Genomic DNA, 111,524 nt, shown 5'->3' on the forward strand with positions numbered 1-111,524 from the left:
TACCCAAAAACCCCGCTGCTCATGCAGCGGGGTTTTTTCTTATTAAGTGAAGGCACTGCTTTTTCCGGGTACCTTCCGCCCCAAGGGCAAGATCGCGAGCTGGCGCTGCAAGCGCTGCTGCAACCGTCTCCCTGGTGAAAACAGCGCTGTGGAACCACCCGATCCCATCCCGAACTCGGAAGTGAAACGCAGCTGCGCCGATGGTAGTGTGGCTCAAGCCATGCGAGAGTAGGTCATCGCCAGGGTTTACACCCAAAACCCCGCTGCTCACGCAGCGGGGTTTTTCTTTGGGCGAAACCAAGCGCCCGGTAGATCCACGCCATCCGTGGATGGGTAGCGCCGGGCCATGCCCGGCGGAAAGCAGTGCCAACCAAGGTTGGCACCTACCCCTGGCGGCGGCACAAAAAAACGGCGCCCCGTGGGGCGCCGCTTCCTCGTCCAAGCGCTTCCGTCGAGCAAGCTCGACGTTACGGGGCCGAGGCCTTGTTCTTCATCATGGTGTCGCGGGCGGCCTTGAAGGGATTGCCTTCGTACCAGTTCGGCCAGCGATCGCCGCCTGCCAGTTCCTTGCCCACGCCGTACATCAACTGCAGGTCTTCCACGGTGCCATCCAGCTTCCAGGTGGCGGCGTCGAATTCATCCTTCGGGCCGTGGTAGCGGTTGTTGCCGTAGTCAGTGGCTGCCTTGCGGCCGGCGTCCACGCCGCCGTCGCGCAGGTCCTCACCGCCATCGGCATACAGGGCCGGCACGCCGGCCTTGGCGAAGTTGAAGTGGTCGGAACGGAAGTAGAAGCCGCTCTGCACCGCGGTCTCACCGTGCAGGGTACGGTCCTGTGCGGCCGCCAGCGGCTTCAGGATGTCCTCCAGCTCGGAACTGCCGAAACCGGTGACGGTCACGTCCTTGGCACGGCCGGCCACCGACATCGCGTCGATGTTGATCACGCCAGCAATCTTGTCCAGCGGGAAGGTCGGGTGGGCCACGTAGTACTTCGAACCCAGCAGGCCCGACTCTTCCAGGGTGACGGCCAGGAACACCACCGAGCGCTCCGGCTTCGGGTCCTGGTGGGCCATTGCTTCGGCCACTTCCAGAATGCCGGCCACGCCGGTGGCGTTGTCCACGGCACCGTTGTAGATGTTGTCGCCTTCCTCGCCCTCATGCTTGCCCAGATGGTCCCAGTGGGCCATGTACAGCACGGCTTCGTCGGCACGCTTGCTGCCGGGCAGCACGCCCACCACGTTGCGCGACTGCTTCTGCGCGACCTGGCTCTTCAGATCGACCGAGGCGGTGGCCTGCAGCGGTACCGGCTTGAAGCCCCGCTTGCTGGCGTCCTTGTAGGCCTGGGCCAGGTCCAGACCGGCACCGGCGAACAGCGCCTTGGCGGCCTCGGCACTCAGCCAACCCTGCACCGGCAGACGGCGCTCCGGATCATCCTTGGCCGGCAGGTCGTACTGCGGGCCGGCCCAGGAATTCTTCACCACGTCCCAGCCATAGGAGGCACCGGCGGTGTCATGCACGATCAGCGCGCCGGCAGCGCCCTTGCGCGCGGCCTCTTCGAACTTGTACGTCCAGCGGCCGTAGTAGGTCATGCGTTTGCCGTCGAACAGGGTCTGGTCGTCGACGTGGAAGCCCGGGTCATTGACGAACATGACCACCGTCTTGCCCTTCCAGTCCTGGCCCTGGTAGTCGTTCCACTTCTGTTCCGGCGCGTCCACGCCGTAGCCGACGAACACCAGGTTGCTGGCATCCAGCTTCACCTCGGTCTGGCCGGTACGGGTGCCGACCACCATGTCGGTGCCGAACTTCAGTTCGGTGGTCTTGCCGCCCTGGTCGATCTTCAGCACGGTCGACTCGTCGGCCGTGGTTTCGGTCATCGGCACGTCCTGGAACCAGCTGTCGCCGTTGCCCGGCTGCAGGCCGATGCGCTGCATCTGGTCGCGGATGTAGTTGACCGTCAGTTCTTCGCCCTTGCTGCCGGGGGCGCGGCCTTCGAATTCGTCCGAGGCCAGCGTCTTCACCATCTCGCTGAAGTCAGCGGCGTTGATCTCCGGCGAGAACGCGTGGCTGGCCGGCTTGGCGGCAGCGGCGGTGTCGGTGGCCGGCGCGGCGGCTGGCGTGTCTTCGCCCTTGCAGGCGCTGAGCGCGGCCGCAGCGGCCAGGCACAGAAGGAGTTTACGGGGCATCGTCGGTATCCTGGATACAGAAGGGGGCCGCGCCAGGCACGGCCAGGTAGCGGGGAACAGTCCCCGGTGTGGCACGACGTCAATCCGCCGGGGCGGTATCGGTGTCGAACGGGATGGCCTCGGCGCCGGTGACCGGGCCGATGCGGGCGCTGCGGTGCACGTACAGCACCACCTCGCGTTCGAACTCCAGCGGGCCGCTGACGACCGCGTTGGGGCCGATGATGATGCGCGGCTTGCGGCTGGTGGTCAGCGAGACACTGAAATTCGGCTTGCGCACGTGCACGCCACCGGACACCTGGGAACCGATGCCGACGGTGATATCGCCGTTCACGGTCTCCACGTCCTTGCGCACCTGGCTGCTGACCAGGCCGATGCCGCCGTTCACGGTCTCCACGCCGCCCTCGATCTGGCTGCCGTGGTCGCTGAAGATGCTGCCGTTGACCGTGCTGACATCGCCGTGGGCGATCACTTCGCGGCCCAGGCGAACGCCACCGTTCACCGTCTCGATGCTGCCGGTGCGTGCACGATCGGCGACCGTTACCCCGCCGTTGACCGTGTCGATGCTGCCGGTTTCCACGCCTTCACCCACGCGGATGCTGCCATTGACGGTGTCCAGCTTGCCGTAGCGCTGGCCCGGGTCGGCGCCGATGCTGCCGTTGACCTTGCTGATGTTTTCCTGCGCGGCCAGCGGCGCGGTGGCCAGCAGCAGGCCCAACAGCAGCGGAATGGAAGGGTTGTTCATGGGGACCTCGTTGTTGTGCGGCTGGCAGGCCGCGTGCGGAGATGTCACCATTCCCCGGCACCCCCTGCAACTGCCTGAAGTCACTGGAAAGCCCTTGCGCCACAACGTCTTCCCCTCACGCCAGCCTCACACCGCCGCCCGCGGCGCGCGTTGTCTGTTGCTGGGGCTGGCCCTGGCGCTGGCACTGCCGGTCCCCGGCGGCGCGCAGACCGCGTCGACCCGCGAAGCCGAGCGCAAGCTGCAGAAGCTGCGCAGCGAGCTGAAGGACGTCGCGCAGGAGCGCCGGCAGATCGAGGGCCAGCGCGGCCAGGCCTCACGGCAGCTGCGCGAGGCAGACGAGAAAGTGGCCCGCACCGGCCGCACCCTGGCGCAGACCGAATCGGCGTTGCGCGAGCAGGCCCAGGCCCTGGCCCAGGCCGAGCAGCGCCGCAATGCGCTGCAGGCGACCCTGGCCCAGCAGCATCGCGAGCTGGCCGGTCTGTTGCGTGCGGCCTACCAGTTGGGCAGTCACGCACCGCTGAAACTGCTGCTGTCGCAGGACACCGTGGCCGATGCGAATCGCGCCCTGGCCTACCACCGCTACCTGCAACGCGAGCGGGCCCAGCGCATGGCCACACTGACGGCCGACCTGAAGGAACTGGAGACGCTGCAGACCCAGATTGCCGATCGCCACCAGCAGCTGCGGGGCGCCCAGCGCGACCAGAAGCAGCAGGCCGCGACGCTGGCTGCCGACCGCCGCGAACGCGCGCAGACGGTGGCTTCGCTGGAAGAACGCTTCAAGGACCAGCGCGAGAAGGAACAGGCGCTGGGCCAGGATGCCAAGGCGCTGGAAACCCTGCTGGCCAACCTGCGCGCTGCTGCCGCACGCGCCGAGGCCGAGCGCCGCGCCGCCGCACGCAAGGCCGCAGCGGAAAAGGCGGCGGCCGAAAAGGCCGCACGCCAGGCCAGGGCCGAAGGGCGCCCGGCACCGCCCACCAAGGTGCCGCCGGCGGTGGCCTCGGCGCCCGCGCCCAAGGTCGGCGGCCTGGGCTGGCCGCTGTCGGGCAACCTGCTGGCCCGCTACGGCGGCAAGCTGCCTGACGGCCGCACCAGCAGCGGTGTACTGATCGGTGCGCCTGCCGGCAGCACCGTGACCGCCGTGGCCGATGGCACCGTGGTGTTCTCCGACTGGATGACCGGTTACGGCATGATCCTGATCGTCGACCACGGCAATGGTTACATGAGCCTCTACGCGCACAACGACACGCTGCTGAAGGATGCCGGCGCACGCGTCAGCCGCGGCGACGCGGTGGCCAAGGTGGGCAATTCCGGTGGCCAGGGCGTGACCGCGCTGTACTTCGAACTGCGCCGCGGCGGCCAGCCGGTCAATCCGGACAGCTGGCTGCAGCGCCGCTGAATCCTGGCGGCCGTAGTGCCGCAGGATTCAACGGGAATTTACCCACGCTTCGCGCATAATCGGTGCATGTGCCTTGGGCACGATGCCACCGTCGACAGGAGTGATCCATGCGCGCAGCCCGTACCGCCACCCTCTTGCTGGCTTTGTTGCCAGTGTTGTCCTGGGCGCAGCAGACCGCGCCTGCGGCCGCCGCCGAAACCCCGGGGCAGGCCGCCAGCGCTGAGGAGGCGGTGACATCGAAGGTGCCGCTGGAAGACATCCGGCGCTTCGTGGCGGTCTACAACGCGGTGCGTGCGGCCTACGTGGACCCGGTGGACGACAACAAGCTGATGCAGTCGGCCGTGCGCGGCCTGCTGCTGGATCTGGATCCGCACAGCACCTACTTCAACAAGGAAGATGCCGAGGCCTTCGACGAGCAGGCCAACGGCGCCTATGAAGGCATCGGCGTGGAGCTGCAGCAGCAGCCGGACAACGCCTCGATGAAGGTGATTTCGCCGATTGATGATACGCCGGCGGCCAAGGCCGGCATTCTGGCCGGCGACCTGATCATCGCCATCGACGGCAAGCCGATCAGTGCCATCGATGCCAGCGAACCGCTGCGTGGCCCGGCCGGCAGCAAGGTGGTGCTGACCATCGTGCGCGAGGGCAAGCCCAAGCCGTTCGATGTGCCGCTGACCCGGCAGACCATCCGCGTGACCAGCGTGCGCAGCCGCCTGCTGGAGCCCGGCTACGGCTACATCCGCCTGGCCACGTTCCAGGCCGACACCGGTGCCGATTTCCAGAAGCATGTGCAGCAACTGCAGAAGCAGTCTGGTGGCAGCCTGAAGGGTCTGGTGCTGGATCTGCGCAGCAACCCCGGTGGCCTGCTGACGGCCGCGGTGCAGGTGGCCGATGATCTGCTTGAGAAGGGCAACATCGTCAGCACGCGCGGCCGCATCCGCATCAGCGACGCCCGCTTCGACGCCACCCCGGGCGACCTGCTGAAGGGGGCGCCGGTGGTCGTGCTGGTGGATGCAGGCTCGGCCAGTGCGTCCGAAGTGCTGGCCGGTGCGCTGCGTGACAACCAGCGCGCACGCGTGGTGGGCAGCCGCACCTTCGGCAAGGGCTCGGTGCAGACCGTGCTGCCGCTGGACAATGGCGATTCGGTGAAGCTGACCACGGCGCGGTACTACACGCCCAGCGGCAAATCGATCCAGGCCACCGGCATCGTGCCGGAGGTGGAACTGAAGCCGGCCCCGACGCCGGAGGAAGAGGCACTGCCGGCCAGCCTGAGCGACTACAGCGAAGCGACCCTGCCGGGCCACCTGCGCGGCGACGACGAAGGTACCGAGGGCTATCACGCCGGTGCCGTGCTGCCGGGCGATGGCCCGATTGACGATGCCCTGGCCGAACTGAAGCACCCGGGTTCGGTGGCTGCACGCTTGAAGGCCGAAGCAGCGAAGGCGGATGCGGCCAAGGCGGCGAAGGCCGCTGCGGCGAAGCCGGAAGCCAAGGCCGAACCGAAGCCGGAACCGAAGCCTGCCCCGGCCCCGGTAAAACCCTGACGGTAGCGCCGGGCCATGCCCGGCGAGATCCCACACCGCCCATGGATGACGCTGCGCTCACCACCCGTATCGGCGAACTGCTGGCCCGCGCGCCCTGGCCGCCCGGCGTCGCCGGCCCGTGGCTCGACGCGCTGGCGCATCGGCACGGCATCGATCCCGCTCGGATTCTGTGGTGGGACGGTGCCCCCGCTGCACAGGCACATGCACGCTACGACGATGGCACGCAGGGGCTTGCCCGTCTGGCGGAACTCCTGGGGCCTGCGCAGGGTGAGATCCAGTTGATCGTTTCCGACGAACGCGCGACACCGTGGCCGGTATGGTCTCTGCAGGCGGCCGAGCTGGTGCCTCTGCTGGGCGAGCTGCACTTCTTCGAATATGCCGTGGTGCTGGATGGGGGCGCCACGCTGGTGTTCGATACCCACCACAACACGTTGCTGGTCAGCCGCGCGCGGTCGGTAGAGTCGAGCTTGCTCGACTGATTCATGGAAAGGCAGTCGAGCAAGCTCGACTCTACGGAGAAGCCAAGGCAGTCGAGCAAGCTCGACTCTACGATGCGCGGCTAGAAGCCGTGGCGCTTGCGCAGCTTGCGGGCGATCGCGGCGCGCACGTATACGCCGTACAGCAGGCCGAACAGGAAGCCGCCGATGTGGGCCCACCAGGCCACCATGCCGAAGGTCGGGCCGATGTAGGCGAACACCACCTGCAGTGCCGCCCACACCCCGATCAGCAGGTAAGCCGGGGCGCGCACGAACTCCAGGAACAGGCCCAGCGGAATGACCACCCCCAGCCGTGCGCCGGGGAACAGGGCCAGATAGGCGCCGATCAGCGCCGACACCGCGCCGCTGGCGCCGATGATGATCTGGTCCGGGCTGCCCATGGTGTAGATCGCCACCAGGTTGGAGACGGCGCCGCCCAGCAGGAACAGCAACAGCAGCCGCCACGGGCCCAGCACGCGCTCGGCCGGCAGGCCGAAGATCAGCAGGAACACCAGGTTGCCCAGCAGGTGCGACCAGTCGGCGTGCAGGAACAGCGCGGTGAACAGGCGCAGCACGCTGCCGTCCTGCAGGGTGGCCCAGTAGTCCAGCGGGTGGGTCAGGCCGGTGGACAGGGCCCCCCAGTCCAGCCAGAGGCTGCGCCGGGCGTCGTCCGGGCGCGAGATCGACCACAGGAACGCCAGCCACACTGACGCAAACAGCACGGGCGTGGCCCAGCGCAGGGCCGCCTTTTTGCGTGAGGGGAGCGAGACGAACATGGGCGCTAGCCTAGCGTGCGCAGGCATTCTGCGGTGAGGTGCCTGTTCATGTTTTACGAGGGGAAAACCCTTGCTGCTGTTATTGTTTCATTAACGGCTCTGAGTGATACTCGCATACGGCGTCGTATGTCGGGAGGGGAATCCGGCGCGTTCTGGCGGGCCTTCGGGTCCGGTAGGCGCAGGCGCACTCAGAGCACCATCACCGCTTACCGGAGAGAGAACACGATGCAAACTGCTTCCACCATTGCCCGACTGACCCTGCTGGCCGTCGGCGTTGCCGGTGCGCTGGCCGCCGCCGATGCGAATGCCGCTGCCTTCCAGCTGAAGGAAAACAGCGCCAAGGGCCTCGGCCGCGCGTTCGCCGGCTCGACCTCTGCCGAAGGCGATGCCTCGGTGGTCGCCACCAACCCGGCCTCGATGCGTCTGCTCGACGGCACCCAGTTCCAGGGTGACGTGAGCGCCATCAGCTTCGGCGCCAAGTTCCGTGGCGAAGGCCAGTACGGCAACGGCGCCCCGATTTCCGGCGGCAACGGCGGCGACGCCGGCATGATCGCCCCGGTTCCGGCCGCGTACTTCCACGTGCCGTTCGGCGAAAAGGACAACATGCACTTCGGTGTGTCGCTGTCGGTGCCGTTCGGTTTCAAGACCGAATACGACCGTGACTGGGTCGGCCGCTACAACGGCGTGAAGACCGAACTGCAGGCCGTCGACCTGGGTGCCGCGTTCTCCTACGACGTGAACCCGTACCTGTCCTTCGGTGCGTCGGTGTTCGTCGAGCGCCTGGACGTTGACCTGACCAGCGCCGTCGATGCCGGCACCGCCATCAACGCCAGCGCCCAGCAGCGCGCCTCGGCCGCCGTGCTGGCTGCCGGTGGCACCGCCGCCCAGGCCGCTGCGGCTGCCCGCCAGGCTGCTGCCCAGGCCGCCCAGCTGGGCTTCGCCCCGGGTACCGCCGATGGCTACCTGCGCATCAAGGGCGACGAAATGTCCGTGGGTTACACCCTGGGCATGACCGTCAGCCCGGTGGAAGGCACCAACATCGCCTTCAGCTACCGCTCGGAAGTGGAACACAAGATCACCGACGGCAAGGCTGACTTCACCATGACCCCGGCGGCGCAGACCTTCCTGAACAGCGCTGCCCCGGGCACCTTCGTGGACAGCAACGGCCGCGCCACCATCACCCTGCCGGCCAGCGCCACGGTCAGCGTCAGCCACCGCGTGAACGACCAGTGGAAGATCATGGCCGACGTCTCGCGCACGGCGTGGAGCAAGTTCGACCAGGTCACGGTTGACTACGATTCCAACCAGCCCGACAGCGTGCTGCCGTTCCACTACCGCGATACCACCTTCGCGTCGATCGGTACCGAGTACCGTCTGAACGAGCAGCTGACCCTGCGTGGCGGTCTGGCGTACGACCAGACCCCGACCACCGATGCACACCGCGACGTGCGCGTGCCGGACACCACCCGCAAGTGGCTGTCGCTGGGTCTGACCTGGGCCCCGTCGGAGAAGATGGAATACAGCGTGGGTTACACCCACCTGTTCACCAAGGACCCGAACATCACCTCGACCTCGGCCACCGGCAACACCGTGACCGGCAAGTACAAGGTGACCGGCGACGTGCTGGCTGCTTCGATGCAGTACAAGTTCTGATAAAGGCCACGGCCTGACGCAGTACAGGGAGAGCCCCGCGCAAGCGGGGCTTTCTTTTGCCGGGCCATCCACGCATGGCGTGGATCTACGGGTAGGCGCCATCATGATGCGTTTCGGAAGGAGGCAGGGATGACGCTTACCCGCAAGGGCAAGCACTGGTATGGCAGCGAGGATCAGGACATCCGTGCCTCCATCCAGCGCTTCAGTGAAGGCAACGGCTACCCCGCGACCGAATACCGTGCTTCGGTATGCGTGTGCGGCTCGACGCTGTTCCGTCTGTTCGATGACGAGGAGGCCGGGGTTGCGCGCCGCGACTGCGTGCGCTGCGGACAATCGCATCTGATGGGGGATGGCGCCGAGTACGTTGATGAGGCGGAGCTGGAAGCCCATGAATGCCTGTGCGGCGCCGAGGCGCTGGCGATCCACAGTGGGGTGGCGTTGTACCCCGATTCGCGCGATGTGCGGTGGCTGTACATCGGCTGCCGCTGCCCGCAGTGCCAGTTGGTCGGGGTGTATGCCGAGTGGAAGTGTGAAGCGGGGGATGCCGAGGCGTTCCTCGCGAGGTTGTAAGGCCATCCACGCAACGGGCATGGATCGACGACAATAGCGGCATGAACCTGTCCGATCCGAATTTCCAGCTGGAGCTGGCCGCCAACATCGCCGTCGCGGGCTCGATCCTGTTGGCTGGGCGCAACAACGTGCACACCTGGTGGCTGGGCATCGTCGGCTGCGCGCTGTTTGCCGCGGTGTTCGAGCGTTCCCACCTGTACGCCGACATGGTGCTGCAGGGCTTCTTCATCGTCATCAGCGTGCTGGGCTGGTGGCAGTGGCTGCGGGGTGACCACGGCGCGCCGTTGCCGATCACCTCGCTGCGCCCACGTGCCTGGGCGTGGCTGCTGCCGTTGGCGGTGGTGGGCACGCTGGGCTACGGCTGGATGTTGACCCGCCTGACCCAGGCCTACGCGCCCTACATCGATTCAGCCGTGCTGGTGTTGAGCGTGATCGCGCAGATCCTGATGATGCAGCGCAAGCTGGAATCGTGGTGGCTGTGGCTGCTGGTCAACACCATTGCGGTGCCGCTGTACTACAGCCGCGGCCTGCACCTGACCTCGATCCTGTACATCGGTTTCTGGATCAATGCGCTGGTGGCGCTGCGCCACTGGCGCACGCTGATGCGCGCCGACCGCGCGGCGGCGGGCGCGGCCGATGCCACTGCCTGACAAGGTGCCGCGCGGTCTGGTGGTGGGCAAGTTCTGCCCGCTGCACCGTGGCCACGAACGGCTGATCGAATTCGCGGCCGCGCGCTGCCGGCAGCTGCTGGTGATCGGCTGGTCGCAGCCGGGCTTCGCCGGCTACAGCGCCGAGAGGCGCGAGCGCTGGCTGCGGGCGCGGTTCCCGCAGGCGTCCGTCGCGGTGTTGGACGATGCGCGCCTGGCCGCGCTGTGCCGCGCGTATGGCGTGGCGGTGCGCGCGCTGCCGCAGGACAGCGAAAGCGAGCAGGTGCAGCGCGCCTTCACGGCGTGGCTGTGCCTGGCACTGTTTGGTGGGCCGGTGCAGGCGGTGTTCACCGGCGAAGACTACGGCGATGGTTTTGCTGCAGCCCTGGCCCAGCAGTTCGCTGCACCGGTGCAGCATCATCGGCTGGAGCGTTCGACCGACATCGGACAGGCCAGTGGTACTGAGCTGCGTGCCGATCCGCACGCACACCGCAGCAGCCTGTCAGCGGCGGTGTACGCCGACCACGTGCAGCGCGTGGCCTTCATCGGTGGCGAATCCACGGGCAAGAGCACGCTGGCGCGGATGCTGGCCGAACGCCTGGGCAGCCGCTGGGTGCCCGAGTACGGACGCACGTTGTGGGAACAGCAGGGCGGTGCGCTGCATGCGCAGGATCTGCTGCGCATCGCCGCGACCCAGCCGCAGCATGAAGAGCAGGCGGCGCAGCACGCGCACCGCTGGCTGTTCTGCGACACCACGCCGCTGGTCACCCTGGGCTACAGCGGCTGGATGTTCCAGACCGCGCCAGCGGAGCTACAGCGCGCCGCAGCGCGGCCCTACGATCTGCTGTTCCTGTGCGCGCCGGATATTCCGTTCGTGCAGGACGGCACGCGCGTGGGCGTGGAATTCCGCGCGCGGCAGCACGCGTGGTACCTGCAGCAACTGCAGGCGCGTGGGGTGCCGTATGTGCTGTTGGAAGGTGATCTGGACGCGCGGGTTGCGCGGGTGCAGGGCGAGCTGGCGATGCGCGCGGACAACCGCTTCAGCGTGGCGGCCGGGTAAGCGCGGCCGGGCATCGCCTGGCGCCACCGGAAGCACACAAAAAACCCCGCTTTCGCGGGGTTTTCCGTGCATCCATCACACCCGTGGAAGGGAGGGGTGTCTTAGTCGCCCAGGGTCAGCAGCGAGGCATTGCCACCGGCGGCGGTGGTGTTCACCGTCACCGTCTTTTCAGTGGCGAAGCGCAGCAGGTAGTGCGGGCCGCCGGCCTTGGGGCCGGTGCCGGACAGGCCCTGGCCACCGAACGGCTGCACGCCCACCACTGCACCGATCTGGTTGCGGTTGACGTAGACGTTGCCGACATGGACGCCGTTGCTGATGCGGTCCACGGTCTCGTCGATGCGCGAATGCACGCCCAGGGTCAGGCCGTAGCCGGTGGCGTTGATCTGGTCGATCACCGCATCCAGCTGCTCACCCTTCCAGCGGATCACGTGCAGCACCGGGCCGAACACTTCCTTCTGCAGCTGGCCCAGGTCCTTCAGTTCGTACGCACGCGGCGCGAAGAAGGTGCCGTGGGCGGCTTCGGCGGACAGTTCGGCAGCGGCGATCAGGCGCGCTTCGCGGTCCATGCGCTCGGCGTGGTCCTGCAGGATCTTCAGCGCGTCGGCATCGATCACCGGGCCGACGTCGGTGGACAGCAGGCCGGGGTTGCCGACCTTCAGTTCCTTCATCGCGCCGGCCAGCATGGTCATCACCTTGTCGGCGATGTCGTCCTGCACGAACAGTACGCGCGCAGCCGAGCAGCGCTGGCCGGCGGAGGTGAAGGCCGAACCGATGGCGTCCTTGACCAGCTGTTCCGGCAGCGCCGAGGAGTCGGCGATGAAGGCGTTCTGGCCGCCGGTTTCGGCGATCAGTACACCGATGGCGGCATCACGCGCCGCCATGGCGCGGTTGATGGCACGGGCGGTTTCGGTGGAGCCGGTGAAGGCCACGCCCGCCACGCGCGGATCAGCGGTCAGCGCAGCGCCGACGGTGGCACCGTCGCCCGGCAGGAACTGCACCACTTCGGCCGGCACACCGGCGTCGTGCAGCAGCTTCACTGCGTGGTAGCCGATCAGGTTGGTCTGCTCGGCCGGCTTGGCGATCACGCTGTTGCCGGCGGCCAGGGCGGCAGCCACCTGGCCCAGGAAGATCGCCAGCGGGAAGTTCCAGGGGCTGATGCAGACGAACACGCCGCGGCCGTGCAGCTGCAGTTCGTTGGATTCACCGGTCGGGCTGGGCAGCTTCTCGGCGTGGCTGAACTGTTCGCGGGCCTGCTTGGCGTAGTAGCGCAGGAAATCCACCGCTTCGCGCACTTCGGCGATGCCATCGGGCAGGCTCTTGCCGGCTTCCTTCACGCACAGCGCCATGAACTCGGGCATGCGCGCTTCCAGCTGGTCGGCGGCATGTTCCAGGATGGCGGCGCGGCTGGCGGCCGGGGTACGGTTCCAGGCCGGCTGCGCGGCCACGGCATTGGCCAGCGCCTTCTGCACGGTGGCGGCGTCGGCGGCCTGCCACTGGCCTACCACGTCACGGCTGTCGGCCGGGTTGGTGACCGGCAGCGAGGCACCGGTGGTGACCGCACCCGGCACCAGCGGCGCGGCCTGCCACGGCTTTACCGCAGCGTTGATCTGCTCGGCCAGGGCGCGCAGTTCGTTGTCGTTGGCGAGGTTGGCGCCCATGGAGTTCTTCCTGTCGTGGTTCTGGCTGCGCAGCAGGTCAACCGGCAGCGGGATCTTGGGGTGCGGAATCGATTCGAACGAGGCGACCATCTCGACCGGGTCGCGGATCAGGTCGGCAATCGGCACGCGCTCGTCGGTGATGCGGTTGACGAAGCTGGAGTTGGCGCCGTTTTCCAGCAGGCGGCGCACCAGGTACGGCAGCAGGTCTTCGTGCGAACCGACCGGCGCGTACACGCGGCAGGGCAGGCCCAGGCGATCGGCCGGCACCACTTCGGCGTACAGGTCATCGCCCATGCCGTGCAGCTTCTGGTGCTCGTACACGCCACCGTTGGCGATGCTGCGCACCGCGGCGATGGTGTGCGCGTTGTGCGTGGCGAACATCGGGTAGATCGCGTCGGCATGGGTGAACAGACGCTTGGCGCAGGCCAGGTAGGACACGTCGGTGTTCTGCTTGCGGGTGAACACCGGGTAGCCCGGATAGCCTTCGATCTGCGCGCGCTTGATCTCGGCATCCCAATAGGCGCCCTTCACCAGGCGCACCTGCAGGCGGCGACCGGCGCGGCGCGCCATGTCGGCCAGGTGGTCGATCGTGTACGGGGTACGCTTCTGGTACGCCTGCACGACCACGCCGAAGCCATCCCAGCCGGCCAGCGAAGCGTCGCAGAACACCTGCTCGATGATGTCCAGCGACAGTTCCAGGCGATCGGATTCTTCGGCATCGACCGTGCAGCCGATGCCGTAGCTCTTGGCCAGCTGCGCCAGTTCCAGCACGCCCGGCACCAGGTCCTTCAGCACGCGTGCGCGCTTGGCATGTTCGTAGCGCGGGTACAGCGCCGACAGCTTGATCGAGATGCCCGGCGCATTGTTGACGTCGCCATCGGGGCGGCCGCCGCGTGCCTTGTGATCGCCGCCGATGGCGTGGATCGCACGACGGTAGTCTTCCAGGTAGCGCAGCGCGTCCTTCATGGTCAGCGCGCCTTCGCCCAGCATGTCGAACGAATAGCGGTAGCTGGCGTTGTCGCCCTTGTGCGAGCGCGCCAGCGCTTCGCTGATGGTGCGGCCCATCACGAACTGATGGCCCATGATCTTCATCGCCTGGCGCACGGCCAGGCGCACCACCGGTTCACCGACGCGGCCGACCAGGCGCTTGAACGCGCTGGGCGCGTCGGCGCGGGTGGCATCGTTCATCTGCACCAGCTTGCCGGTCAGCATCAGGCCCCAGGTGGAGGCGTTGACCAGCACCGAATCGCTGCCGCCCAGGTGCTTTTCCCAGTCGGCATCGGCCAGCTTGTCGCGGATCAGCTTGTCGGCGGTGTCCTGGTCGGGAATGCGCAGCAGCGCCTCGGCCACGCACATCAGCAGCACGCCTTCCTCGCTGCCCAGGTCGTACTGGCGCATGAAGGCTTCGATCGCGCCCTGGTCCTTGGCGCGCACGCGCACCCGGCCCACCAGGTCGGCGGCCAGCGCCTGCACCCGGGCCTGTTCCTCGGCCGGCAGGCGCGCCTGCGCCAGCAGGTCACGCACGTGGCTGGCCTCGTCCTTCAACCAGGCATCGGTGATGGCCTGGCGGAACGGGGAGGGGGGCGCCGGCAGTTCCGGCGACAGCAGCGCGCCCGGACGCGGGGCGTCGCTGGCGGCAGGGGAGGAGGAAGGTGCGTTCATGCCGGTCCGGCCAGTGGAAAACTTGGCGATTTTAATCATTTTTTGGCCGCCGGGAAGTGCCCGTCTGCGTCCTTGATGAACGCCGATAGCCCCTGGTGGCGGTGGATTCAGCCTGTTCAGCACGTGCGTGCAGATTTATGCCGAATTCGTCATTCGCGCTGCCGGGGTCATGCTGTATTGCAACATCGGAAAAAGTGTGAATGCACCCTTGCTACCGGCGAGAGGGCAGGGCTACCATCGAGACGTTTCCCGCGGCAGGAACGCGGTTGCGACATGATCGAGGTGCTTCCAGCTCCGGATGGGTCAGGTACGCAGCTGCGGCTGCGTCCCCCACGGGCGCTCGATGCCCGGCAGTTCATCCTGTTGTTCACCGTGTTGGGCGGGGCCATGTGGCTGGTTTCGGCCGTGGGTTGGCTGGCTGGCAATGTGTTCGCCCCCCTGTTCGCGCTGCTGTACAGCCTGTTGCTGGCAGCCGCCCTGCGTGCCCTGTGGCGCAGCGGTGAACGGCAGGAGGAGATCCGGGTAGTGCCGGCGTGTGTGGAAGTCATCCCCACGCCCGGTGGTTCGCCGGTGTTCCGGGCACACCCGCATTGGGTACGCCTGGTGACCAGCGATGAGAGGGTCCGGCTGGCATCCAGCGGACGGCAGGTGGAGGTAGGCAGTTTCCTCGCACCGGCCGAACGCCAGACGCTTGCTGAAATGCTTGAAGGCTTGCTCGCCGCCAGCGATGGCGGCAACCGACGACGCTAAGGGTCTAGGCAATGAAGCAAAGCAGCAGGTGGGGCACGAAGTGCGTTGCAGCGGCCGCCGCGGTGGTGGCCGGGGGACTGGTACCGGCACTGGCCTGGGCACAGGCGGCCGATCCCAAGCCGTGGCAGCTGAACATGGGCAAGGGGGTCACCCAGACCTCGCGCCTGGCCTGGGAGTCGAACAATCTGTCGCTGATCATCTGCACGGTGATCGGGGTCATCGTGTTCGGCGCGATGGGCTATGCGATGTTCAAGTTCCGCAAGTCCAAGGGCGCGGTGGCGGCCACCTTCAGCCACAACACCAAGGCCGAGATCATCTGGACCGTCATTCCGGTGATCATCCTGGTGGTGATGGCCTGGCCGGCCACGGCCAACCTGATCAAGATGTACGACACCCGCGATGCCGAGATGACGGTGAAGATCACCGGCTACCAGTGGATGTGGAAGTACGAGTACCTCGGCGAGAACGTGACCTTCACCAGCCGCCTGGACCGCGAATCGGACCGGGTGCGGCAGAGCGGCATCGTGCCCGACCGTGAAAGCCACCCGCACTACCTGCTGGACGTGGACAACCGGCTGGTGCTGCCGGTCGATACCAAGGTGCGCTTCGTCATCACCTCCGACGACGTGATCCACGCCTGGTGGGTGCCGGCGCTGGGCTGGAAGCAGGACGCCATCCCCGGCTTCATCAATGAAGCGTGGACCAGCATCGAGCAGCCCGGCGTCTACCGTGGCCAGTGCGCCGAACTGTGCGGCAAAGACCATGGCTTCATGCCGATCGTGGTCGAGGCGGTGTCCAAGGAAGACTTCAGGCAGTGGCTGGCCCAGCGCAAGCCAGCACCGCCTGCGCAACCCGCGCCGGCAGCACCGGCAGCACCGGCGGGCGAGGAACCTGCCGCACCGGCTGCTGAAGCGGCCAGTGCCCCTGCCACCGCGGCCAGCGGCGCGTGATGTAAAGCCCGTGGCCGCCTGCGGCCGCGGTGACAACCGATTCTGAGAGGTGTTTTGCAATGGCGCACTCGGCAGTTGGGCACGACGATCACCATCACCACCAGAGCTTCTTCGAGCGTTGGTTCTTCTCGACCAACCACAAGGACATCGGCACGCTGTACCTGGGTTTCAGCTTCATCATGTTCATCATCGGTGCGGCGATGAGCGTGGTGATCCGTGCCGAACTGGCGCAGCCGGGCCTGCAGTTCGTCAAACCCGAATTCTTCAACCAGATGACCACCGTGCACGCACTGGTGATGATCTTCGGTGGCGTGATGCCGGCCTTCGTGGGCCTGGCCAACTGGATGATTCCGTTGCAGATCGGCGCGCCGGACATGGCTCTGCCGCGCATGAACAACTGGTCGTTCTGGCTGTTGCCGGTGGCCTTCAGCCTGCTGCTGCTGACCCTGTTCCTGCCCGGCGGCGCACCGGCCGGTGGCTGGACGCTGTACCCGCCGCTGTCGCTGCAGGGCGGCTACAACGTGGCCTTCAGCGTGTTCGCCATCCACGTGGCCGGCATCAGCTCGATCATGGGTGCGATCAACATCATCGCCACCGTGCTGAACATGCGTGCGCCGGGCATCGACCTGCTGAAGATGCCGATCTTCTGCTGGGCCTGGCTGATCACCGCGTTCCTGCTGATTGCGGTGATGCCGGTGCTGGCCGGTGCGGTGACCATGCTGCTGACCGACAAGTTCTTCGGCACCAGCTTCTTCAATGCCGCCGGTGGCGGTGACCCGGTGATGTACCAGCACATCTTCTGGTTCTTCGGGCACCCCGAGGTCTACATCATGATCCTGCCCGCCTTCGGCGTGGTGAGCGAGATCATCCCGACCTTCAGCCGCAAGCCGCTGTTCGGCTACCAGGCCATGGTCTACGCCACCGCGGCGATCGCCTTCCTGTCGTTCATCGTATGGGCCCACCACATGTTCACCGTGGGCATGCCGCTGGGGGGCGAGATCTACTTCATGTTCGCCACCATGCTGATCTCGATCCCGACCGGGGTGAAGGTGTTCAACTGGGTCAGCACCATGTGGCGCGGCTCGCTCACCTTCGAAGCGCCGATGCTGTGGTCGGTGGCCTTCGTCATCCTGTTCACCATCGGCGGGTTCTCCGGCCTGATGCTGGCCATCGTCGCCGCGGACTTCCAGTACCACGACACTTATTTCGTGGTGGCCCACTTCCACTACGTGCTGGTGACCGGTGCGGTGTTCGCGCTGATTGCCGCGGTGTACTACTGGTGGCCGAAGTGGACCGGGCGCATGTACAGCGAGAAGTGGGCCAAGGTGCACTTCTGGTGGTCGATCGTGTTCGTGAACCTGCTGTTCTTCCCGCAGCACTTCCTGGGCCTGGCCGGCATGCCGCGGCGCATTCCCGATTACAGCGTGGCGTTCGCCGACTGGAACCTGATCAGTTCGATCGGTGCGTTCGGCATGTTCGCCACGCCGTTCATGATGGCGGCGATCCTGCTGTCGTCGCTGCGCAATGGCGAAAAGGCCGCCGACCGTTCCTGGGAAGGCGCACGCGGGCTGGAGTGGACCTTGCCCTCGCCGGCACCGGCGCACACCTTCACCACGCCGCCGACCCTGCGCCCGGGCGACCTGGCCCACGATGACATCACGCATTGAGGTGGGCCATGCATAACGAGAACCCGCTGCAGACCGGTAGAGTCGACTGTCAGTCGATTCGCGAAATGCAGCCGACCAACGGTCGGCTCTACCAGCAGCGCCAGCGCGCGCGCCGCACCGCGCTGTGGGTGGGCGCCATCGCCGTGCTGGTCTACGTCGGCTTCATCCTGAGTGGGGTGATCGGCCGATGAGCGAGGCACCGGCCACCGCGACCTCACGCAGCGCCGGCCTGCCGCGCCTGATCGGCGTGGCGGTGGCGGTGTTCCTGCTGACGTTCTCGCTGGTGCCGCTGTACCGCATCGCCTGCGAGAAAGTGTTCGGCGTGCGCCTGGAGCGCGGCCCCGGCAGTGAAGCCAGCACCGGCGCGGCCACCGGCAAGCGCACCGTGCGCGTGGAGTTCGATGGTGGGGTGAATTCGCGCCTGCCGTGGTCGTTCCACCCCGAGCAGCTGACCATGGACGTGGTGCCGGGCGAACTCAACGAGGCCCTGTACTTCGCCCGCAACGACAGTGCTGGCGCCGTGGTCGGCAGCGCCGTGCCTTCGGTGGCGCCGGCGCGCGCGTCGGGGTTCTTCAGCAAGACCGAATGCTTCTGCTTCACCGCCCAGACCCTGCAGGCCGGTGAGAAGCGCGACATGCCGGTGCGCTTCATCGTCGATCCGGACCTGCCCCCGGAAATCAAGACGATCACCCTGTCCTACACCTTCTACCGCAACGATGCGCTGTCCGATCGGCTGGCTGCGGCCGCTACCTCGGAAGGCGCGCACGCCGCTCCCTGACCCGGAAACCGACATGGCCCAGACCCCGCACGACGCCAATGTGTACTTCGTCCCGGCCCAGAGCCGCTGGCCGTTCGTGGGCTCCATCGCGATGATGGTGACCATGGTGGGCGTGGCCAGCTGGTTGAACGACGCCGGCTGGGGCCGCTGGACCTTCTATGCCGGCCTGGCGATGCTGGTGCTGACCCTGTTCTGGTGGTTCAGCGATGTGGTGCGCGAATCGCAGGCCGGGCACTACAACCGCCAGGTCGATGGCTCGTTCCGCATGGGCATGGTCTGGTTCATCTTCTCCGAAGTGATGTTCTTCGGTGCCTTCTTCGGCGCGCTGTTCTACACCCGCAACCTGGGCCTGCCGTGGCTGAGCGGCGAAGGCGATGGGGTGATGACCAACGAGCTGCTGTGGCAGGGCTATTCGGCTGGCTGGCCGACCAATGGGCCGGCCGCGATCGGCGGCGCGTTCCAGACCATTCCCGCCTGGGGCCTGCCGCTGATCAACACGCTGATCCTGCTCACCTCCGGTGTGACCCTGACCATCGCCCACCACGCGCTGAAGGGCGGCCACCGCCGCCAGCTGCTGGTGTGGCTGGGCCTGACCGTGCTGCTGGGCGCGTTCTTCCTGACCCTGCAGGCCGAGGAGTACATCCACGCCTACAAGGAACTGAACCTGACCCTGGGTTCGGGCATCTACGGTTCCACGTTCTTCATGCTGACCGGCTTCCACGGTGCGCACGTGCTGCTGGGCACGATCATGCTGATCGTGATGTGGCTGCGCTCGGCCAAGGGCCACTTCACCCGCGACAACCACTTCGGTTTCGAAGCCGCCGCGTGGTACTGGCACTTCGTGGACGTGGTGTGGCTGATGCTGTTCCTGTTCGTCTACGTCCTTTGAGTGCGCAGCGGCAGGTACCGTCAGCCGCCGACGCCGTGTGGCTTGATCCAGCCCATGTAGATGCTGACGATCACCAGCGCGATCAGGGCCACCGACACGGCGATGCGGCGGGTGAGCGCATTGACCGTGCGCTTGGTCTGGCCGCGATCGACCAGCAGGTAGTACAGGCCGGCGCCCAGATTCCAGACGATGACGATCAGGAACGCGATCACCAGCAGGGTCTTCAGCGAATCACTCATGCGCGGCTCGGGGGCAGGGTGGATGCGCCTATCTGACCGCGTTTGCGTGGACTTGTCATGATGCGCCAGCACACGCGCTGGATCGGCTGGCTGTTGGCACTGCTGGCGATGGCCGGCTTCACCGCCTTGGGCCTGTGGCAGCTGCAGCGCATGCACGCCAAGCAGGCGCTGCTGGATGCACAGGGACCGGCCGTGGCGCAGGCCCTGCCGCTGGCGCAGGCGCTGGCGGCGCCCGGCGCGCTGCATGGGGTGGCCGACCATGGCCGCTTCCTGCCGGGCGTGGTGCTGCTGGACAACCAGATGCGCCACGGCCGCGCCGGGGTGAAGGTGTACCGGCCGTTCCGCAGTGACAGTGGCAGCGTGCTGCTGGTGGACCTGGGCTGGCGCGCGCTGCCGCCTGACCGCACCTTGCCGGTGCTGGACGCGCTGCCGGCGCCGCTGGCCGTGCGCGGGTTGTTGGCGCCGCCGCCGTCAGCGGGCCTTGCGCTGGGCCCTGCGTTCAGTGAAACCGGCCTGCCCGGGCGCTGGCTGGCCAGCCGGCTCCCTGCCGATGGCCTGGCCAGCGCGCTGGGCCTGGCCGCGCTGCCCGACCGCGTGCTGCGGCTGGAACCGGCGCTGCCGATCGGCGACGAGCGCGATCTGGACCTGCTGCCCAACACCCTGCCGCCGCAGCGCCACCTGGGCTACGCCGTGCAGTGGTTCGGCCTGGCGCTGACCGTGCTGGTGGTGGCGCTGGTGCTGGAATGGCGCCGGCGGCGGCATTGATCGGCTCCAGCGGGTGCCGACCTTGGCCGGCACTCTTTCCCCCGACCAAGGTCGGGGGCTACCAGAGCGCCGACCGCTTCCTTTCCCCCGACCACCAGAGCGCCGGCCGCTTCCTTCCACCCAACCATGAGAAAATGCCCGCATGAACACCGCCACTACCCCGCAGGCACGTGGTTCCGGCCGCCGCACCCTGCTGCTGCTGTTCGCCGTGTTCTTCGGGGCGATGGCGCTGGCCGCCGTGCTGCGCTTCACCGGCTGGCAGCCCACCGGGCACCGCAATGCCGGGCAACTGCTGCAGCCGCCGGTGGACCTGCGCCAGCAGCCGCCGACCCTGGCCAACGGCCAGCCCTACCCGTGGAACCCCGAGGCGCGCACCTGGCGGCTGCTGGTAGCGCCGGCCGGTGCCTGCGACGCGCAGTGCGTCACTTTGTCGCAGGGACTGGGCAAGGTGTGGCAGCTGTTCGGCCATAACGCCGATAATGTGGAGATTCTGTGGCTGGGCACGCCACCGGCGCCGATCGCCGCGCTGCCCGCGCTGCGGCCACTGGCGCCGTCGCCCGCCCTGCGCGCGGCGTTGCCCGGTGCCGACGATCCGGCCGGATTGCCGGTCTATGTGATCGATCCGAACGGCTTCGTGATCATGCGCCATGCCCCCGGCAGTGACCTGGGCGGCCTGCGCAAGGACATGGCCACGTTGCTGAAACTGAAGTGAGTCCCGTTTGATGAGCCTTTCCGCGCGTCCGGCGCTGCACCGTAATTTCCACCGCCTGGCGTGGTTCGCCATGATCATGACCGCCAGCACGATCATGTTCGGCGCCTTCGTGCGCCTGTCCGATGCTGGCCTGAGCTGCCCGGACTGGCCGACCTGCTATGGGCAGGCCACCTGGCCGCAGCACGTGGAAGAAACCATCGGCCATCCGGCTGCCGAGATCCGTCCGCTGGAAACCCACAAGGCCTGGCGCGAGCAGGTGCACCGTTTCCTGGCCGGCGCGCTGGGCATCGAGATCCTGACCCTGGCCCTGCTGGCCACCCGCAAGCGGCGCTTCGGCAGCACGGCGGTGGTGACCGCCTGCGTGCTGGTGGCCGCCGGCATACCGCTGTACATGATGGGCTGGCATGGCACGGCCAGCGGCCTGGCCCTGGTGGGTGAGGCGATCCTGCTGATCGCCGCGCTGCGCTGGGGCAACATCGACCTGGCGCGGGCGGCCCTGCTGACCCTGGCGGTGGTGATCTTCCAGGCCCTGCTGGGCATGTGGACGGTCACCCTGCTGCTGAAGCCGATCGTGGTGATGGGCCACCTGCTGGGCGGCATGCTGATGTTCGGCCTGCTGGTGTGGATGGCATGGCGGGCAACGCACCTGCCGATCACCCTGGCCGAAGCGCCGAAGCTGAAGTGGCTGCTGCGCATCGGCGTGGCGGTGCTGGTCACCCAGATCGCCCTGGGCGGCTGGGTCAGCGCCAATTACGCCGCGCTGGCCTGCGGTGGCGGCAGCGCGTCGCTGGACAACTTCCCGCGCTGTGCCAACCAGTGGTGGCCGCAGCACAACTTCGTCGAAGGCTTCACCCTGTGGCGCGGCATCGGCGTGGATTACGAAGGGGGCGTGCTGGATGGCGCCTCGCGCATCGCCATCCAGATGGCGCACCGCCTGTTCGCCCTGGTGGTGGCCGGCTACCTGCTGTGGCTGGGCCTGCGCCTGTTCCGCCTGCCCAGCATGCGCGGCTGGGCCAGTGCACTGGTCGCGCTGCTGGTGCTGCAGGTCACCCTGGGCATCCTGAACGTGAAGCTGGCCCTGCCGCTGGCGGTGGCCGTGGCCCACAACGGCGTGGCCGTTGCCCTGTTGTTCGTGCTGGTGAGCCTGCTGGCCCGCCTGCGCGCGCCGGACTGATCGCATGTTTTCCAACTATCGCCAGTACTGGGACCTGACCAAGCCCAAGGTCGTGGCCCTGATCGTCTTCACCGCCCTGGTCGGCATGGTCCTGGCCATTCCGGGCGTGCCCAGCTGGGAACAGGTACGCGCCGGTGCGCTGGGCTTCCTGGGCATCTGGCTGGCCGCTTCGGCCGCCGCCGCCATCAACCAGCTGCTGGATGCGCATATCGACGCGCAGATGGCGCGCACGTCGTGGCGCCCGCTGGTGGTAGGCAAGGTCAAGCCGTGGCAGGTGCTGGTATTCGCCGGCGTGCTGATCGTGCTGTCGATGGCGATCCTGCTGCTGTGGGTGAACTGGATCACCGCCGTGCTGACCTTCGCCTCGCTGATCGGCTATGCGGTGATCTACACCGTGTACCTGAAGCGGGCGACCTCGCAGAACATCGTCATTGGCGGCCTGGCCGGCGCGATGCCGCCGATGCTGGGCTGGGCGGCGATCACCGGCATGCAGGGCTCGTCGGACTGGGCCTATTCGTCGCTGCTGGTGCTGATCATCTTCATCTGGACCCCGCCGCACTTCTGGGCGCTGGCGATCTTCCGCCGCGAGGACTACGCCAAAGCGAAGATCCCCATGCTGCCGGTCACCCATGGCGTGGTGCACACGCGCAAGCAGATCCTGGCCTATTCGGTGGTGCTGGCGCTGGTGTGCGTGGTGCCGTACCTGGTGGGCATGAGCGGGCCGTTCTACCTGGGCGGGGCGATCGTGCTCAATGCCGTGTTCCTCTGGTACGCCTGGCGCATGCAGAGCCCGCCGGATGAGTTCTTCTCGATGAAGATGTTCCAGTACTCCATCGTGTACCTGATGGCGCTGTTCGCCTTCCTGCTGGTGGACCACTGGATCCTGCCCTGGATGTAACCCTCGGGGTCGGATCCCCGAAGGGGCTCTGACCCCGTCCTGACGGTGGTGCATGCCGTGGATCGACCTTGAACCGCGGTCGTGGCGTCGCCATTGCTGTTCCTGACCCCAAGGAAAGGAAGGAGCAGGGATGCGTTGGATCTTCCGCTGGACCGCGGCGCTGACGCTGGCGCTGGGCATGGCCGTGAGTGCGCAGGCCGACGATACCGCCGCGCAGATCCGCCAGCATGCCGCCGGGCACCGCGTGCTGGTGTTGGGCGAATACCACGGCACCCGGCAGACGCCGCTGCTGGTGCGCCAGCTGGTGGATGACTACAGCCGCGATGGCACGCCGGTGCTGTTGGCGTTGGAGCTGCCCCGCGCCGAGAATGCGGCGCTGCGCGACTACCTGGATTCCGATGGCGGCCCGGCCGCAGGCAAGCGCCTGCACGAGCGCACCTTCTGGCGCGTGCACGATGACCAGCACGATGGCCGCCGCAGCCGCGACATGCTGGCGATGATCGAGCGCCTGCGCGCGCTGAAGGCACAGGGGCGGGATATCGGGATCGTCGGCTACGACGTGGACCGCAGTGACGACGGCAACCAGGCGCGCGACGAAGGCATGGCGGTGGAGGTGCGACGGCTCTACCAGGGGCTGCCGGACAGGGCGCGGCTGGTGGTGCTTGCTGGCAACGTCCACGCGATGCTGCAGCGGCCCGAAGGCGCACCGGCGGAAATGCAGATGCAGCCGATGGCCTCGCTGCTGCGGGATCTGGATCTGTACAGCGTGCGCCTGGAGGCGCTGCGCGGGCAGTTCTGGGCCTGCCTGGACCGCTGCAAGGCGCTGCCGCTGCGCGATCAGGCTGCACGCGCGCCGCAGGCCGATACCGAAGCCGGCCGGCAGTATGACCTGTGGGTGTGGATGCCGGAGTTGAGTGTCGGCACCCTGGTTGACCCGTGAACCCGGGGTCAGATCCCCGAAGGGGCTCTGACCCCGTTCTGCAGCGCATCCATCCACGCATGGCGTGGATGGGCGTCGCGTCCGTCAGGGCGCGCGCCGCGCATACCGCTGGGCGATCACACCGCAGACGATCAGCTGGATCTGGTGGTAGATCATCACCGGCAGCACGATGGCGCCCAGGCTGCCGCCGGCGAACAACACCTTGGCGATCGGCACGCCGGTGGCCAGGCTCTTCTTCGAACCGCAGAACACGATGGCGATCTCGTCTTCGCGGTTGAAGTGCAGGCGGCGCGCCAGGAAGGTGATGAGCGGCATGGCGATGCCCAGCAGCACGGCGGCCACCACGGCCACCGCGAACAGCGACAGCAGCGGCGTCTTGCTCCACAGCCCTTCGGTCACCGCTTCGCCGAACGCCGAATACACCACCAGCAGGATGGTGGCCTGGTCGGTGTAGCGCAGCAGGGCGCGCTGCTTTTCCACCCAGCCGGCAATCCACGGCCGCAGCAGGTGGCCGGCCACGAACGGCACCAGCAGCTGCAGCATGATGCCGCCGATCGCATGCAGCGGGTCATGCACACCGCCGGAGGTGCCGGCCAGCGCGGTCAGCAGCAGCGGGGTGAGGAACACGCCGAGGATGCTGGACAGCGAGGCACTGCAGACTGCCGCCGGCACATTGCCGCGCGCCATCGAGGTAAAGGCAATGGACGACTGCACGGTGGACGGCAGCGTGCACAGGAACAGCACCCCCATGTACAGCTCGGGGGTCAGCAGCCAGCCCGACAGCGGCTTGAACATCAGCCCCAGCAGCGGGAACAGGATGAAGGTGCAGGCCAGGATGGTCAGGTGCAGCCGCCAGTGCAGCATGCCGCCGATGATCGATTCGCGTGGCAGGCGTGCGCCGTGCAGGAAGAACAGGGCGGCGATGGCCACGGTGGTGACATCGTCCAGCACCATGGCGGCAGCGCCCTTCATCGGCAGCAGCGAGGCCAGGGCGACGGTGCACAGCAGGGCGAGGGTGAAGTTGTCCGGTCGCAGGCGCGACCACCAGCGGGTCATGGTGGGCAGGCTCCTTGGTACGTGGGGTTCAGGGGGAAGTGGCCGGTTCCGCCAGGCGCTGGCGGGTGGCGGCTTCGAGGGATTTCAGGCCCGCCCGTTGGCCCAGCGGCAGGGCCTGGTCCGGGCTGGCATGTTCGTAGCGGGCAGTGACCAGGGCCAGTACCGCACCGGCGCGGTTGCCCGAGGCGCAGTGCAGCAGCACCGGCCCCTGGCTCTGCTGCAGCGCCTGGTGCACGGCGCGCACGTTGGCTGCATCCAGACCGTCGGCGCCGGCCACCGGAATGCGCACATAACGCAGGCCCAGCGCTTCGGCCTGTGCGGTTTCGTCGAAGCCGCGGTCCTCATCGGGCTGGCGCAGGTCAATGACCGTGCGCACGCCCTGCGCGGCCAGCGCCCGCAGTTGTGCGGCACTGGGCTGGCCGCCGGCATGCAGGCCGGGGCGCACCTCGCTGATCGGATTTTCCCCGGCCAGCGCGGCCATGGGCGTGCAGAGCGACAGCAACAGCAGGCAGGTCAGGCGCAGCAGCATGGTCTCTCCGTGCAGGGGCTGCCGCTACAGGCGCAGGGTGGCGCGGGCCTTCAGCAGCTCGCGCAGTTCGTACTTGTCAGTATCGTCCAGGCCCTGCTGGCGCTGCTTTGCCAGCAGTTCGTCCAGACGTTGCACCAGCAGTTGTTTTTCCAGCTGGGCCACCGCGTCGTGCAGTTCCTGGGTCCACACCGCGTCATCGCCGGGCAGGGTCTGCGCGGCCAGTGTGTGCAGCGAGGCCTGCTCTTCGCGGCCGTCGAAATGTTCCAGCAGGGCGCCGGTGCTGATGTCCGGGCGCTGTTCGACCAGGCCCAGCAGTTCCAGCAGCAGTTCCACCCCGGGCAGGCGCAGGCCCTGGAAGTGGTGCTTGCCGCCCAGCGTCAGTGCCAGCGACGGCTGCTGCAGGAGTACGGCAATCGCACCGCGCACCAGGCTGCGCTTGGCGATGGGCTGGATCTGCCGGGGCGGCGCGCGCTGTGGCATCGGTGCGCGCGCTGCCGCCGCGTTGCCACCGCCCAACCCGGTCAGCTGCGCCAGCTGCTGCTTCATCAGGTCGCCGAAGGCACCATCGGGAATCTGCGCCAGCATTGGCTTGGCGCGTTCGGCCAAGCGGGCCTTGCCGTCCAGCGTGCCCAGGTTGATCTCGCGGCTCAGCTCATCGAAGAAGAACTGCGACAGCGGCGTGGCCTGCTTCAGGCGCTCGTTGAAGACCTCGGCCCCTTCCTTGCGCACGATGGTGTCCGGGTCCTCGCCGTCGGGCAGGAACAGGAAGAAGGCCTGGCGGCCATCCTTCATGCGCGGCAGCACCGATTCCAGCGCCTTCCAGCCGGCACGACGACCAGCGGCGTCGCCATCGAAGCAGAAGAACACGTCCGGCGCGTTGCGGAACAGCAGCTCGGCGTGGTCGGGCGTGGTGGCGGTGCCCAGCGTGGCCACCGCCTGGGTGACCCCGAACTGGAACAGCGAGACCACGTCCATGTAGCCCTCGACCACGATCAGCCGCTCGATCTTCTGGTTCGCCTGGCGCACCTGCCACAGGCCGTACAGTTCGCGGCCCTTGTGGAACAGCGCGGTTTCCGGCGAATTGAGGTACTTGGGGCCGTCGTCCTTCTCGAACACGCGGCCACCGAAGGCGATCACCCGGCCACGGCGATCGAAGATCGGGAACATGACCCGGTCGCGGAACTTGTCGTAGACGTGGCCGCGGTCGTTCTTGGAAAACAGGCCGGCGCGGTCGAGCAGCTTCATCTTGCGCTCGTCCTTGCCCAGCGCATCGCGCAGCCCGCTGTAGCCGTCCGGTGCGTAGCCGATCTGGAAGCGGGTACGGTTCTCTTCATCCACGCCGCGGCCGTCCAGGTAGGCGCGCGCCTTGTCGCTGCCCTCCAGGTTCTTCTGGAAGAACTTCATGGCCGCATCCAGCGCGGCATACAACTCGCGGCCTTCGTCCTGCTGTTGCGCGCTGCGCGGGTTCTCGCTGCGTGGCACTTCCATGCCGGCGCGCTTGGCCAGTTCGTCCACCGCATCGAGGAATTCGAGGCGGTCGTAGTTCATCAGGAAGCTGATGGCGGTACCGTGCGCGCCGCAGCCGAAGCAGTGATAGAACTGCTTGGTGGGCGAAACGGTGAACGAGGCCGAACGTTCATCGTGGAACGGGCAGCGGGCGGCGTATTCCTTGCCCTGGCGCTTCAGCGGCACGCGGCTGCCGACCACCTCGACGATGTCGGAGCGGGCCAGCAGGTCGTCGATGAATGCGTCGGGGATACGGGCCATGGGCAACAGGGCAGGGGCGCGGCCGGCAGGGCCACGCGCAGGGGAACAGACAGTGCCCCTAGTTTACCCCGTGCTGGGCATCTGCCTGTGCCGTGGCCGGATCGATGCCGGCCAGCGCCAGATGGTTGCGCGCGCGCAGGCGTTCGTCGATCACTGCGGTCATCAAGGCACCGACGAAGAACACCACGGTGGCGTAGTAGATCCAGACCAGCGAAATGACCAGCGCACCCATCGACCCGTAGGCGCTGCCCGGCGCCACGGTGGCGATGTACACGCCGATGCCGTAGCGGCCCAGCGCAAACAGCGCCGAGGTGATGACGCCGCCGATGAACGCCTGGCGCCAGGCCACGCGGCGGTCCGGCAGGTAGTGGTACATGAAGGCGAAGCCGGCCGCGTACAGCAGCAGGCTGGTCAGGTACCCGATGGCCGGCAGCACCGACGGCAGCTGTGCGAAGGCCACCTGCAGCATGGTGGTGGCGGTCATCGACAGGATCAGCAGGAAGCCCAGCGCCAGCACCACGCCGAAGGAAAACACGCGCTTGCGCAGCCAGGCCTTGATGCCGTCCAGGCGTTCGCCGCTGGTACGGAAGATCAGGTTCAGTGCGTTCTGCAGCTGGGCGAACACTGCCGTGGCGCCGATGAACAGCAGCAGGGTGCTCCACAGCCCGGCCAGCGAGCCCACGTCGGGCTGGTTGTCGGCGTTCTTCAGCACGGTCTCGGCCACCGTGGCGGCACTGCTGCCGGCCACCGAACTGATCTGTTCGACCAGGGCCTGCTGCGCGGGTGGGTACAGCGAGGCGGTCAGCCACAGCAGCAGCACCAGCAGTGGTGCCATCGACAGCAGGGCGTAGAAGGAGACCGAGGCGGCCTGGGTGAGCACGTCGATGTCGACGAAGCGCTTGCCAACCGCCATCGGGAAACTGTCCTGCAGGCGCTGGACGTACTTTTGCAGATTCACGGGGACGCGGGGTGCCGGTTCGACCATGGGGCTGTTGTAGCAGCCGGGGGTCGAAGGCGTGGTGAAGCGCCGGGGGCCGCGATGGGGTCAGAGCCCTTTCGCGTGGCGAAAGGGATCCGACCCCGGGAATGCTGCGATGGGGTCAGAGCCCTTTCGCGTGGCGAAAGGGATCCGACCCCGGGAATGCTGCGATGGGGTCAGATCCCTTTCGCGCGCGAAAGGGCTCTGACCCCAGGGCCGTGTCAGGACAGCTGCTGCTTGACCAGCTTGGACACCAGGCCCATGTCGGCCTGGCCAGCGAGCTTCGGCTTCAGCGCGCCCATCAGCTTGCCGATGTCGGCCGGGCTGCTGGCGCCGGTCTCGGCCATGGCGGCCTGGATGGCGGCCACGATCTCGGCCTCGCCCATCTTGGCCGGCAGGTAGGCTTCGATCACCACGATCTCGGCGCGCTCGATCTCGGCCAGGTCTTCGCGGTTGGCGGCTTCGTACTGGCTGACCGAGTCCTTGCGCTGCTTGACCATCTTGTCCAGCACGGCGATCACGGCGGTGTCATCCAGCTCGACGCGCTCGTCCACTTCCTTCTGCTTGATGGCGGCGTTGATCAGGCGGATCACGCCCAGCTTGTGCTTCTCGCCGCCCTTCATGGCGGCCTTCATGTCGTCGGTGAGCTGCTGCTTCATGCTCATGAGGAACCTCGTGGTGGTGGTGGGGCGGGGCGGATGCCCGGGCCCGGAAACGCAAAAAGCCGGCAACGCTCGCGCGTGCCGGCTTCGACTCCACTGCGGAAGGGCGAGCCCGCCGCAATGAAGATGCGTCCGATCAGTACAGGCGCTGACGCTTGGTGACGTCGCGCGACGAGCGGCGCAGCTGACGCTTCACAGCAGCGGCGGCCTTGCGCTTGCGCTCCTGGGTCGGCTTTTCGTAGAACTCGCGCTTGCGGGTTTCGGCCAGCACACCGGCCTTTTCGCAAGTGCGCTTGAAGCGGCGAAGAGCAAACTCGAAGGGCTCGTTCTCGCGGACTTTGACGCTGGGCATGGAATCTCCGGGACACAGTAGAACCGGGTCACGCCCGGCGAGCCGCACATTATAGCGGCGAAAAGACAAACTGCAAGCGGCCAACCCTGAATACGGGCCGGTAGTTCGATTGCAGAGGGTTCTGCACAGCCCCCGAGGGACCGGCAGGGGCGTCATAATAGCAGGCATGCGAGTCCTTGGCATCGAATCTTCCTGTGATGAGACCGGCGTGGCGGTGTATGACACCGACCTGGCCGGCAGCGCGGCCCTGCGCGCCCATGCGGTCTACAGCCAGATCGCCCTGCACGCCGAATACGGTGGTGTAGTGCCTGAGCTGGCCAGCCGTGACCACGTCCGCAAGCTGCTGCCGTTGATCCGCCAGACCCTGGGCGAGGCCGGGCTGGGCGTGGACGACATTGACGGGGTGGCCTACACGGCCGGCCCTGGCCTGGTCGGTGCCCTGCTGGTGGGGGCGGGCGTGGCCCGTTCGCTGGCCTGGGCGCTGGAGGTGCCGGCGGTGGGCGTACACCATATGGAAGGCCACCTGCTGGCGCCGCTGATGGAAGACGACCCGCCGCAGGCCCCGTTCGTGGCCCTGCTGGTGTCCGGCGGCCATACCCAGCTGGTGGCGGTGGATGCCATCGGCCAGTACCGCCTGCTGGGCGAAACCCTGGACGACGCGGCCGGCGAGGCCTTCGACAAGACCGCCAAGATGATGGGCCTGCCGTACCCCGGTGGCCCGCAGCTGGCCCGGCTGGCCGAGCAGGGCACGCCCGGCGTGTACCGCTTCGCGCGGCCGATGACCGACCGGCCGGGGCTGGATTTCAGCTTCTCCGGCCTGAAGACCCAGGTCCTGATGGCCTGGCGCGACAGTGACCAGAGCGAGCAGACCCGCGCCGACATTGCCCGCGGCTTCGAAGATGCGGTGGTGGAAACGCTGAGCATCAAGTGCGAACGCGCGCTGGAAGCGGCTGGCACCAACGTGATCGTGGTGGCCGGCGGCGTGGGTGCCAACAAGCGCCTGCGCGCGCGCCTGCAGCAGATGGCCGAACGCCTGGGCGGCCGCGCCTGCTTCCCGCGCCCGGCGCTGTGCACCGACAACGGCGCGATGATCGCCTTCGCCGGCGCACTGCGCCTGCAGGCCGGGCAGCACAACCCGCCGAAGGTCGAGGTCACCCCGCGCTGGGACATGGCGACCCTGCCGGCGGTGTGAACCTCTGTCTGTAGCGTCGAGCCATGCTCGACTGCTGTTGATGCAGTCGAGCATGGCTCGACTCTACAAAGGCGGTGATGCAGTCGAGCATGGCTCGGCGCTACCGCTAGGCAGCCAACGGCGATGCCGCCAGCACCGTCGTCGCCCGCTCATGCCGCTGCAACCAGCCCAGGGTATGCGGGCAGCGCGCATGGATCAGCCGCCCGATCGCGGCCAGGTCAGCACCGATATCGCGCTCCAGGATGGGTTCATGGTGGGCGATGCGGTTGCGCAGGTGGCGGATGCGGCCAATGTCTGCGTGGAAGGCCTTTCTGATGACACTGGGGTGAGCAGAAGGCGCATGGCGTAGAACCGCACCGAGTGCTGGTATCCACAGTGTGGAATCAAAGCGACAAGTGAACAGCTGCTGCCAGAACACCATCGGCAGGTTGGCAATGATCTCGGATGTATCGGTTGCGCGGCTGGCAAGCTGTTCCAGTGCTGAAAGGGCAGACGCGCAGGATGAGGTAGGTAATCTGCGTCGAAAGGCGCTGCTCCACGGCCACCTTGGCCCATGCTGTCGGGCAAGTGCGGATGCTGCAGCGTTGCGGGTGACCACTTCGCATAGGTGGACCGGCATCATCAGTGCACTGCACATCCGCATGTTCCAGAGGTACAGGGATTCGACCGTGACTCCAGGGCTGCAGGTAGATGCGATTCTCTCGTAGGTAGACAGACGCTCCGCTGACAACGCGCGCCTTAGTGCATCGTAGGGAGCCATCGTGAAGGGCGGTGGTGAAGGAGAGATCGATGTTGGGCGCAGGCGGCGGCCACCGCCATCAGGGAACGTCGTTCCCTGTGTGGCCGATTCTCTGCTTTTCGACTTGGATAACCCGCCGAGCTGTGTTGTCGGAATCAGCCTTGACCGACAATCTGGTCCCCGCCTAACCTGTTGGCCTGCGCCACCGGGATCCGCGGCTGTTCAACAGCTCCCCCCGGGGACAAACGGTAGTACCAAAGGGCCCTGCTAGCGGGGCCCTTTGTTTTTTCCGACGCATCCCCCCGTTCCGGGCAGGCTCACCGCCGTGCCGGTACCATGGCTGTCTGTATTCGGCTGGTAACCGCAATGGACAAGGTTTTCATCGAAGGGCTGACCATCGACGCCCTGATCGGTATCTACGACTGGGAACGGCGTATCCGCCAGGACCTGGTGTTCGATCTGGAAATGGGCTTTGACAACCGTCGCCCGGCCGCCAGCGATGACATCGCCCATACCCTGAACTACAAGGCGGTCAGCAAGCGCCTGGAGCAGTTCGTGCGCGAATCGGAGTTCGGCCTGGTCGAAACCCTGGCCGAGCGCTGCGCGCAGATCGTGCTGGACGAGTTCGAGGTGAAGTGGCTGCGGCTGAAGCTGAGCAAGCCCGGCGCGGTGCGCGGCGCGCGCGCGGTGGGTGTGATCATCGAACGTTCGCGCGACTGACGAGCGCGGGTTTTTCCGCCGGCCGCGGGCCGGCCTGCATGACACAGCAACAAGGAGACAACTGATGGTGGACGCGGTGGTGGCGGTACAGTGGCTGGACCAGCTGCAGAACACACTGGAACCCTATCCCGGCGCCTACCTGGCGTTGATGATTTCGGCGCTGCTGATCGCCGCCGGCCTGGCCAACTGGGTGACCAAGCGCATCCTGCTGCGCGGCCTGCGACGGCTGATCAGCCGCCTGCCGGGTGCCGATACCGGCCGAGGCAGCCACCTGATGCGGGTGATTGCGCGCCTGTCCAACGTGGTGCCCAGCCAGGTGATCGCCTCGGGCGTGGCGCTGATTCCCGATCTGCCGCCGCGCCTGGTGAGCGGCGTGGTGGCACTGTGTACCGCCTGGGCGGTGCTGACCCTGGCGCTGGCGGTGTCGCATGCGCTGGACGCGGCCAACGACCTGTACGAGCGCAAGCCCGATGCCCGCAACAAGCCGATCAAGGGCTACCTGCAGGTGGTCAAGATCGTGGTGTTCGTGGCCGCCGGTCTGTCGATCCTGGCCACCCTGCTGGGGGTGAAGCTGGGGCCGCTGGTGACCGGCCTGGGTGCGGCCACCGCGGTGCTGATGCTGATCTTCCAGGACACCATCCTGTCGCTGGTGGCCAGCGTGCAGATCAGTGGCGATGGCCGCGTGCGCATTGGCGACTGGATCGAAATGCCCAGCCAGAACGCTGATGGCGACGTGATCGACATCGCCCTGCATACCATCACCGTGCAGAACTTCGACAAGACCATCACCACCATTCCGACCAAGAAGCTGGTGACCGAGTCGTTCAAGAACTGGCGTGGCATGCAGGAAGCCGGTGGCCGCCGGATCAAGCGCGCGCTGTACCTGGACCAGCACAGCGTGGGCTTCCTGGATGACGGCGACCTGCAGTTCCTGGGTCAGTTCGCCCTGCTGGGCGACTACCTGCAGCAGAAGGAACAGGAGCTGGGGCAGTGGAACGGGCGCCTGCGCGAGCAGGGCATGGCTGACGTGAACAGCCGCCGGGTGACCAACCTGGGCACCTTCCGCGTGTACGTGGAGCGCTATCTGCGCAACCACCCCGGCATCCACCAGGACATGACCCTGCTGGTGCGCCAGCTGCAGCCGACCACCGAAGGCCTGCCGCTGGAGCTGTACTGCTTCACCCGCAGCACGGCCTGGGCCGAGTACGAGGCGGTGCAGTCGGACATTTTCGACCACCTGCTGGCCATCCTGCCGGCCTTCGGGCTGCGGGTGTTCCAGGCCTCCAGCGACGCCATGTTGATGGCCGGGCAGCGCCAGCTGGCCGGCTCGGAGTAAGCTGCACCCTCGCGTCCGCACCCGTATGGAGCGCCCAGACTGTGGGCGGGCGCACGAAACTGAACGTAGAAACCTCTCGCCAAACCGCTCGGGAACGCTAGAATGCCGGGCTTGTAAACGTTTTCATAAGGACAGCTGGTGGCCTCCGATCGCATCGAATCCCTCATTGCCCAGATGACCGTCGAGGAAAAGGTCGGCCAGCTGGGTGTCTTCGCCGACATGGTGCGTCCGTTCGCGCCGGACGTGAACCCGGAAGCCAACGTGCGCAACGCCGACCAGGTGCTGCAGCAGGTGCGCGAGGGCAAGGTCGGCTCGCTGTTCAATGGCGTGGGCGCCGAACTGGGCCGTCGCATCCAGCAGGTGGCGACCGAGGAAAGCCGCCTGGGCATTCCGGTGATCCTGGCTGCCGACGTGATCCACGGCATGCGCACCGTGTTCCCGATCCCGCTGGGCGAAGCGGCCAGCTTCGAACCGGACCTGGCCGAGCGCACCGCCCGTGCCACCGCCATCGAAGCGACCGCAGCCGGCCTGCACTGGACCTACGCACCGGCGGTGGATATCGCCCGCGACCAGCGCTGGGGCCGTGGCGCCGAAGGTGCCGGTGAAGACGTGGTGCTGGGCTGTGCCTTCGCCGCCGCCCGCGTGCGCGGCTTCCAGGGCAGCGACCTGCGCGCCGCCGATTCGCTGCTGGCCACGCCCAAGCATTTTGCCGCCTACGGCGCGGTGATGGCCGGCATGGAATACAACATGGTGGACATCTCGCCGCAGACCCTGCGCGACGTGCACCTGCCGCCGTTCAAGGCCGCCTTCGATGCCGGCGCGATCACCGTGATGTCCTCGTTCAACGACATCAACGGCGTGCCGGCCAGCGCCAACGCCGAACTGCTGACCGACATCCTGCGCGGTGAGTGGAAGTTCCCGGGCGTGGTCATTTCCGATTACACCGCCGACATGGAACTGGTCGCCCACGGCTACGCCGCCGACGACCGCGACGCGACCGCCAAGGCATTCACCGCTGGCCTGGACCTGAGCATGCAGAGCGGCTTCTATGCCGAACACCTGCCGGGCCTGGTGGAGAGCGGTGAAGTGCCGATGGCGGTGCTGGATGAAGGCGTGCGCCGCATCCTGTGGCTGAAGGAAACCATCGGCCTCTTCGATGACCCGTACCGTTCGCTGGACCCGGCGCGCGAAGCCGATACCGCGCACATCGACGCGCATGACGCACTGTCGCGCGATGCCGCGCGTCGTTCCATCGTGCTGCTGAACAACCGCGACAACGTGCTGCCGCTGCAGAAGACCGGGCAGAAGATCGCGCTGATCGGCCCGTTCGTGCAGGACCGCGAGAACATCGAAGGCTGCTGGACCCTGTTCGGCGACAAGCAGCGCTACGTGGATCTGGAAACCGGCGTGCGCGCGGCCATCGGCGATCAAGCGCTGCTGGAAATCGTGCCGGGCTGCGAACTGGAAGCGGCCATCCCGGGCGGCACCGAAGCGGCCGTGGCCGCTGCGCTGCGCGCCGACGTGGTGGTGCTGGCGCTGGGCGAACCGCAGCGTTACAGCGGTGAAGCGCAGTCGCGCGTGGAGATCACCCTGCCGCCGGCACAGCAGGCGCTGGCCGAGGCCGTGGCAATGACCGGCAAGCCGCTGGTGGTGCTGCTGCGCAATGGTCGCGCGCTGGCCCTGCAGGGCGCGGTGCGCAACGCACACGCCGTGGCGGTCACCTGGTACCTGGGCACGCAGACCGGCCATGCCGTGGCCGATGTGCTGTTCGGCGACTACAGCCCGTCCGGCCGCCTGCCGGTCAGCTTCCCGCAGGTGTCCGGCCAGCAGCCGTACTTCTACAACCACCCGCGCACCGGCCGCCCGGAACTGCCGACCATGTCGGAGTTCAAGGCCCGCTGGCGCGAGATTCCGAACGAGCCGCTGTACCCGTTCGGCCACGGCATCGGTTACACCACCTTCGCCTACGGCGTGCCGCAGCTCAGCGCCGCGCAGCTGGGCTGGGATGACACCCTGACCGTGACCACCACGCTGACCAACAGCGGCCGCGTGGCCGGTGAAGAAGTGGTGCAGCTGTACATCCACGATCGCGTGGCCAGCCGCGTGCGCCCGGTGCGTGAACTGAAGGACTTCCGCAAGGTGGCCCTGCAGCCGGGTGAATCGGTCGAGGTGACCTTCACCCTGACCCGTGAGCAGCTGGCGTTCACCGGCCGCGACGGTGTGCTGCGTGCCGAGCCGGGCCAGTTCGACCTGTGGGTGTGTGCTTCGTCGGCTGCCGGTGAAGCGGTGCAGTTCGAGTTGTTGAAGGCCTGATCGCGATGGGTAGCGCCGGGCCCAGGCCCGGCGTTGCCATGCTCACGGTGCGCGAACACGCCGGGCATGGCCCGGCGCTACCATCGGGGTTTCGGTCCGATGGAGTTCGCGCATGCGCACGATCGCTTTCCTGATGCCGGCCCTGTTGCTGGCGGCCTGTTCGCAGCCGCCCGCGCCGGCCGAACCCGCAGCGGATGCGCCGCCGCCGATGACCGGCGCCACGCCTGCAGAAGCAGCGGCAAGTACCACGCCCGATGCGGCCGCCGCGCCACAGGCTGCCGCAGAGCAGGCGGGCGCCGACGCGAGCGATGCGCGCGCGCGCATCGACAGCGTGCTGGGCGATGCGGCGCAGTACGAGAAGGTCTTCAACGCGTTCAAGACCGCCGTGGTCGGCGGTGATCGTGCGGCGGTGGTGGAAGAAGTGCATTTCCCGCTGAACATTGCCGGCGGCAGGAAGATCGCCGGTCCCGGTGAATTCCAGCGCAACTACGAAACCATCATCACCCCGGCGGTGGTCAAGGCGGTGTCCGAACAGGACTTCGGCAAGGTCTTCGTGAACCAGCAGGGCGTGATGATCGGCGATGGCCAGGTCTGGTTGAACGGCCAATGCGTGGACGCGGCCTGCACGCGCACCGACGTGAAGGTCATCACCATCCAGTAAACGGCAACGGCCCCGCATGCGGGGCCGTTCCAGCTGCGCCTGGCCGGGTGATCAGGCCTTCGGCGTGAGCTTCAGCAGGCGCGCCTTGCTGCCATCTTCCAGCAGCCACAGTGCGCCATCGGGGCCCTGTTCCACTTCGCGGATGCGCTCACCCATGTTGAAGCGTTCGGCCTCGCGGGCGCTGTCGCCGTCGAAGGCCACGCGCACCAGCGAGGTGGACGACAGACCGCCGATGAAGGCGCTGCCCTTCCACTGCGGGAACAGCGCGCCGTTGTAGAAGATCAGCCCCGCCGGCGAGATCACCGGGTTCCAGGTGACCTTCGGTGCGGCGAATTCCGGGCGCGTATCGTGGTCGGGAATCGGGCGGCCATCGTAGTGGTCGCCATTGGACACGATGGGATAGCCGTAGTTGGAGCCACGCTGGATCAGGTTCAGTTCGTCGCCGCCGGCCGGGCCCATTTCCTGCGCCCACAGCTTGCCGTTGCCATCGAAGGCGATGCCCAGGATGTTGCGGTGGCCCAGCGACCATACCTGCGCCGCCACGCCGCCCTGCGATGCGAACGGGTTGTCGGCGGGTAGCGAGCCATCGTCATTCAGGCGCACGATCTTGCCCAGGTTGCTGCCCATGTCCTGCGCCGGATCGAACTTCTGCCGCTCGCTGGACCCGATCCACAGCTTGCCATCGGGGCCGAATGCCAGGCGGTGGCCGTAATGGCCCTGGCCGCTGACCTTCGGCGTCTGCCGCCAGATCACCTGCAGGTCCTTCAGCTCGCCGCCGCCCTGTGCGTCCAGCGCCAGGGTGGCACGGGCCACTGCTGCACCGCGGGTGTCGAGCGTGCCTTCTTCGGCATAACTGACGTAAATGACATTGTTGCGGGCAAAGTCAGGATGCAGGATCACGTCGCCGAACCCGCCCTGGCCGCCGTAGGCCACCTTCGGCACGCCGCGGATCTCGTGCTTGGCGCCGCTGGCGATATCGAAGTGCTGCAGCTTGCCGCGCTTTTCGGTCACCAGCAGGCTGCCGTCGGGCAGGAAGGTCATGGCCCAGGGCTGGTCGAAGCGGCTGACTTCGGTGGCGGTGAACGGGCGCTCGCCAGCGCTGGCCGGTGCTGCGGCCGTTGCCGCGGTGGCCGCCGTATCCGGGCCGGCGGCGCTGCAGGCGGTGGTGGCGAGGATCGGCAACAGGCCGAGGGCGAGCAGCAGGGGCGTGCGGGTCATGGGTATCTCCAAGGGGGATGCGGATGGCCAGGCCCTGTCTTGTATACCACCGCGGGGGTGATGGTCGTGGCCCGAAGGTCCTGCTGCCCCCTGTGCGGCTGGCGGCCGATCGTCTAGGGTGGGCGTGCCCGGGCAATGCATGCCCGCTTGTCTGCAAGGATCTGCAATGCACACCACCGTGAACACCCGACCGTCCCCCGCCTTCATCGCCGCCTCGTGGGTGGCCCTGCTGCTGGGGGCGGTGGCCTATCTGATCGGCCTGTTCAACGCGCCGATGGCGCTGAACGAGAAGGGCTACTACCTGACCCTGCTGCTGTTTGGCCTGTTTGCGGCGGTTTCGCTGCAGAAGAGTGTGCGCGACCGGGTGGAAGGGATCCCGGTGAGCGGCCTGTATTACGCGCTGTGCTGGTTTGCGTTGCTGTCGGCACTGCTGCTGTTGCTGGTGGGCTTGTGGAACGCCACCCTGGCGCTGAGCGAGAAGGGCTTCTACGGCATGGCCTTCGCGCTGTCGCTGTTTGGCGCGGTGGCGGTGCAGAAGAACACCCGCGATCTGATCGCTGGCGGTGCCGCCGAGGCAACGCGCGGTACGGTCATTCCGCCGCTGCCGGAACAGGAGTGAGGCAACCATGGCCGAGCCGGGCATTGCTCGGCTCGGTTCGTGGGATGCAGCCACGCATGACGTGGCGCTACTTGATGCTGGGCGATTCTTCCCAGCCACGGCGCACCGCGTCGCGCGCCTGTGCCCATTCCAGCCGGCTCTTGCCGCGTTCCTGCGCCCAGCGGCCTTCCAGTTCGCGCTCCACCTGTTCGTAGGCGCGGATGATGTCCTGCGCACGGGCCGAATGGCCGAGCTGATACGCCGGTTCATAGTCGTCGAAGTACAGGCTTTCGTCGTAATACGGTTCGGCCGTGTAACGGTCGCGCCAGTAGTCGGAAACGGCCTGGCGCGGGGTGCTGTCATCCGGCACGCGGCCGGGAATCTGGTAGTCGGGCATCGGTCAGGCTCCGTGTGGGGTTGAGCCTGATCGTGCCCGGGCAGCGGTTAACAGCCCGGGCCGGTTGCGTGAAGGTCAGGTCGCGTCGGGTTTGCGCGGCAGCTTGTAGATCACCGCGCCGATGGCGAAGGCGATCAGCGCCGCGGCGATGTTCTGCCAGCTGGCGCTGATGAACAGCGCCACGCACAGCAGCAGCGCCAGCACCGGAATCAGCGGGCCACCGGGCAGCTTCAAGGCGCCGGGCCGGTCGGCAAAGCGCTTGGCCAGCACCAGCACCGCCGCCGCGGTGCCGATGTAGGCGAACAGGCGCGTGGTCATCGACAGCAGGGCCAGCTGCACGAACGAACCCGACAGTGCCAGGCCCAGCGCGATCACGCCCTGGCACAGGATGGCGGCCGCCGGGGTGCGGAAGCGCGGATGCACCTGCGCCAGCACCTTCGGCCCGTAGCCATCGCGGGCCAGGGCGAACAGGAAGCGCGGGCCCATCATCATGGTGTTGCTGTTGGTGCCGAGGATGGAAATGGTGGCGCCCACGGTGAGGATCAGGGCCAGCGCCTCGCCACCGAATCCGGCGGCCGCATCAGCCAGCGGCGTGGCCGAGCTGGCCAGGCCAGCCAGGGTGCCCTGCGCGACCAGCTGCACCGCGCCGTAGATCACGGTGACGGTGACGATCATGGTGATCAGCGCGAAGGGGATATCGCGGCGCGGATTGCGGTATTCACCGGCGGCGGCCGGAATGTTCTCGAACCCGGCGTAGGCGTACAGCAGCAGCAGGGCCGCTTCGCCCATGCGCTGCAGATCGTGCGGATCGGGGCGCTGGCCGGAGAACGCCAGCTGCGGATCGATGTAGAACGCGCCGATCGCAACGAACAGCAGCAGCGGCAGCATCTTGCCGATCACCAGCACGATGCCGGTGCGCGCGGCCGAGCGCACGCCGATGATGTTCACCCCGGTCAGGAAGCCCAGCGACAGCACGATGACCGCAAGGCGACCGACACCGGCGCCGGCCCAGGGCCAGAAGCGCGCCACCGCATCGGCCAGCGCATTGCTGAGTGCCGCGGCCGAACTGATGCGGGTCAGCCAGATCATCCAGCCGATCTCGAAACCGGCGAAACGGCCGAAGGCTTCGCGCGCGTACAGGTAGCTGCCACCGGGTTCATCGAAGTAGCTGGCGGCCTGCGCGTAGCACAGCACCAGCAGGGCCACCACGATGCCGGCGGCGACCACGCCCCACAGGCTGAAGGGGCCGAGCAGGGCGACCGTGGCCGCCGGCAGCAGGTAGATGCCGCTGCCGATCACATCGTTGATCGACAGCCCGACGATCTGCCAGCGGCTGACCGCGCGCTGCAGCTGCGGTTCGTCCTGTGCGCTCAACGCAGTGCCCCCGTCAGTGCGGGCAGTTGCCAGCGGTCCTGGTAGTGCAGGTACTGCGCGCGCGGCAGCAGCACGAAGCGCGGTTGCGCTTCATCTTTCAGCCAGGCCAGCAGGCGGCGCATGTGGTCAGCGGTCATGGCGGTGCAGCCGGCGGTGGCTTCGGCGGGTTGGCGCCACAGATGGGCAAAGATGCAGCTGCCACGGCCGGGTTCGTTGCCGGCGTTGTGGGCAATGATGAAGCCCTCTCGATAGCGCACATCGCCCTGGTTGTGCAGGTCCAGCCGCATCGGCTCGGTGGAATCCTTCACCGCCTCGGCACCCACCTCGCGCGCATCCACCAGCTGGTTGTAGTGCGGCGATGCCGGTACATCCATGCAGTAGCTGCTCTGCTGCATCGGCAGATAGGTCAGCCCGGTGCTGGCCTTGGCCGCATAGCCGAACGCACTGCCGATGGCGAAGATGCCGGCGGGGCTGCGGCCGTCGCCTTCCTGCTTCTGCGGGCCATCCATCGGCGCGCCGGCCAGGCCCAGGCCCCAGGCGCTGCCCTTGCGCCCGATCGCCACGTCGAATGCCGGCCCTTGCGGCTGCCAACCCTTGGCACCGCGCGTGTAGGCCTGCAGCTTGCCCTGCGTGGCATCCCAGTCGTCGGTGACCACCACCACCAGCTGGTTGCTGTGCAGCAGGGGCGGCGGCAGCGGGCTGAGGGCGGCGGCGGGCAACTGCGGCAGCAGGATCAACAGACCCACGCTGACAGCACGACGGAACAAGCGGTTCATGCAGGCACTCCGGTCAGGAATCCAACAGGTGGTCGATCCGCTCCAGGTTCACCGCCAGCTGGCGCTGGCGATCCGGATTGGCATGGCACAGCAGCACGAACAGGAAATCCAGCAGCGCGTGCATGGCACTACGGTACAGCAGCTGCGCGACCTGCGGTGCGCGGTCGTGCGCGCATACCACCAGCGATGCGGCGGCATGCGCGCGCAGCGGATTGGCGGTGTGGCGGGTGATCGATACCACCTTGCCCCCCATGTCCTGGAACTGCCGCGACAGGTGCGAAAGCTGCGGCAGGTGGCCGAACTCGGAAAACACCAGCAGTACATCGCCGGGCCGCGCCGCGGACAGGTTGGCCAGCAGCAGCACCGGGTCGGTGTGGGGCACCACCAGCAGGCCCAGCAGCGAAAGGCGCATGGCGAACTCGCGCGCGTACAGGCCGTCGTCGCCCAGCCCGTAGACGAACAGCTTGGGCGCGCCATCGAGCATCTGCACGATGCGTTCGATTTCCTGGCGTGGGTTGGCGGCGCGGGTTTCTTCCTCGGCCTGTGCCTTGCTGCGCTGCAGGGCGTCGTCCAGCCGCTGGTAGTCGTCGCCGCCTTCGGGTTCATGCGGGGTCTGCGGCGCGGTGCTGCCGGCGCGGGCCACGTCCTGGCCGATCGAATACTTCAGGTCCGGGTAGCCCTTGAAGCCCAGCTTCTGGCTGAACTTCACCACGCTGGACTGGCTGATGCCCAGCGCGCTGGCCAGCTGCTGCGAGGAGTAGTCGCGCAGCAGGTGGGCGTTGTCCAGGATGAAATCGGCGATGCGGCGTTCGATGGCCGACATCTGCCCACGCTCGGCGCGGATTTTCAGCAGGGGCGGCATGGGGGGCGTCCGGGTGTCGTGCGTTGGAGCATAGGGGAACGCGTTGCGGTTGGCAGCGTAGAGCGGGTCATGGGGTGGGTCGGGCGGGTGGGGTTTGCGGGGGACGCCGCAAGTACGTCCGTGTAGGCTTGGCCGCGCTTGCTCGTTTGCGCTGTCCTGCGCAAACGGCAAGACCGGGGTTGGGCGTCCTGCCCAACCCGCCCGAGGCATGCCTCGGGCCCATGGCGCGGACACCCCTGCAAGCCCCACCCGCCCGACCCCGGACAGATCGCGCGCGCGCCAGCCGCGAAGGGGGTACGGGGTGGGGCAAAAGCAAGTGCATCCACGCGTGGCGTGGATCTACTGGCGGCTGTTGCCTTGGATTTTGAATCCGCCTTGTAGCGAGCCGAGCACCGCAGGTCCGGCGAGGGCGAAGAGGCGCGGGTGTCTGAGCGCAGCGAGTTCCGCGCCGTCCCTCGGCGGACCGAGGAGCGCAGGGCACCGGCGTGCGTAGCACGTCGGCTCGCGGATGGCGGAGCGTTTCTTTTGGTTACTTTTCTTTGCGCGCAAAGAAAAGTAACGCGCGACCAACGATCGGTCGCCCATATCGATGGCAGCATCGAGCCAGGCTCGACCGATCGGATCAACCCAGCATCTCCAGCCCGCGCACTTCGGTGATGCCCAGCCCGGGTACATCGGCAATGCTGATTTCCGATTCGTTGAAGTGCACGCCGCCGCTGACCGGGTCGAACTGGCCCAGCGAAGGGCCGTCCAGGTCCACCTTGGTGATCACATCGCTCTTGGCCACGGCCAGGTGCACGGCGGCGGCCACGCTGATGCTCGATTCGATCATGCAGCCGATCATGCACGGCACGCCGTAGATGCCGGCAATGTCGGCAATGCGGATCGCGTTGGACAGGCCGCCGGTCTTCATCAGCTTGATGTTGATGATGTCCGCCGCGCGCTGCTGGATCAGGTCCATCACCTGGCTCGGGCTGAACACGCTTTCGTCGGCCATCACCGGGGTGTTCACCCGGTCGGTCACGTACTTCAGGCCGTTGATGTCGGCGGCCTTCACTGGCTGCTCCAGCAGTTCCAGCACCACCCCGGCGTCTTCCAGCGTGCGCATGGCATGCACTGCCTGCTTGGCGGTCCAGCCCTGGTTGGCATCCAGGCGCAGCAGGGCGCGGCCCTGCACGGCGGTGTGGATCGCCTTCACTCGTTCGATGTCCAGGCCGATGTCCTTGCCGACCTTGATCTTCAGCGATTCGAAACCGCGATCGATGGCCGACAGCGAATCGGCCACCATCTTGTCGATGTAATCCACGCTGATGGTGATGTCGGTGGTGATGACCGGATCGCCGCCGCCCAGCATCTGGTACAGCGGCGCGCCGTGCAGCTGCGCCCACAGGTCGTATAGCGCGATTTCCACCGCGGCCTTGGCGCTGGTGTTGCGCTCCATGGCGGTCTGCACCAGGCCGCACAGGCGGTTGAGGTTGACCACTTCCTGGCCGATCAGGCGCGGGGCGATGAAGTGGCGGATCGCTTCGATGATCGAGCCGTGGGTATCGCCGGTGATCACCGCCGTGGCCGGCGCTTCACCATAGCCGGTGTGGCCGCTGTCGGTGCGCACCAGCACCACCACGTCCTCCACGGTTTCCACCGTGCGCAGGGCGGTCTTGAACGGTGTTTTCAGCGGCACGCGCAGCATGCCCAGTTCGATGGCGGTGATCTTCATTCGGGATTCTTGGCGCGCAGGCGTTGGATGTTGGTGATGCGGTCGATGTAGCGGACGGTGTCGCTGGCCATCATCGGCTCCAGCGGAGTGACCGACACACCGTTCAGATGGGCCTGCACGCGCTGGCCGTCGGCGCCGAACCAGCTGCCGCCCGCGGTATCGTGGATGACCCAGGTGCGGCCGTCGACATGGCCGATGGCCATCATCACGTGGCCGGGAATGTAGACCAGGTCGCCCACCTGCAGGTTGGCCACGGCGCGGTCGCGCACCGCCTTGCTGTCCTTGTCGGTGAACGGCAGGCGGTCCAGCGCCGGGCTGACCGCCTGCGCGCTGGTATTGCGCGGCAGCAGCACGCCGAAGCTGCGGTAGATCTCGGAGACGAAGCCGCTGCAGTCGCGGGTGTCGTAGTCATGGCCCCAACCGTAGCGTTCGCCCAGGAACTTGAAGGCCTGCTGCAGCAGCAGGCGTGGGGTCAGCGGCAGGTAGTCGGCGGCGGTGTCCTGCGAGCGCGGCAGCAGGGCCGGCACCAGCTTCAAGCGGCCGTCGGCCTCGCGCACCGGCACCTGCACCACCCACGCGGCGTGCGCCTGCTGGCCGTTCACCGCGGTGGCGGCCGGCCAGTCGGCCAGCACCGGCAGGCGCACGCCCATGTCCAGCTGCAGGCGCGAAACGCGCGGTTCTTCGGGGGTGTAGGCGGTATGGGCGACCGCGCCGGTCACGATGCGGTACGGGCCCTGCGTGGCGTAGCCGAGCACGCTGGCCTTGTCGCCGGTCGCTACGGCTTCGGCTTCGATCCAGGCGCTGTAGCGTTCGCTGTGCACGAACAGCCAGCGGCCATCGGCACTGCGGTGGACGACGGCGACCTTGTCACCCGGGAACAGCGCCGATTCCTGGAAGCGATCGATATCGGTATCACCGCGGCTGCTGAAAACGCGTTGGCGGGAGGGGAAGGTGCGCAGCGCGGCGCGCTTCACCACCAGGCCATAGGCCGGGGTGACCTGCGCCGGCACGCCCTGCAGGCCCAGGTTGGCTTCGATCGCGCTGCGCTGTGCCGCGGCGATGTCCTGGCCGGCGTCGTTGTACAACGCACGCGTCGGCCACTGCGACAAGGCGGTGATGCTGGCGCGCACCTGCTGCGCCGGAAGCTGCGCGGGCAGCGCGGCGATCTGCTGGATGTGGGCGTCCTGCGCACGCATGCGCGCGTTCTGTGCCTGGATCTGCGCGCGGTCCAGGATCGGCGTATCGGCGTTGTCCAGCCGCGCGGCCCAGTAGTCCGGGGTCAGGTAGGCCTCGTGCAGGCCGATCACATACGGCAGCGCTGCGCCGGGATCAGGCGCCGGGGCGGCCTGCGTGAGCAACGGTGTGGCCAGCAGGCACAGGGCCAGGGACCACCGGCGCCACGTGCCACGGCGCGGTTTGCGGGAAGCCAGGATCATGCGCTGCACACCCTCCTCGAATGCCTTTCGGAATATTTATTCCTTTCGGCGGCGAAAGCAAGAATAAATTATTGACCACCCCTGCCGCCCGTGTTACACAGCCGTTACCACCCGCGCTGGGGAAGTGTCGCTGTGGATTCCGTCGTTCGCAAACCGCGTCTGCCTGTTGCCGCCGGCCTGGGTGCCGCGCTGCTGCTGTGGGCGTGCGCGGCTGCGGCGGCACCGTCGTCTGGCGCCCGCCTGCTGCAGGCGATCGATGCCGTCGACGCCGGCCACTTCGCCCAGGCACACGCGTTGATCGCGCAGCAGCCGGGAGATGCGGCGCTGCGGTTCCAGGCAGAGCGCATGCGCCGCATCCGTCTGGATTTCAGCCTGGACCGCGCCGCCGCACAGGCCGCTGTGCGGCGTTGGATTCCCGACCTGTGCGACGAAGAATTCGCGCGCTGGGACCAGCTCGGCCTGATCGAACACCTGGATATCGATGGCACCCGCAGGTACTTCAAGCGTGCGCCGTCGAACCTGTTCCTGCTCAGCGACGAGGCCCGTGCGCGGCGCCGCGCCGACGCACCGATGCCAGCGCCTGGCCCCAATGAAGTGTTGAACGCGCACCACGCGCAGGTGCTGGCCGCTGCCGCGCGCAGCGGCAACGCTTCGGTGCTGCCGCAGCGCGTTGCATTCACCCAATCGCTGACAGTGAAGGCCGATGCGGTGCCGGCCGGCGAAACCGTGCGCGCCTGGATTCCGTACCCGCGCGAGATTGCCGGCCAGCAGGAGCAGGTGCAGTGGCTGGGCAGCACACCGGGCAACGCGCAGGTCGCGCCACCCAGCACCCTGCAGCGCACGGCCTACCTGGAAGCCAAGGCGGTGGCCGGGCAGCCCACCCGCTTCGAGATCCGCTATGCGCTGACGATCTTCGCACGGCATACCGCCATCGATCCGGCGCGCGTGCAGCCCACGCCTGCCGACCCCGCATTGCAGCCCTACCTGGCCGAGCAGTTGCCGCATGTGCAGTTCACCCCGGCGCTGAAGCTGTTCTCCGACCAGGTGCTGCAGGGTGAAACGCGGCCGCATGAAGTCGTGCGCCGATTGTTCGCCGCAGTGGATCGCATTCCCTGGGCCGGTGCGCGGGAGTACTCCACGCTCAGTAACATCAGTGATTACGCGCTGCGCGCAGGGCACGCCGATTGTGGCCAGCAGACGCTGCTGCTGATCGCGCTGCTGCGCATGAACGGCATTCCCGCGCGCTGGCAGTCGGGCATGGTGTTTTCAGACGATGGCAGTGGCTACAACAACCTGCACGATTGGGGACAGGTCTATCTGGCGCCGTACGGTTGGCTGCCGATGGATGTGACCACCGGCGCGCTGGCCAGCGATGTGCCCGCGCTGCGCGACTTCTACCTGGGTGGCCTGGATGGCTACCGCATCGCCTTCAACGATGATTTCGGCCAGCCCTTGGTGCCGGCCAAACAGCATTACCGCTCGGAAACGGTCGACTCGCAGCGCGGCGAGGCCGAGTGGGCAGGCGGCAATTTGTACTTCGACCAGTGGAGCTACGACCTCCAATGGCAGGTACTGCCCGCCAGGCAACCCCAGCGCGACATCCGCTAGATCCATTCCACACCATTCAATTCTTGCAGGAGAGAGCAGGGGATGAAGGCTTACAGCATCAAGCGGGCGGCGTTGAGCGTCGCCCTGGGCGCGTGTCTGGGCGTGATCGCGCCCGGTATTGCATTTGCACAGAACGTGACCGGTGCGGTGGCCGGCCGGGCTACGGCCGGTGACCAGGTCACCGTGGTCAGCAGCAGCACCGGCCTGACCCGCACGGTGACCGTGGGCGCCGACGGCAGCTACCGCCTGGGCCAGCTGCCAGTGGGCGACTACCAGCTGCAGTTGAGCCGCGATGGGCAAAGCCTGGGCGAGCAGGTGGCAGTGAGCGTGGGCGTAGGGGGGACCACCACGGTGAACCTGGCCAGCGCCGGTGGCGTGACCAATCTGGATGCGCTGCAGGTGCGCGGCGCGCGCGTGGTCAACCGCGTGGATGTGTATTCCACCGAAACTTCGTTCAACATCAACCGCCAGGAAATCTCGCGCCTGCCGGTGGCGCAGGATCTTTCCGCGGTGGCGCTGATGGCGCCGGGCGTGGTGGGCGGCAATTCCTCGTTCGGTGGCCTGTCCTTCGCCGGTTCGTCGGTGGCCGAGAACGCGGTGTTCATCAACGGCCTGAACGTGACCGACATGTACACCCGGCGCGGCTTCAGCACGGCGCCGTTCGCGTTCTTCAACGAGTTCCAGGTCAAGACCGGCGGCTACTCGGTGGAGTTCGGCCGTTCCACCGGTGGTGTCATCAACGCCGTCACCCGTTCGGGCAGCAATGAATTCAAGGGCGGCGTGGAAGTGACCGCCGAACCCAGCGCCTGGCGATCCAGCGCGGGCGATCATTTCCACCGCGATGGCAGCGCCCATTCCTATGGCAGCCGTGACAACAACTCGTTCCTGAAGACCAATGTCTGGGGTTCCGGGCCGATCATCAAGGACAAGCTGTTCCTGTTTGCCATGTACGAAGACCGCAGCGACAAGGGCCACAACACCTCGTCCGACGGCAGCACCTGGTTCAAGAACGATTCCGGCAATGGGTTCTGGGGCGCCAAGCTGGACTGGAACATCAACGACGACCACAGCCTGGCCCTGCTGGCGTTCTCCGACGAAGGCGATGTGACCAACGCGTCCTATGGCTACGACTGGGACGAGGATGAGATCGGCGCCTGGGGCGGCGATTCGGTGACCGAAACCGGCGGCAAGAACTGGTCGGCCACCTATACCGGTCACTTCGGCCAGAACTTCACCGCCCGCGCCATGGTGGGCCAGAACAACCAGCGTGCGTTCACCAACTCGTCGCTGGACCAGGCCTGCAGCCCGGTGTTCACCGACAGCACCTACGGCACCCGCCTGTACAAGCTGCAGGGCCTGCGCGCGGGCTGCCATCCCACCGGTACCGCAGTGGCCGAGCGTGATGACACCCGCGACGTGGCGCGGCTGGATTTCGAATCGCAGCTGGGCGACCACCTGCTGCGCTTCGGCGTGGACCGCGAACTGATGACCACCGATCAGTCCACCCGCTACCCCGGCCCCACCGCGCTGAGCTACACCGCCTACGTGGCGCGCCCCGGCGATGAAGTGTGGGACGGCGCCAACGCCTACGTGCCGGCCGGCGTGACCGAGATGCTGCGCGCACGCAACCGGCAGTCCGGTGGCAAGTTTGAAACCGAAGCGAACGCCTTCTACCTGGAAGACATCTGGAACGTCACTCCGAACCTGATGCTGAACCTGGGCGTGCGCTGGGACCGCTTCGAAAACCGCACCGCGCAGGGCAACGCCTTCATCAAGATGGACGACCTGGTGGCGCCGCGCGTGGGCTTCTCGTGGGACATGCGCGGTGATGGCAGCACCAAGCTGTTCGGCAACGCCGGCCGCTACTACCTGCCGGTCACCAACAACATCAACGTCAACTTCGCTGGTGGCCTGACCGACGAGTACAGCTACTACGTGCTGGAAGGCTGGCAGCAACAGACCTCACCCACCGGCTCGGCGTACATGGCGCCGATCATCGGCCAGCAGATCGGCCCGACCGATACGCGCATGAACACCGGTGGCGCCGACCTGCGGCAGAGCGTGGACAAGGACCTGAAGGCGGTCTACCAGGACGAATACATCCTGGGCTTCCAGAGCATGATCAACCAGGCCTGGTCGTGGGGCGTGAATGCCACCTACCGGCGCATGACCCGCGCGCTGGATGACATCCGCATCAACTACACGCCGTGTGGTCCGACCCCCAGCACCCTGTGGCCGATCGCCAACCCCGGCGAATCGTTGACGATCTGGGGCGACTCCAGCATTGGCTGCGCGCAGGAAGGCTGGATCACCATCGATACCGCCAACAGCGGCTATCGCAAGGGCGGCAGCGGCGAAGTGATCGGCTATTCCAAGCCCAAGCGCACCTACAAGGGGCTGGAGTTCCAGATCGACCGCGCCTGGGACGAGAAGTGGCTGTTCAATGCCTCGTACCTGTGGTCCAAGAGCGAAGGCAACTTCGAAGGCCCGGTGAACTCGGACACCAACTACGGCGACACCGGCATGGTGCAGTTCTGGGACCACCCGGCCACCAATGAACGCTATGGCGTGCTGTTCAATGATTTCCGCCACCAGTTCAAGCTGCGCGCGGCGTATGCGCTGAACAAGCAGTGGTCGTTCGGCACCACGCTGCAGGTGCAGTCCGGCGGCCCGATCACCGCCTATGGCGTGATGTGGCCCAACGACAGCATCGCCGGTGGCAGCACCTCCAGCGAGGGCAGTGGCGGCGGTACCGGCTGGCTGTGCGTGGCCAACTGTTCGGGCCCGTATGACCAGCGCCAGTTCGAGTACAGCCCGCGCGGTGCGTTCGGTCGCCTGCCGTGGACCTGGACCCTGGGTGCCAACGTGACCTGGCGCTTGCCGGTGGAGGGCATCGACCTGAGCGCGCGGCTGTCGGTGTACAACCTGTTCAACAACCAGGAAACCATCAACGTGCACCAGCGCTACGAAGCACAGCCGGGCGTATACCGCGAAGCCACCTTCGGCACGGGCACGCGCTGGCAGGCCCCGCGCTACACCCAGCTGGTGGTGACGTGGAACTTCTGAGCCGTGCCGGCGCCGCGCGGGGCCGTTGCTGGCGCTACGCGGGCATGACGCTGCTGGCGCTGGCACCGGCGGTGCACGCGCAGGCGGTCAGCACCGCGTCCCTCGATGCCGATGTGGCCGCGGTGGTGCAGCACGAGCACCTGCCGGGCATCGCCCTGGCCGTCGTGGAAGACGGCCGCGTGGTCTATCGCTACGTCCAGGGCGCGCGCGGCGATGGTGGTGGTATTGATGAAGACACGCTGTTCAAGATCGCCTCCAACAGCAAGGCCATGACCGCGGCCTTGCTGGCCCGCCTGGTGGAACAGGGCAGGCTGCGCTGGGACGACCCCGTGAAGAAGTACCTGCCCACGTTCCGCATGCATGACCCCTGGGTGGGCCAGCACATGCAGGTGCGCGACCTGCTGATCCACAACAGCGGCCTTGGCCTGGGGGCGGGCGACCTGATGCTGTGGCCCGAGCCCAATGCCTACACCCGCGCCGACATCATCGCCGGGCTGGCGCACCTCAAGCCGGTCAGCAGCTTCCGCAGCGGCTATGCCTACGACAACCTGATGTATGTGGTGGCCGGCGAAGTCGCCGCTGCGGCTGGCGGCAAGCCCTATGACCAGCTGATGCGCGAACAGGTATTGCAGCCACTGGGCCTGCAGCGCTGCCAGGTGGGTGCGTGGTCGGTGAAGCGCGTGGGCAACGTCGCCCAGCCTCACACCGTTCGCGATGGCCAACCGGTGGTGGTCAACGCCGATGGCGCGCAGAGCCCCGATCTGACCTCGATGGCCGCCGGTGGCATCCGTTGTTCGCTGCGTGACATGACCCGCTGGATGCAGGTGCTGCTGGACCCGGCGCTGGTGCCCGGTTGGTTGGGCAGCGAGCAGCGCCGCACGCTGTGGACCCTGCACATGCCCATGCCGCTGGGCGAACGCCAGCGCCGCTGGGACAACGCCCACTTCTACGGCTATGGCTACGGCTGGCGCGTTTCAGACATGGACGGGCAGTGGAAGGTGGCGCACACCGGCACGCTGTCGGGCATGTATTCCTCGCTGGCGCTGCTGCCCGACCGCAAGGTGGGTGTGGTGATGCTGATCAACGGCGAAGGCGAGGATGCGCGTACCGCGTTGATGCAGTCGATGTTGAAGCGCTTCACCGCGCCGGAGCAGGCGCACACGGCCATGGGCTACCTGGCCGAGCTGGCCGCCGATCGCGCCGTTCGGGCGGCCAGCGATGACGGGCGGCCGTCCACCGCCGGCGCGCGCGCGGCCACCGGTGCCGATCTGTCGCGCTGGCAGGGGCGCTATCGCGATCCCTGGCTGGGCAATGCATCACTGTGCCCGGGGCCGCAGGGGCTGCGCTTCGCCGTGGAAAAATCACCGAAGCTGCAGGCCAGCGTGCAGCAGGTGCAGGGCCGCTGGCTGCTGCACTGGGATACGCTGGGCGAGCAGGCGCAGGCATGGCTGCAGCCAGGCGACGGCGCGGTGCCAACGCTGGACCTGCGCGCCATCGACCCGGAGATCGACTTCAGCTATGACTTCCAGGATCTGCATTTCACTCGCACTGGTGATTGCACTGACAGCGGCGACGGCTCGCGCCGCTGAGCCACCGCGGGTCTCCACGGCCACCGATGCGGCAGCGGCCGGGCTGGTGGACATCCGCTCGCTGTCGCCGCAGATCCAGCTCGACATCCGCTACGCCGGCGCCAACAACTTCACCGGTGCTGCGGTGCCGGGCTATCAAGCCGCGGCGTGCTATCTGCTGGCACCGGCGGCGCAGGCACTGGCCCATGTGGAAGCCGACCTGCGCCGCGCCGGCTATGGCCTGCGGGTGTACGACTGCTACCGGCCCGTGCGCGCCGTGCAGGCCTTCATGGCCTGGGTGCACGATCCGCGCGAGCAATCGCGCAAGGCCCTGCAGTATCCAGACCTGGACAAGCCACAACTGCTGGCCGACGGCTACATCGCCGAGCGCTCCGGCCACAGCCGTGGCGCCACCGTCGACCTGGGGTTGCTGGATTGCCGCACGGGCACGTGTGTGGTGATGGAGATGGGGACGGATTTCGATTTCTTCGGCGTGCGTGCACACACCGAAGCGCCCGGGTTGACCCCGGCGCAGCGCGGCAACCGCCAGCACCTGCTGCAGGCCATGGCCCGGCGCGGGTTCGCCAACTACCCGCAGGAGTGGTGGCACTACACCCTGCAGCCCGAACCGGACCCCGGCACCGCCTACGACGTGCCCGTAAAGTAGATCCACGCCACGCGTGGATGGTTTTCGATCGCCGGCCAGGATTTCATCCACTTCAGTCGAGCATGGCTCGACTCTACGGTGGGAAGGGCGCAGCCCTGCCGATGGAATTACACTGGCCGCCTCTCCCTGCACGCGCCCGCGCATGAACCTTCCGCTGCACTTCGGCCTGCTTGGTACTCTGGAAGCCGGCGGCATCGCCCTGCTGGTGGGCCTGCTGATGTACCTGCTGATGCTGCGGGTGGTGCGCGGCCTGGGTGGTTCGGTGAACCAGGCCATCGGTGCTGCGTGCGTGCTGGCGGTGATCATCGGCGCCGGCATCGATATCTGGAAGCTGTTCTACATGGGCATCGTGCGGCTGGAATCACCGCTGTACGCGCGCATCTTCCTCTCCACCATCCACGACCCCAACGAACTGGGCAGCCGCGTCGTGCTGGAAATCGCGGGCGCGCTCGCCGGCGTGGCGCTGGGATGGATCGTGTTCAGTTCGCGGTCATCTGCGCAGAACGTCGACTGACGCAGGTTTTTCGTTGCGTGCAGGTTAAATGCGCGCGCGCTGAATGCGTGCCTTATGAGCCGCTCACTTCGCGCTAACCACCGCGCTAAAGCATGTGCACCGCCGAGTGGTTAATGCCGCGTGGTGGCGCCGGTCGCGGCGCAAAATCGATTCAGAAACGGGGTGGCAGGGTAGGTGCCGTGCGGAAACAACAGGCCGCGCAACACCACCCAAAGGAGACATTCCCTATGACGATTCGCAACCGTAAGCCCCTGATCGCCCTGGTCGTTGCTGCTGGCAGCCTGCTCACCCTTCCGGCCATGGCGCAGTCCGCCCAGCAGCAGGCCGCGCAGGCACAGAACCAGGCCGCGCAGGCCCAGCAGTCGGCGGCACAGGCCGGCCAGGCCGCTGACCAGGCCAGCAACGCGGCGGCCGCAGCGTCGGCGCAGGCCAGCGGTGGCGGCGGCGGCCAGACCTGGGCCAGCATCGATACCGATGGCAACGGCACCATCAGCAAGGCCGAGGCGCAGGTAAATGCGGGCCTGGCGCAGGTGTTCGACCAGGCCGACGCTAACAAGGACGGGGAACTGAGCCCCGACGAGTACAAGGCCTACGTGGCGGCCCAGCAGGGCGCCGCAGCCGGCGGCAACACCGCGCCGGGCCGCTGATCCACCACCGTCGGGACAACCGGTGCATGGGGACCCGGGCGGCTTCGGCCGCCCGGGTTTTTTCTGCGTGCCGGGGGCCTGTATCCTTGTGCGATGAACACCTCCATGCCCGCGCCGTCGCGCGCCATCGGCCTGGTCGGTTTTGACGGTGACGATACGCTGTGGAAGAGCGAGGACTACTACCGCAAGGCCGAGCAGGATTATCTGGACCTGCTGTCGCGCTACATCGACGTGCATGACACCCGCACCGCGCGCCATCTGCTGGAAGTGCAGCAGCGCAACCTGGGCGTGTTCGGCTACGGGGTGAAGGGCATGGCGCTGTCGATGATCGAAGCAGCCATCGACATCACCGGCCAGCGCATTGAAGCCAAGGACATCCAGCGCATCCTGGATATCGGCCACGACACCCTGCGCCACCCGGTCGAGCTGATCGACGGCGTGCGCGAATCGGTGGCGGCCATCGCCGAGCACTACCCGGTGGTGCTGATCACCAAGGGCGATCTGTTCCATCAGGAAGCGAAGATCGACGTCGCCCGCCTGCACGACCTGTTCCCGCGCATCGAGATTGTGTCCGAGAAGGACCCGCAGACCTACGCGCGCGTGCTGGCCGAATTCGAGCTGCCGATCTCGCAGTTCGTGATGGTGGGCAACTCGTTGCGCTCGGATATCGAGCCGGTGGTCACCCTGGGTGGGTGGGGCATCCACACCCCGTATGCGGTGACCTGGGCGCATGAAACCGAACATGGCGTGGCCGACGATGAACCGCGCATGGTCACCGCCGATACGGCGTGGGACTGGCCGACCGCGCTGGCCGCCATCGAAGCCAAGGCCGCCGCAGCCTGACACGGCGCAGCGGCTGCGGCAGAATCGGGGCATGAACCTGATCCTGCGCGCGCTGCTGTCGATCCTGCTGCTGGTGCCGGCCACCGTGCTGGCCCAGCAGACCGCCGAACGTTCGGCGGCCTATGAAGTGAACAGCGGCGACAGCTGGCTGGATGCCCAGCTGCAGGACATCAACCACTACGCCGAGCGCTACCCCGACGCGTTCCTGGATGAAGTCTCGCGCTATGCCGACGTGCCGCGCGCCTACGTCAGCGCGCTGTTCAGCACCCACGGCTGGCAGGCCGGCGATATCTACTTCGCCTGCTTCTGGGCCAAGGCCAGCGGCCAGACCTGCCGCGACAGCGTGCGTGCCTTCAGCCAGAACCCGGAGGGCGGCTGGGAGGCGGTGGTCGAACGCATGCCGGTGAAACCCACGAATCTGCACGTGCGCGCCGTGCGCCACGCCGTGGTGGCCAGCTTCGAGCACTGGGACCGGCCGATCACCCTGGATGCCACCCTGAAGCGCCAGCTGGGCCGGTAGCGCCGGGCCATGCCCGGCGGCTGCCCTGGTAGGTGCGAACCTTGGTTCGCACGCACCAGAGCGGTCCACGGCGGCTGCCAGATCGGTGCGAACCAAGGTTCGCACCCACCAAAGCGGTCCACGGCGCTTGCCCGGTAGGTGCGAACCTTGGTTCGCACGGCTTTTGCCCCGGCGGCTGCCAGATCGGTGCGAACCAAGGTTCGCACCTACCAAAGCGGTGCACGGCGGTTGCCCGGTAGGTGCGAACCTTGGTTCGCACCCAGCCAAGCAGGGTATTCCGCCGGGCATGGCCCGGCGCTACCGATATTCTTCATGCTGCTGTGCGTCTCGCCGCGGCCGCGCGGTGCGGCGACAATAGGGATTCGCGTTGTTCCCCGTTCCCGTGATCGAGTAACCGATGAGCGCCTCTTTCGTTTCGCCTGATCTGATCCGTCGCCTGTTCGCCCAGGCCATGTCCCGCATGTACCGCACCGAAGTGCCGCTGTACGGCGCGCTGGTGGACCTGGTGGAGCGCATCAACACGCAGGTGCTGGAAAGCGACCCGGCCCTGGCCGCGCAGCTGCAGCGCAACGACGAACGTGCGCGGCTGGACGAAGAGCGCCATGGCGCGATCCGTGTCGGCACCGTGCAGGAACTGGCCACCCTGCGCCGCCTGTTCGCGGTCATGGGCATGTACCCGGTGGGCTACTACGATCTGTCGGTGGCGGGTGTGCCGGTGCATTCCACCGCCTTCCGCCCGCTCACTGCCGCCGCGCTGGCGCAGAACCCGTTCCGCGTGTTCACCTCGCTGCTGCGGCTGGAACTCATCGAAGATGAAACGCTGCGCGCCGAATCGGCACGCATCCTCGAGCGCCGCCGCATCTTCACCGATGGCGCGCTGGCGCTGATCGACCAGGCCGAGCGTGACGGTGGCCTGTCGCAGGCCGATGCCGAACGCTTCGTGGCCGAGGCACTGGAAACCTTCCGCTGGCACGGCGATGCCACCGTGGATCTGCCCACCTACCACGCCCTGCACAACGCGCACCGGCTGGTGGCCGACGTGGTCAGCTTCCGCGGTCCGCATATCAACCACCTGACCCCGCGTACGCTGGATATCGACGCCGCGCAGGGGGCGATGATCGAACAGGGCATGGCGGCCAAGGCGGTGATCGAAGGTCCGCCGCGCCGCGCCTGCCCGATCCTGCTGCGGCAGACCAGCTTCAAGGCGCTGGAAGAGGCCGTGCATTTCCCGGATGCGGAAGGCGGCGATGCCGGCACCCACACCGCGCGCTTCGGCGAGATCGAGCAGCGCGGCCTGGCGCTGACCCCGAAGGGCCGTGCGCTGTACGACCAGCTGCTGGCGCAGGCGCGCGACGCCGGCGGTGCCGGCAGCACCGGCGGCGACTATGGCCAGCGCCTGCAGGCGGTGTTCGCCAGCTTCCCCGATGACCATGACACGCTGCGCCAGGAAGGCCTGGGCTACTACCGTTACCAGCTGACCGAGGCCGGGCGTGCCGCGCCGGAGCGCGTGGCGGATCTGCCGGCCGAAGTGCTAGTGGCTGCCGGCTTGGCGACGGCCGACCCGATCGTCTACGAAGACTTCCTGCCGGTCAGCGCCGCAGGCATTTTCCAGTCGAACCTGGGCGGCGAAGAGCAGCGTGCCTATGCCGCGCACGCCAACCGCGAGGCCTTCGAACAGGCGCTGGGCGTGGCCGTGAATGACGAGTTCGAGATCTACGAGCGGCTGCAGGCTGAGTCGCTGGCGGCGCTGCGCGGTTGATGCCGGGGTGGGGTCAGAGCCCTTTCCGCTGGAAAGGGATCCGACCCCGTGTTTCGTCACATGGCCGGGTTGGCGTCGGCGCCGCCGCCCAGCACCTTGTACAGCGTCACCCGATTGCTGGCTTCGGCCAACTGCAGGGTCACCAGGGTCTGCTGTGCGGCATCGTCGGTGCGCTGGGCATCCAGCAGTTCCAGGCGGCTGTCCACGCCGTTGCGGTAACGCACCTCGGCCAGCGCCCGTGCCCGCGTGGTGGCTGCCACCTGTGCGCGCTGCGCGTCCAGCTGTTCATCCAGATTGCTGCGTACCGCCAACGCGTCGGCCACTTCGCTGAAGGCGCTCTGGATTGCCTTTTCATACTGCGCCACGCCGATATCCTTGCTGATCTTCGCCTGGTCAAGCGAGGCCTTCAGTGCACCTGCGTGGAAGATCGGCAGGCTGATGGTGGGCACGAAGCTCCATTGCCGGGTGCCACTGTCAAACAGGCTCGACAGCGCATCGCTGCCGCTGCCGGTGGCGGCGGTCAGCGAGACGGTAGGGAAGAACGCGGCGCGGGCGGCACCAATATCCGCGTTGGCCGCCTTCAGCGTGTGCTCGGCATACAACACGTCCGGCCGCTGCAGCAGCACCGCCGAAGACAATTCGGCCGGCAGGGGAGCCAGCATCACTGCGCTGCGGTCGGCATCGGCGGCCGGCAGCAGGTCGTCGCGCACCGGCGAGCCCACCACCAGATCCAGTGCGTTGCGCGCCTGCGACAGCGCGGTGCGATAGGACGCCACGTCGGCGCGTGCGCTTTCCACGCTGGCCTGCAACGAGGCCAGGTCCACCCCGGACACCACGCCCTGCGCATGCCGGCGTTCGGTCAGCGCCAGGCTCTCGCGCTGGCTGGCCAGCGTCTGTTCGGCCAACAGCAGGCGGCGCTGCCCGGCGGCCACCGCCAGCCAGTCGCTGGCCACTTCGGCCACCAGGCTCATGCGCGTGCTGCGCTGGGTCTGTTCGGTGGCCAGCCAGGTCTGCAGGGCCTCGTCCTTCAGACTGCGGATGCGCCCGAACAGATCCAGTTCCCAGCTGCTGAAGCCCACCTGCGCGCTGGCACTGCGGGTGACCGCGGTGCCAGCGTCGGTGCCGGCTACGCTGGAACGTGCGGCGCTGTGGCTGGCGCTGGCATCCACGCTGGGCAGCAGGTCGGCACGCTGGATGCGGTACTTCGCACGCGCCGCTTCGATGTTCAGCATGGCCACGCGCAGGTCGCGGTTGTTATCCAGCGCCAGTGCGATCACCTGCTGCAGTTGCGGGTCCACGAACACCGAGCGCCATTCCAGGCGTGCCACCGGTACCGCGTCATCGACCACGGCCACCGCCGGCGTGGCACCGAAGCCATCCGGCACGGGCGCATCGGGGCGCTGGTAGGCCGGTGCCAGGCTGGTGCAACCCGCCAACGCCGCAGCGCAGGCCAGGGCCAGCAGCTGTCGGGACACAGACATCACGTGCATTACTTCACCTCCAGATCGCTGGCGTCGCGGTCGTCGTCGGCCGCGCGCGGTTTGGCCGGGAACAGGGTGCGCACCGCCACGTAGAACAGCGGAACGAAGAAGATGCCAAGCGCGGTGGATGCCAGCGTGCCGCCAAATACCCCGGTGCCCAGCGAATGGCGGCCACCGGAGCCGGCGCCGCTGCTGATCACCAGCGGCAGCACGCCCAGCATGAACGCCAGCGAGGTCATCAGGATCGGCCGCAGGCGCAGGCGTGCCGCCTGCAGCGTTGCCTGCACCAGGCCCATGCCCTTGTCTTCCAGTTCCTTGGCGAACTCCACGATCAGGATGCCGTTCTTCGCGGCCAGGCCCACGGTGGCCAGCAGGCCCACCTGGAAGTACACATCGTTGGACAGCCCGCGCGCGCTGGTGAACAGCAGGGCACCGACAATGCCGATCGGCACGGCCAGCATCACCGAGAACGGAATGGACCAGCTTTCATACAGCGCGGCCAGGCACAGGAACACGAACAGCAGCGACACCGCGTACAGCAGCGGTGCCTGCGCACCGGCCTGGCGTTCCTGGTAGGACAGGCCGGACCAGGCCGCACCGAACTGGCCATCAAGCTGCGCCACCAGCGCTTCCATCTCGGCCATGGCCGTGCCCGAGCTCACCCCGGCTGCGGCCTGGCCGCTGATCTCCATCGACGCGGTGCCATTGAAGCGGGTCAGCGACGAGGGCGCGTAGCTCCAGCCGTTGCTGGAGAACGCATCGAACGACACCATCTGGTTGTTGCTGTTGCGCACCGACCAGCGTTCGATGTCCTGCGGCAGCATGCGGGCGCTGGCTTCACCCTGCACATAGACCTTCTTGATGCGGCCGCGGTTGACGAAATCGTTCACGTAGGTGCTGCCCAGCGCAGTGGACAGGGTGGCGTTGATATCGCTCTGCGCCAGGTCCAGCGCACCGGCCTTGGCGTCATCGATCTTCACGTCGAAGGTAGGGGCGTCTTCCAGGTTGTCATAGCGCACCGACTGCACCACATCGCTCTTGGCCGCCAGGGCCAGCAGCTGCTCGCGCGCCTTCACCAGCGCGTCGTGGCCGGCGCCGCCCACATCCTGCAGTTCCAGCGAAAAGCCTGCGCTCTGGCCCAGGCCGGGAATGCCCGACGGCGCCATGGCGAAGATCTGCGCATCGCGGAAACGCTGCGCCATGGCCTGGGTGATGCGCTGGCCGATGCTGTTGGCGTCGGCATCGCGCACGTCCCAGTCCTTCAGCTTCACGAAGGCCATGCCCGAGTTCTGCCCGCTGCCGCCCATGCTGAAACCGGCCACGGCCATCACCGTGTCCACTTCCGGCTGTTGCTGCACGTATTCCGATACCTGGTCGATCACCTTCAGCGTCTGCTGCTGGGTGGCACCGGAGGGCAGCTTCACCTGCACCATCAGCATGCCCTGGTCCTCTTCAGGCAGGAACGAGCTGGGCAGGGTGTAGAACAGGGCCGCCATCAGCCCCAGCACCAGCAGGTACGCGGCCAGGCCCACGCGGCGGTGGCCGATCACTTTCGCCACGCCGTTCTCGTAGCGCTGCGCACTGCGATCGAAGAAGTGATTGAAGCGTGCGAAGAAGCGCGCCAGCAGTCCGGGCCTGGAGGTGTGGCCGCCCTTGCTGATCGGCAACAGCAGGGTCGCGCACAGCGCCGGGGTCAGGGTCATGGCCACCAGCACCGACAGGATCATCGCCGAGGCAATGGTGACCGAGAACTGGCGGTAGATCGCACCGGTGGAGCCGCCGAAGAACGCCATCGGCAGGAACACCGCGGTCAGCACCAGGGCGATGCCCACCAGCGCACCGGTGATCTGGCCCATGGAGGTGCGCGTGGCCGCGCGCGGTGACAGACCCTGCTCGCTCATCAGGCGTTCGACGTTCTCCACCACCACGATGGCATCGTCCACCAGCAGGCCGATGGCCAGCACCATGGCGAACATCGACAGCGTGTTGATCGAATACCCCAGCAGCGACAGCACGCCGAACGTGCCCATCAGCACCACCGGTACGGCGATCGCGGGAATCAACGTGACCCGCCAGTTCTGCAGGAACAGGTACATGATCGCCACCACCAGCACGATGGCCTCGATCAGGGTCTTGACCACTTCCTCGATGGAGATCTGCACGAACGGCGTGGTGCTGTAGGCCACGTGATAGCTCAGCCCGGTGGGGAAGTAAGGCTGCAGTTCGGCCAGCTTGGCGTCCACCGCCGTGGACACGTCCAGCGCGTTGGCGCCCGAGGCCAGCTCGATGCCCAGGCCAGCGGCCGCCTTGCCGTTGAAGCGGCTGACCGCCGAGTAGCTCTCGCTGCCCAGGGTGACGCTGGCCACGTCGGACAGGCGCACGTCGGCGCCATTGGCGGTGGATTTCACCACGATCGCCTGGAACTGTTCGACCGTCTTCAGGCGCGAGCGCGCAGTGACGGTGGCGCTCAGCGATTGCCCTTCCACCGCCGGCAGCGCACCCAGTGAGCCGGCCGTCACATCGCTGTTCTGCGCCTGGATGGCCGCGGTTACATCCGAAGGCATCAGCGAGTACGTGCGCAGCTTCTCCGGGTCCAGCCAGATCCGCATGGCGTACTCCGAACCCATCACCTGCACGTTGCCCACACCGCTCACCCGGCTCAGCGGGTCCTGCAGCGAGGACACCATGTAATCGGCGATATCGGTGCCGTCCATGCTGCCGTCATCGGAAGTGAAGGCCAGCACCATGAACAGGTTTCCCGAGGACTTGCTGACCGTCACGCCGGTGCTCTGCACGGCGTCAGGCAGCAGCGACTGCGCCTGCTGCAGCTTGTTCTGCACCTGCACCTGCGCGGTATCCGGGTCGGTGCCCGAAGCGAAGGTCAGGGTGACATTGGCGCTGCCCGACGATGAGCTGCTCGACGACATGTACATCAGGTTGTCCAGGCCGGTCATGTTCTGCTCGATGACCTGGGTGACCGAATTTTCGGTGGTTTCCGCCGAGGCACCGGTATAGGTGGCGCGGATCGACACACTGGGCGGGGCGATGTCCGGGTACTGCTCCACCGGCAGGGTGAACACGGCCAGCAGGCCGGCCAGGGTGATCACGATGGCGATCACCCAGGCGAAGATGGGACGGTCGATGAAGAAGCGCGACATGGCTCAGTCCTTGGCCGGCGCGGCGGTGCCGCTGCTGGGCGTGGCCGTGCCTGTGCCGGCGCGTGCCACCTTCACGGTCTGGCCGGCGGACACCTTGCTGGCGCCTTCGGTAATCAACTGATCGCCGGCCTGCAGGCCGCTGCTGACCACCCACTGGTCGCCCTGCGCGCTGCGGGTCTGGATCACCCGTTCCAACACCTTGCCGTCGCTGCCGACCAGCTTCACCTGCGCCTCGCCCTTGGTGTTGCGGGTGACCGCGCTCTGCGGCACCAGGATCGCGTTCGGGTCCACCGCCATCGGCAGGATCGCGCGCACGTAGGCGCCGGGCAGCAGCAGGCCTTCGGGGTTGGGCACGGTGGCGCGCAGGGTCACGTTGCCGGTGCCGGTATCCACTGCCGTGCCGACCACTTCCAGGGTGCCGGTGTGGGCATAGGTGCTGCCGTCTTCCAGCACGATGCGCACCTGCGCCTTGCCATCCACCGCCTGCAGCGCACCGCTGTCCAGTTGTCGGCGCAGGGCCAGCAGCTGGGCGCTGGTCTGGCTCACGTCCACGTGGATCGGATCCAGCTGCTGGATCGTGGCCAATGCCGTTTCCTGGCCGGCACTCACCAGCGCGCCCGGGGTATAGGTGGACGTGCCGATGCGGCCGTCGATGGGGGCGGTCACCCGCGTGTAATCCAGGTTGATCTTCGCGGTCTGCAGCGCCGCACGCGCAGCCACGACGGCGGCCTCATCGGCGCGCAGCGTGGCCTGTGCATCGTCGGCGTCCTGGCGGCTGATCGCATCGGCGTCGACCAGGTTGCGGTAGCGCTCGGCCTTGGGCCGCGATGAAAGCACGGCCGCTTCGGCCTGGGCCAGCGTGCCCTTGGCGCTGTCATAGGCGGCCTGGTAGCTGCGCGGATCAATCTGGTACAGCAGCTGCCCGGCCTTCACCGTGGCGCCTTCGGTGAAGGCACGGCGCTGCAGGATGCCGCCCACCTGCGGGCGTACGTCCGACACCATGGCCGCCACCGTGCGCCCGGCCAGCGATTGCTCCACCGCCAGCGCGCCGGTGGTGATGGGCGTTGCCACCACTTCGGTCTCGCGCTGGGCCGGCGGCTGCGCCGGGCTGCAGGCCACCAGGGCCATGGCCAGGGCCGAGCCCGGCATCCAGCGCCAGGGTAGGCGGAACAAGGTACGACGGTGCAGTGCAGGCATTGGCCACCCCATGGGTTTTCCGAGGCTTGCCATGCTGGTGGGCAAATGTGCAGCAAATGGGGAGATTGCCTGAACGCCGCCGTTTTCCCTTGCGCTGGGCCCGGCGCATGCGGCTTAGTAGACGGCAATGAGACTGGGAACCCCCGCCAAGCTGTTCCTGATGGTGCTGACCGCCTGCGCGCTGGTGCTGGCGGTCAACGGCGTGGTTGGCCGGTACCTGTTCGAGCGCGGTTTCCTGGGCTATCTGAACGAACAGGGCGAAAGCCGCATGCGCGAAGTGCTGCCGCAGGTGCAGGCCGGTTACGCGCGGCATGGCAGTTGGGCGTTCCTGCGCGGCAACCGCGATGCCTGGTTCGACATGATGCGTCTGGCCGCACCGCCCGCCGATGACGCGCTGCGGGCGCCGCCGGTGTCCGACCAGACCGGCGCGGTGCTGCGTTTTGCCGCGCTGGACCTGCAGGGCCGCTACCTGGCGGGCAACCCGCAGGCGCGCATGGATGGCATCCGCCTGCCGGTGCAGGCCGGCGGTCGCACCGTGGGCTGGCTGGTAATGATTCCCTTCGAGAAGGCCATTGCCGCCGGCGATGTCCGCTTTGCCCGCGAGCAGTCGCACGGGCGCTGGATCAGCGGCATCGCCTCGGTGCTGATTGCCGCGCTGCTGGCCTGGCTGCTGTCACGCGCGCTGCTGCGCCAGGTGGGCGGACTGACCGGGGCCATCCACAAGCTGGCCGCAGGCGATTTCAGCGCGCGCGCCGCGCGCACCGGCGATGACGAGCTGGGGCGGCTGGGCCACGACATCAATCGCCTGGCCGACACGCTGGAGCACACCGAACAGAACCGGCGCAGTTTCATGGCCGACATTTCGCACGAACTGCGCACGCCGCTGGCCGTGCTGCGCGCGGAACTGGAAGCGATCCAGGACGGTATCCGGCCGATGCGCGCGGACACGCTGGCGCCGCTGCAGTTCGAGGTACAGCAGCTGGGCAAGCTGATCGACGATCTGCACGACCTGTCGCTGACCCAGTCCGGCGCGCTGGCCTACCGCTTCGCGCCACTGCAGTTGGCCGGTGTGCTGCAGTCCACGCTGGCCGGCATGCGCGGGCGCTTCGCCGATGCCGGGCTGCAGGTGCAGTTCCTCGACAGTCGCGCGCCCACTCCGGTGCGCGGCGACGAGCGTCGGCTGCAGCAGCTGTTTGCCAACCTGCTGGAAAACGCACTGCGCTACACCGACCGCGGTGGCCAGGTGCAGGTAAGCGTGCAGCGGCACGACGAGCAGGTCGTGGCCATCATTGAAGACAGTGCGCCGGGCGTGGACGCCGACAAGCGCGCCCGCCTGTTCGAACGTTTCTACCGCGCCGAAGGTTCGCGCAGCCGTGCCAGCGGTGGCAGCGGGCTGGGCCTGGCCATCAGCCACAACATCGCCTTGGCCCATGGCGGGCAGTTGCATGCCGAAGCGTCAGCGCTGGGTGGCCTGCGCGTGGTGTTCAGCCTGCCGGTGCGCGCATGAGCGGCGGCGCTGACTGCGTGCTGGTGGTGGAAGACGAACCGCGCCTGGCCGCGGTGCTGTGCGACTACCTGCAGGCCAGCGGCTACCGCAGCGAATGGGTGGCCGACGGTGCACAGGTCATGCAGGCCTATGCACGGCTGCAACCGGCGCTGGTGCTGCTGGACCTGATGCTGCCCAACCGCGATGGCATCGCGCTGTGCCGCGATCTGCGTGCGGCCGGCGATGTGCCGGTCATCATGGTCACCGCGCGGGTGGAAGAGGTGGACCGCCTGCTGGGCCTGGAGGTGGGCGCCGACGATTACATCTGCAAGCCGTTCAGCCCGCGCGAGGTCGTGGCCCGGGTCGGTGCCGTGCTGCGCCGTGCCGGTACGCGTGCGGGGCAGGCGCTACCGCCTGGCCTGCAGCTGGACGAGGCCGGCGCACGCGCGTCGCTGCAGGGCCAGTGGCTGGACCTGACGCCGGTGGAGTTCCGGCTGCTGCATGCGTTGGTCACCACACCCGGACGGGTGTGGTCGCGCGACCAGCTGATGGACCGGCTGTACGCCGACCATCGCATCGTGACCGACCGCACCGTCGACAGCCACGTGAAGAACCTGCGCCGCAAGCTGAGCGATGGCGGCGGCGAAGACTGGATCCGCTCGATCTACGGCGTGGGCTATCGCTGGGAAGGGTGACAGCGCGATCGCCCCCTGTAGAGCCGAGCCATGCTCGGCTGCACAGGAAAGCCGTCGAGCATGGCTCGACGCTACATACCCTTCATCGTGCCGGTATCCAGCCAGCGCTGGTGCCACGACAGCGCTTCGGGCAGCAGGTGCGGGGTGTGCTTGCCGTAGCTTTCGCGGCTGGCGCGGTCGAAGTAATCCTGCAGCTGCGGGCGGAAATCCGGGTGCGCGCAGTTGTCGATCAGCACCTGCGCGCGCTTGCGCGGGGTCAGTCCACGCAGGTCGGCCAGGCCCTGTTCGGTCACGATCACCGACACGTCGTGCTCGGTGTGGTCCACGTGGCTGGCCATCGGCACGATTGCCGAAATGCTGCCGTTCTTCGCCGTGGACGGGCTCAGGAACGCCGACAGGAAGCCATTGCGGGCGAAATCACCGGAACCGCCAATGCCGTTCATGATGCGCGTGCCCATCACGTGGGTGGAATTGACGTTGCCGTAGATATCCACCTCGATCATGCCGTTCATGCCGATGCAGCCCAGGCGGCGCACCAGTTCGGGGTGGTTGGAGATTTCCTGCGTGCGCATGATGATGCGCTCGCGGTAGAAGTCGATGTTTTCCTTGAACGTCTCGTTGGCCTGCGGGCTCAGCGCGAAGCCGGTGCACGAGGCATAGCTCAGCACGCCGTCGCGCAGCAGGTCCAGCATGCCGTCCTGGATCACTTCGGTGAACGCGGCCAGGTCGCGGAAACCGCTCTTGGCCAGGCCGGCCAGCACGGCGTTGGGAATGTTGCCCACGCCCGACTGCAGCGGCAGCAGGTTCGGCGGCAGCCGGCCCTTCTTCACTTCGTGCTTCAGGAATTCGATCAGGTGCGAGGCGATCTGTTCGCTGGTGGCATCGATCGGGCTGAACGGGCTGTTGCGGTCCGGACCGTTGGTGCGCACCACGGCCACGATCTTGTCCGGGTCGCAGCGCAGGGCGGTATCGCCGATGCGGTCGTTGGCGTTCACCAGCGGAATCGGCTTGCGGTGCGGCGGCAGGGCGGTGCCGTAGTAGATGTCATGCATGCCATCCACGCCGGCCGGCTGCCACTCGTTCACCTCGACGATCACCTTCTTCGCCAGGTCCAGCCAGGTCTTGTTGTTGCCCACCGAGGTGGACGGCACCAGCGAACCGTCTTCGCGGATGGCCGACACTTCGATCACCGCGGTATCGATCTCGCCGTAGAACCCGAACCACACATGCTGGGCCACGTGGCTCAGGTGGATGTCGATGTAATCCAGCTTGCCCTCGTTGATGCGGTTGCGCGCATCCGGGTCGCTCTGGAACGGCATGCGCATGGCGATGCCATCGGCCTTGGCCAGCGCGCCATCCAGCTCCGGCGCGGTGGAGGCGCCGGTCATCAGCTTGATCTGGAAGGGATTGCCCTGGGCGTGCACCGCTTCGATGCGGCGGGCCAGTTCCACGGGAACGGCCTTAGGGTAACCAGAGCCGGTGAAGCCGCTCATGGCCACGGTTTCACCGGGCTGGATCAGCGCGGCTGCGGCCTCGGCAGAGACCACGCGGTCACGAAGACGCGCGTTGGCGATGCGATCAACAGACATGACGACAGTGTTTCTGGGGGGAAAGCTCGATTATCGGCCATCCCCCCCGGTACGGGGCGTTCTACCTTCGTGGAATGGCTTTTCCGGGGCCGCGGCTACCATACCCACCAGTTTTGTTTTGCAGTGCAGCGTGCATTGTCCGTCCGCAGCCCGCACGATGGCCCTGCATCCCGACGTGGGGGAGGGAGCAGAGCCCGCTGGCAGTTCGCTGCAAGCGGGCTTTTTTATTGCCCGGCACCCAAGCTGAATACGCAGAGGCGGGGTGGGATCCTGATGCGCCCCCGTAGAGTCGAGCTTGCTCGACTGCTCTGGAAAGGCCAGTCGAGCAAGCTCGACTCTACGGCCGTGCCAATGCCGGCCCCTTGGGGTCAGAGCCCTTTGCCGTTGGCAAAGGGATCCGACCCCGCGAGAATCGGGGCATGACCGTTGCCCCTGTCGAAGTGCCCGCTTCCCTGCAGCCCCTGGTAGACCGCGCGCTGGCGCGCCTGGCCCAGGCCTTGCCCGAGCCCATCGCCGCCGAACGGCTGCCGTTCCTGGCGCAACTGGCGGTGGCCAGCGATTTCGCCCTGGACACCCTGGTGCGCCAACCCGGCCTGCTGGCGCAGCTGGCCGCGCCGGGCTGCCCGCCGGTGCCGGCGCCGGTGCTCGACCCGCTGCAGCCCAGCGACTGGCCGGCGCAGCTGCGGCGCTGGCGCACGGCCATGTCCACCCGGCTGATCTGGCGCGACCTGGCCGGCCTGGACGACGTGCCGCAGACCCTGGCCGGCGCCACCGTGCTGGCCGAAGACTGCCTGCGGCTGGCCCTGCAGGCGCTGCAGCAGGAATTCGCCCAGCGCCACGGCGTGGTGCGCGATGCCGACGGGCAGCCGCTGCAGCTGGTGGTGTTCGGCCTGGGCAAGCTGGGCGGCGGCGAACTCAACTTCAGTTCCGACATCGACCTGGTCTACGCCTACCCGCACGGCGGGGAATCGGACGGCCCGCGCCCGCTGGCCGCCGAGGAATACTTCGCCCGCCTCGGCCAGCGCCTGGCGAAACTGCTGGATGACACCACGGTCGATGGCTTCAGCCACCGCGTGGACCTGCGCCTGCGCCCGTTCGGCAGTGCCGGCCGGGTCGCGCTGTCCTTTGCCGCCATGGACCAGTATTTCCAGCGCGAAGGCCGCGACTGGGAACGCTACGCCTGGCTGAAGGCGCGCACCGTTGCCGGCGATATCGCCGCCGGCGAGGCCTGGCTGCAGAGCCTGCGCCCGTTCGTGTACCGGCGCTATCTGGATTTCACCGCGCTCGACGGCCTGCGCGAGATGAAGGCGGCGATCACCGCCGAAGTCGCGCGGCGCGAGCTGCACGAAGACATCAAGCGCGGTGCCGGTGGCATCCGCGAAATCGAATTCCTGTGCCAGGCGCTGCAGTTGATCCGCGGTGGTCGCGAGCCGGTGCTGCGCGAGCGTCGCCTGCTGGTGGCCCTGCAGGCGCTGGTGAACGCCGGGCAGATCGCCCCGGACGATGGCGCGGCGCTGCGCGAGGCCTACCTGTTCCTGCGCCGGCTGGAAAACCGCCTGCAGATGCTGCGCGATGCCCAGACCCACGTGCTGCCCAGCGACCCGCTGGACCGCCAGCGCATCGCCAGCGGCCTGGGCTACGCGCACTGGGACGCATTGCGCGCCGCCCTGGCCGAACAGCAGCAGCGGGTCAGTACCGAATTCGCCGCGTTGCTGGCGCCGCGCCAAGGCCAGGCCGCGCCCGACGCGCTGGCCAGTTACTGGCGCAGCCTGCCCGAAGGCAGCAACGCCGAACTGCTGGCCGAAGCCGGTTTCTTCGATGCCAACGGTGCCGACCAGTCGCTGCGCGATTTCGCCCAGAGCACCGGCGTGAAGGCGCTCTCGGACAACGCCCGCGCGCGCCTGGATCGCGTGCTGCCGGCGCTGCTGCATGCCGCCACCCGTTCGCCGCAGCCCGATGCCGCGCTGAAGCGCGTGCTGGGCCTGCTGCAGGCGGTCCTGCGCCGCACCAGCTATCTGGCGCTGCTGGACGAACAACCCAGCGCGCTGGCACGGCTGGTGGATGTGCTGGCGCGCAGCGCGCTGCTGGCCGAGCGCCTGGCCGCCTACCCGCTGCTGCTGGACGAACTGCTGGACGTGCGCGTGTCCGGGCCGATGCCGGCCTTCACCGGCATGCTGGCCGAATGCCGGCAGGTGCTGCCGGTGGAAGACCCCGAATCGCAGCTGCGCTGGTTGAACGAAACGCGGTTGGCACTCAGTTTCCGCATGGCCATGGCCACGCTGGATGGCCGCCAGGGCGCGGTGGACAGCACCCGCCAGCTGGCCGAACTGGCGCAGGCGGTGGTGATGACCGTACTCGCCCTGGCCGAGGCCGATATGCACGCCGCCCACGGCCAGGTGCCCGGCGGGCGCTTTGCCATCATCGGCTACGGCAGCCTGGGCGGTCTGGAACTGGGCTTCGGTTCCGATCTGGACCTGGTGTTCCTGCACGACCACCCGCCCGGCGTGGAAGCCAGCGATGGCCCGCGCCCGCTGGAACCGGGCCGCTGGTATGCGCGCCTGGCGCAGAAGGTGATGGCGTTGCTGGGTGCGGTCACCGCCGCCGGCCGCCTGTACGACATCGACGTGCGCCTGCGCCCCGATGGCGGCAAGGGATCGCTGGTGTCCTCGCTGGCCAGCTATACCGAATACCAGCGCGAACGTGCGTGGACCTGGGAACACCAGGCGTTGGTGCGCGCGCGCGGCGTGGCCGGCGATGCCAGTCTGCTGGCCGATTTCGAACAGGTGCGTGGGCAGACCCTGGGCCGCGTGCGCGACCCGGACACCCTGTATGCCGACGTGCTGAAGATGCGCGGGCGCATGCGCAGCGAACTGGACCGCAGTGATGCCGGCCGCTTCGATCTGAAGCAGGGGCGTGGTGGCGTAGTGGATCTGGAATTCCTGCTGCAGACCGGCGTGCTGGCGCGCAGTGCACAGCAGCCCGCGCTGCTGCAGCCGCGCGACACGCCCTCGCTGATCGACGCACTGGCGGTGGCGGAGTTTCTGCCTGCCGCTACCGCGAAGCAACTGCAGGGCGCGCATGCCGCATTGCTGGATGTGGGCCTGGCCTGCACGCTGGATCGCCGCCCGCGCCTGGCCCCGCCAACCCCCGCGATTGAAGACGCCTGCAGCGTGATTACCGCCGCATGCGTGGCCGCCGGATTGCCGTTCGCGTGATCCGCGGCGTGCGGGGAACCCGCTGCCGGGAACCCGCTCCTGGTAGGTGCCAACCTTGGTTGGCACGCAGAGACCGCGTGGGCCAACCAAGGTTGGCCACTACCGGGTCATGCGGCCGGCGGGCAACCCGCTTTGGGGTTGCCGTTACCGGGTCATGCGGCCGGCCGGGAACCCGCTCTTGGTAGGTGCCAACCTTGGTTGGCACACACGGAACCCGCGGGCCAACCAAGGTTGGCCACTACCGGGTCATGCGGCCGGCCGGGAACCCGCTCTTGGTAGGTGCCAACCTTGGTTGGCACGCACGGAACCCGCAGGCCAACCAAGGTTGGCCACTACCGGGTCATGTGGCCGGCGGGCAACACCTGTTCCACCAACGCCCGATCGCGCTGCCCACGGCGCATGATCGCGCGGCGTTGCAGGGCATCGTGCAGGCGAGGGTCATCGGCGTGCAGGCCGTTGCGGTGGGCGATGTACAGCACCGTCTGCAGTGGCCACGCATAGAACGCGGCGTGGGCCACCACGTCGTCGATCAGGGAAAGCGATGCGGTACGCCATGCCTGCGCCCGCGCCAGACCGCTGGCGGTAAGACGCTCGACCAGGTGCAGGGCCAGCGCGTCGGCGTCGCGGGTGCCGGCGCGCACGATGGCGCCGCTGTGGTCCGCAAAACCCGGCATGCCGCCGCCTGATGATGTGGTGGCCATCAGCAGCTGTGGGTTGAACAACGTGGTCGGCGTGCCATCGGCCCACTGCTGGCAGAACGCCAGCGCCTGCGGGCACTGCACCGCCATGGTCGCTGACCAGCCACCGGCATTGCGCAGTGGCTGCAGCGTCAGGCTGGCGATCTCGGTGCGGCCGTCACGCAGCACCAGGCCCAGCCCGCGTGCGCGCAGGCCCTCGTGTTGCGCCGCCACGGCGCTGAGGTGTTCACGCACATGCCGCTCCACGGCGATCTTGTAAGTGGCGTCCGTTTCCATCGGCATAGCGTGGGGCAGGTGATGCGGCGGTGTCGAGCGTGCCGACCAACGGTCGGGACCCACCACGCGCCAAGTGGGGGCCAACCAAGGTTGGCCACTACCGGGTCATGTGGCCGGCCGGGAACCCGCGCTCAGCGCAGTTCGCTGCGCAGCGGGGCCATCTTCCACAGCAACGCGCGGAACGGGGCCAGCAGGCACACGCCGATGGCCAGCTTCACGGCCAGGTCGCCGGCGGCCCAGCTCACCCACGGCAGGGTGGAACCTGCAAAGGCAATCGACCAGAAAATGGTGGTGTCCACCGTGGCGCTGCAGGTGGTGGCCACCATCGGTGCGCGCCACCAGCTGCCACGGCGCAGCCGGTCGAACACGGTGATGTCCAGCAGCTGCGCCACGATGAACGCCGAGCACGAGGCAATGGCAATGCGCGGAGTGGCCACCCACACCGACAACACCACCGCCACCAGGAAACCGATCCACGCCACGCGGCGGGCCGGGCCCGGGCCGAAGCGGCGGTTGATCAGATTGCTGACCAGGAACGCCACCGGGTAGCTGAAGGCACCCCAGGTCAGCCAGTCATTGATGGGGTACTGCACCAGTACGTTTGACAGCAGCACCACCGCGCCCATGGCCAGCACCGCCAGCACGAGGGCGCGCGGGGTCAGCGGGGCAAACACAGGGGCAGGACGCACGGACATGGCGAGCCGGAAGGACAAGGGAATCGCCCATTATCCCCCCGCCTTGCGGCAAAGCCAAAAACCGCCGTTCAGGCGGCACGGTGACCTCAGTACTGCGGGTTCCAGCCCTGCGGCGCCGGTTCGGGAATATGGGTGAGCGGGCGGCCCTGCGCATCACGCGCCATCAGGCCTTCGCGGCCCTGGTCCGAAGCGGTGTGGTCGAACTGCACCGTTTGCCCCACATGGAACAGCACCGACGGATCATTGGACTGGTTCGACCAGCGCACCGCGGCGGTGTTGCCCGGTTGTCCCGGCTCCTGCAGCAGCACTTCGCGTTCGCCATCCACGTTGGTGCCGATCGACACCACCTGCATGGGCGGCGGCGCGCCGTTGGACGGGGTGGCCGGCGCCTGGCCCGGGCGCGGGTTGCGCGCGGCTTCATCGGCGGCGGCCATGCTGGCGGCCAGGCCCGGCGAAACATCCAGGCGTACCGGTGCCGGTGCGTTGTCCACAATGCGGTAGACGCGCCGCGCCTCGGCGGGGGCGGTGGACAGCAGGCCCACGGCCAGGGCCAGGGCTACGGCGGTGCAGGGCAGGGTACGCATCGTCTGTTCCTCCATGGAGCGAGCGGGTGCGGGGGGGCCCCGCGTGGCCGATCATACCCAATGGCCGTGGCGGCGTTGTTGTGGCGCGCCGGGCCTCAGCCCAGCCGCAGCCGGGCCTTCACCTCGGCCGCTACCCGCGCGGTCTCGCGCAGCGGTTCGATCGGTGCGCTGTGCCAGTCCAGCCAACGCGTCTGCAGCCGCCCGCGCGCGTGCAGCTGCTGCTGGAAGCGGGCCAACCGTCCCTGCGCGGTGTCGGCCAGCGCCACTGCCACCGGCAACCGCGTGGCGCAGGCCTCCGACAGCAGGTTCACCGAATCGGGCGATACCACCACCCGCTGCGCCCAGCCCAGCAGGCCGGCGTAAGGGTTCACGCCATCGCCGCCGTCGCCCCAGATCACGTGTGGCAGATCGGCGAAGCTGGCGCGCAGCAGCTCGGCCAGCGCCGGCGGCGTGCGCCGCGAGGTGGTGGCCAGCAGGCTGCCGCCTTCGCTGCGTACTTGTTCGGCCAGCGTCTGGAACACGCGCACCATGCCCGCCTCGTCCCACGGCGCCAGCGGCGTCGGTCCGCCCACCAGCAGTGCCGTGCGCGGGCCGGGCAGGGCGCCGAAGTCGGCGAAGGCGGCGCGGCCCAGGCTCAGCCAGTCATCGTCCACCGGGTTCAGGCTGCCCAGCAGGGTCAGCACGTTGCTGCCACGCAGGGCGTCGTGCTCGGGCACCACCAGCAGATCCCAATGGCGGGCGCCGATGCGCGGGTCCAGAATCGGCACCACCTGGCTGCCACGGGCACGCAGCACGCGCAGTGCACCGGCGGCCTGGCGGCCACACCCGATGGCCAGCGGCGGCGGATCGGCGGCCAATGTCGCAAATGCCTCACCGTAGCCCTGCACATCCCCCGGCAGACGGCGCGGCGACAGCCAGCGCCACGGCGCGCGCGGTTGCAGAACCAAGGGACGGTGGGTGCCCAGGCGCAGGGCCGAGGCCAGCGCCACGGCCTGGCGCACATTGCCTGCACGGCCGTCGGTGATCGTCCACGGCGCGCTCGATCGTTTCACCATTGGCATTAATTCGTTTCAGCCCTGCTGGGTGTTGCAACAGTCGCGACACTCTACACTGCGGCTCATTGTTTCGCGCCGCAGCCCCTGCGCTGCTTCGCCCTATTCCCTGTTGCTGCCCTGGAGATCCACGATGTCCCACGCGCTTGACGCTGCTGCACTGGACCAGCTGTTCCGCACCGCCCGCACCCAGAATGCATTCACCGACACGCCGGTGGACGACAGCCAGCTGCACGCGCTGTACGAGCTGCTGAAGTGGGGCCCGACCGCCGCCAACGGCAGCCCGGCGCGTTTCGTCTTCGTGAAGTCGGCCGAAGCCAAGGCCAAGCTGGCCCCGGCGCTGTCCGAAGGCAACCATGACAAGACCCTGGCCGCGCCGGTCACCGTCATCGTGGCCTTCGACGAAGATTTCCACGAAAAGCTGCCGTACCTGTTCCCGCACACCGATGCCAAGGCCTGGTTCGACGGCCCGCGTGAAGGCCGCCACGAAGGCGCGTTCCGCAACGGCAGCCTGCAGGGTGCGTACCTGATCCTGGCCGCGCGCGCGCTGGGCCTGGATGCCGGCCCGATGTCCGGCTTCGACAATGCCAAGGTGGACGAAGCGTTCTTCGCCGGCACCAGCATCAAGTCGAATTTCCTGGTCAACCTGGGTTACGGTGACCCCTCGGGCCTGTTCCCCCGTCTGCCGCGTCTGTCGTTCGACGAAGCGGCGCGCATCGCGTAAGTCGCTGTCTCGGTTTCGGCCCAGCCACCTTGGCGGGCCCCTGCTGCACCGTGTACCCACCCTACGATCCGGAGAGTTTCCTGATGAGCGCCACCCGTAAACTGCTGCTGCCGCTGGCCCTGACCCTGGCCATTGCCGCCTGCTCGAAGCCGGCCGACACCGCTGCCCCGGCCGCCGATGCTGCTGCCCCGGCCACCACCGAACAGGCCGCCACCCCGGCTGCCGACGCCGCTGCTGCGGCCCCGGCTGCCGAAGCGATCCAGATCGCCTCGGGCACCTACAAGCTGGACCCGAGCCACACCGACGTGCTGGCCCAGTGGAGCCACTTCGGCTTCTCCAACCCCAGCGCCCACTTCGGCAACGTCGAAGGCACCCTGGTGTACGACGCCGCCGACGTGACCAAGAGCACCGTGGAAGTGAAGCTGCCGCTGAGCGGCCTGAACAGCTTCACCGCCAAGTTCGACGAACACCTGAAGAGCGCCGATTTCTTCGACGCCGCCAAGTTCGCCGATGCCACCTTCAAGAGCACCAAGGTTGAAGCGGCCGGCACCAACAAGCTGACCGTCACCGGCGACCTGACCATCAAGGGCATCACCAAGCCGGTCACCCTGGACGTGACCATCAACGGCGGTGGCGAGCACCCGATGGCCAAGGTGCCGGCGGCGGGCTTCGACGCCACCACCACCCTGAAGCGCAGCGACTTCGGCGTGGGCGCGTACGCCCCGAACGTCAGCGATGAAGTGAAGATCCGCATCACCACCGAAGCCACCGGCGAAAAGCCGGCCGCTTGATGTAACCCGCTCACTCGTCGTGAGAAGGCAGAAGGCCCGCTGAAAAGCGGGCCTTCTTTTTTGGGGTAGCGCAGGAAACCGCTTTGTTTGGGGGCGGACCGGAAACCGCTTTGGTGGGTGCGGACCGTTGGTCCGCACGCTCTGCGGGCAAACGCGCGGAAACCTGCTTTGGGCTGGGGCCGCGCGGAAACCTGCTTTGGATCTTGGCCGCGCGGAATCCTGCTTTGGTAGAGTCGACTGTTAGTCGACTGCTCTTCGCGGGATGCCAAAACCCCGCGCTGCGCGCGATAGTCGACTAACAGTCGACTCTACCCCGTCGTCGATCTCCGGAACCCCGCCGGTCATTCCATAGCCCGCCGGTCATTTCCAGAACCCTACAATCACCGCTGCGCGATCAACCATGCGGCGCACGCGTCGCTTGGGCTCTGCTTGGCCTTCACGGTCATTCCGCTTACCCGCACGAAGGTCTGCGCGGCCTGTGCCACCACCTGGCGGGCGATCAGGGCGGCCTGCTTGGTGGCGGCCTGCTGCTTGCGCAGCTGCACGATGTGCACCGACGGGCGGCCCACCGGTGCGTACTTCTGGTCGCGGCGCAGCACGTCGGCCACCTGGGCCACTTCGAATTCGGCCTGCAGGAAGCGGTGCTCGGCGTCCAGCAGTTCGCGCAACGGCGCGCGCAGGGCGGCGGCGTCGGCGAAGGCGGCCAGAGCGGTATCGCAGGCGGCGTCATCGGCGAAACGGGTGCGCAGCTTGTCGATGCCGGCCAGGGTCAATTTGCCCATGGTGGGCCTCACAGGTGCGGGAAAGGAGCGCGATTGTGGCAGAGATCGTGGCGATGCGTTTCTGTAGAGTCGAGCCGTGCTCGACTCCATGGAACCGCAGTCGAGCATGGCTCGACTCTACAGAACAGCGGCAGTCGAGCATGGCTCGACTCTACAGAACGGCGGCAGTCGAGCATGGCTCGACTCTACAGAACGGCGGGGTCAATCGCCGTCGGTTTCGTCCGGGTGGGCCTTCCAGTAGCCGGTGGAACGAATCCAGTCGCGCGGTACGCCCAGATGGCCTTCCAGGAACTTGCGCATCATGCGCGCGCGGCGCGATTCGGTGGCGATCCAGTAGAAGGTGTCACCCTCGGGGGCTTCGAAATCGGTGAACTGGTCTTCCAGCAGGGTGCTGGTGGCGGCCGGGAAGCCGTTGCGCTCCAGCCAGTGGATGCGCACGTTCTCGTACTGCGGCAGGTCCTGGCGCTCGTCTTCGTCGCTCACTTCAATCCATGCCTGCACTTGCGCATGTTCCGGCAGCACGTCCAGCCAGCGGGCGATGGCCGGCAGGGCGGTTTCATCGCCAATCAGCACGTAGGCATCGTAGGTGTCGGCCACCACGAACGAGCCACGCGGGCCGCCGATGGCCAGGGTGTCGCCCGGCTGCGCGCGCTGTGCCCACGGCCCGGCAATGCCCTGGTCGTGCAGCACGAAGTCGATGGCCAGTTCGCCGGTTTCGTGGTCCCACCAGCGCGGGGTGTAATCGCGCGCGGGCGAGTGTTCCTTGCCCTCGGGGTAGCGCGGGCCCTCGGCGGTCATGGTGGGCAGCACCATCTCGCCGCTGCTGTTGGGGAAGAACAGCTTGATGTGGTCGTCGGCGCCGGGCGAATCGAAGCCGACCAGGTCGGCACCGCCCAGCACCACGCGGCGCATGTGCGGGGTTACGGTTTCGGTGCGCAGCACGGTCAGTTGGCGGAAGCGCACATCCAGGCGCAGTCGCTTGTTTTCATGGTCGGTCATGTCAGTACCTGTAGCGGTAAGGTCGCGCGGGGCGCGCGGCAAAGGGGGAAGACCTGGCGGGCGTCAGTCTGGCTCGGTCGGGGTGATCGGCAGCGGTCCATCGCCCAGTGATCCGTTCAACAACGCGGCGGCGTGCTGCAGGTGGGCGGCCACCTGTTCGGCCTCGCCGTCGCTCCAGCGGCCGTGGTGGCGCACCAGCGCCTGCTTGAACTCGCGCAGGGCGGCAGCCAGCGGCGCCGGCAGCGAGGCCTTGGTGATCTCGCGGGCACGGTCGAACGCGCGGCGCTGGGCCAGCCGCACCTGCGGCCGCTGCACCTTCAGTTCGAATTCGCCGGCGGCGGTGATGCGGAACACGCGGCGGCCGTCTTCTTCGTGCGATTCCACCCAGCCGGCCTGCTCGAAGCTGGCCAGCAGCGGGTACATGGTGCCGGCACTGGGCGTGTAGGCCTGCATGAACAAGCCGCTGATGTGCTGGATCAGCTCGTAGCCGTGGCGCGGCTGTTCGCCAATCAGGGCCAGCACCAGCAGGCGCAGGTCGCCGCGGCTCAGCACGCGGGGCTGGCCATTGCGGCGGGGCACTTCGGGGGACGGGGCCGGGCGGGCCCTCAGGGTAGCGGATCGGCTCATTTCGATATATCGGTAACGAGTGCGCAAACGATATATCGATAAGCCGGACCGGGCAAGTCCAGATTCGGGCCAAACCCATGCTGCATTCAGGCCACGGCGGCCGCAACAAGAGAACCCACCGCAAAGCTGCGGTGGGTTCTGGGCGAAGCAGCTGCGGCGCAAGGTGGCGGGCGCCGCAGGGGAAGGGGCTGCCTGCGCGGTGCAGCTTCCCGCCCCACCCAGGGGCAATCCAGAGGCAGGCGCGACATGTTGGCGGCGGTTCATCGGCAGCCGCCAGAGCGCCCCTACAGCGGCGCAGGCCTTGCCCTACAACGGTCATCGCCAGCGGTAACACTGCGTCCTGCCGATGCACCCAGCGGTGCAGAAGCGACAGCGGAGCAGGGGGCCTGCCGCCCGCAGGTGCCTGAAAAACCAGACTGTCCGGCGCCGGGACAGCCCGGGACAGGCCTTGCGGACACAGGCCAAAGGCCTCCATACGGCAGCGTAGCGAAGTGACGAAAGCCCTTGGTGCGCTACACTTTGCGGTCTAGAAATCTATACAACAGTCGCGCGCGTGCGTGCGGTAATGGGAGCGCTAATGAACTGGTTGAACGAAGTGCTGAACAACGACACCAATCCTGTTGAAACCCAGGAGTGGATCGAGTCGTTGAAGGCCGTCATTGATGTCGAGGGCCCCGAGCGCGCGCATCAGCTGCTGGAAGGCATGGTGGAACTGACCCGTCGTTCGGGTGCGTACCTGCCGTTCTCTCCCACTACCGAATACGTGAACACCATCGAGCCGCAGCTGGAGGCCAAGAGCCCCGGCAATGCCGAGCTGGAATGGCGCATCCGTTCCATCATCCGTTGGAACGCGATGGCCACCGTGGTGCGCGCCAACCGCAAGCCGGGTGACCTGGGCGGCCACATCGCCTCGTTCGCTTCTGGTGCCACCCTGTACGACGTGGGCTTCAACCACTTCTGGCGCGCCCCCAGCGACAGCCACCCGGGCGACCTGCTGTTCATCCAGGGCCACAGCGCCCCGGGCATCTACGCGCGTTCCTTCCTGGAAGGCCGCATCAGCGAAGAGCAGCTGGACAAGTTCCGCATGGAAGTGGACGGCGGCGGTCTGTCGTCGTACCCGCACCCGTGGCTGATGCCCGATTACTGGCAGACCCCCACCGTGTCGATGGGCCTGGGCCCGCTGGCCGCCATCTACCAGGCGCAGTTCATGCGCTACCTGGAAAACCGTGGCCTGATCGAAAAGAGCGACCGCAAGGTGTGGTGCTTCATCGGCGACGGCGAGAGCGACGAGCCGGAAACCCTGGGCGCCATTGCGCTGGCCGGCCGTGAAGGCCTGGACAACCTGATCTTCGTGGTGAACTGCAACCTGCAGCGCCTGGACGGTCCGGTGCGCGGCAACGGCAAGATCATCCAGGAACTGGAAGGCGTCTTCCGTGGCGGCGGCTGGAACGTGATCAAGCTGCTGTGGGGCGGTTACTGGGATGCCCTGCTGGCCAAGGACACCGACGGTGTTCTGAAGAAGCTGATGATGGAAACCGTCGACGGCGAATACCAGAACTGCAAGGCCTTCGGTGGCGCGTATACCCGCGAACACTTCTTCGGCAAGTACCCGGAAACCGCCGCCATGGTGGCCGGTCTTTCCGACGACGACATCTGGCGCCTGAACCGTGGTGGCCACGACCCGCACAAGGTGTACGCCGCCTACCACCAGGCCGTGAACACCAAGGGCATGCCGACCGTCATCCTGGCCAAGACCGTGAAGGGTTACGGCATGGGCAGCGCCGGTGAAGCTTTGAACCCGACCCACCAGACCAAGAAGCTGGACGACGAAGCGGTGCGCCACTTCCGCGACCGCTTCAACATTCCGGTGACCGACGCGCAGCTGGCCGACGGCCAGGTGCCGTTCTACCACCCGGGCCCGGATTCGCCGGAAGTGCAGTACCTGCAGGAACGCCGTGCCGCCCTGGGTGGTTACCTGCCGCAGCGCCGCCGCAAGGCTGAAAAGAGCTTCAACGCACCGAAGCTGGAAACCTACGAGCGCCTGCTGAAGAGCAGCGGCGAGCGCAGCTATTCCACCACCATGGCCTTCGTGCAGAGCCTGAACATCACCCTGCGTGACAAGGAACTGGGCCCGCACATCGTGCCGATCGTGGCCGACGAAGCCCGTACCTTCGGTATGGAAGGCCTGTTCCGCCAGATCGGCATCTACGCGCCGTTCGGCCAGAAGTACAAGCCGGTCGACGCCGACCAGCTGATGTTCTACCGCGAAGACCAGAGCGGCCAGGTGCTGCAGCAGGGTATCAGCGAGCCGGGCGCGATCAGCTCGTGGATGGCCGCCGGTACCAGCTACTCGGTCAGCAACGTGCCGATGCTGCCGTTCTACATCTACTACAGCATGTTCGGCTTCCAGCGCGTGGGCGACATTGCCTGGCAGGCCGCCGACATGCGTACCCGCGGCTTCCTGCTGGGCGGCACCGCCGGCCGCACCACGCTGAACGGTGAAGGCCTGCAGCACGAAGATGGCTTCAGCCATCTGGTGGCCGGTGGTATTCCCAACGTGCGCAGCTACGACCCGACCTTCGGCTTCGAAGTGACGGTGATCCTGCAGCACGGCACCAAGCGCATGATGGAAGACCAGGTAGACGAGTACTACTACCTGACCCTGATGAACGAAAACTACACCCACCCGGAAATGCCGGAAGGTGCAGCCGAAGGCATCGTGAAGGGCATGTACCTGCTGACCGACGCCGGCAAGCCGAAGAAGGGCGACCTGCGCGTGCAGCTGCTGGGTTCGGGCACGATCCTGCGTGAAGTGATTGCCGCCGCCGAGCTGCTGGACAAGGACTTCGGCGTGACCGCCGATATCTGGAGCTGCCCGAGCTTCAACGAACTGCGTCGCGATGGTTTCGACGTGGAACGTGCCAACCGCCTGCACCCGGAAGGTGAGCAGCGCAAGGCCTACGTGACCGAGCTGCTGGACGGCCGCCAGGGCCCGGCGATTGCCGCCACCGACTACGTGCGTGCGTATGCGGACCAGATCCGTGCGTTCGTGCCGATGTCTTATACGGTGCTGGGCACGGATGGGTTTGGCCGTTCGGATACGCGTGCGAACCTGCGTCGGTTCTTTGAGGTTGACCGGTACTACATCGCGCATGCCGCGATTGCGGCGCTGGCGAAGGATGGGAAGATGACCGCGAAGGATGTGGCGCGCGCGATCAAGCAGTACAAGATTGATCCGGAGAAGGCTAACCCTGTTGGGGTTTGATTTTCCAAGCTTAAACGATTGATTTAAGCGAAAAGGAGAGGCATGCCTCTCCTTTTTTTTGTCCCGAAGATCATTGGTTGAGCAAAGGTTGCGCTTGCATCACCACTACACATGCTCTGCTTGAAAAACAAACTGCCTCCATATAAATTCTTTAAGCTCCCTTAACATGGATTTTATATGCATCAGGAAGTTGAGTTGCCAAAGTTCCTCTTGGAACAGGTCAGAAAGGGGCGCGTTGTTCTATTTTTGGGGGCGGGCGTATCGGTTGGCTCAAAAAACCAACTTGAGGAAAGTCCGCCAATGGCAGGGCGGCTTGCGGAAATTCTCTCTTCCGAGTGCTCTATTCCTTACGATCCAGCAGAAGACGATCTTCCTACAGTGGCGGCCAACGCAAAGAGGCAGTTGGGTGACCGCGCTTACTGGAGGCTACTTCAGCAGCATTATCAGCACTGTAGAGCTTCCGATTCGCTTAAATCTTTGTCCCACTACCCGTGGCACCGCGTCTATAGCCTCAATATCGATGATGCACTTGAAGATGCTTATCGAAGCTCTGACTACAAGGTTGAGATATTTGTGGGGAGCTCTCCAGTCCAGTCAAGGCCACATGACTTGCACAAGATTCAACTGATTCATCTTAATGGATCGATAACTCGCGCTGAGTCTGGAATAATATTTACGGCCGAAGAGTACATGGCTCGGCGGGGGAATATTGGGGACTGGTACGAAGAGTCGGGAAGAGACTTCCTGGAGTACACTTTTTTATTTGTAGGGACTCGACTAAATGAGCCGCTCTTTCAGCATCATGTAGATCGATTGATCAAGGCTCAATCGATGCAGCCCGGCCGATCTTATATCGTCTGCCCAACATTCTCGCCGAACAAGAAGATGCAGTTGGACTCATGCCAAAACATTGAGTGCATCGAATTAACTGCTGATGGATTGGTCTCTGGGCTACGAAAAGCGCTGGGAAAAAAGATCACAATATCTCAGCTTCTGAGCAGTAGGTCTCCGGCATTAAAATCGCTGAGCCGCCTGCTCGGTCCTGACAAGGTCGCTCAGTTGGAGGGGGATCTTCAGGCTTTCGATGTCGTTGACGCTGATGAGTTTGGGATGCATGTGCCCAAGGCTGATCCGGGTCTTCGGCAGTTTTACTACGGAACAAGTCCAACTTGGCGAGATATTATTGATTCAGTTCCCGCTGAGCTAGAGAGTTACAGTGAGCTGTACTCCTGCATCGTTAACGGGCGTGCTAATAAGATTCTTCTTCACGGGCCTGCCGGGGCGGGCAAGACAACCGGCTTGATGTGGGCTGCGCTGAAGTTCGCAAAAAGCAATCCAAATAAACTGGTTCTCTGGTTTGGTGGTGCAACTACATTCCCCCCGGATGCTGTTTCTGCCATTAGTCAGGTGATGGGTGAGAGCCTGGCGCTGTTCGTGGATAACTTCGGAATGCATGCTCTGGACATAAAGGTATGTATGGCTCGATCACATCAAGATACACTTTTTGTACTTGCTGATCGTACGAATCAAATCCCACGGGTAGGCTCTGGTGTTGAGGTGAACTTTGACAGGAGAATTTCCATGTCGACCATCTCTGATTCAGACATTGATGAGGTCATCAATCGAATTGAGCGTTTCGGCCCTTGGGATCGGCTCGGGAGTATGCCGCACGAGCGGCGAAGAAATGAGCTGAGAAGCGTTGCGAAAAAGCAGTTGCTGGTAGGTCTTAGAGAGGTTACTGCGGGCATCGGTTACGATCAGATTGCAGCCAGTGAATATGCATCGCTAAGGGATGACTATGCGAAGAAGGCCTATATGCTCGTCGCAATGGCGACAATGCACCGCCTATCAATGACCCGGGCCACCTTCGATCTTGCCATTTCAACTGCGGACGAACATCAGAGCACAGCCAAGAGGCTGGAGGGTCTGGAGGGCGTTGTATTCGAAGAGGGTGGTCGGCTAAGTGTGCGCCATCAAATCCTCGCGGATTTCACAGTCAGGAGAGTCATTCCGAAGAGCTCAGCTTTGACGGTAGTCGATTCTATTTTGTACGCGCTGTCCCGCTTCCCGACGCCACTCAGGCATTACGCCAGCAAGCCTGAAGCAAGATTGTTCGCCGCCATTACAAATCATGATTTCTTGTGGGGAATGTTCAGGGCCGAACGAGACGCCGTGCTAAGCATGTTTGGCAAATGGGAGCGCTCATTCTCGCAGGATGGATTATTCTGGCTGCAATACTCTCTCTTTGAGCAGAAGTGTGGCGAGCAGTATCTTCAGTCTGCTGTAAATCACATTAGGACGGCGCACCGGATCTATCCTGGGTCATATCAAGTCATCAATGCCTACGCAAATATTCATTTTTCTTTGGCCTTGTCTGAGCGAGACTCCGCGCGCGCGATAGTTCTGATGCAACAAGCTTCTGAGCTCGTTGAGGAACAGGTGAAGTCCCCAACATCAGGTGCTTATGCTGCAGTTGCACTCTATTATGGGAGAATACGAGTCCTCAAGCGACATTTCCCTGAGGGGATAAAGGCGGAGTTGAAGGTCGCAGAGGAAAGGCTTCGCGAAGCGTTTGCGAAGGATAAGGATAATTCAAAAATCCAAGATGCTCTTAATGCAATTAACTTGGAGGCGGTTACGGTTGCCGATTCCGCTATTAACTCGGTACGAAGGTCGCAAGCCGGAGGAAGCTGGAAGACTAGGCGATGAACATATGCCCTGGCGGCGGCGGCGTGTGTGCGCGTATGTTAATGGATGAATATTTTAATTCGAATTAGCATTCGTCGCTGCCTGAATATTTAATTGTCCTCACCTGCATGCGCCTCGCTCTCTAGGTAGAGCGAATGCGCAAGTCTAATAATATAATGTCGAGCTGCGTTCTTGATTTTTTGTCTCGGCATATGATATTCCGCGGATTGACGAAATTTTTGTCGTTTTTAGGTTTAATGAACAATCTGAGGGGGCGTTGGGAGGGCTTTGACGATTTTCTATTCATCGCGATATCAATCGATGGTAGTGATGGCATTTTCGTTGCATCTTTTTTATTCGTTGAGCGGATGTTGAATGCATGGTTTCGAGCTCGCCTGTGCGCGAGTGGCTTCGTATTTCCACAAAAGGGGCGTTCATCAGCCTAGTAAAGCTGACCGCTCGTCGAAGGTGTCCGTGTTATTCCAAATCCCGCTTAACTCAGAACGAAGCAGCCTTGCTAGTCCCGATGAGCCTATTTGCTGGCCTTTTGGGTAATGTTCTGATTTGGCAACATCGCGCTTCGCGAAGTTTTTCGATGTGTGGTTGACTTTTCGCCTGCGTCTAATATGAGATGAAAGGAGTATAGATTCTTTCCAGACTTTCTGACTTGCGCCCATTTCGCTCCCATATGAGGCTGATCAAGAGCGGCTAGAGCTATCGATCTCTCCAGAACTGCCTCCTAGCGTTTCGTAGCTCACTGGCTCAATGCCTGTCTTTTACGAAGGGACAATTGATATCCGGACTCTCAGAGCGTCATCACAGAGACGTCCCATGCCTGATCGTATTTCGTGCCGATTGCGACATTGATAGGTACCATCTCCGTCTCGATGGCCAATAGGCTCGAACAGACAGGGGGCGGGGATGAGGTACTGGTGGGTGAACCAGAAGCAGACCTTCGACAAGGCTGTTAAGGCAGGTTACCTGTGGTCGCCTAAGACCAACGTAAAGGGGAACACCAACCCTTCCTACGAGAACATGACGCAAGTGCGGCCTGGCGATGTGGTCTTTGCGTTTGCGAGCACTCGAATCAGGGCCATCGCAGTAGTCAGCGGCGCCCACTACTCGATGGATCGCCCCGAGGAGTTCAAGAAGACGGACGAGGAATGGCGCAAGGACGGCTGGGCCGTCCCGGTGGACTACCATCTGGTGGACGTCCCGCTGAAGGTGAGCGACTACATGGCTCAGATTGGGCCGCTGCTTCCTTCGAAGTACTCACCCCTAAAGCCTGACGGCAAGGGCAATCAGGCCTACCTGTTCCCAGTTCCCGACGCGATGGCTGCCAAGCTGCTGGCGCTCCTAGAAGTCGATCTTGATGATGTCGGAGAGTGGCAGGACGAGGGGCCGGTCCAGGACATCGTGAATGACAAGAACATCGACGAGACCGAGAAGCTCCAGCTGATCAAGGCCAGGAAAGGTCAGGGTATCTACCGAAAGAATGTCAGCGACATTGAGAAAGCCTGTCGGGTGACCGGCACCAGTGATGCCAGCTTCCTGATCGCCAGTCACATCAAGCCGTGGTCAAAGAGCGAGAACAGCGAGCGTCTTGATGGCCACAACGGCCTTATGCTCGCCCCCCATATCGATCGCCTGTTCGACCGGGGCTACATCTCCTTTGAGGATGATGGTGGCCTAATTGTCAGCAGCCAGTTGCCAGATGCGGTGCGGGTGAAATGGGATGTCGTGCAAAAGACTCCTGGCATTCCCTTCTCTGCGGCTCAGGCTCGCTACCTCCGCTACCATCGCGAAGTCCTGTTGAAGAAGTAGGCGTGAGCATTCGCCGGCAGGCAGCCCCGGAACGGCGGCTGCCTGACCGATGCTCAGCGGGCTCAAAGCTTGGGTCCGCATGCTTCGACTGGGACTTGCCTGAATCTGATCACGGCGCAGATCAGCGCCACCGCCACCAGTCCGGCCGCGTCTTCACTCGCCAACACTGTTGCAGGTCCCGCAACTCCGGAACCCGTGCCCGCGACTCCCCGGCAATCACCACCACCAGTTGCGCCGACGAATTGTCCACCAGCATCACAGGTTGCCCGTCGGCCCGCAGTTCGAAGTACCGCTCATGCGCGTCCTTAGAACTCACCACGAGCGCACGGCCTTCCAGCGCCGCTGCAAACTCCTCGGCCTCCTTCCGCATCAGCCTGAATTCGGCATCCGACACGCGTTGGTAGGCATTCACTTCCAGCGGCACTTCGGGAATGTAGTGATCCCCGATCGCCAATCCCAACACCATCAGCGTGGTGGCGACAACGAAGAGCGGCGCCCTCACCGGCAGCCAACCTGGGCACTAACCGTGCACCTGCAGGCATGCACTGGCCTGCGCGGTCAGCGCCACGCAGGCCAGCATCAGCCCCTCCATCGTGCGGTCGCCCAGGTGCTGCGCGGGTTCTCCGTTCTGTCGCGCGCGCTCTCCGGCCAACAGCATCTCCTGCACCACGCGCAGGCCCGCCAGCGCGCAATCGGCGTCGGCCAGGGCCATGCGGCGGCCCGGCGCGGGCGAGTGTTCCGGCCACGGCTGGCCATCGGCGGCGGCGCCGCTCTGGATGCGCCGCAGTGTGGCGAGGAAGGCGGTGGGGTCTGCCCCGCTGTCCAACGAGGGCTCGGCATTGGCCGGGTCGGTGGCAGCGTGCAGGGGGCGGAATTTCGGTGCGTTCATGGCAGTGCTCCGTACAGGACAGACGGCAGCGCCACCCCAAAGGGTGGCGGACGATGCGTGGCTCGAAAACCGGTCAATAGCCAAGCCGGCGGACCCAAAGGCCCCCACGCACCGCCCGCCATGGAACGCGAACGGATTGCCAGCCGGCGCCACACAAAGGTGACGCCGGCTGACAAGCGTAAATACACCGACTATTGAACGGGTTTTCGACGCCCGTGCCACCCTTCGCGGTGGCACGCAAAGGTGTACCCGCACAGATGCCCTATGCCAAGAAGCCGCAGCCAATCAGGCCATCAGTTCTGACGCTTCCGGAACTGCGGCATGCTGGGAAAGCCACCAGATCCCTTGCAGCACAGTGCTTGCGGCGAAAGTTGACCCGCCACCGCTGCGTCGAGCGCGGACCGCACTGTTCGCAACAACGGATGCTTAATTGCGACACGCCTCCGTCCAACGGCCACAATCAGAACGAGCCGATTACGTCACCTACTTAACACTGACGCCCAACCCAGGGCGGGGCCAAAGCGCATCGTCGCGCTCCAGATCGTAGTCACTACCAAACGCCAACGCCGCCTCGCGCGGTGGCAGATCGGCGTAGCAGCCAAGCAGGAAGGCATCCATGCCAGCATCCTGGTGGTCGATGGCGAACAGAGAGAGAAGCTCGGCATCGAAGGCGGCCAGCCATGCGGGATCGATCGGTGTCATGGTCATCGTCGAAGAGGAAGGCCGCCAGCTTCGGTGAGGCCCGTCTCGTGGGCCAGGATTGGGCTCGCCTGGCCCCATTACGCTCAATTGCGGAACCCCACCCGATCAGCGATGCTTCACGCAGGAAAGGGACGAAGGGGGATTTCCATGGAAGGCATCGTCAACAAGCTGGTCGATCTTGCTGGCGACCAGTTTCTGGTGCCCGTCGCCCTCTGCGCGGTGTTGGTATTAATCTTCAAATGGCTGTCAGGCCTGAATCATCAGCGTACTTCGGCCCGGAAGGACTTCCTTGAGTTATTCCGTCAGGAGAGTGCCAAGGATGACCTCTGGCTCTCCGTTGCCATCAGGCACCACTGCGGCGTCTATCTGCCTGTCTCTGTCATCCGCAAGCTGTGCGCGCTCGATCAACCCGCACTCGCCATCGTGGACGTTGCCAACGCTTGGGACCTTGTTGAGATTGACGATGCTACAGGCGAGATTCGCTGGCGCCGGAAATGGTTCGGTCATCCCAAGACCAGAAAGATCATTGCCGTAGTGCTTATGGCCGGTTACGGCGTGGCCGCCATGGTGGCCTTCCTGCTTGGCTACATCCTCGTCATAGGCAAGGTGACCGCCAGCGCTTCTTTTGGCTATTGGCTTTGGGTGGTTATTGGCGTTGCCGTGGCATGGCGGTGCCTTTCTCAATCGGATCTTCTGCTCAATGGCAGCAAGAGCTTGGAGCGTTGGCTGGGAATGACATCACGTTCCTAGCAGGACGTGATGTGCGGATAGCGGTCAGTGCGGCCCAATCCGTCGTCCGCTTGGTGGGCCGTTGCTCTTGCAGGAATCGTCACTCTGTCCAGGAAAATTCAGGGACTCAACACGATGGAACATTTGTTCAACCAATCTGCATTGCTTCGGCAGGCGCTGCTTGCAACCGTCAGCTACCCGCTGGCTGATAACGGCGTGAGGCTGAGGACCTCACTGGACGCGACAGTGTTGAGTCTGGAGCATGCAGAGGCGGTCCGCCTGCTGATGGAGGGGAAGCTTGAGTGTTCCGCGGCTGCAATGCTGCGCTGTCAGTTCGAGGCGTTCGTCCGCGGCGTCTGGATTCTTCACTGTGCATCCGACGATCAAGTCGAGCTTCTGTCATCGTCGCCCAAGGAGGATGAGGGCAAGGCGCTTCCGATGTTGAGCAAGATGATTGAAACGCTATCCCAGGTGCCCGAAGTGGCCAATCTTGTTCCATTGCTCGAAGAGCTGAAGAATTACGCGTGGCCCGCGCTGAACTCATTCATTCACGCCGGTGTACATGCGGTTGATCGAAGCCGTGCAGGTTTCCCCTTGGCGCTGGCGGTGAACGTCGTGCGCAGCAGTAACAACCTGATGATGATGGCAGGGCAGCACATGGCCATTCTCACCGGGTTGCCTGGCCTGCAGGGGGAGGTTCGGAGGCTTAGCGATGTGTATGCCGACTGCCTGTTGCTGGATGAAGGGCGTCGCCGAGCCGCCGAAGCAGCAGCGTCAGCGCCCCGGTCCTACTGAAGCTACGTGGGTGAGGGGCGGCGATCACCCCATGCTCGCCGCACGCCCTCTCACTTCCTGCTGCATCCGCTCCTCCTGCGACTGCTGCTCAAGCTCACGACTCATCGCACGCTGCTGCGCTTCCTGGCTCACGCTTTCATATCGCTGCAGCGATTGCTCAACGGGTGTCTGCACGGCCTGCGCTGTCGGCATCGAGGAGCGCAGATGCGAGGGGTCGTTCAGCTCTCCCTGCACAACAAACACCGTCTGTCCTGCAGGGCCCTGCGCGGTCGCGTTGCTCAGCAGCACGTGGTCCACGCGTGACAGATCACTGTCTTTGGCCAGCACGAGCAGGCTCGCGCTCATGCGCTCGCTGATCGCATCGAAGCTGCGCCCATGCTTGGCATCCAGGGCCGCAACCCCGTCGCGAATCTGCTCGTAGAGGGGGTAGTCGGGGTGGCCCGGCAACAGCGGGCTGCCTGCATTTTGGGCTTCCTCCGCGGGCTTGCTGGCGTGGCCGTGCACTGCATGGCCGGGGCGCTCCGGTTCCTGTACCACGGCGGGAACGGTGGGGTGTTCGCGTTGCTGCCCATCCATCTGCGGCAGGGCAGGGGACGGGGCCCCACGGGCCGATTGCATGCGCGCCATATCCTCCACGGTGGTGGTGGAAGTCAGCTCCATACGGTTGCCCGGGGCGGTGCCGAAGGAGGCGATGGCGCTGTCCGCGCTGGGCGCGTGCGTGCGCGGGTCGGGCATCAGTTCCAGCGTGATGTCGGTCTGCTTTCCAACGGCGGCAAGCTTTTGTTCAACCGCAGCGGTAGTGGCGGCAAGCTGCTCCTCGGTGCGCGGAATGCCGTGCTTTGCGTACAGCGTCTCCACCTGGCCGCGCACGCCCTCAGGCGCGATGTGTACGGTGGCCTTGATCTGCTCGGCCATCCTGCCCATGTCTGCAATGCCGGCGTTCTGGCTCTGCCAGGTGATCTCCAGCTCATCGCCGATATTCCGATTGGCCTGGCTGTTGAAGCCCACGCCCTCGTGGACCCACTGGCCATCGGCATGACGGCTGTAGCTGCGGCCGTCGCTTGCACGCAGGGTATCGGCGCCGTCCTGCGCCTTGCGGATTGCCTGCGGAACGGACGGGTTCTGCGCGTCGCCGAAGTCACTCCAGCGGCCCTGCTCGTGGGCCACCATGTAGCGCGACGCCACCGACGCGGGGGTGTTGGCCGCGTTCTGCGCAATGACGGTGCGCGATTGCTCATCCAGGGCCGGTTCGCGTTCCGGCGGAACGGGCTCGCGCCGGGTGATGGGTGTGCGCCCGTCAACGACTTCCCGTATCTCCAGCTCCCATTGCCGCGAGACGGTATCGCGGACGAACTCCCTTCCGGTCTCAAAGGCGCTGGGTGGCGGCTCTTTCAAGCCACTGGCATTGAGTCGATAGGGATTCTGCGGCGGTGGCAGGTTGGCCAAGCCCAGCTCGTAAGAGGCACGGGCGGCCTGCCAGTTCAACTGGCGCTCCAGCGTGCCGGTGGCCACATAGTCGGCTTTGAAGGTGACATCGGCGCCCTGTGCCGTCTGCACGGGCCGCACTTCCACGCCAGTACCCAGGTCGGCGCTCTGCACCTGCTGTTGCTCGGCGCCGCGCAGCCAGCGGCCCTCCGGGTCTGCCGGTTTGCGCGTCCAGGTACGATGCAACGGGTCCTGCTGGATATAGACCCGGTCGATGTCTTTCTGTGCAGCCCACTGCTCACCCAGGTGGGCGCCAAGCGCGCCGCCAGCGATGCCTGCAACGACAGCGCCGGGGCCCGACCACGATCCAGATACGAGGCCAATGCCAGCACCTGCGGCGAAGCCGCCCAGCGCACCGCCCAGGTTGCGGCCGACGAAATGCGCCGAAGTGGAATCGGCCCCTGCGGTATTGCCTTGCGAGTTCAGTTCCACCCACTTATGGCCGGAAGTGGCGAAGTCGTGCGCCATAAGGGCGACGCCGGCAACGCCAAGTGCCTTCATGCCGGGGTTCACACCGTGAGGTACCGCCTCGGCTACTGCCACGCCCGGAGGCCCGCGCGGTGCGCCCGGCTGCAGCGGTGAATGGGGCAGTGGCTCGGGAAGGTCGGCAAACAGGCGCGGGCCTGTGGACAGCGCCGAGCGAGCAGCGACCCATTCCGCGCGGGTGGTGGACATCTCGTGCAGGCTTAGGGCGCTGTAGTCGTGCAGGGGCTTTTCGAAGAGGGTCTTGCCCATGGCGTCATAGCCATCGATGGGCTTCAGGTGCAGGCGCACCTGGGCCACGTCGACCGCTTGGCCAGTGTTGGTGGTGGCGTGCTGGGCCAGGGTGCGCTCGAGGGTTTGGTACTCGGCGGCTGACTGGCTGGCGAAGGTGAGCGGGTCCGGACCGAAGGCGCTTATGGGGTAGCCGTTGATGCGGAGTTGGGGGTGTTCGAGGGCGGTGGGCAGCTCGAAGTTGCTGAACCCACGGTTGGCGGGCGCACCATCTACGAAGGCGACAAGCGGCTTGCCGGTGGCGATGGCGTTCTCGAAGAACTGGGAACTGCCGGCGTTCCACATCATGTCCTGGAGAGCGCCAATGCCGGTTCCCATCGGCTTGAAGCCCCTAGCATCCATGAAATCTTGAAACTTGCCTGCAACCGCATGAAATTCCGGATGGGCTGCGGGTTTGTTGCCTGCCTCTTCAATATACTTGCCCCAGGGCGTATCCCCGATGATGCCTGTGCTTCCCTGCAAATCTTTACCGTAATCCGTCGCGTTGAAGTAGTTCCCCTTATTTGCCCTGTCAGTACCGGAGAACACCACATAGTCAACGCCGGACGGTAGCTCAGCAGGAAAACTACGCAGCTTTGAGTTGACGAACTCTTCGTAGCTCGTTAGCTGATCGGGGCCGGAGCCCGGGGACTTCAGATAGTCGACAATCTCTGCCTTCTGCTGGTCCGTGAGCCGCGCCTTGGTGGTCACATCTGTGGCAGGTGCCAGCGTCGTCAGCGCGAAGTTATCAAATGAAAATTGAGGCATATCACCCAACCTCGGCTCGACGCTGCGGAACAAAGAGACTGGCCAGGAGTACCACTCCATCGCGTAGTAGCGGGCTGTCTTCAGGTAACGCGATGCCGAGTTGGATCAATGAATCGACCCGACAAATGGCGATGTAACGAATGCTCTCAAATATGCTGGGCTGATTGGAGAAGACGTTCAGCAGTCCCTGCGCAACAGCGCGGATGAACGAAGTGGTGTCGTCTGAATTCCCGACATTTACTTTGAAATCGATGATCGATTTCAGCACTTCACTGGCGCTAAGGTCCAGTGTGTAAATGCGCTGGTGTACGCTACCCTGAGCCGAAAGAGTTTCAGTGCCAAGGATTCCGAGCGACGCAACCCGCTCTCCGTCGCGACGGAAAGTGTACTGGTATTCAATGGCTTCGCTTCCGTCGGACAGAGTTGCCGGTAGAATTCTTGGAAACGAAATTCTTACTGCACTCGATGCGTCAAATGCGGAGTTGGAGTCCGGCTTGAATTCAATGGACATTACATTTCTCTAGATGTGATAGTTGTGCCGCGCATTTACGCTGTGGGCACCCGCCCGCAGGCGGTGTGGCTGCGTAGAGTCCGGTTTCACGTCATCGGCCGCAATGCCGATCCTCGCGAGAGCGGTCGTGAGAGGTTGTAGCCAAGTGTGGTCTTCTCAGAATCATAGGAGATGAACTCGCTCATGGCAGACGACCTCAGTCGCACAGTACGGGAACGTAGATGCTGGCCAGTACAATGGCGCCATCGTCTCTTCGAGCGACGTTTTGGGGTGCCGCTCCCAGCCGGACCAGATCATCAACGTTCGCCAAAGCCACATAGCGGCGACGCTCCGTGTTGTTGACTCGGCCGGAAAACACAGTCACCAGCCCCTCGGCAACGCTGCAGATGAAGGAGTACTTTTCATCGGTGTTCCCCAAGGCCTTCTGCAGCCTAAGGATGGACTCGAGAACCTGGTGCGGGCTCAACTCCAGCGTGTAATGAACTTCGCGAAGTCCCTGCTGTTCGACGATTTGCCTGGTGCCAAAGAATCCTGTCGCGCCAACACGCTGCCCATCACGACGGAACATGTATTGGTACTCGATCTCGTCGCGCCCATCGCGTCCGGTTGCGGGCAGCATTCTTGGGAAGGAGACGGTCACACCGCTTTCTCGGTCAAAGGCAGTGTTCTCAACTGGCGTGAATCGAATAGGCATGGAGCTTCCGTGAAAGTCCTGTGGGTCGAAGCTGAATTGCGCGGTATCGTCAGCGCAGCGCTTAATCGCTGCCTGGCTGCAACGTCGCCTCGACGTGAACGTGGTCACGGATAGGGCATGAAACCATCGATCTGAAGTCCGGAGCATGCGTCCGAGCGCTCTTCATCAGCAATTCCTTTGCAGTGGCTGAACCACTATACGGCTGTACCTCCAGCCACTCCACTGGCAAGCCCTTGGCGGCGCTGGTAGTGCGAGTTAGTTCACACATCCAGCAGGTCAATTGTGTCCCACCCCGCTTCCAGTTACCCGCGCCCCCCTCTTCGACCATCCGGCCAAGACCGCGGGACCCAAATATGCACAGCAGGCATCAGGCTAGCGACACGCTCAACCGGCAACGCATTCCTGGCTTCGCCCGGCGCCTCACCGAACTGCGGCGGCAGCTCGCCGTGCGCGGGCAGATGTTCGGCGCACCATGCCGATTGCGTCACTTACCTCGTACTGATGCCCAGCCCAGGGTTCGGCCAAAGCGCATCGTCGCGCTCCAGATCGTAGTCACTGCCGACGGCCAACGCCGCCTCGCGCGGCGGCAGATTGGCAGAGCCGTCCAGCATGAAGGCATCCCTGCCTGCATCCTGGTGTTCGATGGCAATTAGTTAGAGACGGCGCGCCCGCATCACGCCCCCGCCGGCAGCGTAATCGACTTGATGTTGACGAACTCCTTCAAGCCCTCCGGCCCATGCTCACGCCCGTAGCCCGATGCCTTCACCCCGCCGAAGGGCAGGGTAGGGCCGGCCACGTTGAAACCATTGATGCAGACCATGCCGGTATCGAAGTAGGTGCTAGCCAGCTCGCGCGCGCGCTTCACATCGCGGCTGAAGATGCCGCCACCCAGCCCGTAGCGGCTGTCGTTGGCAATGCGCATGGCGTCATCATCGTCCTTGGCCTTGATGATGGCCGCCGCGGGGCCAAACAACTCGTCCTCATACGCCACCTGGCCCGGCGCCACATCGGCCAGCACCGTGGCCGGGTAGAACCAACCGGTCCTGGCCGGCACTTCGCCCCCCACCACCAGCCGCGCGCCCTGGGCAACGCTCTTGCTGACCTGCTCGTGCAGGGTGTCACGCTGGGCCTTGGATACCATCGGCCCGAGTTGGGTGTTGCCATCGTTCGGGTCGCCCATGCGGATCTGCGCGAACTGCTTGGCATAGGCCTCAACAAACGCGTCGTAGTTCTTCTCGGTCACGACGAAGCGCTTGGCATTGACGCAGGTCTGGCCGTTGTTGAACAGGCGCCCCTTCACACAGGTCTTTACCGCCAGTTCCAGGTCGGCATCGTCCAGCACCAGATAGGCATCGTTGGAGCCGAGTTCGAGCATGGTCTTCTTCAGTGCCTTGCCGGCCTTCTCGGCCACGGTGCGCCCGGCCTTTTCACTACCGGTGAGCGTTACCGCGCGCACCAGGTCGTGGTCGATGATGGCATCGGACTGGTCATGGCTGATCAGCAGCACGCCGAACAGCCCCTTGGGCAGGCCGGCTTCCTCGTACAGGTCGCGCAGGAACAGGCCGCTGCCGGTGCAGCTTTCGGCATGCTTCAGCAGCACCCCGTTGCCGGCCATCAGGCTGGCAATGGAGTAACGCACCGCCTGGTAGGCCGGGAAGTTCCACGGCTGGATGCCGTACACCACACCAATGGGCGAGTGGGTCACGATGCCTACGCCATTGGCCGAGGGGCGCTCCTCGTCGGCCAGCACCTTCGGGCCCTGCTCGGCGGTGTACTTGCAGATGGCCACGCACAGGTCCACCTCGCTGCGGCTGTCACCGATCAGCTTGCCTACCTCGTTGGTCATCAACTGGGCGAAGGCCTCCTTCTTATCTTCCAGCTTGCGCGCAATGGCGGCCACCACCGCAGCGCGCTCTTCCAGGCTGCGCAGGCGCCATTGCAGGAAGGCCTCGTGGCTGGCCTTCACGGTGTCCGCCGCCTGGGCGTCGGACATGTAGGCATAGGTATCGAGCACCTGTTCGGTAAGCGGGTTGATGGTCGTGAGCTGCTGCTGGGTCATGGTCAGGTCAACCTTGTCGTGGGGAGGGTAGGGGAGGGAGAGGGTGATTCCTGGCGGCATCAGGCGTAGCGACGGCGGTGCAGTGCCTTCAGCATCTCGTCGCGCCAGCCATGGGCGGGCAGCTCGCGCACTGCCGAATGGGCGGCACAGTTGAACGGGGGGGGCGGCGGTAAGGGCGAGCAAGGCCTGGCGCTGGGCCTCACTGGGGGTGTAGCTGTCCAGCACCACGAAGCGGCCGTTGCAGCGGCGTAGCGCCGAAAGCTGCGTACGCATGTCGAGCAGCCCGGCCACCTTGAAGGTGCCGCGCAGGTTCCAGAAGTCGGGGGCGAGTTGCTGCATCAGGATCAGGTGGCGAGGCGCTGCGGGCCGTCGCTTGGGGTTTGCTTGGGGGTGTGACTGATCGTGCGCAGGCCGCGATTCCAGCGGTGTGAAAGCGGGTGATGGGGATGTCAGGGGCGGCGGGGGCATTGGGATTCGCCCCCGTTCCTCAGACGCCTACCAAGGGCGCCTTGCCAGGCCTTTGAGGCGTTTCGTCCTCAATCCCTTGGCGGAATTTCCAGGCTGGCGAGAAGCAGGTAGCTGTCCAGCGAATCCAGCACGTGATGCGCGTTCGCTGGCACCCCCGCGCCGGACAAGGCATCGCGGGTGGTCAAGGCGACGTAGCGAACGGTGATCGGTGAGCTGACGCCGGAACCAGCAGCCGCCAGCAGCGCATGAACGATCCTGCGCAGAAACGAAAAATCGTCCTCGGTGCTGCCCAGTGCTGATTTCTTGCTGAGCAAGCATTTCAATGACTGCGGATGTGTGAAATCGAGCGAGTAGATTGTTTCCCGGCACCCCTCTTCTCTGATGTGCCAATCAAGGCCTCCTGCCACTCCCGCGACCCCTACGCGCTCTTCGTTGCGGGAGAACACATACCAGTACTCTGCAGGTGATGGCCCGCCGCCCTGCAGGCGGGAGAGGCTGACCCTGACCGCGTTCCGCATCTCGGCTTCTGATTTCGCATCTGGATAGAACGTACTTGGCATGCTTGTTCCTTCATGGTCGTTGATGCGCTGCTGGGGACTATGGCTGCCATCCAGCTGTGCATCTGGAAGCATCCCGGGGCGGAGGATGGAGATTCCACTCCGTTCGTTTACTGCAGATTTTTATTGAGGTTCGAAGTTAAGGGACATCACAGTGTCCATTGGCTTCGACTTCTCTATCGGCACGTGCTCTCGGGTGAGACGAGGCAGAACCGCTGGCTACGCGTACTACCCCGCGTAGCCTCAACGCCCAGGTGCCGCCACGGCATTGCGCGATCTTGGGTGGTTGGGCTCAATGGCGACCTCCATCCCAAGGGTCTGCTCCAGCAGCTTCACTCGCGCGTCCAGGCTTCCCGCCAGCGCCGCATCGCCCTCGATCAGGATCAGCACACGGTTGTCACCTGGGGAACCCGAAATACCCGTAATGCCTGGAATCACGCTGTGGATCAGCGAGGTGTTTCGCTCCAGTATCTCGTGGAATTTCTGCGCCGTATGCAGGTTCCCGATTTCGAACACGACGCGCGTGGTTCCGCTTTTGGTTTTCACCACCCGGTCGGGCACCGGCTTCGTTCCGGTGAGTTCCACGAAGATGTGCTGATCGGGGGAATGTCGCAATGAAATGGCAGACAAGCGGTCCGCAAACTCGCTGCTGAGACCTTCGAAGGCGGGATTGAGCTCGCCCTGAAGGGTCAGCCGTGTGATGGCGGCATCGATCGAAACGCCGGGGTGCTCGCTGATGTAGTTGCGCGCAACGATCGCCATCTCGGCATCTGCATCTGCATCCGCATCGGCGGCGGCGGTCTGGGCATGGGTCGTCCCCCAGAACAGCGCGAGCGTACCGGCCAGTATCAGCTGTCTTCCTTGCATATTGAACTCCTTGAGATTCCTGGCATTCGCCGGGGCGCTGGCCCCCATCCGTAAGGCCAGATTACCGCGCTGCGCTGGGCACGGCCGTGTTCGAGTTCTCAGGCCGGTGCTCTGGAGATCAGGCACGGTGATGGGTTCCCCGCCGTGAAAGTGGACGCAGGGTGTGACGCAGGTCCGCTCTGTATGGAGTTTCATTGCATTCCGATTGCCCGAACGCCCAGCCGCGAGTAAAAAGAGGCCGTTGCTGGCCATCTTGCCTGATGCCCATTGGAGGGGAAAAGTATGTCCAACAGTGATGAACAGGAAGGGCTGTTCGATCTGCAGCTGATCATCGGGCCGACCATCGTTGCCGGCAGCCCATTGCTTCGGCGTCTGGACGAGGTCGGAGTCTTCGATATGAATGCCTCCCAGAACCGGCTCTACCTGCCTGTCGAGCAGGCACTGGCCAACGAGATGGGCTGTGCGCGCTACGCAGCCGAGCCGCTCGAATCCTACACGCAGGGCATGTTGCAGCAGTTGGCCCGCATCGAGGTGTCGGTGGATGGGCAGGGGGCATTGCAGGGAGATGCGGGTGCCGTCGCGCGGGCCGTGGGCGCCGTGCGGGACTTGCAGGACATTGTGAAAGTAGCGCTGATCAACGGGGATTTGGTGCTGGCTGCTGGGGACGTCGGGTGAAGCGCGGTGAAGGCGGCCTTGAAGGCAGGATAGACTTTGGAAAGCTTGCGATAGCAGAGAGACTACACATGCAGCACTCACGTGAAAATTTGCCCATGCCAGGTAAGTTTTATCAGTTGGAACCTGATGCGCGACGAGGAGGAAGGGGGCATGGTGTTGTCTTTGAGAACCTCGCAAGTCTGCTGAAGCCGCCTCGAGTAATCCTACGCCCTGCTTCAGGAGGCTTTCCCGCTCTCGCGGAGACGCCGAGACTGGTCTACCGGCCTGAGCGTGGAGCTCCGCCCCAAGATCTTGAAGGTGGAATGAGCGGGTACTGGCTAGTGTCGGATCGCCTGCGTCGCGTGATGGAAGACGTCGATGCAGACGCATTCGCGTTTGCGGATGTGAGTTATGAAGCATCAGACCGCAGCTTATCTGGCGGATACTCCCTATGCGATGTAACACGCACGCTTGACGCGTTGGATGAAGAGACATCCGTACTTCACATTGAAGTCAGCGACGAGTTCGAGGCAGGGAAGTTCTACGACCTGACAGGCGAGATTCGCCTCGCGTTTCGCCCTGATGCGCTCCGCGATGCGCACGTCTTTCGCTTGGCGTTTCACGGAGGCGTGTTCTGCGACAGTGTTTTCCTCAGAGCCGTCGAGGAGGCTGGAATTATCTCGTCGAAGCGCTCAAACGGTCTGTGGTTCTATGACGTCGTGAATCGTTGAAATCCCGTTCCACGGAAGGAGAGTGATTCATGGCTGGATACGCGACTGTTTTTCAGGATCATCACAGCATTGAGCAGCAGACGCTGAAGAACAGTCAGATCCTCTCCTTTCTTCAAGATAGTGGTAGGTTCGATATTCACGCTCAGGAGAACCGGATATTTCTGCCGGCGCATCCACAATTTGCTCATTCGTTGGGTGTTACCCCGCATAGCGGCGGGCCTTTGGGGGAATATCAGAAGCAAATGTTGCAGCGGCTGCGGCGGATCGAAGAGAGCATTGATGGCCAGGCTGCATTGAACGGTGACGTGTTGGCCGCTGATCGGGTTTCCCACCGAGTGGAGTTGCTCCGCGATACAGTCAGAGTCGGCCTGATCAATGGTGACCTTTACACCAATACCCCAATTGGGAAAACGTCTCTTCAGGCGAATGTTGATATCCAGAACTTCTTTCGCGGTATTCCGGCGTACTACCAGATCCATGTCGGACAGGTCCAGGCTTTGCAAGGGTTTACTGGCGTCGATCCGGGTTGGTCTGCCATCGTTCATTCTGAGTCCAAAGTTGTGGGGACGCTCACGCATATCGAGCACCTCAGCACTCCACTTACCCGCGGTGGAAACCTTGAGCTCCAGCGCAGTGGTCTTTCACTTGCGATAGCCAACGCCCACCGTGATGGACGCGTGATCCTCTCTGAGCCAAGTATTTTGGTGGTGGAACGGGTCCTTGGGGATGAGGCCGGTTATCAGGTACGCGCTGCTCGCTCCCAGCAAGGCGGCTTCATAACCCTCGACCTCCTCATAGGCGAAGCCTCCGCCAGCCAGCTCGTCCGCTCCGGCGGTCTGCTCGCCTCTGGCGTGGATGCCATCCTGACTACTCAACGTATTTCCGAGCTCTTGCGGCAGGGCAATGGCACGGCCGCCCAGTCCGAGTTCAACCACACGCTCGCACGCAGTGGCGGTGGCTGGATGGGGGGCATGGCCACGGCATCGCTCATCGGCACATCCAGCTTCGTGCCGGCGGCGGTGGTGGCGGCCGACGCGCTGTTCATGAGCAAGGCCTTCGACAAAGGCGCCGATCTTCTCGACAACCGCGCGGTGTATCACCAGAACGACGCGGCAGGTGTGCCTTGGAAGTTCGACGGCCTGAACTGGCAGCGCCAGGCGAAGCTGGAGAATGCCGCCGAACGTTCACCCAATGCTGTCGAGTTAAGCGTGGGTGCCAGCTATGAAAAGGCGCGTGAGCTGGGGGCCAAGGCCAGCGTGAGCGCGGTTGAGTTGGCGCTGGGCAAAGCGCCCGAGCCGCAGAACCCGTTCAGCCTCCCCACTGGCCCGCAGGATGTGAACGGTCTGGATAACCAGAACTGGCAGCGCGATCCGCAGACCGAGCAATGGATCCGACAGGTCAAGACGCACGTGGTGGGGGCCAATGATCGCGGCGTATACGAAAACCTCGTAGCCACCCCGGAGCGTGCGGTCGAGTTGAACCGGCAGGCCGTACAGCGCATTGAAGACAACATCGCGCATGGCAAGGCGGCAATTGCAGCCAGCTACTTGGAAGCGCGCGCGGCAAGCCGCGCCAGCGATTTCGTGCCCTTGGTGCCGGACGCCGTGGACGCGGCGCGTGCCAAGCCCGATGCCATTCTCGGGTCGGACAACACGCTCTATCACCGCGATGCGAGCGGGCAATGGTCCCACCGGGGCGTAGTGGCCCAGGGCAACATGGCGTTGGAGCTGGAGCTGACCCGAACCATCCAGCAGCCATCGCTGGATGCGCTCGAGCGCAGCCTTGCCGAACTGGAGGCCAGGCCGGCACCCACGAATGCGGAGATGAACCGCAACGAGGTGCGGCATAGATACGCCTCGGCCGGTATCACGCCTTCGCCGCAGTGGATGGACGCCATCGAGCTGGCAATGGAGCGGACACGCACTCAGCACGGCATCAATGGGCCCACGCTGCAGCAATTGGCGCCCGCGGTGGACGGCGTCGCGGGTGAATCGCGCGCCATCACCCATTACCAGGTGGGCGAAGACGGCGTGGCCCGGCCGGTTGCCACGACAACCACCGAAGAGCTGCAGGCGGCGTGGCGTGAAGTGCGCGAGCGCGCTGGCGAGCGTGCGCCTATACCCGAGTCGCCCGACCTGCGCATTGCCGCGCTGTCGCCGCGTGAACACGAGGCGTACCAGCAGGCGCTGCAGGAGGCGAATCGGCAGGGTTCGGCCACTGTGGATGCTGGAGAGGTGGCGTTGGCTGCTGCACAGCATGCCCGGCCAGACGATCCCGCACCTGCCGACGCGCGCGACGCCGTCGCCGAGGCACAACGCGTAGCGGAACGGCATCGCCCGCCCACGCCCGTGGCGCCGGCGGCTGCGCCTGCGCCACCAGTGCTGCCGCCTGGCTCAGCAAGGGAGCGCGATCCCAATGCACTGCTGCCGACGGACGACCCACGCACCTCCCAGCCTTCTCGGCAGGAGGAAGCTACTGCAGAGCCCGAGCGGCGCACCGAAGTCTCGCAGCGCCCGGCGCCGCAATCAGAGGCCGATAGTCCCGGCCCCACGCAGTCCGCGCCTGTGCCTGCCGAGCCATCGCTGCAGCCGATCCGCGACGCGACGCCTGAGTCACTGCCAACACAGACCGCGGTGGCGCCTGTCACTGCGCAGGTTGTGCGGGACGAGCCCTCTGAACGCGAGCCCGTTAGTCACGCGAACACTGTGGTTGTAGACCCACCACCGCCGCGCCCAGCGCCGGATGCACAGATGGAACCTGCAGGGCCGCTGCGGAACGATCCGGAAGCGGCAGAGGTTGTGCCAGAGGGGGCTGCGGAACACCCCACCGTCGATCACACCGTGGCGCCTGAGGGTGAGCCGGCCAAGGTCAAGCCTGTTCCAGCGTCCGACGGGGTGCTTGAGGAGGCCGTGACTGCAGCTCCGACACGCGCATCTGCGCCTCAGCCCAGCGCTGTTGAGCCGCTGCGGGGCGCGCCTGATGACACGACGAACCCCACGCGTCCGGGCCACGTCGACTACCCGCTTTACCAGCAGATCCGCGAGCGCGTGCAAGACCTGGACGCCCGCTACGGCCGTAGCTTCGATGCAACCAGCGAGCGGGTGGCCGCCAGCCTGCTGGTGCTGGCCAAGGACAACGACCTGGAGCGGGTGGACCACGTGCTGGTCAGCAACGCCACCACGGAGCATCCCGCTGGCCACAGGCTGTTCGTGGTTCAGGGTGATCCGGCCGACCCCGCCCACCGGCGGGCCGACATGCCCACCGAGCAGGCAGTGCAGACACCGGTGGAGGAGTCGCTGCAGGCGTTCGATGTGGTGAGCCGTGAGGCGGCCCAGCGTGCAGCGGCCAATCTTGCACAGCAGCAGCTGGAGGACGAGCGCGTGCAGCAGGACATACAGGTGCGTGCAGCCAGCGCGGGGTAGACCGCTTGCACGGCGCGTGCGCCCAGCGCCCGCCTGGCAGTCGCGTGTCAGTCCTCCACCAGAAACTGCACCTTCACCCGCAACCGCACCGGCACTGCAACGCCATCAATCACCACCGGCTCGAACCGCCAGTTGTTGACCGCGCTGAACGCCGCACGATCGACGTCACGCAGGCGACTGGAGCGCGCCACCATCACCGTGGTCACCACGCCGGTGGCATCGACATCGGCTGCCACGATCACTGGCAGCGCCGGCGCCTCGACATCGGCGGGCAGGCGCGGTGGCGGCGCGTGCAGCGTGGTGGGAGCATGTTCCAGTTCGAAGTCGGTGTTGTCACCGGGTTCTACAAACACTTCGGTAGTAACGCTTGGTGGTGCGGCGCCAGCCGCCGCGCAGGGTGTGCCAGTTGCGAGCGCCGCAAGTGCCAGCGCCAGTGTTACGTTCAATCGAGTCATCGGGAATCTCCTTCTGAGAGTGGGCCCTGCATTCGGCTGACGACAATCCGGATGCTGCGATCATCCACAGGCGCACGTAAACATCGTGGTTGGAACATGCCAGGCATCGTTGGTCTCCATGAATGGTGCAGGGTAGTTGCTACACGGCAGGTGGGATCTGCTGCATTCAGTGCTTTTCGAACCGTGCCATGGCGCGGCGGGTGGCAGATTCGATCCTCTTCCAGTCTTTCAGAATGACGCGGGGGTAGGTGGCAGTGATGGAGATGCTGCGGTCCACATCCACGAAATAATGTAGGCAACCGGCCACCCGACTATCGGGCGTGTCGCTGAGTCGATTTCCGGAAATCTTCAGGCCATCGGGAAAGTGGGCCTCGCTATCGCACTTGATGAACGTTGTAAGTGCGCCCTGGTCACTGCGCGCTATGTACCAGTCCTTCTCCATGCGGGGGTTGCGACGTTGCGGCATCCCTGTTTCCTTCTCCAGTGCCGCCTCGAAGGCGGGCATCAGTGCTTCGTCGATGGCATAGGGCACCAGCCCGAAGCGCTTGGGCTGGGGGAGTCGCAGGTCCAGCCGTTGGTTTGGATCGTTGCGCCATGCCGAAGTGGGCGTCGATGTCTGCTCCGTGCTCGTGTAGCGCTCCATCAGGCCGGTGATCGGAGTGCGGTCGATGTAAGAGAAACTGAGCACTACCGAGCGCTGGAAGTCTTCCATGGAGCGGTCCGGGCGCGTTCCCGGCGGGGCGGGGCCCAGGTCTGGCCATAGCAGGGTCAACCCCAGGCTTCCATCGAAGTAGGGACCCATCTGGTTATCGTAGTAGTTGGCGGGGAACAGGAAGCGGTGCGGGCCCAGCGTGGCTTCCACCGGGTCGGTGGTGTAGGTGTGTCCCTTGATCGTGCGACGCACGTTTGGATCCTCCGTGGCCCCGTCATCACGGCGACCCGCATCCATGGAGGTGGTGTTGACACACCCACTGAGCGCGAGCGCCATGGCAACCGCGATGGCGTGGCCCGGTGATGCCGTCTTCATGAGGCAGTTCCATTGCGCATGAGGAGGCCAACTATAGCCAAGCGCGGTGCCGCCGCGGCACCGCGTGCCGTGGCACGTTCCGGAAGCTGCCGGAATGCTCGCTGGTTCACACATTCAGCAAGCTGATTGCTGCACTCGCCGCCCCTCCACCTGCCGCTCCGCCCAGCTGTGCGATCATCCGGCCAGGACCGCAGTACCCAACAAGGCAAAGCAGGCATGGAGCAGGCAACCCGCTATACCGTCACCGTATTCCTGGCCGCGCCGGGCACCCCGCTGAAGAGCGGTGGCAGCTCGCCGCGCGGGCAGATGTTCCTGCAGGTGGCCGCCGGTGACGAGGCCCACAGCTATGGTTTCGCGCCACCGCGCCTGCCGCCGGGCGAGACCGCCAGCGGCGTGCAGTACGCGCAGGTGCGCCACGACGATGCCGACGAGCACGTGGACCCGTACTACAGCCGCACGCTGGAAATCACCGAAGAGCATTACGGCTGCCTGCGCGATTTTGCCGAGGAGCCGGCCGAGTTCGAATTCGATGTGGACCGCCCGGCGACCATCAACCGCTGCAGCGATTTCGTCTGGGCTGCGCTGAACTACGCGCGCTTGCACCCGCTGCCCGCGCCGCTGGATGGCGGCAGCGATCTGGGCGAGTTCGCGGTGCTGTTCAACCTGCCGGAAATCCAGTGCATCGCCGCACCGTTCCCGGACAGCGATCTGAACGCCGAGCATCACCATCCGATGCCCGAGCGCGAGGCCGAGCTGCACCGCCAGGGTGTACGGCCCGACGATCAACCGCCGCCCACACCCATTGAAGTGGCCGGCACGCTGCTGGACCCCTCGCACCCCGACCATCGGCTGTTCGCACAGCTGATCCAGAAAGTGGCCGAACTGGATGCCGCGCACGGGCGCACGTTCGACGACACCAGCCAGCGCATCAGCGCCAGCCTGCTGGTGCTGGCCAAGCAGAACAACCTGTCACGCGTGGACCACGTGCTGCTCAGTCGACCCACCCAGGACAGCCCCGCGGCCGGCAGCATCTTCATCGTGCAGGGTGATCGCAACGACCCTGGACACCGCCGTGCCAGCATCGCCACCGAAGTGGCGGCACAGACCGACGTGGCCGATTCGCTGCGTCTGAAGGAGCAGTGATGCGTGCAGCTGCGGCGTCTATGGCGCTTGCCTTGCTGGTGGCCTGCGGCAGTGGTTCGTCACCGGAAGCGCCGAAGCTGCTGAGCCGTGCCGAGGCCGATGCGCGCACGGTAGTGCCGTTTACCCGTGGCGTGCGTCTGGACAAGGCGGGGCGCATCGTGGATGTGACGTTCGATGCGCCTGCGGTGGTTGATCGGTCCGCCACGCCAACGTTGATCATCGGACTCAGAAGCGAGGGTAAGGAGCCGGCAGAGGCGCACGCAGTAACCGCCGCCATCGAGCGCGACGGGCTCAAGGCGCGTGTGGTGCTGGAACGGCTGGATATCCCTTCGGCCGAGCCCATTCCGTTGTGGCGCGTTGCCGACGACGGTCGCAGCCAGGTCAAGCTGTCAACGGACATCGTGGGTGAACGGTTATGGGGGGCGGATGTTGCGGTGAGTACCCTGGCCGAAGCGGGGCTGTATTCCCAACAGCTGAGCTATGACGAACTGCAGTGGGCCAGCGCGGGCCTCGGAGAGCCAGGCCGATATCGCCTGCGGATTGATCTGCTGGAGGATCGTCCTGATCTGGAAGGACTTCAGATGGATGTGCTGGTGGGTTACCAACAGCGGGGAAGGTAGACATGACGCAGTCTCAACAGCGGCACGATGGGCAGCGCCCGCAGGAAGAGCAGCAGTCGCGCGGGCCGCGCAAGGAGCCCTGATGCAGGCGATGCGTGCGGCTGCGGCATCTATGGCGCTTGCCTTGCTGGTAGGCTGCGGCGGTGGTTCGTCACCGGAAGCGCCGAAGCTGCTGAGCCGTGCCGAGGCCGATGCACGTAACGTGGTGCCGTTCACCCGCGGCGTGCGGTTGGATAAAGCAGGGCGGATGGTGGATGTGACGTTCGATGCGCCTGCGGTGGTTGATCCGCAGATGCCGTGGCTGAAACTTGGGTTGAGGGTGTACGGGCAGGAATCGAAGGACCCGTCAGTCGTAGACAACAGGGTCAGAGATGGCGGGGTGAAGCTGCGGATTCACCTTGAGCGTGTGGGCGCCGCGGGGGCGGAGCCCATTATTCTTTCAGTGCCATCCAGCGACGGCCGGAGCATGGTTCCTCTCCCCGCGGATGGCCGCGTGAATCGCGTGTCGCCTGGCACCGTGGATATCTTTCCGCTGGAGCGGGCTGGGCTGCTCACCGGGGAATACGCTTACCAGGTGCTGCAGATCGCCGATGCGGGCTTGATCGACGCGGGGCGCTACCGGGTTACGGTCGACGCTGTGGATGACCGGCCCGAATACAGCAACCTGCAGATGGAGTTCATTGCAGCCTATTACTCACTGGGAAAGTAGATCAAGCAGGATGCAACCGAGCGCTGGAGCGTAACCCTCTCCATGCCCCGCCCCGCCTGCAGGCGGACGCCACAGCCCCCACCTGCTACCATTGGCCTGCTAACCCAGCCAGCCCACCCTGCGCAGACAGATGCGGGGCGGGCCGTCGCAGTACGGCCCAGCGAGCCAGGACACCCTCCCGTGCCCTTTCAAGGATGCTCGCATGAACCGTTTGTCGCTTTTCCGCTCGGCCGCACTGGCCGTGGCCATCTCGCTCAGCGTGGGCGCACCGTCGGCCTTCGCCGATAACGCCGCCGCCGCCCGCACCACCACCGCCGTACAGCGCCAGGCCGTTGCCCAGGGCGTGTACGAGCTGGCCTACAGCCCCACCCAGAAGGCCGTGTTCGTTGCCTCCTCCGGCGGCTTCGGCGACAACGCCGGCCCGTCGCAGGTGCTGCGCCTGGACCCGACCACGCTGGCCGTGCAGACCCGCATTCCGCTGGAGCGCAAGGCCTTCGGCGTGGTGCTGGATGACGCGCACAACCGCCTGTACGTGGGCAACACCGTGGACACCTCGGTGACCGTGGTCGATACCGCGCAGAACAAGGCCGTCGGCACCGTGCAGCTGATGGAAAAGAAGGTGGGCAAGGATGGCAAGGCCAGCTACACCCACGACCTGCGCGAGCTGGTGGTCGACAGCGCGGCCAACCGCCTGTACGTCACCGGTCATTCCGGCGAAGGCAGCGTGCTGTTCGTGGTGGACACCACCACGCTGAAGCTGATCGACACCATCCCGGGCCTGGGCAAGGCCAAGGCGCCGGGCCTGGCGCTGGATGCCGCCAACAAGCGCGTGTACACCAGCAACCTGCTGGCCGATCTGGTGGTGGTGGGCACCGACGCGAAGAAGGTGGTGGCCGAGCACAAGATCGCCGCCGAGCAGCCGATGAACATCGCGCTGGACCCGGACGGCAAGCGCCTGTTCGTGACCGACCAGGGCTCGGAAATGCTGCGCAACTACATGACCAAGAGCAGCGAAGGCTTCACCAGCAAGCACCCGGGCCAGCGCGTGCTGGTGCTGGACCGCAACACCGGCAAGGAACTGGCCAGCATTCCCACCGATGCCGGCCCGCTGGGCATCCTGCTGGATGCACCGCGCAAGCGCCTGTACGTGACCAACCGTGAGGCCGGTACCGTGACCGCCTTCGACAGCAACAGCTACCAGAAGGTGGCCACGTACGAAGTGCCCACGCACCCGAACAGCCTGGCGCTGGATGCGAAGAACAACGTGCTGTACGTCAGCATCAAGAACGGCGAAAAGGATGCCAAGGGCAGCGAAGAAAGCGTCGCCCGCATCCAGCTGTAACACGGTAGCGCCGGGCCGTGCCCGGCGGCTTTCCGCAGCAAAAGGCAGGGTGCAGACCCTGCCTTTTTCGTTGCCCGGTTGCAGGCGCCACGACGGCCCGCTACGGTTGCACTCCATGGCAGGGAGCCAAAGGATCTGAATCGTGCTGGGTATCCATCGCTGGCTGCGTGCTGGCCTGCTGTTCACGCTGTCGGGCGTACTGGGCGCCTGCAACAACCGCATACCGAATGCGCCGGAGCCGCTGGATCTGGTCAAACCCATCGACGTTGCCGAATCCGGCCAGGCCGTGCGGTTCGAGTTCGAGACGAATGCCCGAAACTTCCATCCCGGGCGACCCTATGTGCTGGACCTTGAGGTGCAGCGACATGGGCCGGCGCATGACACTCCGCCCGACATCAGCAGCGCTCACGTTCCCCTTGAAGTGTCCATGCAGCACTGGGTGGCAGGCGCCTGGAAAGACGTGGCCACCGCTGACATCTATCAGGAACGGGCGCGCAACCTGGCAGAGCCGCTGCCTCAATGGCATGCATCGCCCGACTGGCGCTATGCAATGCAGATTTCAATGGACGCCACTCACTACCGGTTGAACGTTGTCACTCTGCCGCTGGAGATGGACGCCCGCTACCGCCTGGATGTGCGCACGGTAGAGCCGAGTGCCGTGCTACGGGGTTACCCGGCACAGCTACGGATACATGCCGACCCTCTCTCTGGAAAGTAATCACCCCCTGAGCCCTGAAGGGAATCAAAAGGATTTTTCCTATGGATAAGCCGCGTTACACCGTAGAGATCGTCATCGCTGCACCCGGTACGCCGTTGGTGGACGAAAAGGGGAAGCAGAAAATGGATAACGGGGTTCCGCAGACCTCTGCGCCCGGCCATATGTTCTACGTGCTTCGTGGCCCGGAGGGTGCCAAGCACAGTTTCGGATTTGCGCCGGTCGAGCACGGAAGCATGTACGGGCCCGGTACGATCATGAAGACCGATGCGAGCGAGTACAAGGATCCCCGATACAGTCGCACGCTCGAAATCAGCGAAGAACAGTACAAGAAGCTCAAGGCGTTCGGTGAACATCCCGATACGTTCGGCTTTGATCTGAAGTACCAGGATGTGCGCAACAACTGCGTGGACTTTACCTGGGATGCCTTGAACCACGCGGGCATCCAGCGGAAGAAGAGTCTGGACGTGAATGTGCTGGGAGGCGCCTTGGGTCAGTTGGTTCCCGACGTCCGCATTCCCTTGGACAGCAAGGGCGAAGGCAAGGATGCGTATCGACCGCTGCGCAACATCCATGGTGTCGAAAGCATCGATGCGCCTTTCCCGGACAGCAAGCTCAACCGGACGACAACCCATCCGCTGCCGAAGCGCAGCCTGCAGCAACACTTGCTGAGTGATGCCGACGGCATGCCGGAGCCCGCAGGCGATCATCCTGCCCGCCACAGCAACGATCCGCTGCTGGCGCAGATCAACCAACGTGTTGCGGCGCTGGGCGCAGACAAAGGGCTGTCGTTCGATCACGAGAACACCAGCGCCAGCCTGTACGCGCTGGCCAAGGCCAACGGTTTCCACACGGTCGATCACGTGCTGTTGAGTGAACGGACGCCGCAGGCCGACGCCGCACAGACCATCTTCATCGTGCAGGGTGAACGCGGCGACTCGGCGCACCTGCGCGCCAGCATGCCCACCGCCGTAGCCGCGCAGACGCCAGCGGAGACCTCGTTTGCCCGCGCCGAGGAGCTGTCGCAGGTCGCGCAGGCGCGCTCGCAGGAAGAACTGCAGCAACGGCAGGTGCAGGAGCAGTCCGCGCCGCGCATGGGGTGATGATGTGCGCATGGGGCGCGTGGCAACGAGACGATGCCACGGCCCCGGCGGGGCTTTTATGCGCCCCGTGCAGCTTCACCGCGGGTTGCTTCAGCCCAGGCGGTGCGCCGGGTTCTGCTGCTGTTCCTGCTCGCGGGCCTGCTGTTCGACCTGCAGATCCATGCCCGGCTGCTGCGCGGTGATGCCCAGCTTCTGCAGCGATTGCTCGGCCGGCACCTGTGCCGCTTCGGCGGTGGGCAGCATGGCGCGCAGGTGGGCGGGGTTGGCCAGGTCACCCTGCACCACGAAGATGTTGTGACCGGCCGGGTGCTGCGCGGTCGCGTTGCTGACCACCACGTGGTCGACGCGTTCCAGGCCCTGTTCGCGGGCCTTCACGGTCAGGCTGGCGGTCAGGTTTTCGCTGGTGGCATCGAAGTCACGGCCATGCTTTTCGTCCAGCGCGGCCACGCCCTGGCGGATCTGCTGGTGGAGGCTGTAATCGGGGTGGTCAGGGTTCATCGGGTGCTCCGTGCGGCCGCGTCTGGTTCTGGGCTGGCAGTGTAGAACGCCAGTGGCTGCGTTGGTAACCGGTTTGTTGCTAGCCTGTGCACCTGCGGCGCAGGGGATGGCGCGCGCAGGGTTTCCAGGACGCTTCGGGGAGAACGGCACGATGGACGTGCACACATTCAGGCGCCGGCTGCTGGGCATGGGGATGCTCGCACTGGCAGGGTCGGTTCATGCACAGGCGTTGCCCGCCGAGGGCGATGACCCCAGTTGCCCTTCACAGGACTTCGCGCAGTTCCTGCGCCATTTCAGCAATCCGGCCGATGACCGGGTGCGCGTGCGCTACACCACCGATCCGCTGGAATACGAGACGCCTGCCTATGGCGCGGCCAGCGAGGGTGGCCCGGTGGCCACGGAAGTGCAGCGGGAGGCGGGGCCGGCCCGGCTGCGCCGCCTGCGTGGCGCCACGCTGCGTGCCACCCCGGCCATCACGCCGCTGGCCGAGGGAGGGCAGCAGGTGCTGCTGGGCGACGACGCGCAGGCCGAGCAGTACACCTTCGCGCGCCGCTATGGCTGCTGGATGCTGACCCGGGTGACCCGCCCGCAGGGCTGACCCCGGCGCCGCGCACGCCGGGCCAGCCGATGCTACTGTGCGGCCATCGCAACCTCAGCCTGTGGGGTACTGGGTGGACAAGGAACGGTCTCTTCCTGCGGTACTGCGTGGCCTGCGCATCAGCCTGGTGCTGGCCACGGCGCTGGTCCTGCCGGGCTGTGTGCCGGTAATGAAGTTTCTGCAATGCCACCACTTGTATTCCTATCTGAACGAAGGTGAGCGCCGCGACGAGGTGCTGCGCTGGGCCGATCGGTATGTGCTGGGTCAGCCGTCCAGCAAGTACCGGCTTGGCATCGGACAGTTGGTTGGACCGGGCAGGGACACGCTGCGCGACCTGCCGCCCTTACCGCCGGAGCTGCGCGGCAACGAGGTGCGCCTGGTGGCCGAGCGGCCCGATGGTATTTCGATCATCTTCATTGGTGGGCGTTCCTACCAGGGCCTGTGGATCAGCCGCGACCGGATGCCCGGTGCGGTGGCGAAGGTGCCCGGGTTGGCGGACGATTTCACGCAGTCCGAGTACGCCGGGCGCGTGGCGGTGCAGTGCTATCACCAGCGCTGACCGGACCGGCAGGAAGGTGATGGGCCCGCCACCACGCCTGCGGCGTGCACACGATGTCACGACCACAGCCGATTCCCTCACGGTGGCTATCGGTGGGGCTGCCTAGGGTAGGTGCCTCCTTCCCCACGGGAGCTGCCATGACTGCCCCTTCCATCCGTCTGCATGTCGAGGACACCGGCGGTACCGGTCGTCCGGTCATCCTGATCCACGGCTGGCCGTTGTCGGCCGAAGCGTGGAAAGCCCAGGTGCCGGTGCTGCGCGATGCCGGCTACCGCGTGATCAGCTACGACCGCCGCGGCTTCGGGCGTTCGGAAAAGCCGGCCGACGGCTATGACTACGACACGCTGGCCGCCGATCTCGCCGCAATCATGGACGAGCGCGATCTGCGCGACGTCACCCTGGTCGGGTTCTCGATGGGCGGCGGCGAGGTGGCGCGCTACATCGCCAACCACGGCCAGGACCGCCTGCACAGCGTGGTGTTTGCTGCCGCAGTGCCGCCGTACCTGCTGAAGACCGATGACAATCCCAACGGACCGCTCAGTCAGGCCGACGCCGATGCCATGCGCGCGGGGCTGCAGGCCAATCGGGAGACGTTCTTCGAGGGCTTCACCCGCGACTTCTTCAGCGCCAATGGCCAGTTGATGGTGACCGAGGACGCCCGTCAGGCGGCCATCGCGCTGTGTCACCAGTCCGACCCGCGCGCGGCACTGGGCTGCATGCAGGCCTTCGCCACCACCGACTTCCGCGCGGACCTGGACAAGGTGAGCGTGCCGACGCTGGTGCTGCACGGCGACAGCGATGCCACGGTGCCGCTGGAGGGCTCGGGCGCACGCACCCACAAGGCCATCGATGGCAGCGAACTGGTGGTGCTGAAGAATGCACCGCACGGCTGCAACACCAGCCACACCGACGACTTCAACCTGGCCCTGCTGACCTTCCTGAAGAAGTAGCACGGCACAGGCATACTGCCGCCATGGCCAGCCCCCGCACTCCGCCCTGGAAGAAACCCAACCCGAAGGGCCAGAAGTCGCAGCCGCTGTCGCCGGCGCAGAAGGAGGCCGCGCGGCAGCGTGCCGAGGAAAACGGCCGGCGCTATCCGAATCTGGTGGACAACATGTGGGCGGCGAAGCTTCCGCGCGGTTGAGGGTTTTACCGCGCTGCGCGGGGGCCCCAGGGCCGCCAGCCGCTCTCCCGCCACGGCGCCACGCTGCGTTCTGAGATCACCGCAGCCTTCGCGGCTGCTGGTGCAAGCGTGCCCAGCGCCGTGCGCAGGCGCTGGGCATCCACGGGTTGGCCGGTGGCGATCTGCAGCCGGCCGCCCTGGCGGCGCACCTGCACGGGAATCACCGCATGGGAGTCGGTGGGAGGGCCGAAACGGCTGCGCCGGTAGCGCATGCTGATCGGTCGCACCGCCTGCACGAGCACGGGGCTCCAGGTCTGCAGCAACGCGTCCTGCTGTGGTTCGTCGATGGCAATGTCGATGACGGTGGAGGGATAGCCCACGGTGCTTTCCACCATCAGCTGGAAGCGCGCGCCCTCCGGTGTCAGCACGGCACTGCCCACCGCCACCCCGATGATCATGGCGACGGTGATCAACAGCCAGTGCCGCGGTGCCGGCTGGGGTACCTGAAGGTGTGTCAGATTTGGCCTGCGGCGACGCATGCGACGGTAGCGGCGCTTGGCTGCCGGATTGTCCAGCAGGCTCTCTGCCGGCAACGGAATCTGCTGCGCAGGCAGTCTGGCCAGGCGCGCATTGATCCAGCGCGACGCCAGCAGCGCCACGAGCACGCCCAGCAGCAGCGGCGCTGCAATGCGAACGAACAGATACAACCCCAGCATCGGCATCCCTCCTGTGCAGGTCGCACATGATGGCGTACCCGAGCGCGGATGTCGCATCTGCCAGCCGACAGCCGCCGTGTGCTTGGCTAGCATGCGCGTCCTTCAAGGCAACGACGCAGGTGGCCGATGACCGCTTCTCTCGGCCGGATCTTCGGGCCCGGCTTGATGCTGCTGGTGCTGCAGTGCGTGTCGCTGCTGGCGGTGGGGTTGGAGGTGGGTTACTTCCACCATCGGGTTTCACTGCTGCTGGAGCCGCTGTCACCGGCCTGCGGTGGCGAGGACGCCACGGAGCGCATGCAGGTGGCCGAACACCTTCTGGCGCGTGCCAACGCGCTGGACGATTGGGATCCACTGGCCTGGGTGCCCGCCACCACGCTGCTGCTTGCACTGGCCGGGGCGCTGGCGGCAGCGTTGGAGCAGTGGCAGCGCAGCAGTGCGACGTGCCGGGCCAGTGCCGGCCGTCTGGTGGGTCTGCAGGTCGCCGCCCTGGTGCTGGGCGGCGCCATGCTGCATGCCTTCGATCGCGTCTGGCAGGGGTACATCACCCTGCTGCCGGCGGCCTGCATGTCCGATGTGCTGATGCGCAATGAAACCTCGCTGGCCGCATCAAGCGCATGGATCTTCCATGTCTTCGGCGCGGCGCGGGCGATGCCGCCGCACACGCCGGATACGATGGCGATCGTGCTGTGCGGACTCTTGCTGGCATCACTGGTCGTGGGCATCTGGCTGTGGCGGCAGGCACCGGCGCCGTCGGCTCTGTAGTGCACGCGCAGGTCGGGTGCTGGCGTTGCGCTGTCGGGTACGGCACGCTATGCACATGGAAAAGGATGTTTCACTGACACAGGCCAGCAAGTTCCTGAGCTTGGTACTGCGGCATGAACCGCAGAGGATAGGTCTGCAGCTGGATGCACAGGGCTGGGCCGACATCGCCGATCTCTTGCAGCGGCTGGCCCTGCACGGCCACGCGCTCGATCGCGCCGCGTTGCAGCAGCTGGTGCAGAGCA

General features: G+C 65.9%; 102 protein-coding genes and 1 rRNA gene (1 of these 103 running past the window's edge). 60 read left to right on the forward strand and 43 right to left on the reverse strand.

The window, feature by feature from the left end; all coding sequences use genetic code 11:
• Positions 1-130: 130 nt before the first annotated feature.
• Positions 131-245, forward strand: a 5S ribosomal RNA gene (gene rrf / locus AC06FA_RS07095).
• A gap of 222 nt (positions 246-467) precedes the next feature.
• On the opposite strand, the gene AC06FA_RS07100 is transcribed toward rrf, so the two are convergent.
• Both AC06FA_RS07100 and AC06FA_RS07105 read right to left on the reverse strand, forming a co-directional pair.
• On the reverse strand, positions 468-2,180 hold the full coding sequence (locus AC06FA_RS07100) for a M28 family metallopeptidase (protein WP_478067697.1): 1,713 nt from the start codon (positions 2,178-2,180) through the stop codon (positions 468-470).
• Between the two features lie 79 nt (positions 2,181-2,259).
• Positions 2,260-2,922, reverse strand: coding sequence for a DUF4097 family beta strand repeat-containing protein (locus AC06FA_RS07105; RefSeq protein WP_478067698.1), 663 nt, complete (start codon positions 2,920-2,922; stop codon positions 2,260-2,262).
• A 94-nt stretch (positions 2,923-3,016) separates the two neighbouring features.
• Here AC06FA_RS07105 and AC06FA_RS07110 point away from each other — a divergent pair, with 94 nt between their 5' ends.
• The 3 genes from AC06FA_RS07110 to AC06FA_RS07120 all read left to right on the forward strand — a co-directional run bounded on the left by AC06FA_RS07110 (position 3,017) and on the right by AC06FA_RS07120 (position 6,341).
• Complete coding sequence (locus AC06FA_RS07110; RefSeq protein WP_478067699.1) at positions 3,017-4,318, forward strand: murein hydrolase activator EnvC family protein; 1,302 nt, start codon at positions 3,017-3,019, stop codon at positions 4,316-4,318.
• 107 nt (positions 4,319-4,425) lie between these two features.
• Complete coding sequence (locus tag AC06FA_RS07115; protein ID WP_478067700.1) at positions 4,426-5,862, forward strand: S41 family peptidase; 1,437 nt, start codon at positions 4,426-4,428, stop codon at positions 5,860-5,862.
• 41 nt (positions 5,863-5,903) lie between these two features.
• Positions 5,904-6,341, forward strand: a complete 438-nt coding sequence (locus AC06FA_RS07120) for a hypothetical protein (RefSeq protein ID WP_478067701.1) — start codon at positions 5,904-5,906, stop codon at positions 6,339-6,341.
• Between the two features lie 80 nt (positions 6,342-6,421).
• On the opposite strand, the gene AC06FA_RS07125 is transcribed toward AC06FA_RS07120, so the two are convergent.
• Positions 6,422-7,114: a rhomboid family intramembrane serine protease gene (locus tag AC06FA_RS07125; protein WP_108748229.1), complete on the reverse strand. Its 693-nt coding sequence runs from the start codon at positions 7,112-7,114 to the stop codon at positions 6,422-6,424.
• 225 nt (positions 7,115-7,339) lie between these two features.
• Here AC06FA_RS07125 and AC06FA_RS07130 point away from each other — a divergent pair, with 225 nt between their 5' ends.
• The 4 genes from AC06FA_RS07130 to AC06FA_RS07145 all read left to right on the forward strand — a co-directional run bounded on the left by AC06FA_RS07130 (position 7,340) and on the right by AC06FA_RS07145 (position 11,044).
• A complete protein-coding gene (locus tag AC06FA_RS07130; protein ID WP_478067702.1) occupies positions 7,340-8,767 on the forward strand; it encodes an outer membrane protein transport protein in 1,428 nt (475 codons plus the stop codon).
• 129 nt (positions 8,768-8,896) lie between these two features.
• A complete protein-coding gene (locus AC06FA_RS07135) occupies positions 8,897-9,337 on the forward strand; it encodes a hypothetical protein (protein WP_478067703.1) in 441 nt (146 codons plus the stop codon).
• 41 nt (positions 9,338-9,378) lie between these two features.
• Complete coding sequence (gene pnuC, locus AC06FA_RS07140) at positions 9,379-9,987, forward strand: nicotinamide riboside transporter PnuC (RefSeq protein WP_478067704.1); 609 nt, start codon at positions 9,379-9,381, stop codon at positions 9,985-9,987.
• Positions 9,974-11,044, forward strand: coding sequence for an AAA family ATPase (locus AC06FA_RS07145; protein WP_478067705.1), 1,071 nt, complete (start codon positions 9,974-9,976; stop codon positions 11,042-11,044). Before pnuC ends, AC06FA_RS07145 begins: the two co-directional genes overlap by 14 nt.
• Before the next feature lie 101 nt (positions 11,045-11,145).
• Here the strand turns inward: AC06FA_RS07145 and putA are convergent, their stop codons facing one another.
• Complete coding sequence (gene putA, locus AC06FA_RS07150) at positions 11,146-14,364, reverse strand: bifunctional proline dehydrogenase/L-glutamate gamma-semialdehyde dehydrogenase PutA (RefSeq protein ID WP_478067706.1); 3,219 nt, start codon at positions 14,362-14,364, stop codon at positions 11,146-11,148.
• A gap of 273 nt (positions 14,365-14,637) precedes the next feature.
• On the opposite strand from putA, the gene AC06FA_RS07155 reads away from it, so the two are divergent.
• From AC06FA_RS07155 to AC06FA_RS07180, 6 genes are read left to right on the forward strand one after another with little or no spacing between them, the layout of a single operon-like run.
• Positions 14,638-15,114 (forward strand): DUF2244 domain-containing protein, encoded by a 477-nt coding sequence (locus tag AC06FA_RS07155; RefSeq protein ID WP_478067707.1) that lies wholly within the window; start codon positions 14,638-14,640, stop codon positions 15,112-15,114.
• Between the two features lie 11 nt (positions 15,115-15,125).
• Positions 15,126-16,064 (forward strand): cytochrome c oxidase subunit II, encoded by a 939-nt coding sequence (coxB, locus tag AC06FA_RS07160; protein ID WP_478067708.1) that lies wholly within the window; start codon positions 15,126-15,128, stop codon positions 16,062-16,064.
• Between the two features lie 59 nt (positions 16,065-16,123).
• Positions 16,124-17,731 carry a cytochrome c oxidase subunit I gene (ctaD, locus tag AC06FA_RS07165; protein ID WP_108751936.1) on the forward strand — a complete coding sequence of 536 codons (1,608 nt, stop codon included), beginning with the start codon at positions 16,124-16,126 and terminating at the stop codon, positions 17,729-17,731.
• A gap of 8 nt (positions 17,732-17,739) precedes the next feature.
• Positions 17,740-17,922 (forward strand): hypothetical protein, encoded by a 183-nt coding sequence (locus AC06FA_RS07170; RefSeq protein ID WP_478067709.1) that lies wholly within the window; start codon positions 17,740-17,742, stop codon positions 17,920-17,922.
• Positions 17,919-18,509, forward strand: coding sequence for a cytochrome c oxidase assembly protein (locus AC06FA_RS07175; RefSeq protein WP_312707526.1), 591 nt, complete (start codon positions 17,919-17,921; stop codon positions 18,507-18,509). Before AC06FA_RS07170 ends, AC06FA_RS07175 begins: the two co-directional genes overlap by 4 nt.
• A 13-nt stretch (positions 18,510-18,522) precedes the next feature.
• Positions 18,523-19,398 carry a cytochrome c oxidase subunit 3 gene (locus AC06FA_RS07180; protein ID WP_312707525.1) on the forward strand — a complete coding sequence of 292 codons (876 nt, stop codon included), beginning with the start codon at positions 18,523-18,525 and terminating at the stop codon, positions 19,396-19,398.
• A gap of 20 nt (positions 19,399-19,418) precedes the next feature.
• Here AC06FA_RS07180 and AC06FA_RS07185 read toward each other — a convergent pair whose 3' ends face one another.
• Positions 19,419-19,637, reverse strand: a complete 219-nt coding sequence (locus AC06FA_RS07185; protein WP_108748240.1) for a twin transmembrane helix small protein — start codon at positions 19,635-19,637, stop codon at positions 19,419-19,421.
• A 57-nt stretch (positions 19,638-19,694) separates the two neighbouring features.
• Here AC06FA_RS07185 and AC06FA_RS07190 point away from each other — a divergent pair, with 57 nt between their 5' ends.
• The 5 genes from AC06FA_RS07190 to AC06FA_RS07210 all read left to right on the forward strand — a co-directional run bounded on the left by AC06FA_RS07190 (position 19,695) and on the right by AC06FA_RS07210 (position 24,126).
• The gene (locus AC06FA_RS07190) at positions 19,695-20,402 is read left to right on the forward strand and encodes an SURF1 family protein (RefSeq protein ID WP_478067710.1); all 708 of its coding nucleotides are present in this window, start codon (positions 19,695-19,697) and stop codon (positions 20,400-20,402) included.
• A 142-nt stretch (positions 20,403-20,544) separates the two neighbouring features.
• Positions 20,545-21,114 carry a hypothetical protein gene (locus tag AC06FA_RS07195; protein ID WP_108751940.1) on the forward strand — a complete coding sequence of 190 codons (570 nt, stop codon included), beginning with the start codon at positions 20,545-20,547 and terminating at the stop codon, positions 21,112-21,114.
• 10 nt (positions 21,115-21,124) lie between these two features.
• Positions 21,125-22,288, forward strand: a complete 1,164-nt coding sequence (locus AC06FA_RS07200; protein WP_478067711.1) for a COX15/CtaA family protein — start codon at positions 21,125-21,127, stop codon at positions 22,286-22,288.
• 4 nt (positions 22,289-22,292) lie between these two features.
• Positions 22,293-23,186, forward strand: coding sequence for a heme o synthase (cyoE, locus tag AC06FA_RS07205; RefSeq protein ID WP_108751942.1), 894 nt, complete (start codon positions 22,293-22,295; stop codon positions 23,184-23,186).
• 130 nt (positions 23,187-23,316) lie between these two features.
• Positions 23,317-24,126 carry a TraB/GumN family protein gene (locus AC06FA_RS07210; RefSeq protein WP_478067712.1) on the forward strand — a complete coding sequence of 270 codons (810 nt, stop codon included), beginning with the start codon at positions 23,317-23,319 and terminating at the stop codon, positions 24,124-24,126.
• Between the two features lie 84 nt (positions 24,127-24,210).
• Here AC06FA_RS07210 and AC06FA_RS07215 read toward each other — a convergent pair whose 3' ends face one another.
• The 6 genes from AC06FA_RS07215 to rpsU form a co-directional block, all read right to left on the reverse strand.
• The gene (locus AC06FA_RS07215) at positions 24,211-25,182 is read right to left on the reverse strand and encodes a bile acid:sodium symporter family protein (protein WP_478067713.1); all 972 of its coding nucleotides are present in this window, start codon (positions 25,180-25,182) and stop codon (positions 24,211-24,213) included.
• Between the two features lie 28 nt (positions 25,183-25,210).
• On the reverse strand, positions 25,211-25,711 hold the full coding sequence (locus AC06FA_RS07220) for a protein tyrosine phosphatase family protein (protein WP_478067714.1): 501 nt from the start codon (positions 25,709-25,711) through the stop codon (positions 25,211-25,213).
• 24 nt (positions 25,712-25,735) lie between these two features.
• On the reverse strand, positions 25,736-27,478 hold the full coding sequence (gene dnaG / locus AC06FA_RS07225) for a DNA primase (RefSeq protein WP_478067715.1): 1,743 nt from the start codon (positions 27,476-27,478) through the stop codon (positions 25,736-25,738).
• Between the two features lie 58 nt (positions 27,479-27,536).
• Complete coding sequence (locus AC06FA_RS07230; protein WP_478067716.1) at positions 27,537-28,463, reverse strand: YihY/virulence factor BrkB family protein; 927 nt, start codon at positions 28,461-28,463, stop codon at positions 27,537-27,539.
• A 215-nt stretch (positions 28,464-28,678) separates the two neighbouring features.
• Positions 28,679-29,122, reverse strand: a complete 444-nt coding sequence (locus AC06FA_RS07235; protein WP_312707514.1) for a GatB/YqeY domain-containing protein — start codon at positions 29,120-29,122, stop codon at positions 28,679-28,681.
• A 133-nt stretch (positions 29,123-29,255) separates the two neighbouring features.
• Positions 29,256-29,471: a 30S ribosomal protein S21 gene (gene rpsU / locus AC06FA_RS07240; protein ID WP_002808376.1), complete on the reverse strand. Its 216-nt coding sequence runs from the start codon at positions 29,469-29,471 to the stop codon at positions 29,256-29,258.
• Between the two features lie 166 nt (positions 29,472-29,637).
• Here rpsU and tsaD point away from each other — a divergent pair, with 166 nt between their 5' ends.
• Positions 29,638-30,663: a tRNA (adenosine(37)-N6)-threonylcarbamoyltransferase complex transferase subunit TsaD gene (tsaD, locus tag AC06FA_RS07245; RefSeq protein WP_108751947.1), complete on the forward strand. Its 1,026-nt coding sequence runs from the start codon at positions 29,638-29,640 to the stop codon at positions 30,661-30,663.
• Positions 30,664-30,769: 106 nt separating this feature from the next.
• On the opposite strand, the gene AC06FA_RS07250 is transcribed toward tsaD, so the two are convergent.
• Entirely contained in the window at positions 30,770-31,423 is a 654-nt protein-coding gene (locus AC06FA_RS07250; RefSeq protein ID WP_478067717.1) for a hypothetical protein, read from the reverse strand.
• A gap of 345 nt (positions 31,424-31,768) precedes the next feature.
• Between AC06FA_RS07250 and folB the strand changes: the two genes are divergently transcribed.
• The 4 genes from folB (at position 31,769) to AC06FA_RS07270 (ending at position 36,432) form a co-directional block, all read left to right on the forward strand.
• A complete protein-coding gene (gene folB / locus AC06FA_RS07255; RefSeq protein WP_108751949.1) occupies positions 31,769-32,122 on the forward strand; it encodes a dihydroneopterin aldolase in 354 nt (117 codons plus the stop codon).
• Positions 32,123-32,186: 64 nt separating this feature from the next.
• Positions 32,187-33,458 carry a mechanosensitive ion channel family protein gene (locus AC06FA_RS07260; RefSeq protein WP_478067718.1) on the forward strand — a complete coding sequence of 424 codons (1,272 nt, stop codon included), beginning with the start codon at positions 32,187-32,189 and terminating at the stop codon, positions 33,456-33,458.
• A gap of 138 nt (positions 33,459-33,596) precedes the next feature.
• Complete coding sequence (locus AC06FA_RS07265) at positions 33,597-35,771, forward strand: glycoside hydrolase family 3 N-terminal domain-containing protein (RefSeq protein ID WP_478067719.1); 2,175 nt, start codon at positions 33,597-33,599, stop codon at positions 35,769-35,771.
• Between the two features lie 112 nt (positions 35,772-35,883).
• A complete protein-coding gene (locus AC06FA_RS07270) occupies positions 35,884-36,432 on the forward strand; it encodes a hypothetical protein (protein WP_478067720.1) in 549 nt (182 codons plus the stop codon).
• Positions 36,433-36,483: 51 nt separating this feature from the next.
• Here AC06FA_RS07270 and AC06FA_RS07275 read toward each other — a convergent pair whose 3' ends face one another.
• Complete coding sequence (locus AC06FA_RS07275; RefSeq protein WP_478067721.1) at positions 36,484-37,650, reverse strand: PQQ-dependent sugar dehydrogenase; 1,167 nt, start codon at positions 37,648-37,650, stop codon at positions 36,484-36,486.
• Positions 37,651-37,816: 166 nt separating this feature from the next.
• Between AC06FA_RS07275 and yiaA the strand changes: the two genes are divergently transcribed.
• Positions 37,817-38,269: an inner membrane protein YiaA gene (gene yiaA, locus AC06FA_RS07280; RefSeq protein WP_478067722.1), complete on the forward strand. Its 453-nt coding sequence runs from the start codon at positions 37,817-37,819 to the stop codon at positions 38,267-38,269.
• Positions 38,270-38,336: 67 nt separating this feature from the next.
• Here the strand turns inward: yiaA and AC06FA_RS07285 are convergent, their stop codons facing one another.
• The 6 genes from AC06FA_RS07285 to AC06FA_RS07310 all read right to left on the reverse strand — a co-directional run bounded on the left by AC06FA_RS07285 (position 38,337) and on the right by AC06FA_RS07310 (position 44,810).
• Positions 38,337-38,645, reverse strand: a complete 309-nt coding sequence (locus AC06FA_RS07285; protein WP_478067723.1) for a hypothetical protein — start codon at positions 38,643-38,645, stop codon at positions 38,337-38,339.
• Between the two features lie 75 nt (positions 38,646-38,720).
• Complete coding sequence (locus tag AC06FA_RS07290; protein WP_478067724.1) at positions 38,721-40,019, reverse strand: APC family permease; 1,299 nt, start codon at positions 40,017-40,019, stop codon at positions 38,721-38,723.
• Entirely contained in the window at positions 40,016-40,795 is a 780-nt protein-coding gene (locus AC06FA_RS07295; RefSeq protein ID WP_478067725.1) for a L,D-transpeptidase family protein, read from the reverse strand. Before AC06FA_RS07295 ends, AC06FA_RS07290 begins: the two co-directional genes overlap by 4 nt.
• 13 nt (positions 40,796-40,808) lie before the next feature.
• Positions 40,809-41,657, reverse strand: coding sequence for a MurR/RpiR family transcriptional regulator (locus AC06FA_RS07300; RefSeq protein WP_478067726.1), 849 nt, complete (start codon positions 41,655-41,657; stop codon positions 40,809-40,811).
• Positions 41,658-42,279: 622 nt separating this feature from the next.
• On the reverse strand, positions 42,280-43,374 hold the full coding sequence (locus AC06FA_RS07305; RefSeq protein WP_478067727.1) for a dipeptide epimerase: 1,095 nt from the start codon (positions 43,372-43,374) through the stop codon (positions 42,280-42,282).
• Positions 43,371-44,810 carry a C40 family peptidase gene (locus AC06FA_RS07310; RefSeq protein WP_478067728.1) on the reverse strand — a complete coding sequence of 480 codons (1,440 nt, stop codon included), beginning with the start codon at positions 44,808-44,810 and terminating at the stop codon, positions 43,371-43,373. The genes AC06FA_RS07305 and AC06FA_RS07310 overlap by 4 nt, the downstream gene beginning before the upstream one ends.
• A gap of 132 nt (positions 44,811-44,942) precedes the next feature.
• Between AC06FA_RS07310 and AC06FA_RS07315 the strand changes: the two genes are divergently transcribed.
• From AC06FA_RS07315 to hglS, 9 genes are all read left to right on the forward strand, one after another.
• Positions 44,943-46,418: a transglutaminase-like domain-containing protein gene (locus AC06FA_RS07315; RefSeq protein WP_478067729.1), complete on the forward strand. Its 1,476-nt coding sequence runs from the start codon at positions 44,943-44,945 to the stop codon at positions 46,416-46,418.
• A gap of 42 nt (positions 46,419-46,460) precedes the next feature.
• On the forward strand, positions 46,461-49,484 hold the full coding sequence (locus AC06FA_RS07320) for a TonB-dependent receptor (protein ID WP_478067730.1): 3,024 nt from the start codon (positions 46,461-46,463) through the stop codon (positions 49,482-49,484).
• 44 nt (positions 49,485-49,528) lie between these two features.
• Positions 49,529-51,073 (forward strand): serine hydrolase domain-containing protein, encoded by a 1,545-nt coding sequence (locus AC06FA_RS07325; RefSeq protein ID WP_478067844.1) that lies wholly within the window; start codon positions 49,529-49,531, stop codon positions 51,071-51,073.
• Positions 51,003-51,719: a M15 family metallopeptidase gene (locus tag AC06FA_RS07330; RefSeq protein ID WP_478067731.1), complete on the forward strand. Its 717-nt coding sequence runs from the start codon at positions 51,003-51,005 to the stop codon at positions 51,717-51,719. The genes AC06FA_RS07325 and AC06FA_RS07330 overlap by 71 nt, the downstream gene beginning before the upstream one ends.
• Positions 51,720-51,861: 142 nt before the next feature.
• The gene (locus AC06FA_RS07335; RefSeq protein ID WP_108751963.1) at positions 51,862-52,233 is read left to right on the forward strand and encodes a hypothetical protein; all 372 of its coding nucleotides are present in this window, start codon (positions 51,862-51,864) and stop codon (positions 52,231-52,233) included.
• Positions 52,234-52,460: 227 nt separating this feature from the next.
• Complete coding sequence (locus tag AC06FA_RS07340; protein WP_478067732.1) at positions 52,461-52,880, forward strand: EF-hand domain-containing protein; 420 nt, start codon at positions 52,461-52,463, stop codon at positions 52,878-52,880.
• Between the two features lie 93 nt (positions 52,881-52,973).
• On the forward strand, positions 52,974-53,723 hold the full coding sequence (locus AC06FA_RS07345; protein ID WP_478067733.1) for an HAD family hydrolase: 750 nt from the start codon (positions 52,974-52,976) through the stop codon (positions 53,721-53,723).
• A gap of 31 nt (positions 53,724-53,754) precedes the next feature.
• Positions 53,755-54,243 (forward strand): hypothetical protein, encoded by a 489-nt coding sequence (locus tag AC06FA_RS07350; protein ID WP_478067734.1) that lies wholly within the window; start codon positions 53,755-53,757, stop codon positions 54,241-54,243.
• Between the two features lie 397 nt (positions 54,244-54,640).
• Positions 54,641-56,002, forward strand: coding sequence for a 2-oxoadipate dioxygenase/decarboxylase HglS (hglS, locus tag AC06FA_RS07355; protein ID WP_478067735.1), 1,362 nt, complete (start codon positions 54,641-54,643; stop codon positions 56,000-56,002).
• Between the two features lie 56 nt (positions 56,003-56,058).
• Here the strand turns inward: hglS and AC06FA_RS07360 are convergent, their stop codons facing one another.
• Genes AC06FA_RS07360 through AC06FA_RS07370 form a run of 3 tightly spaced genes read right to left on the reverse strand, consistent with a single transcriptional unit; the run spans position 56,059 to position 61,790 of the window.
• Complete coding sequence (locus AC06FA_RS07360; RefSeq protein WP_478067845.1) at positions 56,059-57,483, reverse strand: efflux transporter outer membrane subunit; 1,425 nt, start codon at positions 57,481-57,483, stop codon at positions 56,059-56,061.
• Positions 57,484-57,491: 8 nt separating this feature from the next.
• Complete coding sequence (locus AC06FA_RS07365; RefSeq protein WP_478067736.1) at positions 57,492-60,641, reverse strand: efflux RND transporter permease subunit; 3,150 nt, start codon at positions 60,639-60,641, stop codon at positions 57,492-57,494.
• A gap of 3 nt (positions 60,642-60,644) precedes the next feature.
• A complete protein-coding gene (locus AC06FA_RS07370) occupies positions 60,645-61,790 on the reverse strand; it encodes an efflux RND transporter periplasmic adaptor subunit (RefSeq protein ID WP_478067846.1) in 1,146 nt (381 codons plus the stop codon).
• A 175-nt stretch (positions 61,791-61,965) separates the two neighbouring features.
• On the opposite strand from AC06FA_RS07370, the gene baeS reads away from it, so the two are divergent.
• Both baeS and AC06FA_RS07380 read left to right on the forward strand, forming a co-directional pair.
• A complete protein-coding gene (baeS, locus tag AC06FA_RS07375) occupies positions 61,966-63,345 on the forward strand; it encodes a sensor histidine kinase efflux regulator BaeS (RefSeq protein ID WP_478067737.1) in 1,380 nt (459 codons plus the stop codon).
• Positions 63,342-64,019, forward strand: a complete 678-nt coding sequence (locus tag AC06FA_RS07380) for a response regulator (protein ID WP_478067738.1) — start codon at positions 63,342-63,344, stop codon at positions 64,017-64,019. Before baeS ends, AC06FA_RS07380 begins: the two co-directional genes overlap by 4 nt.
• Positions 64,020-64,090: 71 nt before the next feature.
• Here the strand turns inward: AC06FA_RS07380 and AC06FA_RS07385 are convergent, their stop codons facing one another.
• Positions 64,091-65,608: an acetyl-CoA hydrolase/transferase family protein gene (locus AC06FA_RS07385; protein ID WP_478067739.1), complete on the reverse strand. Its 1,518-nt coding sequence runs from the start codon at positions 65,606-65,608 to the stop codon at positions 64,091-64,093.
• A gap of 419 nt (positions 65,609-66,027) precedes the next feature.
• On the opposite strand from AC06FA_RS07385, the gene glnE reads away from it, so the two are divergent.
• The gene (glnE, locus tag AC06FA_RS07390; RefSeq protein WP_478067740.1) at positions 66,028-68,823 is read left to right on the forward strand and encodes a bifunctional [glutamate--ammonia ligase]-adenylyl-L-tyrosine phosphorylase/[glutamate--ammonia-ligase] adenylyltransferase; all 2,796 of its coding nucleotides are present in this window, start codon (positions 66,028-66,030) and stop codon (positions 68,821-68,823) included.
• Positions 68,824-69,155: 332 nt separating this feature from the next.
• On the opposite strand, the gene AC06FA_RS07395 is transcribed toward glnE, so the two are convergent.
• The 4 genes from AC06FA_RS07395 to AC06FA_RS07410 all read right to left on the reverse strand — a co-directional run bounded on the left by AC06FA_RS07395 (position 69,156) and on the right by AC06FA_RS07410 (position 72,131).
• The gene (locus AC06FA_RS07395; protein WP_478067741.1) at positions 69,156-69,797 is read right to left on the reverse strand and encodes a hypothetical protein; all 642 of its coding nucleotides are present in this window, start codon (positions 69,795-69,797) and stop codon (positions 69,156-69,158) included.
• Between the two features lie 131 nt (positions 69,798-69,928).
• Positions 69,929-70,492 (reverse strand): queuosine precursor transporter, encoded by a 564-nt coding sequence (locus AC06FA_RS07400; protein WP_108748275.1) that lies wholly within the window; start codon positions 70,490-70,492, stop codon positions 69,929-69,931.
• Between the two features lie 86 nt (positions 70,493-70,578).
• The gene (locus AC06FA_RS07405) at positions 70,579-71,076 is read right to left on the reverse strand and encodes a hypothetical protein (protein WP_478067742.1); all 498 of its coding nucleotides are present in this window, start codon (positions 71,074-71,076) and stop codon (positions 70,579-70,581) included.
• Between the two features lie 95 nt (positions 71,077-71,171).
• The gene (locus AC06FA_RS07410) at positions 71,172-72,131 is read right to left on the reverse strand and encodes a mitochondrial fission ELM1 family protein (protein ID WP_478067743.1); all 960 of its coding nucleotides are present in this window, start codon (positions 72,129-72,131) and stop codon (positions 71,172-71,174) included.
• Between the two features lie 130 nt (positions 72,132-72,261).
• Between AC06FA_RS07410 and AC06FA_RS07415 the strand changes: the two genes are divergently transcribed.
• A complete protein-coding gene (locus AC06FA_RS07415) occupies positions 72,262-72,852 on the forward strand; it encodes a malonic semialdehyde reductase (RefSeq protein ID WP_108761050.1) in 591 nt (196 codons plus the stop codon).
• An 83-nt stretch (positions 72,853-72,935) separates the two neighbouring features.
• A complete protein-coding gene (locus AC06FA_RS07420; RefSeq protein ID WP_108751972.1) occupies positions 72,936-73,643 on the forward strand; it encodes a YceI family protein in 708 nt (235 codons plus the stop codon).
• Positions 73,644-74,023: 380 nt separating this feature from the next.
• On the opposite strand, the gene AC06FA_RS07425 is transcribed toward AC06FA_RS07420, so the two are convergent.
• The 3 genes from AC06FA_RS07425 to AC06FA_RS07435 form a co-directional block, all read right to left on the reverse strand.
• Entirely contained in the window at positions 74,024-74,425 is a 402-nt protein-coding gene (locus tag AC06FA_RS07425; RefSeq protein ID WP_478067744.1) for a hypothetical protein, read from the reverse strand.
• Positions 74,426-74,626: 201 nt separating this feature from the next.
• On the reverse strand, positions 74,627-75,424 hold the full coding sequence (locus tag AC06FA_RS07430; protein ID WP_478067745.1) for a siderophore-interacting protein: 798 nt from the start codon (positions 75,422-75,424) through the stop codon (positions 74,627-74,629).
• A gap of 63 nt (positions 75,425-75,487) precedes the next feature.
• Positions 75,488-76,051: a PadR family transcriptional regulator gene (locus AC06FA_RS07435; RefSeq protein ID WP_478067746.1), complete on the reverse strand. Its 564-nt coding sequence runs from the start codon at positions 76,049-76,051 to the stop codon at positions 75,488-75,490.
• Positions 76,052-76,628: 577 nt separating this feature from the next.
• Here AC06FA_RS07435 and aceE point away from each other — a divergent pair.
• The 3 genes from aceE to AC06FA_RS07450 all read left to right on the forward strand — a co-directional run bounded on the left by aceE (position 76,629) and on the right by AC06FA_RS07450 (position 83,828).
• Entirely contained in the window at positions 76,629-79,316 is a 2,688-nt protein-coding gene (gene aceE, locus AC06FA_RS07440; protein WP_108748283.1) for a pyruvate dehydrogenase (acetyl-transferring), homodimeric type, read from the forward strand.
• Positions 79,317-79,493: 177 nt separating this feature from the next.
• Positions 79,494-82,025 carry an SIR2 family NAD-dependent protein deacylase gene (locus AC06FA_RS07445; RefSeq protein WP_478067747.1) on the forward strand — a complete coding sequence of 844 codons (2,532 nt, stop codon included), beginning with the start codon at positions 79,494-79,496 and terminating at the stop codon, positions 82,023-82,025.
• A gap of 915 nt (positions 82,026-82,940) precedes the next feature.
• Positions 82,941-83,828, forward strand: a complete 888-nt coding sequence (locus AC06FA_RS07450; RefSeq protein WP_478067748.1) for an HNH endonuclease — start codon at positions 82,941-82,943, stop codon at positions 83,826-83,828.
• A 121-nt stretch (positions 83,829-83,949) separates the two neighbouring features.
• Here the strand turns inward: AC06FA_RS07450 and AC06FA_RS07455 are convergent, their stop codons facing one another.
• From AC06FA_RS07455 to AC06FA_RS07465, 3 genes are all read right to left on the reverse strand, one after another.
• Positions 83,950-84,330: a hypothetical protein gene (locus AC06FA_RS07455; RefSeq protein WP_478067749.1), complete on the reverse strand. Its 381-nt coding sequence runs from the start codon at positions 84,328-84,330 to the stop codon at positions 83,950-83,952.
• A gap of 18 nt (positions 84,331-84,348) precedes the next feature.
• Positions 84,349-84,717, reverse strand: coding sequence for a hypothetical protein (locus AC06FA_RS07460; protein WP_478067750.1), 369 nt, complete (start codon positions 84,715-84,717; stop codon positions 84,349-84,351).
• A 483-nt stretch (positions 84,718-85,200) separates the two neighbouring features.
• On the reverse strand, positions 85,201-85,419 hold the full coding sequence (locus AC06FA_RS07465; protein WP_478067751.1) for a hypothetical protein: 219 nt from the start codon (positions 85,417-85,419) through the stop codon (positions 85,201-85,203).
• Positions 85,420-85,566: 147 nt separating this feature from the next.
• Between AC06FA_RS07465 and AC06FA_RS07470 the strand changes: the two genes are divergently transcribed.
• Entirely contained in the window at positions 85,567-86,169 is a 603-nt protein-coding gene (locus AC06FA_RS07470; RefSeq protein WP_478067752.1) for a hypothetical protein, read from the forward strand.
• A 114-nt stretch (positions 86,170-86,283) separates the two neighbouring features.
• Positions 86,284-86,943 (forward strand): DUF6988 family protein, encoded by a 660-nt coding sequence (locus tag AC06FA_RS07475; protein ID WP_478067753.1) that lies wholly within the window; start codon positions 86,284-86,286, stop codon positions 86,941-86,943.
• A 24-nt stretch (positions 86,944-86,967) separates the two neighbouring features.
• Here AC06FA_RS07475 and AC06FA_RS07480 read toward each other — a convergent pair whose 3' ends face one another.
• The 3 genes from AC06FA_RS07480 to AC06FA_RS07490 form a co-directional block, all read right to left on the reverse strand.
• Entirely contained in the window at positions 86,968-89,949 is a 2,982-nt protein-coding gene (locus AC06FA_RS07480) for an XVIPCD domain-containing protein (protein WP_478067754.1), read from the reverse strand.
• 1 nt (position 89,950) lies between these two features.
• A complete protein-coding gene (locus AC06FA_RS07485) occupies positions 89,951-90,460 on the reverse strand; it encodes a hypothetical protein (protein ID WP_478067755.1) in 510 nt (169 codons plus the stop codon).
• A 196-nt stretch (positions 90,461-90,656) separates the two neighbouring features.
• On the reverse strand, positions 90,657-91,154 hold the full coding sequence (locus AC06FA_RS07490) for a hypothetical protein (protein ID WP_478067756.1): 498 nt from the start codon (positions 91,152-91,154) through the stop codon (positions 90,657-90,659).
• A gap of 353 nt (positions 91,155-91,507) precedes the next feature.
• Between AC06FA_RS07490 and AC06FA_RS07495 the strand changes: the two genes are divergently transcribed.
• On the forward strand, positions 91,508-91,807 hold the full coding sequence (locus tag AC06FA_RS07495) for a hypothetical protein (RefSeq protein WP_478067757.1): 300 nt from the start codon (positions 91,508-91,510) through the stop codon (positions 91,805-91,807).
• Between the two features lie 20 nt (positions 91,808-91,827).
• On the opposite strand, the gene AC06FA_RS07500 is transcribed toward AC06FA_RS07495, so the two are convergent.
• The 3 genes from AC06FA_RS07500 to AC06FA_RS07510 form a co-directional block, all read right to left on the reverse strand.
• Positions 91,828-93,552, reverse strand: a complete 1,725-nt coding sequence (locus AC06FA_RS07500; RefSeq protein ID WP_478067758.1) for an NAD-dependent succinate-semialdehyde dehydrogenase — start codon at positions 93,550-93,552, stop codon at positions 91,828-91,830.
• A gap of 197 nt (positions 93,553-93,749) precedes the next feature.
• Positions 93,750-94,241, reverse strand: coding sequence for a hypothetical protein (locus AC06FA_RS07505; protein ID WP_478067759.1), 492 nt, complete (start codon positions 94,239-94,241; stop codon positions 93,750-93,752).
• Between the two features lie 240 nt (positions 94,242-94,481).
• A complete protein-coding gene (locus AC06FA_RS07510; protein WP_478067760.1) occupies positions 94,482-95,105 on the reverse strand; it encodes a hypothetical protein in 624 nt (207 codons plus the stop codon).
• 282 nt (positions 95,106-95,387) lie between these two features.
• On the opposite strand from AC06FA_RS07510, the gene AC06FA_RS07515 reads away from it, so the two are divergent.
• The 3 genes from AC06FA_RS07515 to AC06FA_RS07525 all read left to right on the forward strand — a co-directional run bounded on the left by AC06FA_RS07515 (position 95,388) and on the right by AC06FA_RS07525 (position 99,912).
• Positions 95,388-95,780 (forward strand): hypothetical protein, encoded by a 393-nt coding sequence (locus AC06FA_RS07515; protein WP_478067761.1) that lies wholly within the window; start codon positions 95,388-95,390, stop codon positions 95,778-95,780.
• A gap of 68 nt (positions 95,781-95,848) precedes the next feature.
• On the forward strand, positions 95,849-96,490 hold the full coding sequence (locus tag AC06FA_RS07520) for a DUF1629 domain-containing protein (protein WP_478067762.1): 642 nt from the start codon (positions 95,849-95,851) through the stop codon (positions 96,488-96,490).
• 29 nt (positions 96,491-96,519) lie between these two features.
• Positions 96,520-99,912, forward strand: a complete 3,393-nt coding sequence (locus tag AC06FA_RS07525; RefSeq protein WP_478067763.1) for an XVIPCD domain-containing protein — start codon at positions 96,520-96,522, stop codon at positions 99,910-99,912.
• Positions 99,913-99,959: 47 nt separating this feature from the next.
• Here the strand turns inward: AC06FA_RS07525 and AC06FA_RS07530 are convergent, their stop codons facing one another.
• Both AC06FA_RS07530 and AC06FA_RS07535 read right to left on the reverse strand, forming a co-directional pair.
• Positions 99,960-100,265, reverse strand: a complete 306-nt coding sequence (locus tag AC06FA_RS07530) for an energy transducer TonB family protein (RefSeq protein WP_478067764.1) — start codon at positions 100,263-100,265, stop codon at positions 99,960-99,962.
• Positions 100,266-100,533: 268 nt separating this feature from the next.
• Positions 100,534-101,394 (reverse strand): hypothetical protein, encoded by an 861-nt coding sequence (locus tag AC06FA_RS07535; protein ID WP_478067765.1) that lies wholly within the window; start codon positions 101,392-101,394, stop codon positions 100,534-100,536.
• Between the two features lie 216 nt (positions 101,395-101,610).
• Here AC06FA_RS07535 and AC06FA_RS07540 point away from each other — a divergent pair, with 216 nt between their 5' ends.
• From AC06FA_RS07540 to AC06FA_RS07565, 6 genes are all read left to right on the forward strand, one after another.
• The gene (locus tag AC06FA_RS07540) at positions 101,611-102,537 is read left to right on the forward strand and encodes an XVIPCD domain-containing protein (protein ID WP_108751999.1); all 927 of its coding nucleotides are present in this window, start codon (positions 101,611-101,613) and stop codon (positions 102,535-102,537) included.
• On the forward strand, positions 102,537-103,157 hold the full coding sequence (locus AC06FA_RS07545; RefSeq protein ID WP_478067766.1) for a hypothetical protein: 621 nt from the start codon (positions 102,537-102,539) through the stop codon (positions 103,155-103,157). Before AC06FA_RS07540 ends, AC06FA_RS07545 begins: the two co-directional genes overlap by 1 nt.
• An 82-nt stretch (positions 103,158-103,239) precedes the next feature.
• Positions 103,240-103,866, forward strand: a complete 627-nt coding sequence (locus tag AC06FA_RS07550; RefSeq protein ID WP_478067767.1) for a hypothetical protein — start codon at positions 103,240-103,242, stop codon at positions 103,864-103,866.
• Positions 103,867-104,068: 202 nt separating this feature from the next.
• The gene (locus AC06FA_RS07555) at positions 104,069-105,208 is read left to right on the forward strand and encodes a YncE family protein (RefSeq protein ID WP_478067768.1); all 1,140 of its coding nucleotides are present in this window, start codon (positions 104,069-104,071) and stop codon (positions 105,206-105,208) included.
• Between the two features lie 142 nt (positions 105,209-105,350).
• Entirely contained in the window at positions 105,351-105,926 is a 576-nt protein-coding gene (locus AC06FA_RS07560; protein WP_478067769.1) for a hypothetical protein, read from the forward strand.
• A 41-nt stretch (positions 105,927-105,967) separates the two neighbouring features.
• Positions 105,968-107,026, forward strand: a complete 1,059-nt coding sequence (locus AC06FA_RS07565) for an XVIPCD domain-containing protein (RefSeq protein WP_478067770.1) — start codon at positions 105,968-105,970, stop codon at positions 107,024-107,026.
• Between the two features lie 90 nt (positions 107,027-107,116).
• Here AC06FA_RS07565 and AC06FA_RS07570 read toward each other — a convergent pair whose 3' ends face one another.
• Complete coding sequence (locus tag AC06FA_RS07570) at positions 107,117-107,524, reverse strand: XVIPCD domain-containing protein (RefSeq protein WP_478067771.1); 408 nt, start codon at positions 107,522-107,524, stop codon at positions 107,117-107,119.
• A 157-nt stretch (positions 107,525-107,681) separates the two neighbouring features.
• Here AC06FA_RS07570 and AC06FA_RS07575 point away from each other — a divergent pair, with 157 nt between their 5' ends.
• The 4 genes from AC06FA_RS07575 to AC06FA_RS07590 all read left to right on the forward strand — a co-directional run bounded on the left by AC06FA_RS07575 (position 107,682) and on the right by AC06FA_RS07590 (position 109,825).
• A complete protein-coding gene (locus tag AC06FA_RS07575) occupies positions 107,682-108,122 on the forward strand; it encodes a hypothetical protein (protein WP_478067772.1) in 441 nt (146 codons plus the stop codon).
• A 73-nt stretch (positions 108,123-108,195) separates the two neighbouring features.
• Positions 108,196-108,681, forward strand: a complete 486-nt coding sequence (locus AC06FA_RS07580) for a hypothetical protein (protein WP_478067773.1) — start codon at positions 108,196-108,198, stop codon at positions 108,679-108,681.
• A gap of 137 nt (positions 108,682-108,818) precedes the next feature.
• Positions 108,819-109,631 (forward strand): alpha/beta fold hydrolase, encoded by an 813-nt coding sequence (locus AC06FA_RS07585; RefSeq protein WP_478067774.1) that lies wholly within the window; start codon positions 108,819-108,821, stop codon positions 109,629-109,631.
• A 23-nt stretch (positions 109,632-109,654) separates the two neighbouring features.
• Positions 109,655-109,825, forward strand: a complete 171-nt coding sequence (locus AC06FA_RS07590; RefSeq protein ID WP_478067775.1) for a hypothetical protein — start codon at positions 109,655-109,657, stop codon at positions 109,823-109,825.
• A gap of 5 nt (positions 109,826-109,830) precedes the next feature.
• Here AC06FA_RS07590 and AC06FA_RS07595 read toward each other — a convergent pair whose 3' ends face one another.
• On the reverse strand, positions 109,831-110,526 hold the full coding sequence (locus tag AC06FA_RS07595) for a hypothetical protein (RefSeq protein WP_478067776.1): 696 nt from the start codon (positions 110,524-110,526) through the stop codon (positions 109,831-109,833).
• A gap of 120 nt (positions 110,527-110,646) precedes the next feature.
• Here AC06FA_RS07595 and AC06FA_RS07600 point away from each other — a divergent pair, with 120 nt between their 5' ends.
• Together AC06FA_RS07600 and AC06FA_RS07605 are read left to right on the forward strand one after the other, a co-directional pair.
• A complete protein-coding gene (locus AC06FA_RS07600; protein ID WP_478067777.1) occupies positions 110,647-111,282 on the forward strand; it encodes a hypothetical protein in 636 nt (211 codons plus the stop codon).
• A 55-nt stretch (positions 111,283-111,337) separates the two neighbouring features.
• Positions 111,338-111,524: the start of an RNA 2'-phosphotransferase gene (locus AC06FA_RS07605; protein ID WP_478067778.1), read on the forward strand. 359 nt of this gene lie beyond the right edge of the window; the window shows 187 of its 546 coding nt (coding positions 1-187); it begins with the start codon at positions 111,338-111,340; the stop codon falls past the right edge of the window.

It is taken from the genome of Stenotrophomonas sp. Steno-C17 (assembly GCF_056393165.1).

What these genes read in the sequence shown, in the direction of transcription:
- AC06FA_RS07100 (WP_478067697.1), bottom strand. Translation starts at nt 2,180, where the DNA reads ATGCCCCGTAAACTCCTTCTGTGCCTGGCCGCTGCGGCCGCGCTCAGC.
- AC06FA_RS07105 (WP_478067698.1), bottom strand. Translation starts at nt 2,922, where the DNA reads ATGAACAACCCTTCCATTCCGCTGCTGTTGGGCCTGCTGCTGGCCACC.
- AC06FA_RS07115 (WP_478067700.1), top strand. Translation starts at nt 4,426, where the DNA reads ATGCGCGCAGCCCGTACCGCCACCCTCTTGCTGGCTTTGTTGCCAGTG.
- AC06FA_RS07120 (WP_478067701.1), top strand. Translation starts at nt 5,904, where the DNA reads ATGGATGACGCTGCGCTCACCACCCGTATCGGCGAACTGCTGGCCCGC.
- AC06FA_RS07125 (WP_108748229.1), bottom strand. Translation starts at nt 7,114, where the DNA reads ATGTTCGTCTCGCTCCCCTCACGCAAAAAGGCGGCCCTGCGCTGGGCC.
- AC06FA_RS07130 (WP_478067702.1), top strand. Translation starts at nt 7,340, where the DNA reads ATGCAAACTGCTTCCACCATTGCCCGACTGACCCTGCTGGCCGTCGGC.
- AC06FA_RS07135 (WP_478067703.1), top strand. Translation starts at nt 8,897, where the DNA reads ATGACGCTTACCCGCAAGGGCAAGCACTGGTATGGCAGCGAGGATCAG.
- pnuC (WP_478067704.1), top strand. Translation starts at nt 9,379, where the DNA reads ATGAACCTGTCCGATCCGAATTTCCAGCTGGAGCTGGCCGCCAACATC.
- AC06FA_RS07145 (WP_478067705.1), top strand. Translation starts at nt 9,974, where the DNA reads ATGCCACTGCCTGACAAGGTGCCGCGCGGTCTGGTGGTGGGCAAGTTC.
- putA (WP_478067706.1), bottom strand. Translation starts at nt 14,364, where the DNA reads ATGAACGCACCTTCCTCCTCCCCTGCCGCCAGCGACGCCCCGCGTCCG.
- AC06FA_RS07155 (WP_478067707.1), top strand. Translation starts at nt 14,638, where the DNA reads ATGATCGAGGTGCTTCCAGCTCCGGATGGGTCAGGTACGCAGCTGCGG.
- coxB (WP_478067708.1), top strand. Translation starts at nt 15,126, where the DNA reads ATGAAGCAAAGCAGCAGGTGGGGCACGAAGTGCGTTGCAGCGGCCGCC.
- ctaD (WP_108751936.1), top strand. Translation starts at nt 16,124, where the DNA reads ATGGCGCACTCGGCAGTTGGGCACGACGATCACCATCACCACCAGAGC.
- AC06FA_RS07170 (WP_478067709.1), top strand. Translation starts at nt 17,740, where the DNA reads ATGCATAACGAGAACCCGCTGCAGACCGGTAGAGTCGACTGTCAGTCG.
- AC06FA_RS07175 (WP_312707526.1), top strand. Translation starts at nt 17,919, where the DNA reads ATGAGCGAGGCACCGGCCACCGCGACCTCACGCAGCGCCGGCCTGCCG.
- AC06FA_RS07180 (WP_312707525.1), top strand. Translation starts at nt 18,523, where the DNA reads ATGGCCCAGACCCCGCACGACGCCAATGTGTACTTCGTCCCGGCCCAG.
- AC06FA_RS07185 (WP_108748240.1), bottom strand. Translation starts at nt 19,637, where the DNA reads ATGAGTGATTCGCTGAAGACCCTGCTGGTGATCGCGTTCCTGATCGTC.
- AC06FA_RS07190 (WP_478067710.1), top strand. Translation starts at nt 19,695, where the DNA reads ATGATGCGCCAGCACACGCGCTGGATCGGCTGGCTGTTGGCACTGCTG.
- AC06FA_RS07195 (WP_108751940.1), top strand. Translation starts at nt 20,545, where the DNA reads ATGAACACCGCCACTACCCCGCAGGCACGTGGTTCCGGCCGCCGCACC.
- AC06FA_RS07200 (WP_478067711.1), top strand. Translation starts at nt 21,125, where the DNA reads ATGAGCCTTTCCGCGCGTCCGGCGCTGCACCGTAATTTCCACCGCCTG.
- cyoE (WP_108751942.1), top strand. Translation starts at nt 22,293, where the DNA reads ATGTTTTCCAACTATCGCCAGTACTGGGACCTGACCAAGCCCAAGGTC.
- AC06FA_RS07210 (WP_478067712.1), top strand. Translation starts at nt 23,317, where the DNA reads ATGCGTTGGATCTTCCGCTGGACCGCGGCGCTGACGCTGGCGCTGGGC.
- AC06FA_RS07215 (WP_478067713.1), bottom strand. Translation starts at nt 25,182, where the DNA reads ATGACCCGCTGGTGGTCGCGCCTGCGACCGGACAACTTCACCCTCGCC.
- AC06FA_RS07220 (WP_478067714.1), bottom strand. Translation starts at nt 25,711, where the DNA reads ATGCTGCTGCGCCTGACCTGCCTGCTGTTGCTGTCGCTCTGCACGCCC.
- dnaG (WP_478067715.1), bottom strand. Translation starts at nt 27,478, where the DNA reads ATGGCCCGTATCCCCGACGCATTCATCGACGACCTGCTGGCCCGCTCC.
- AC06FA_RS07230 (WP_478067716.1), bottom strand. Translation starts at nt 28,463, where the DNA reads ATGGTCGAACCGGCACCCCGCGTCCCCGTGAATCTGCAAAAGTACGTC.
- AC06FA_RS07235 (WP_312707514.1), bottom strand. Translation starts at nt 29,122, where the DNA reads ATGAGCATGAAGCAGCAGCTCACCGACGACATGAAGGCCGCCATGAAG.
- rpsU (WP_002808376.1), bottom strand. Translation starts at nt 29,471, where the DNA reads ATGCCCAGCGTCAAAGTCCGCGAGAACGAGCCCTTCGAGTTTGCTCTT.
- tsaD (WP_108751947.1), top strand. Translation starts at nt 29,638, where the DNA reads ATGCGAGTCCTTGGCATCGAATCTTCCTGTGATGAGACCGGCGTGGCG.
- AC06FA_RS07250 (WP_478067717.1), bottom strand. Translation starts at nt 31,423, where the DNA reads ATGGCTCCCTACGATGCACTAAGGCGCGCGTTGTCAGCGGAGCGTCTG.
- folB (WP_108751949.1), top strand. Translation starts at nt 31,769, where the DNA reads ATGGACAAGGTTTTCATCGAAGGGCTGACCATCGACGCCCTGATCGGT.
- AC06FA_RS07260 (WP_478067718.1), top strand. Translation starts at nt 32,187, where the DNA reads ATGGTGGACGCGGTGGTGGCGGTACAGTGGCTGGACCAGCTGCAGAAC.
- AC06FA_RS07270 (WP_478067720.1), top strand. Translation starts at nt 35,884, where the DNA reads ATGCGCACGATCGCTTTCCTGATGCCGGCCCTGTTGCTGGCGGCCTGT.
- AC06FA_RS07275 (WP_478067721.1), bottom strand. Translation starts at nt 37,650, where the DNA reads ATGACCCGCACGCCCCTGCTGCTCGCCCTCGGCCTGTTGCCGATCCTC.
- yiaA (WP_478067722.1), top strand. Translation starts at nt 37,817, where the DNA reads ATGCACACCACCGTGAACACCCGACCGTCCCCCGCCTTCATCGCCGCC.
- AC06FA_RS07285 (WP_478067723.1), bottom strand. Translation starts at nt 38,645, where the DNA reads ATGCCCGACTACCAGATTCCCGGCCGCGTGCCGGATGACAGCACCCCG.
- AC06FA_RS07295 (WP_478067725.1), bottom strand. Translation starts at nt 40,795, where the DNA reads ATGAACCGCTTGTTCCGTCGTGCTGTCAGCGTGGGTCTGTTGATCCTG.
- AC06FA_RS07300 (WP_478067726.1), bottom strand. Translation starts at nt 41,657, where the DNA reads ATGCCGCCCCTGCTGAAAATCCGCGCCGAGCGTGGGCAGATGTCGGCC.
- AC06FA_RS07305 (WP_478067727.1), bottom strand. Translation starts at nt 43,374, where the DNA reads ATGAAGATCACCGCCATCGAACTGGGCATGCTGCGCGTGCCGCTGAAA.
- AC06FA_RS07310 (WP_478067728.1), bottom strand. Translation starts at nt 44,810, where the DNA reads ATGATCCTGGCTTCCCGCAAACCGCGCCGTGGCACGTGGCGCCGGTGG.
- AC06FA_RS07320 (WP_478067730.1), top strand. Translation starts at nt 46,461, where the DNA reads ATGAAGGCTTACAGCATCAAGCGGGCGGCGTTGAGCGTCGCCCTGGGC.
- AC06FA_RS07325 (WP_478067844.1), top strand. Translation starts at nt 49,529, where the DNA reads ATGACGCTGCTGGCGCTGGCACCGGCGGTGCACGCGCAGGCGGTCAGC.
- AC06FA_RS07330 (WP_478067731.1), top strand. Translation starts at nt 51,003, where the DNA reads ATGACTTCCAGGATCTGCATTTCACTCGCACTGGTGATTGCACTGACA.
- AC06FA_RS07335 (WP_108751963.1), top strand. Translation starts at nt 51,862, where the DNA reads ATGAACCTTCCGCTGCACTTCGGCCTGCTTGGTACTCTGGAAGCCGGC.
- AC06FA_RS07340 (WP_478067732.1), top strand. Translation starts at nt 52,461, where the DNA reads ATGACGATTCGCAACCGTAAGCCCCTGATCGCCCTGGTCGTTGCTGCT.
- AC06FA_RS07345 (WP_478067733.1), top strand. Translation starts at nt 52,974, where the DNA reads ATGAACACCTCCATGCCCGCGCCGTCGCGCGCCATCGGCCTGGTCGGT.
- AC06FA_RS07350 (WP_478067734.1), top strand. Translation starts at nt 53,755, where the DNA reads ATGAACCTGATCCTGCGCGCGCTGCTGTCGATCCTGCTGCTGGTGCCG.
- hglS (WP_478067735.1), top strand. Translation starts at nt 54,641, where the DNA reads ATGAGCGCCTCTTTCGTTTCGCCTGATCTGATCCGTCGCCTGTTCGCC.
- AC06FA_RS07360 (WP_478067845.1), bottom strand. Translation starts at nt 57,483, where the DNA reads ATGTCTGTGTCCCGACAGCTGCTGGCCCTGGCCTGCGCTGCGGCGTTG.
- AC06FA_RS07365 (WP_478067736.1), bottom strand. Translation starts at nt 60,641, where the DNA reads ATGTCGCGCTTCTTCATCGACCGTCCCATCTTCGCCTGGGTGATCGCC.
- AC06FA_RS07370 (WP_478067846.1), bottom strand. Translation starts at nt 61,790, where the DNA reads ATGCCGGGCTCGGCCCTGGCCATGGCCCTGGTGGCCTGCAGCCCGGCG.
- baeS (WP_478067737.1), top strand. Translation starts at nt 61,966, where the DNA reads ATGAGACTGGGAACCCCCGCCAAGCTGTTCCTGATGGTGCTGACCGCC.
- AC06FA_RS07380 (WP_478067738.1), top strand. Translation starts at nt 63,342, where the DNA reads ATGAGCGGCGGCGCTGACTGCGTGCTGGTGGTGGAAGACGAACCGCGC.
- AC06FA_RS07385 (WP_478067739.1), bottom strand. Translation starts at nt 65,608, where the DNA reads ATGTCTGTTGATCGCATCGCCAACGCGCGTCTTCGTGACCGCGTGGTC.
- glnE (WP_478067740.1), top strand. Translation starts at nt 66,028, where the DNA reads ATGACCGTTGCCCCTGTCGAAGTGCCCGCTTCCCTGCAGCCCCTGGTA.
- AC06FA_RS07395 (WP_478067741.1), bottom strand. Translation starts at nt 69,797, where the DNA reads ATGGAAACGGACGCCACTTACAAGATCGCCGTGGAGCGGCATGTGCGT.
- AC06FA_RS07400 (WP_108748275.1), bottom strand. Translation starts at nt 70,492, where the DNA reads ATGTCCGTGCGTCCTGCCCCTGTGTTTGCCCCGCTGACCCCGCGCGCC.
- AC06FA_RS07405 (WP_478067742.1), bottom strand. Translation starts at nt 71,076, where the DNA reads ATGCGTACCCTGCCCTGCACCGCCGTAGCCCTGGCCCTGGCCGTGGGC.
- AC06FA_RS07410 (WP_478067743.1), bottom strand. Translation starts at nt 72,131, where the DNA reads ATGGTGAAACGATCGAGCGCGCCGTGGACGATCACCGACGGCCGTGCA.
- AC06FA_RS07415 (WP_108761050.1), top strand. Translation starts at nt 72,262, where the DNA reads ATGTCCCACGCGCTTGACGCTGCTGCACTGGACCAGCTGTTCCGCACC.
- AC06FA_RS07420 (WP_108751972.1), top strand. Translation starts at nt 72,936, where the DNA reads ATGAGCGCCACCCGTAAACTGCTGCTGCCGCTGGCCCTGACCCTGGCC.
- AC06FA_RS07425 (WP_478067744.1), bottom strand. Translation starts at nt 74,425, where the DNA reads ATGGGCAAATTGACCCTGGCCGGCATCGACAAGCTGCGCACCCGTTTC.
- AC06FA_RS07430 (WP_478067745.1), bottom strand. Translation starts at nt 75,424, where the DNA reads ATGACCGACCATGAAAACAAGCGACTGCGCCTGGATGTGCGCTTCCGC.
- AC06FA_RS07435 (WP_478067746.1), bottom strand. Translation starts at nt 76,051, where the DNA reads ATGAGCCGATCCGCTACCCTGAGGGCCCGCCCGGCCCCGTCCCCCGAA.
- aceE (WP_108748283.1), top strand. Translation starts at nt 76,629, where the DNA reads ATGAACTGGTTGAACGAAGTGCTGAACAACGACACCAATCCTGTTGAA.
- AC06FA_RS07445 (WP_478067747.1), top strand. Translation starts at nt 79,494, where the DNA reads ATGCATCAGGAAGTTGAGTTGCCAAAGTTCCTCTTGGAACAGGTCAGA.
- AC06FA_RS07460 (WP_478067750.1), bottom strand. Translation starts at nt 84,717, where the DNA reads ATGAACGCACCGAAATTCCGCCCCCTGCACGCTGCCACCGACCCGGCC.
- AC06FA_RS07465 (WP_478067751.1), bottom strand. Translation starts at nt 85,419, where the DNA reads ATGACACCGATCGATCCCGCATGGCTGGCCGCCTTCGATGCCGAGCTT.
- AC06FA_RS07470 (WP_478067752.1), top strand. Translation starts at nt 85,567, where the DNA reads ATGGAAGGCATCGTCAACAAGCTGGTCGATCTTGCTGGCGACCAGTTT.
- AC06FA_RS07475 (WP_478067753.1), top strand. Translation starts at nt 86,284, where the DNA reads ATGGAACATTTGTTCAACCAATCTGCATTGCTTCGGCAGGCGCTGCTT.
- AC06FA_RS07480 (WP_478067754.1), bottom strand. Translation starts at nt 89,949, where the DNA reads ATGCCTCAATTTTCATTTGATAACTTCGCGCTGACGACGCTGGCACCT.
- AC06FA_RS07485 (WP_478067755.1), bottom strand. Translation starts at nt 90,460, where the DNA reads ATGTCCATTGAATTCAAGCCGGACTCCAACTCCGCATTTGACGCATCG.
- AC06FA_RS07490 (WP_478067756.1), bottom strand. Translation starts at nt 91,154, where the DNA reads ATGCCTATTCGATTCACGCCAGTTGAGAACACTGCCTTTGACCGAGAA.
- AC06FA_RS07495 (WP_478067757.1), top strand. Translation starts at nt 91,508, where the DNA reads ATGCACAGCAGGCATCAGGCTAGCGACACGCTCAACCGGCAACGCATT.
- AC06FA_RS07500 (WP_478067758.1), bottom strand. Translation starts at nt 93,552, where the DNA reads ATGCAGCAACTCGCCCCCGACTTCTGGAACCTGCGCGGCACCTTCAAG.
- AC06FA_RS07505 (WP_478067759.1), bottom strand. Translation starts at nt 94,241, where the DNA reads ATGCCAAGTACGTTCTATCCAGATGCGAAATCAGAAGCCGAGATGCGG.
- AC06FA_RS07510 (WP_478067760.1), bottom strand. Translation starts at nt 95,105, where the DNA reads ATGCAAGGAAGACAGCTGATACTGGCCGGTACGCTCGCGCTGTTCTGG.
- AC06FA_RS07515 (WP_478067761.1), top strand. Translation starts at nt 95,388, where the DNA reads ATGTCCAACAGTGATGAACAGGAAGGGCTGTTCGATCTGCAGCTGATC.
- AC06FA_RS07520 (WP_478067762.1), top strand. Translation starts at nt 95,849, where the DNA reads ATGCAGCACTCACGTGAAAATTTGCCCATGCCAGGTAAGTTTTATCAG.
- AC06FA_RS07525 (WP_478067763.1), top strand. Translation starts at nt 96,520, where the DNA reads ATGGCTGGATACGCGACTGTTTTTCAGGATCATCACAGCATTGAGCAG.
- AC06FA_RS07535 (WP_478067765.1), bottom strand. Translation starts at nt 101,394, where the DNA reads ATGAAGACGGCATCACCGGGCCACGCCATCGCGGTTGCCATGGCGCTC.
- AC06FA_RS07540 (WP_108751999.1), top strand. Translation starts at nt 101,611, where the DNA reads ATGGAGCAGGCAACCCGCTATACCGTCACCGTATTCCTGGCCGCGCCG.
- AC06FA_RS07545 (WP_478067766.1), top strand. Translation starts at nt 102,537, where the DNA reads ATGCGTGCAGCTGCGGCGTCTATGGCGCTTGCCTTGCTGGTGGCCTGC.
- AC06FA_RS07550 (WP_478067767.1), top strand. Translation starts at nt 103,240, where the DNA reads ATGCAGGCGATGCGTGCGGCTGCGGCATCTATGGCGCTTGCCTTGCTG.
- AC06FA_RS07555 (WP_478067768.1), top strand. Translation starts at nt 104,069, where the DNA reads ATGAACCGTTTGTCGCTTTTCCGCTCGGCCGCACTGGCCGTGGCCATC.
- AC06FA_RS07565 (WP_478067770.1), top strand. Translation starts at nt 105,968, where the DNA reads ATGGATAAGCCGCGTTACACCGTAGAGATCGTCATCGCTGCACCCGGT.
- AC06FA_RS07570 (WP_478067771.1), bottom strand. Translation starts at nt 107,524, where the DNA reads ATGAACCCTGACCACCCCGATTACAGCCTCCACCAGCAGATCCGCCAG.
- AC06FA_RS07585 (WP_478067774.1), top strand. Translation starts at nt 108,819, where the DNA reads ATGACTGCCCCTTCCATCCGTCTGCATGTCGAGGACACCGGCGGTACC.
- AC06FA_RS07590 (WP_478067775.1), top strand. Translation starts at nt 109,655, where the DNA reads ATGGCCAGCCCCCGCACTCCGCCCTGGAAGAAACCCAACCCGAAGGGC.
- AC06FA_RS07595 (WP_478067776.1), bottom strand. Translation starts at nt 110,526, where the DNA reads ATGCCGATGCTGGGGTTGTATCTGTTCGTTCGCATTGCAGCGCCGCTG.
- AC06FA_RS07600 (WP_478067777.1), top strand. Translation starts at nt 110,647, where the DNA reads ATGACCGCTTCTCTCGGCCGGATCTTCGGGCCCGGCTTGATGCTGCTG.